Source organism: Glaciimonas sp. OK215 (assembly GCF_057787885.1).
On the sequence record NZ_CM173544.1, the window covers coordinates 2,187,796 to 2,303,138 of the forward strand.

Sequence of the window (115,343 nt, forward strand, 5' to 3'; positions counted from 1 at the left end):
TCGGTCATCGACTCTCTGTTTTCCTGCTCCACCAGGTCTATGGACAGATCGCACAGCTGCTGAATCAGTGCATCCCCGATTTCCTCGGCAGACGGAGCGGATTTTCTGGGTGTCGGGCGCTTGTTTTTTGGCATGATTTTATTTTCAATGGTGTGTTTGCATGAGGCCGGTGGCGGATTGTCGCGCTAACGCTTGGGAGCGCAAACAGGAATATGCGCGTGATTATCCCTTACCGCGGCGACTTCCGGACAAACCTCGTTGCGGCAGGCGCGCCCAGTGGCATGAAATGACGTGAAATTTCATCTATTTTGCAGTCGAAACAGAGGTTTCATTTTCTTTTCGGCAATGCAGTGCTAGAATTTTCACTCTATCAACCTATAGAGTGAGTCACCAAATGAACAAGAATGAATTGATCGACAGTATTGCAGCAGAATCCGAACTCTCAAAAGCAGCCGCCAAGCGTGCTGTGGACTCCTTGATCGCCAATGTTATCAAGGCGGTAAAGAAGGGCGACTCAGTACAGTTGATCGGTTTCGGCACATTCGGCAGCGGTAAGCGTGCCGCCCGTGTCGGCCGTAACCCGCGTACCGGCGAAGAGATCAAAATCAAAGCCGCCACCACGGTGAAATTCACCGCCGGGAAAGCATTTAAAGACGCTGTCAACGGCAATAAAAAGAAAAAATAATATTTTCTTTTGGTGCGTGGAAGATCAAGAAAATGGCGAACTTCGGTTCGCCATTTTTGCGCATTGAAGGCGTAAAGCCAGATAATTGGGATAGGTGATCTTTATGGTGAGAGAAAGTAGGATATGGGCAGTGGCGGAGAATTGCTTTTTGCAATGCATGCACTCCCCAGAGCAAAAACCTCATTACACGGGCTAGGCTGTCAGTTCCGGCGGGAAATCCGGTATCTTGTCTGGTGCGGCGCGCTTTTGCTCCGCGTAGGCCATGCGGTTGCGGACACCTTCGCTGGCCGCCGGTCCGGCACCCAGTACGTAATTTTCTCCGGTGATCGGTTTTCCGGTTGCACTGTCTACCAGGATGGGATCGACCGCCTCACCGGTGTGCAGATCGGTCAACACAACGCTCAGACCATCCGGCGTGAATTGGTCATTTCCCCACGCCAACAAAGCGATCATCACCGGTTTGAAAGTTCTTCCGCTTTCAGTGAGTACGTATTCGTAACGGGGCGGTTTCTCCAGGTATTGGCGGCGCTCCATCAGGCCCTCGGCAACCAGCGCTGTCAGGCGTCGTGTCAAGATATTCGGCGCAATGTCCAGACTCTTCTGAAACTCATCGAAGCGTGTCATCCCGTAAAAAGCGTCGCGCAGGATGAGGATGCTCCACCATTCCCCCACGCGCTCCAGACTACGGGCGATCGGACAGCTCATATTGCTAAAACTTTTGCGATGCATGAAAGTACTCCTTTAACGTCAACATGAGAGTCAGCATAGACCTGTAACTATCGCTTTGCAAGTTACTTTATTTTCTTTCGAAAAGTAAGGCGTAAATGATCACTTCGCTTCACATCATGATCATGTGTTCCGCCGCTTAGCGGGCGAGCCCGTGGCGTCTTGCTCTGTCGTCTGTTGCGCCAACCCAGGCCTGGACTTGGCAAATGCGAGGTGCTCAACCATTTTCTGGCTGGCATTGGGCCCCGAAACGAATATATAGTCGGCTTCCGTAATCGGCCTGCCGCTTTCTTGATCCACCATGATGGGATTGGCGACGACACCGGACCTGGCATCGATCAGTAATAAACTGGCACCGTCAGGAGAAAAATGCTGATTTCCCCAGGCATACAGCGCCACAATCACCATCCGGAAATCGCGACCAAGCGGTGTCAGCCGATATTCGTCCCTGGGCGGTTTTTCGCTATATCGATGGCGCTCCAAAAAGCCATCCTCAACGAGTGCGTTGAGACGTTTGCTCAAAATATTCGGTGCGATACCCAGGCCCTTTTGAAATTGGTCAAAACGGCTTACTCCGTACAGGGCGTCGCGCATAATCAGGACGCTCCACCATTCCCCCACCCGCTTCAGGCTGCGGCTGATGGGGCATGGCGACTCGATCACGATGTTACGTTCCATATAAAAATTCCCAGTGAATTGCCTGCAGATATTGCCAGCCCGGGTGCAGGCAACATCGCTAAAGTTATAGTCAATAGCGTTCTACCGCGCTCTTACATTAGTGGGCATCTGCGGATGGGCCTTGGGGTGCTGCAACTTTTTTCATCAATGGCACTAGCACAGTGGTAATCGTGAAGCACACCATCACGACGAAAAAGGCATCGGCGAAGGTTTGCGTAAGCGCTTCGCGCATGGTGAGGCTCCACAATTGTTTCAAGGCACCCAGTTGTGCATCGGTGGCGTTGAGACCCCAGACGCTGAGGTTGCTGCCAGCCGCTTGCAACATATCGCTCATGGCGTCGTTTCCTGCGTTCAGGTGTTCTGCCAGGTGCAGGAAATGCAGATTGGTCCGGTCGTTGAGGATCGTCCCGCACACCGCAATGCCAATCGCGCCGCCCAGGTTACGCATCAGATTGAACAGGCCGGAAGCCTGCTTGAGCCGCTCGGGGGCCAGTGCGCCGAGGGTCAGCGTGACCGTTGGGGCCACCGCAAATTGTTGCGAGAAACCGCGTAACGCCTGTGGCAACAGGAATTCATGCCAGCCCCATTCATGCGTAATCGGCATGAAATTCCACATGGAGAGCGCAAAGCCTGCCAGACCCACCATCAGCAGCCAGCGCAGGTCGATGCGTTTGGCCAGAAAGGAATAGAAAGGAATCGCACAGATCTGGAACACCCCGGTGGAAAAGATTGCCAAGCCGATATCCAAAGCGCTGAAGCCCCGCACCCGGGCCAGAAACACCGGTGTCAGGTAAAATGGTGGAAAAGATGCCGATCCCGGTGACAAAAGAAAACAGGCAACCGAGCGCAAAATTACGGTCTTTCAAGGCGCGCAGTTCGACCACAGGATTGGCAAAGGCGAGACTACGCCAAATGAAGCCGATGCCTGCAATCGCGGCGATCCAGGCGGTGGTGCGAATCACGTCGTCACCCAGCCAGCCCAGTCGCGGACCTTCTTCGAGCGTATATTCCAGACAGCCCAGAAAGATCGCCATCAGCGTCATGCCGATATAATCCGCGCCGCGCAGTAACGACAGGTTGGGACGGTCGATAAGAACAAGCATCGGCACCGCCACCGCGACAAAAATGCCGGGCACCAGGTTGATGAAAAACAGCCAGTGCCAGGAATAGTTACTGGTGATCCAGCCGCCGATGGTCGGCCCCAGGGTCGGGGCCAGCGAAGAAATTGCGCCAATGGTGGCCGCTGCGATGATCCGTTGATGGCCGGAAAAATAAAAGAAGGCTGAGGTAAACACCAAGGGAATCATCGACCCGCCCAGGAAGCCCTGCAGCGCCCGGAAAAAGATCATGCTATTGATATCCCAGGCCATGCCGCAAAGCAAACTGGCCAGCGTGAAGCCGACGGCGGAAATGCAGAAGAGCCAACGCGTCGACATCACGCGCGACAGCCAGCCCGAGAGCGGGATGACGATGATTTCCGCAATCAGGTAGGCGGTTTGTACCCAGGCGGTTTCATCGGCGCCCGCAGACAAGCCGCCGCCGATATCCGCCAGCGAGGCGGAGACGATCTGGATGTCAAGCAAAGCGATAAACATACCGACGCACATGCTGGCAAACGCAAATATCTTGGCGCTTTGGGACAGTTCACCCAGGTTTGGCAACGACTTCGCCAGCCCGGCGGTAGCGGTAGCCGGGACGGCGCTCAAGATTTGCTCCGGCTGGCTGGACGATCATCGACTTCGGCGGTGACGGACAGGCCAGGGCGCAACTTGCCCAGTTTCGCGCCTTCGCCGTCCAGTACCACCCGCACCGGCACCCGCTGCACGATCTTGGTGAAGTTGCCGGTGGCGTTCTCTGCCGGCAGAATGCTGAATTGCGCCCCGGTGGCCGGCGCCAGGCTGGCGACATGGCCATGAAATACTTCACCGGGCAGGACATCGGCAGTGATATTCACGCGCGATCCCGGATGCACATGCGCCAGTTGATTTTCCTTGAAGTTGGCATCCACCCACAGACCTTGTGCCGGGACCACCGCCAGCAACTGCGCCCCGATCGTCGCATAGGCGCCAAGGCGCGCCCGGCGATTGCCGATGATGCCATCGATCGGCGCCCGCAACTCGGTATAGCTCAGATTCAGCTCGGCCAGATCGCGTTGCGCCACGGCCTGCGCCAGCGCCGCTTCGATTTTCTGCTTCTGGGTCGCAATCACGTCGATCTGGCGTTGCGCCGCACTCAGGTTGGCCTGCGCTTTTTGGCCACCGGCCAGCGCCTGCTTGTAATCGGCATCGGCTTTCTGGAAACTTTGTATCGACACTGCGGCTTTGGCGGACAGATCCTGATAACGGCTCTGATCGTCGTGGGCACGGCTGGTTTCGGCATTGGTGGCGGAGATGCCGGCCTTGGCCTGCTCAATCACCGACTCTTGTAAATGGCGCGTGGCGTCGACATTCGCCAGTGCGGCTTCCTCTGCAGCTACGGCGGCTTTTGCCTTGGCCAGGGCAGCCACGTAGTCGCGGTTGTCGATGCGGACCAGCACGTCGCCGGCATGCACCACTTGGTTGTCGCTGACTGCGATTTCGGTGATGTTGCCCGACACCTTGGGGCTGATCACGGTCACGTTGCCGCCCACATACGCGTCATCGGTGTCTTCCATGAAGCGCCCCGTTGTATACCAGTGGGTCCCGTAAAAGAGCGCCCCAAGGCTAACAACAAGGACAATACCGCCAATGGCGAGTCGTTTTTTATTCGGGCCGGCTTTGTGTTTGGGGCTGAGTTCGATTACGTCTTTCGTCATGCTGGGCTCCTGTAAGTGGGATGTGTCAAGTTACTTGCATTTCAATAGTTAGTAGATTATATTAGTAGATATCGAAATGCAAGTAACTATTTTAAATATCTGACACTTGAGAGGAAATGACAGCATGGGCACACAACTGAGCACGCAAATGAACGGGATTGACATGGCGATCAACCAACATGGCCGGCACGCAAGTGCAAGCTGGGAGCGCGATCTGGATCTGGATCTGGATCTGGATCTGGCGTTGGCGGCCAAAACGCCGCGACACGCGTCGATGCGTGCGACAGCGCGCAAACCGTCGATCACATTCACCATCCTCGCGGCAGCCGTAGTGGCACTGAGCGCATTGATCTCCGGATGCGCAGTCGGGCCCGACTACCGGAAACCGAACGATACCGATCTGTCCGCCTTGCACAACGCCAACATGCTCGCTGCGCGCCAGACAGCTGCGCCCATGCCGCCCCTGGATGTGTGGTGGAACGGATTTCATGATCCGATCCTTTCCGGCATCATCGAGCGCGTCCTGCAACAGAACCTGGATCTGGCGGCCTCGATGGCTCGCGTCGATCAGGCACGCGCTGTCGCGACAGGCGTCGGAGCACAGCGCTTGCCGCAAGGAAATGCGACAAGTGACGTGACCAGGGCGAAACAGTCCCTTAACAGTCCCCTTGGCAAGATCGCCAGCGCCTCGCCCGGCTATCAGCGCACGCAGACTGCTTATGATGTCGGTGTCGGCGCCAGTTGGGAGCTTGACCTGGCTGGCGGCTTGAAACGCGGCAGCGAGGCGGCCAATGCCGAAGAAGAGGCGGCCGAAGCCGATCATGTGGGCGTGCGCATTTCGGTGGCCGCCGAAGCCGCGGATGCGTATTTCCGGATTCGCGGCGCGCAGGCACGCATTGCGCTTGCGGAAAATCAGGTAAAAACCAACGGTCGCCTGCTGGAACTGGTCGGCATTCGTTTGCATGACGGCCTGTCCACCGTCCGCGAACAAGCGCAGGCAGAAGCCCGGCTATCGGAAGCCCGTGCCGCGCTGCCGCCATTCCGCACCGAATTGGAGAAACAGCTGAACCGCCTGGATGTCTTGATGGGTGTGCAGCCGGGCACTTACGCAGCGCAATTAGTGCAGGCCGCCAATACCTCGGTGATCCCGGCGATCGCCGTAGCCGCGAGTCCGACCGAGGTATTGCGCCGGCGTCCGGATGTGATTGCCGCCGAACGCCGTCTGGCCGCGTCGAATGCCAAAATCGGCGTGGCGATGGCGGAATATTATCCCAAGCTATCGTTGTCCGGTCTGCTCGGATTTAGCAGTCTGGGCGCCGCCGGTCTGTTCACGGCAAGCAGCTTTCAGTCCGCAGCCGGTCTCGGCCTGCGTTGGAGATTGTTCGACTTTGGCCGCATCAATGCGGACATCGCGCGCGCCAAAGGTGCCAATAGCGAAGCGTTGATCGGGTATCGCCTCTCCATGTTGCGCGCCACGGAAGACGTCGAAAACGCCATCATGACACTGGCGCAACTGGAAGAGCAAAGTCGTGAACTGGTGCGCGAGGTCGATGCACATCAACGCGCACGCGATGCGTCGGAAGAAGCCTACAAAGGCGGCGCGATCAGCTTGACTGAAGTGCTCGATGAAGACCGTCTGTTGCTGGCGGCAAAAGATCAGCTGGCGCAAGCGCATGCAGATGACGCCCGCGCGGCAGTCGCGACATTCAGGGCGCTCGGGGGCGGTTGGTAAAAATCTGTTCTCCGTTTTCTCTGAGACGACCCCTATTCAGTTCGGGAAATTTGATCGCTCAATAAATCGAATGAATGGCGTAAGTTTTATTCGATTGTACAATTTGTCGATAAGTCTCATCATGTCAGTCCTCCGTATATTTCTTCATTCTTGTAATTCAAAAAAGACAATTCATGCAGCAAGTTTCCGAATCAATACCAGTCTCTGCGGCACCCGGAGGGCAGGGCAAGGCATTCTCAATAGTATGCTTGCTGATCGCAATGGCATCGCTGCAAGGTGGCGCGGCGCTGGCCAAAAGTTTGTTTACAGGTATTGGCGCCGAGGGGGCGACCGCTTTGCGGATCGGGTTCTCGGCAATTTTTTTATGTGCGATCTACCGTCCTTGGCGGCTACCGGCACAGCAGATCGTCTGGCGTCCGATATTGGTTTATGGCACCGCCTTGGGATGCATGAACCTGGCGTTTTACATGTCCTTGAAAACGATACCGCTGGGACCTGCTGTCGCGATCGAATTCAGCGGCCCGCTGGCGGTCGCGATTTTTTACTCGCGCCGTCCGGCCGACCTGGTCTGGCTGGCATTGGCCGCTTTCGGCCTGTTTCTGTTGCTGCCGCTCGGCCAGATCTCGGGCGGGCTGGATATTGGCGGTGTCTTGCTGGCGCTGCTTGCCGGCGCTTGCTGGGCGGTCTACATCGTGTCGGGGAAGAAGGCGGGTGAGGCGAATGGTCGCATGAGCGTGCCGTTAGGTGCTCTCACGGCGGCAATCTTCATATTGCCCATCGGTTTGATACATGCGGGAAGCCAGTTGTTCTCGCTGTCGCTTTTACCGACGGCATTGCTGGTCGCCATTTTTTCATCAACCCTGCCATATAGCCTTGAAATGATGGCATTGACCAGATTGCCGTCCAAAACCTTCAGTACCTTAATGAGCCTTGAGCCGGCATTGGGAGCGGTGTCCGGCTATCTGTTTTTAAAAGAAGGACTGACCGCATCGCAGGGGATAGCCGTGGCTTGTATTATCGTCAGCTCGATTGGCATTACGGGAGCGATTGGCAAGGGCCGGAAATGAGGCCCAATGTGGTTGGGTATAATCAATACGGTGGGCGTTTTGTGCTCAGTCGCTTTGAAATCCAACCCTGATGGAAAGCAATAAACAATATGGCTTCATCCAACGAAAACGTCAGCATGGCGTTGTTCTGTGACTTTGAAAACGTCGCACTCGGCGTGCGCGACGCAAAATACGAGAAGTTCGACATCAAGCCAATACTTGAGCGTCTCCTGCTCAAGGGTAGTATCGTCGTCAAGAAGGCCTACTGTGACTGGGATCGTTACAAAGGTTTCAAGGCGACGATGCATGAGGCCAATTTCGAGTTGATCGAAATTCCGCATGTACGACAGTCGGGCAAGAATTCGGCCGATATTCGTCTGGTCGTGGACGCACTCGACCTGTGTTACACGAAATCGCACGTGAATACATTTGTCATTATCAGTGGCGACTCTGATTTCTCACCGCTGGTTTCCAAGTTGCGCGAGAACGCCAAACAAGTGATCGGTGTCGGTGTCAAACAATCGACCTCCGATCTGCTGATTGCCAACTGCGACGAATTTATTTTTTACGATGACCTGGTGCGTGAGAGTCGGCGCGCGGCGGCCAAACGCGATGCGCGGGAAGCGCAGCCTGCGGCCAAGCGCTCACCCGATGAGGACAAGCGTCGCAAGGAGGAGTTGGAAGGTCGCAAGAGCGAGGCGATCGAAATGGCGGTCGAGACTTTCGATGCGCTGGTATCCGAACGTGGCGACAGCGGCAAGATTTGGGCATCCGTGCTAAAAGAAGCAATCAAGCGCCGCAAGCCTGATTTCAGCGAGTCTTACTATGGCTTCCGTACCTTTGGCAATTTGCTCGAAGAGGCGCAGGCACGCGGTCTGCTCGAATTCGGCCGTGACGAGAAATCGGGCGCTTACGTTTATCGCAGCAACGGCACAACGGTTGCAATTGAGGCTGTGGCCGAGCAGTCAACGGTAGTGCCGGGTGCGCTCGAAGTCGTGGCAGAATCGGAAGTGGCGGAGGAGATCGGCGGCAAGCAGCGTCGCAAGGGGCGTGGAGGCCGCAAGCCGGCGGCAAAGAAAGCGGATGCGGCTTTGGTGCAGGCGACCAATGTGGCAGAGGAAGCACAAGCGGCTATTGAGCCCTCAGCGCAACCCGCAGCGGAAGAAACAGCGGTCAAACCAGCGCGGAAACCAGCCGCGCGTAGCCGTCGCCCGCGGAAGCCGGAAGTGACGAGTGCTTGAACGGGAGGGGCATTGTTGCACGGATGCCTCCGAAGTCCGGTAGGGTGCCAGCGTTTCTGACTTGCGCTGGGGGATTAAAGCGCAGGATTGAGCACGGTCGTGTCGCTACTGTACAAGTCGTCGACGCGCACCACGACAGCCGAAATATTGTCGCGTCCGCCTCTTTTGAGTGCCATGTCAATCAACGCATCCGATGCCTGGTGGCAACTGCCGGGTCCGAGTGCGCTGCGCATTTCCTGTTCGCTCACTTCGTTGCTCAATCCATCGCTGCACAGCAAGAACATATCACCATCGTTGACTTCCATCGTTCCGTGGTCGAGATTCAGTGTGCCGGCGGCGCCGACCGCGCGCGTGATCATGTTGCGAGAGGGGAGATTGTATTCAGAGGCGGGATTACCCTTGGATTTGAGTTCTTCGACCAGGCTGTGATCGCGCGTGAGTTGGGTCAGGTTGCCGCTTCTATAGAGATAAATTCGACTGTCTCCGGCCCATAGGTACGCACAGTAGGGGTCCCACGCGAGCAGGACGACAACCGTGCTGCCGATGATCTGCACCTTGTCGATTGCCGCCTTCGCGCGCAGTTGGCGATTCACGGTTTGGAGGCTGTCCTGCGCATCAGCGACGAATTTCACCAGGCTATCGGGCTGCGGAAGCTGGTTCAAGGCCTCGACCACCATACGGCTCGCAACGTCGCCAAATGCATGTCCGCCCATACCGTCGGCAACCGCCCAGAGTCCGCGCTCAGGTCGGTCGAGGCAGGCATCCTCGTTTATCGCACGGACCAGGCCCACATGCGAGAGCGAGGCCGACGTCCATTTGAATTGGGTCATGAAAAGCCTCAGGGATACAGGCAGGCAAACGGTCGGAGCTACCGGTAATTACTATTTGAGCGGCTTTCCTGGTGATTGCGCACTTGTGCTCACCGGCGGCTTGGAAGTGAAGGCAGGCGGATAGTTGACAATGCGGGTACTGCGAAATATCGTGCTTCCGATAAATGGCTGACGACCGCGAGTACGCGCGCCGCCCGTTATCGCAAGCATTGCCTGGCGATCGAGGTCAACGCTTTCCGCTAGATCTTTAATGACGATGATGGTCATGGCTGCTCCTCAGAAATTTATTAAAATGGCCTAATCCGAGAGATGAATCGGTTTGCTTCAGAATCTCTAATATAAGCCATTTCGACCTTACCCGGCGCATGTCACGTCGCTTGCGATCAGCATCGTTGCGGCGACCGGGCGCAATTTTACAAATCAACAATAAGTGCGCGCGTGAAGTTAGAATACCCTTATCCGGGTGTTTCAATTCAAATGGCCGCTGGTCGTGCAGGTGAGGCAGGTGGGGCAGCAAGATAGGGCGTACCCCGCCTCGCTGCGGCGACTTTGGCATTTGACTAAGAGGAGGGCCTGGCGATGACTCGGGAACTGGGTGTAAAAGCGTATGGCTAATTTTGCGCAAGCGATTCGTGCCTTTCAAAGCAGCGCTCTGTCGCACGAGGATTTTCTTGCCCAGGTTGACCGTGCATTGACAACGGAGCAAGCCAGTCCCGTGCAGCTGTTAGAGATTCTTGGCGAAGAAAACACCAAGATCCCGCTGCCGCATGACGTGTATACGGAGGTGCAGCGACGCATCGAGAGTTTTTCGAAGTTGGGAGCTGGCTCAGGCGCCGACGAAACCCGGGTGCGGAGCAAGGGTCCGGCGTCGGCGCCGGCGGCGCCCAGCGATCAATCTGGCGCTACGTCGGACCGAATGAAGGGTGTCGGCGATACCCTGAATGGGCGCTTCGTGCTTGAGGAATGCATCGGATTCGGCGGTATGGGCATGGTGTACCGAGCGCTCGACCTGCGTAAGCTGGAGGCGTCCGACCGTAAGCCGTACATCGCGATCAAGGTCCTGAATGTCTCTTTCCGTAGTCATCCGAATTCGCTGATCGCACTGCAACGCGAAGCGAAGAAGGCGCAGTCGCTGGCGCATCCGAACATCGTGACCGTGTACGACTTCGATCGCGACGGATCAATTGCTTACCTGACCATGGAATATTTGTCGGGGAAACCATTGAGCCAGACGCTGCGGATGCCGGGCTTTACCGGCATGCCCTATGCTGAGGCACTGCGCATCGTCAACGGCATGGGCCGGGCCTTGGCGTATGCGCACGAACGCGGGTTTGTCCACTGCGACTTCAAACCTGCCAATGTCATTGTGACGGATAAGGGTGAACTGAAAGTCATCGATTTCGGTATCGCGCGCGTCTTTCATAAATCAGAGGAGGACGTGGAGGCCACCGTGTTTGATGCCGGCAGTCTCGGCGGGCTGACACCGGCATATGCAAGTCCGGAGATGCTTGAGCATTGCGAACCGGATCCGCGCGATGACATCTACGCGCTGGCTTGCATCACATATGAACTGTTGACAGGACGCCATCCCTTCGATCGCTTGTCCGCGATCCAGGCGCGTGGCGCAGGCATGCGACCGCAACGGCCAAAAAATCTGGGCCAAGGGCAATGGCGCGCTTTGAAGGCCGCGCTGTCGTTCGATCGCCAGACGCGAACACCTACAGTGACACGTTTCCTGCGGGAAATGAGTGTGGAACGCCAGGCAGCGCGCTACATTGCACTGGCAACCGTGAGCGTGGTGGCGGGGCTGCTGTTCGCCGGCGGCCTCTACTACTTTTGGGATGCCCGGAGCGGCAGCCAGCGCGCGGACCTGGCAGCGCCGCCGAAAAATGTGCCGCAAGCCATGCCGCAAGTGGCGCCGCCCGCAGTGCCGCTCTCCATCGCATCGATTCAGCCGATTCTTGCGCGCGTCCCATGTTCGGCCCTGGCGCCTTCGGTGCACGATCATGCGCTGCGGGTGCAGGGATATATTCCGAAGAGTTTTGGCATCGCACGTCTCAAGGACATGTTAAAAGCAGCCCCCGGAGTGCAAAACCTGAACCTTGATGTGCAGCAGGTGAGCGATAGCGAATGCGATGTGATCAATGCGTTTGCACCCTATTGGGTCCTGAATCAGCAAGCAGGACGGGCCGCCTCGATTCGCGTGAAAGGACCCGGTGTGGAACTGACGGAGGGCGACCCGTTAATCGTCGACATTACCACGGCTGGATACGACTCCTACGTGTATGTCGACTATTACGCGCTGGATGGTAATGTGGCGCATCTGGTGCCAAATTCGCGCACCAGGGACAATCAGGCGCCGCCCAACTATACGGCCGCCATCGGAAGCCTCGGGAACTGGGTCATTGCGAAGCCGTTCGGAACCGAACTCATCGTGCTTCTGACCACACCCGTAGCGCTGTTTGACGGCATCAGCCCGGAATCCGGATCCAGATCGGACTACTTGCGAGCGATAGAAAAAAAGCTGGGGCCGCTGGCCGCCAAATACGGGCGCGAACGCATCATGGTTGATTTCGTTCAAATTACGACCAAGGCCCGAAATAAGTAATGCAGCGAGTAGATACGTTGTTCAAAGTCAACTGCTTGAAATAATTATTTGAGATCCCTTGCCACCCGAAATCCATTCTGCGAGTCACGCACGCTGGCATCATATTTGAAGCGGGTGGTCGACGTCATGTAGCTTGCCCCGTCGCGCCATGATCCACCCCGTATCACGCGCACGTTGCAATTTGCTTCATCCCAGGCGCGGCCGTCGGCAGGCGCACCCTTGTAGGAACTGTGCCAGCAGTCGCTCACCCATTCCCAGACGTTGCCATTCATGTCGTACAGTCCGTATGGATTGGCGGCAAAGGAGCCTACATTGGCCGGCCCATCCTGACGCCATGGCTGGCCGCAGTCCTTGCAGTTTGCGGTACCGTTGCGCATTTGCTCGCCCCACCAATAGCGCGTCGAACTTCCTCCGCGCGCCGCGTACTCCCACTCGGCCTCGGTCGGCAACCGGTAGGGTTTGCCACTGACCTTGCTCAGCCAGTTCACATACTGTTGCGCGTTGTCCCAGCTGACATCGCGCGCAGGGCTATTCTTCGAGGCGGCATCGGTCGTAATGCGGGGGCATGCGTCAGCATCGGCACAAGCATTCCACTGCTCAACGCTGACTGCATATTTTCCGATTGCAAAAGGCGCGCCAATCGCTACGTGGTGTGCCGGTCGTTCCGATAGATCGCCCGAATTGCTTCCCATCATGAATGATGCCCGCCCGGGCAATTTGATCAGCACCGGGCAGGCAGGACAATCCTTGAGCTCACTGACGGCGGCATTCATGGCCGGCGATTTTTCCGCCAGCGGGGGTGCCGCAGGCGCCGGCTCCTGCGCAGCTTTCGCGGCTGGTGCCGGACGAGCCCGCTCCACGGGCGCTTTCGCGAGGGGACGCATCCGTTCCTGTGGCACTTTGGGGGCAGGCGCCGGAGCGGCACGTTCCGGGGCTGCCTCGACCTTGGGTGCCGCTGCGCGCAGCCGTTCAAGGCGCGACCGCGCCAGGGCTGCAAAATGACCTTTTGGGTACTCCTGCAGATACGCCTCGTAATCGCTGGCGTGGTTGCTATCCTTGATCGATTCCCAGAAGGTGAGTTCGTACTGCTCGGCACTGTCTTTCGGGAGCACTCCCGCTAGCAGGAGGGCAGGGGAGCGGCTATCCGGGTCGACTGGAAGCAGCGCTTCCCGGTAGACATTGCCGGCCGCGGGAATGACGCGCGCGACCGGTCCGCCAACTTCATGCGCTGTGATGGCGGCCGTTGCCTCCGTCCGGGAAACAAGCCCGAACAAGCAAGCAATCAATATGCAAACATTGAATAGTTTTCGGCACACGACTGGCCTTCGACTGATGGATTCGCATTCCGCCTGCGCAAACAAACGGAAGAGCCCTAGGAGCCTGTCGGACTTAGGGAGAATCGGCTGCAAAAGCGCCTGAGCGGTCCATATTTCACTGATTTTTTGGTCAATAGTCCCGCTATTGACACAAAAAATCAGCAAAATCTGTCCGCGCTCAGCCACTTTTTCGCTTCGATTCCCTAAGTCCGACAGGCTCCTAGCGTACGGGATTCGTTTAGTAATTGATTATTGAATTCTTGCGCATTATTCTGTTTACATCAACATATGGATGAATGTTTCCGCTAAATTTTGTTTACGCTGAAACGCGGTGCCACAGAACGCTGGCAGCAATAGCTGGTCGTTCTCTCACAAAGGCGATTGCGCACGCCGTTGATGCTTCTGTGCAGATTCGATGCAGGTAATTTTCCGGGAGGATGCATAGCATGCGAACAGCAATCATTAGCGCCGTTCTGGCTCTCGCGGTTCTGGCGCTCGCACCCGCGTTCGCCGCGCGGACCGCGTCGCCCGAGAATGCAGAAGCTTACATAATCTGGCCTGCCGATGGTACGGTGATTCATGGCGGCAAGTTTTGGGTGCGCATGGGTCTGCGCAATATGGGCGTTTGTCCGAAAGGGGTCAACCTTCCCAATGTGGGCCACCATCACCTGGTGATCGATGCGGATCTGCCGGCAATGGACGAACAAATTCCATCCGACCGCAATCATCTCCATTTTGGTGCAGGCGAGACCGAGGCGCGCATTGAGTTGCCGCCGGGAAAGCATACCTTGCAGTTACTGCTGGGAGATCATGACCACATGCCCCACGATCCTCCCGTGTATTCGAAAAAGATCTCGATCATCGTGCGCTGAGGAATGGGCGCGCTTGCTTGGGCCGCAATCTTGTATTCAGGAAACGCAGGGAGGACTCCATGTATAAAATATTCGCTGGCGCTGCATTCGGGGTCTTCTTTTGGTTGAGTCTTGCATGGGCGGACGGCACGCCGGCTCCCGCGAATGCCTTCGTGTATATCGGCTGGCCGACCGACGGTCAAGTCGTTGCGGCGGGTAAGCCGTTCCGGGTGTGGTTTGGGTTGCGCAATATGGGCGTCGCGCCAAAAGATGTGAAGTTCCCGAGAACCGGCCATCACCACCTGCTGATCGATACGGACTTGCCGCCGTTGGACCAGGAAATCCCGTCGGACAGGAATCACCTGCATTTCGGCGCGGGTCAAACGGAGACTACATTGGAATTGCCGCCGGGAAAGCATACCTTGCAATTGCTGATGGGCGACGATAAACACGTGCCCCACAATCCGCCGATCTATTCGAAAAAAATCACGATAACAGTCAAGTAAGCAGTCAAGTAAGGCGGCATTCAGGGCGAAAGACGGCGATGGAAAACACAGCAACTTTTTGTCGACGCAGGCAGTTTCTTGTTGCCGGTTTTTGCGCTGGTTTTTTATGCGCTTGTGCCGACGTCAGCATGCCGGAATACCGCCGTCCCGACAGCCCCGACAAATCCTCGTGGTCGCGCCCGACAGCGGTCTCGGCATCCGCGACGATCAACCAGGATTGGTGGAAGGAATTCCGGAATCCCTATCTGAATACACTCGTCAACAATGCCATCACGGGTAGCTTCGACCTGAAGATTCTGGCTGCACGTATCCGGGTTGCCGGCGCGCAAATCGGCGAGGCGCGCGCGGGCGCGTTGCCGACCCTGGATGCAGGCGCCGGCGCAAGCTTTGAAAAAAGCACCGGGCAGAATTTCTCAAAACAATTCAACGTGGCGACCCAGGTCAATTGGGACATAGACATTTGGGGCAAGGTCGAAAAAGGCGTTCAGGCACAGACCGCCGAGTTCCGCGCCTCGGAGGCGGACTGGCGCGCGGGATATCTGACGCTGATTGCGGATGTGTCGACTGCTTATTTCCAGATTCTTCAGTTTGACGAACAAATTGATCAGCAGCAACATACCCTGGAGAAGAACAAGCAGATATTGGCCATCTATGAGGCCATGCTCGGGAATGGATTGTTGCCCAACACGCGGGTACTGCAACAACGCGCCGAGATACATCGACTGACCAACGATCTGCTGGAACTCCATCGCTTGCGCGACCTGGCTGACAATGCGCTGGCCACCTTGATGGGCGTGCCGGCAGGGACATTCAAAGTCCCGGCCGGTCATCTGCAGCAAAACGTCCAGCTGCCGGTGGTACCCGAAGGCCTGCCTTCCCAACTGCTCAAGCGCAGGCCCGATGTGATTGCGGCAGAGTATCGGGTCCTGGAGGCCTACAATCTGACAGGACAAGCAAAGCTGGCGCAATTGCCCACGATCAGTCTGACCGGACGGGGCGGGTCTTCCAGCTTTGCCCTCCTCGATTTGCTGAAATCCTTCACATTCGGTTTTCTGCCCAGCATCAACTTTCCTATCCTGGACCCGAGCGTCAAGGCGCACGTCAAGACCACCGAAGCGCAGACCCAGGTCGCCGAACAGCAGTATCGGCGGGCCGTCATTGGCGCTTTTGAAGAAGTCGAAAATGCCCTTGTGAATCTGGATGCGCATAAAAAGCAGAAGGTCGAATTGCAGCAGCAGGTCGATCATTTGAGAGTGGTTGCCGTTCAGATCGAAGCGCAGCTCAAGGAAGGCCTGGTGTCTCAACTGGATGTGTTCGAGACCGAGCGCTCGCTATTGGGGGCGCAACTCGCACTGTTGGCGAATCACCAGCAGATCCTGTCCGACACGGTCACGCTGTATAAAGCACTGGGCGGAGGCTGGCCGACCGTTGAAGTCAGGAACGCCAGTCAATGAATGCCCAGTCGACACCGGCTCCTGACGAAGCACCGCTTGCGCCTACCGATTTGCCCGCGACAGCAGAGCAGAAATTCAATACCGTGCTCAAGCCGCTGTCCCATCCGGAATTGGAGGATATCTGCATCGATGAGAATTTGTTTGCCATCGGGCGCAGCGAAGCCCCATTCGCGTCTTACGCGCCCGACATCGTGATCAACCTGTCGCGCCGGCACGCAAGAATCTTTTCCGAGTACGGCGCCGTCTACATCGCCGATCTGGACAGCAAGAACGGGACCACCGTGAACGGCGTCGACGTCCGCCAGAAAATCGTCCGTCTGCAGCAAGGCGACGAGATCTGCTTCGGCAATGCGCTGTCGTATCGGGTGCAGCTGAACGCGCGCGTGCAGACGCCGGGACGCGCGCTGAAACTCGTCAGCCTGACGCTGACTCCCGAGCGCGGCGATGCCGGACTCGAGCCGATTCTCGTTAACCAGTTCCCGTTTCTGATCAGCAAAGCGGACGCGATTTTTTCGTGCTACAAGGACGCCCACCCGCACCAGGTGAACTATATCTCGCGGCGCCATGCCCATATTTTCCTGAAAGGCGGCACCCCTTTCGTCGAGGACCTGGGGAGCACCAACGGCACTTTCGTCGCCGGCAAACGCCTCGACGAGCACGCCGTTGCGTTAGCGGACGGCGACTCAATCGCATTCGGCGGGCATTATTTTAACTACAAAGTGAGTGTGCAACGTGAAGAGTCCGCGGCAGAGCCGACCATGACGAAGCTGAGCCCGGCCGCTGCGCTGCCTTCCGGCGATGTGGATAAGACCACGTTTGTCGCCGCCGCAGGCTCGTTCCTTGACATATTCTGTGTCGAGCACGCGCAGGACGATGAAGTCAATCACGAGGCGTTGCCGCAGGCCGACGATGCCAGGAAAAAATCCGACCAGCCGCGCGGAAAATTCGGCATCTTCATCGCGGAACTGAGCGAGGCCCTGGCGGGAGGCGAACGCAAGAGCATCCGGCACGCGTTCTGGTGGGGGACAGGGCTGGCAGCGCTGCTGGCACTGGTGGCGTTGCTGCAGTATCACAGCGGAGCGTCCGAACGGGAGTTGAAGAACCTGATGGCAAGCGGCGACTACGGTCGGGCGGCGACGGTCGCCAACGAGTACCTGGAGCGTTTTCCCGACAATGCCGACGTCAAGGCGCAGAGCACCGAAGCGCTACTCAAAGCGAACGTGCCGCAGTGGCTGAGCATGTTGAAAACCCGCGAATTCGATCGCGCCGGCGCGGTCCTCGCCAACATGAAAAAACTCAGTACCCATAATGCGGACGTACAGCCGTTGGTGAGTGAGCTCGAATGGATCGGTAATCTTGAGAAATTCGTGGCGGTCCAGGGCGGCGTGGATGCGCCGATTCGCATCTACGCGGATGAGCAAAAGATCAAGGCCCTGGTCCAGCGCTGGAACGAAGACCCGATGGAACACCAGCGCGCGCTCGCCGGAATCCTGTCCTATGTTCCGGAATTCAAGGATACCTACGCCGCTGCGCTCAGCCATCTGCGTAAACTCCAGAGTGACGATTCAGTGTATCTGGCTGCGATAGAGCGCTTGAAGACGGCCATCGGCACCGAGCTCAACCGGGATCACCCTGAAGCGCTGGAACCGGTCCTGAAGGAGTATGCGGAGAAATATCCCCGGATCGGCGGCCTGGAAAACCTGCGTCAGGACTTGCGTCAGTACATCGACATCACCAACAACCTGCGCGCCGGAAACCTGGGCGCACTCATCGTTCTTCTAGCCAATGCCCGGTTCTCCAGCCCGCCGTTTCAGGCCAGGTTCAGGACTCTGGCAGCCAGTAGCCGGTTTCCGCCTGCGGAGGTCGTCGGTCAGTATCAAGCCATATCGAAGGCTTGGCGCGCGGGGGACGTCAAGCAGGCCTTCGCCGGTTTGCAAAAGATGGCCGCGGGTCCTTGGGCGGAGCTGGCCACAAGGCAGCTGCAACACAAGACCGCGATCGTCGAACAGTTTTCGGCGCTGCAAAAGGCGCGCGGCGCCCAGGGGTACGATGAGCGCCTTCTGTCGTTTTACGGATCGCTCGATCCTGAGGAAGACGCCTACTTCATCCGGGCTTCCGCGGCCGATATCGGGCTGTACAAGGACAAAGCACTCAAGCGGGCGCAGGACCTGTCTAGCCGGGCCCAGGCGCTGTGGCAGCAATATCGGGAGAACGGCGCCATTGCAGGGGGGCAGCGGCTGGAGGAACAGATATCGCCGCAGTTCAGAACACAGGCCCGCTTGCTGGCGGAGGCGTATGGAGACGTGCAGCAAGGCATGCGCATCTATACCCAGCTGAAAACGGCGTATCCCGCAGAATGGCGCAAGGTTCAGGAAGAGATCACAGCAGAAGCAGAACAGCAGCGCAGGTCCTTGCTGGAACTCAGCACGGTGTTGGAGCCCGGACTGTTGAAGGCAAAGCTGGCGCTGCTAAACAGTCAGCCATGATTGGAAAATAGCATGCGCAACGAGAATCGCCCGAGACCGTTGACCGAGGCACTTGAGGATCACAGCGCCGAAGGCATCGAGTTACTGAGCGCGGAACCCTGGCGCTTTACCTATGCCACCGTGATTACGATGGTCGCGTTGCTGCTGGCGGCTTTGGTCTGGTCGTTTTTCGGGCGCGCCGATGTGATCGTGACGGCGCCGGGGACGCTCGTGCCCGAGTCGGAAGTGCGGCGGTTTTATGCGCCGGTCGACGGCGAACTGGCAAATCTCTACATCGCCGAGGGCCAGCCGGTATCGAAGGGCGACGTGCTGGCCAGGCTGAACGCCAGGGGCGCGGTCGAGGCAGCGACGAATGCGCTCGACGCCCGGTTGAAGCTTGAAAACGCCGAGCGGGAATGGCAGGAATTCCCGGAAAAAAAAGCGCTGATGGAGCGCAAGGCGGCGGCATTGAAGCAGGCCATGGAACTGGAAGAACATCAGCACCAGAAGCGCGTCGCGGAAGGAACCTCCAAGCTGTCAGAAGGGCAGAGAGCGCAAGTCCAGGAAGCGCGCACCAATCTTGACGACGCGCGTCGGGCCAGCGCCGCTGCCAGGGAAGAGGCCGACAAATACGCGCGGCTATTCGCGCTGCCCGGCGGCGGCGGGGTATCGCAGCTTCAGGTCGAAAGCAAAAAGAACGCTCTCCTGGCGGCCGAAAACGCCATTCGCGTGGCGCAGTCAAGACTCAGCGAACTGGGCGCACGACAAGGTCTGGAATCGGCACAGGCCAAGGCGCAGCTGGAGACGAGCGGCCAGGAACTCTCCAAACTGCGCCTGCAGTACGAAGCGGCCACGCGCGAGGCCTCCAACGCAGAAGACAAGCTGCAGCTGCAGCTGCAGACGGCGCGTCTGGTGTCCGACGCCGCCGCCAGAATCCGGTTTGAAAACATCGACAAGGACAATTTTCTGCTGATCGTCGCGCCGGTAGACGGCGTCATCACGGACGTCACTGCCACCCAGTTGGGGGACAAGGTTCAGGCGAACACGCCGCTCGGCGGCATTGCACCGAAAAACGCGCGCCCTATTCTCAAGATCGAGATCGCCGAGTACGACCGGGGCTTCTTGCGGGAAGGCCTTCCGGTCAAGCTGAAATTCAATGCGTTTCCCTATCAACGGTATGGCCTCATCAACGGCACGCTGGAATATATCTCACCGGCCACCAAGCCGGCGCCGCAAACCAAACAGCCGGTGTACGAAGGGCGCGTGGCGCTTGAGCGGGACCATTACCTGGTCGCGGATAAAAAGTACCCCTTGCGCTATGGCATGAATGCATCCGTAGAAATTGTGGTCCGCGAGCGCCGCCTGATCGACCTCGCCCTGGACCCGTTCCGGCAGGTTGGGGGGTGACGGCGTTGTTGCACGGATAAGAACATGATGGTTGATGCCAGCGAGCAATTGGTTGGTTTTTGGCAATCTTGCCTCTGGCACCGGCCGGTTTGATTCGCGGATGCGTCCATTGCAAACGGGGGCACCGTAACCTAGACTCAAAAATAGGGCGGCGGAAGCGTGATCAGGACGCACTCTTCAACTTCTGGTCACAATGTCAAGGAGCAACTGAGATGACGGCGATTGTGCGTATCGATGATGAAGTCATTGGCATCGAGGATTTCGTCAGATCCTTGAAGTTCTCAGGACAGTTCGAGAGCCTCATCGAGCAACTCGTGCGAGACAAACTCACGGTCCGCGCGGCGAAGAAACAAGGGATTCCCGTGTCTGCGGAAGAGATCCAGGAGCGGGCCGATCAGCTGCGCAGGGTCCAGGGCTTGCATAGAGCGACCGACATGAACCGCTACCTCGACGCGCTTGGGGTCAGCCTGGACGAATTCGAGGCCTTCATCACGGATACCCTGTATCAAGAGAAGATGATGGAACAGGTCTGCAGCAACCAGGCGGTGGCAGACTACTTCAAATTGAATTCTCCCAAGTTCGACAGTGTCGAGGTGAGCCATATTGTGCTTGACACGGAAGGCGAGGCGAAAGAGCTGATGTTTTCCCTCAGGGAAGATCCGGACAGCTTTGCCGAGTTGGCGCGTGAGCATTCGATCGCCGATACGCGCGAGCGCGGGGGCGTCATCGGCAAGGTGCTGCGCGGATCTCTCAAGAGCGATGTCGAAGCCAAGGTATTTAACGCGGCGGTGGGGGACTTGCTCGGGCCATTCCCTTCCTCCGACCGTTCTTTTTACGAAATCTTTACGGTGAGCGCGAAACATCCCGCCGTGCTGGACGAGGAAGCCACGGTTGAGGTGCGGCGCCTGCTGCGCGAACAATGGCTGTTGGCGAGGGCACAGGAACACATCATCGAGACGCGTTAGAGGCCTATGGACGCGTCATCAGAACTGCAATCCCTCGCAGATTTCCTGGCATCTGTAGAGATATTGTCCCCATTCACGCGCGCCGAGCTCGAGCAACTGGCTGAGCACGCACAGTCCCGGTTTTTTGCATACGGCGAAACGGTATGCAATGCCGGTGAACCCGCTGACGGCTTGTGTGTGATCAAGTCCGGGTCGGTGCGCATCTTTACGGAAGAGCAGGGCAAGGAAATCAGCATGGGTGTGCGCAAGGTGCGCGAGGTATTTGCCGAGATCGCCATGTTGCGCGAGCACCGGCACGAATCCTCGGTGCGCTCCTCGGCGAAGACCGAACTGTTGTTCATACCGCGCGCGGTCACCGAGCCCCTCCTCTCGCGCAACCCGGCAGCACAAGCCTTTGTTGCCAGTTACGTGGCGATCAATTCGGCCGGGGGCTTCGTTACCAGCCTGTTTGACCTGCACGGCAAGCTGAGCAAGAGCGAGCTTGAGGACGCGGTGCGCAGCGTCGGCGTGAAACGCGTTGGCGCCGGCAAGGAGATCCTCAAGCAGGATTCCAAAGAAGACCGCAGACTGTATGTGGTGCGTCACGGCGAAGTCCGCATCGTGCGCCACGAGGATGGCGCAGAGTATCCGCTGGCAACGCTGGGGCGCGGTGAGATTTTCGGTGAAAAAGCCTGCGTGATGCGCCAGGAGCAGATGGCATCGGCAATTGCGGACACCGATACCAGGCTGCTGGTGATTCCTGAGAAGACCGTGCATTTCATTCTGGAGCGCAACCCGAAGTTGCGGGAAGTACTGGAAGAGCGCATCCAGTTTTCCGAAAGGGAATTGCAACGCCAAAAGAAGTTGGCGGAAAGACGCAAGCGGCCGGTCACGCTCGATCTGCGCTCCAAACCCGAATTCGGCGAGAAAGTCATCCGGCGCTTTGCGCTGGTGGAACAAGCTGAAGAGATGGACTGCGGCGCCGCCTGTCTGGCAATGCTGTGCCGGCACTATGGCATCCCCATGACGCTGGGTAAACTGCGCGAACTGGCCAACGTCACGACGGAGGGCGCCACGCTCGATAGCCTGGCGCGCGCGGGCGAATCGCTCGGCTTCACCACACGTGGCATCAAGTGCACTTATGAACCGCTGATGGGCTTCGATCTGCCGTTTATCGTGCACTGGGAAGGTTACCATTACGTCGTCGTGTACGGCATCTCGAAACGCTGGGTGTGGGTGGCGGATCCGGCGCTCGGCTTCAAGAAAATGCGCGTCGAAGAATTCGAGCGCGGCTGGAGCGGTACCTGTCTGGTCTTCACGGCCGGTCAGGACATGGCGCAGGCGGCCGTAGCGCGTTCGCCTTGGGTCCGCTTCGTGGGTTATCTGCAACCCTATAAAAAAATCCTCCTGCAGCTGTTCCTGGCGACTTTCGTGATCCAGATGCTGGGGATCGTTCCACCGCTCATCATTCAAAACATCCTGGACGGGGTCATCGTCCATCAAAACGTCAGCCTGCTGCACCTGCTCATCATGGGCCTGGTCATTTCCAATCTGTTTAGCCAGATCATGGCGACGATCAGGGCCTACCTGGCGAACTTCATGGTGCGCAACATGGACTTCGCGATGATGTCGCAATTTTTCAGGCATACGCTGTCGCTGCCGTTCTCTTTCTTTGCCAAACGGAAGACTGGCGACATCTTTGCGCGCTTCCAGGAAAATCAGACGATACGCGCCTTTCTGACGGAATCGACGGTGACGACAGCGCTGAATTTATTGATGGTGTTCATCTATTTCTCGGTCATGTTTTTTTATAACGTGAAGATGACGCTGCTATTGATTGCGTTCGTCATCCCGATCATGCTTCTGACCGCGCTGGCCACCCCGAAAATAAAAAATTATGCGCGCGAGGTGTTTACCGCATCGACCGACGCCAAGGCCTTCCTCATGGAAACCCTCGGTGGCGTAGAGACCGTCAAGGGCATGGGCATCGAACGCCCGGTACGTCTGAAATGGGAAAAGAAATACGCCAAGGCGCTCGAAGTCCAGTATCGGGCGCAGGTATTCCATATCCTGGTCGGGCTCGCCAGTCAGCTGCTGCACGCAGCGACCACGATTACCCTGCTTTGGGTGGGCGCGAATCTGGTGCTGACGCGCGAACTGAGCATCGGCCAATTGATCGCATTCAATGCGTTGACCGGCAGTGTGCTGACACCATTGATGGGATTGGTAGGGCTGTGGAACCTGCTGAACGACGCGGGCGTGGCGATGGAACGCCTCGGCGACGTGCTCGACATCGCACCGGAACAAAAGCCGGAGGACTTGCCCTCGCGCGTCATGCTGCCCGATCTGCAGGGGGCGATCAGTCTGGAAGGCATCTATTTTCGCTACGGCGGCGACGAAACGGCCTATGTTCTTGAAAATATCAGCTTCGACATCAGGCCGGGAGAGCTGGTCGCCATCGTGGGGCGCAGCGGATCGGGGAAAACGACATTGGCCAAGCTGCTGGTCGGCTTCTATCCACCGACAGAAGGAAAATTGCTGGTCGATGGCTATGACCTGAGTGTGATCGACAAGGGCTATTACCGGGCCCAGATCGGTTATGTCATGCAAAGCAATCTGCTGTTCTCCGGGACCATCGCGGAAAACATCGCCAGCGGCGATGACGGTTCGGATCGCCGGCGCATTGAAGAAGTAGCGAGGATGGCGGATGCGCATGCGTTCATCAGCAAAATGCCGCTGGGTTACGACCAGGTGGTGGGTGAGCGCGGCATCGGCCTGTCCGGCGGCCAGATCCAGCGGCTCTGCATTGCCCGGGCGCTATACCACGATCCGCGCCTGCTGGTCTTCGATGAGGCGACCTCGGCATTGGATACCCAGTCCGAGAGCAACATTCTCGGCAACATGCATGACATTCTCAAAGGGCGTACCGCCGTGATCATCGCGCACCGGCTCAGCACGATCATGCGTGCCGACAAAATCCTCGTGCTGTACGAGGGGGCGATCGTGGAACAGGGGCGGCATGAGGAACTGGTGGAACGCAAGGGTATGTATTACCAACTGGTCCAGAAGCAACTTAGTGCATCGATCACCCCGCCGTGAACGACGGAGCATCTCAGAGAAAACCTGCATGAAAATACTCGACCAAAGCGGACCCGGACGATCGGCGATCTCCTACGCGGCCCTGCTCGAAAAAATCGAAATTCTGCGCTCGACGCTGCGCTGGTCTTCACGCCTGGAGCGGCCGGACATCGACAAGCTGCTGCGGCAGGCCGGATCCCTGCGCGACGAGGTGATGCAGTTGTCGCACAAGGAACGGTTCGTGCAGGCGGCAGTCGCAGAGCCTGCCCCGCGCGATCAAGTGCCGCGCCAGCGGCGTCAGGCGCTGCTCGATCGCAGCTTCGTTTTTGAAGGGACCTTCGGGGATAACCCGAAGCTGCTGGAGGCCCTGGAGATTGCGGAGAAGGCAGCCCCCACCGATCTGCCGGTACTCATAGATGGCGAAAGCGGGACCGGCAAAGAACTGATGGCGAAGGTCATCCATGCCAACGGGGCGCGCGCCGATAAACCGTTCATCTCCGTCAATTGCGGGGCGATCCCGGACAATTTGCTGGAATCCGAGCTGTTCGGTCACCGGAAAGGCGCCTTCACAGGCGCGTCCGGCGATCGCAAAGGCAAGTTCGAAAGCGCGCACAAGGGCACCATATTTCTCGACGAAATCGGCGAATTGCCGCTGCACGGGCAGGTCAAGTTGCTGCGTGTGCTGGAGGCGCATGAGATACAGCGCGTGGGATCCGATGAAACCATTTCCGTGGACGCCCGTATCGTGGCCGCGACCAACAAAAATCTGCGTCGCTTAAGCGAGCAAGGCGCATTCCGGGAGGATCTGTTTTACCGGCTCAGCGTCATCCATGTAACGTTGCCGCCGCTGCGGGAGCGCAAGGACGAGATTCCTTTGCTGTTTGCATTCTTTGGAGACGAGGCGGCGGAAGCCCTGAAACGGCGCCCGCTACAGATGACCCCGCGCCTGCGCGATTTTCTATTGAATTATGCTTATCCGGGCAATATACGGGAGTTGCGCAACATGATCTACCGCCTCTCGTGCCTGGCCGGCGATACCGCGGACATGGAGCACCTTCCCGAGGATATACGGCCCGGGCCGTCCGTCCTGACGGCTGACAGCGCTGCAGGAAACGGCGCGGGCAGCGTGTTGAACCTTAGCGCGCTGGGCGACGCCAAACGCGCCGCCAGCGATGCGGCGGAAAGAGGGTTTCTGGAGCGCGGCCTGCAGGAAGTGGGCGGCACGGTGGCGGAGTTGGCAAGGCGTTGCAACATGAACCGTTCCCATCTGCAAATATTACTGAAGAAGCACGGCATCCATTCGAAAGACTTTCGACCTCATGCTGCAACGCAAGACGAGAAAAAGACCTGATATTTCTTAAACCCCGAGGAGGTTTGTGATGGCGACCAGGAACAAGCCGGGTGCACCGAAGCCGATCGCGCTCGCGCTGCAAGGCGGCGGCATGCACGGCGCATTCGCCTGGGGCGTGCTCGACCGGCTGCTGGAGGACGGCCGGCTTGAAATTGAAGGCATCAGCGCGACCAGCGCCGGTGCGATGAATGCCGCAGTGCTGGCCTACGGGCTGCTAAAGGGGGATGCCGACAACGCGCGCCAGGCGCTGCACGGGTTCTGGCGCGCTATTGCGCAATCGGCCGAGAGGTACAGTCCCTCCCGCTACCTGCCATGGGTGAAAGGACGCCACACCTTCGGGCTGGACCACTCGCCCTTGTACCTGATGGCGGACATTATCCTGCGTATCATGTCACCGTACCAATTCAATCCCCGCAACATGAATCCGCTGCGCAAGATACTCGAGCAACATGTCGACTTCGCCGAATTGCGCAAACATTGCCCGATCCACCTATCTCTATGCGCCACCAATGTCGAGACCAGCAAGATACGCATCTTTTCGGGCCAGGACATGTGTATCGAGGCGGTGCTTGCTTCGGCCTGCCTGCCAACCCTGTTCCAGGCGGTAGAGATCAACGGTGAATATTACTGGGACGGCGGCTATGTCGGCAACCCGGCCATTTTCCCGCTGATCTACAACTGCAGCACACACGATGTGGTGATTGTCCACATCAATCCGATCGTTCGCCCCGGCGTACCGACCACGGCGGCCGACATCCTCAACCGCATCAACGAAGTGAGCTTCAATTCGTCACTGATGCGTGAGATGCGCGCCATCGCCTTCGTCACCACGCTGATCCAGCAAGGCAAGATCGAGCGCGGCGAGATGAAGGAGATGTTGATCCACTCGATTCGGTCCGACCAGACCATGGCCGCACTCGGGGTGTCGAGCAAATACAACGGCGACTGGGATTTCCTCTGCTCGTTGCGTGACAAGGGACGGGCCGAGGCCGGGGCCTGGCTCGAGGAAAACTACCAGCACATCGGCCAGCGCCCGAGCATCGACATCGCCAAGGAATTTCTCTAAGCCAAAAAAATGCTGCCCGGATGATCGCCTTGTAGCTGATCGCAGCGTCGGGCGGTGCTAGCGGCGAAGGTGTTGGGCTCCATCCGACAGTTGCCATGAAATGTGTTTGTCACAGCCAGACACTTGATCTCCGGCCATTTCGAAAAGCATCGCGAAGCGATGATCTGAAATAGAAATATTCCTATATTTTTCAATCACTTGCGTTTATTTGCACAGCACATGACCCGGGCTGGCACGGCCTATGCTCTATGTTCATCGAGCGCAACGAAATGCTCATCCAACCGGAACCAAACTTTTAGGAGAACTGAAATGAAATCGACTCTGATGATCAAAGACCTGTCCCTCGACCAACAACTCGACGGCCGTGAAATGGCTGCCGTACGCGGCGGTTATAACGTCTCGAATATCGGCAGCTTCAACCAGGCCGCTGCCCAAGGCGGCGGGTTTGCCAGCCCCAACACGCAAATCGGCGTGTTCGCGCCAACGGTGACCAATACCGACGTCAACTTGACCAGCCTCAGCAATGTTCTTGGCAATATGCGTGCAGGGGTGGTCCAGATCTGACGGGCCGCGAGAGCCGCCCGGGAACAGTCCCATCCTGTGCGGCTCTCCGCGTTCACCTGCTTGGCAATTTTGGAGATATGACATGAGTGCAATCACGATCAATGACCTCCCTGCAAGCTGCGCCCTGGACCGCAAGGCGATGGCGTCCATCAGGGGCGCCGACGGTGCCCCGTGGGTGTATGGATGGATCAGTCCTTACGCTCCGGCAACCCCCAGCTTCGTTCCGGTCATCAACTTCTACCAGGTCAACAACAGCTTCTATGCCGAAAAAATGATTAATCAGTCCCAAGTCGTCAATATCAACAATTCGGGGGCCAATTCGAACATTAACGCGGTCCTGCTGAGCTCCGTCGCCGCGGCATAAGTATGGGGCGACTGGTGGTGTGCGAACACCTCGGACTTTGGCATTCCGGCTGTAATCCCGGCTGTAATCTCGGCTGTGATGCGGCTATAATTTTCGTATGTCCGATTCGACCGCGCAGACCCAGCCACTCAGGCACGCAACCGCAACTGAGGTAGCGATTCTGTTTGCCGATATTGCCGGCAGCACCAGGCTGTATGAAACGCTGGGGGATGCGCAGGCCAAGGCGCTGATCGACGAGTGCCTCGACACCATGCGCACGGTCATCGAACGCCACGCCGGACGGGTCATCAAGACCATCGGCGACGAAATCATGTGCACCTTTCCCGACGCCGATCGGGGCCATCTGGCCGCTATCGACATGCAATTGAAAGTCGCCGGTCTGCCCATCGTGTCCGGCCTCAAGCGTTCGATCCGGATCGGATTTCACGCCGGCGTTGTGATCGAGGAGTGCGGCGACGTGTTTGGCGACACGGTGAATACCGCCGCGCGCATGTCGGTCCTGGCAAAAGGCGATCAGATCATCACTACGCTATCCACCGTGGAGCGCCTGTCGCCGATGCTGCGCGAATCGACCCGGCGCATCGCTGCGCTCGCGGTCAGAGGCAAGGCCGACGACATTAATATTTGCGAAGTCATCTGGCAGGGCGGCGATGACCTGACGATGATGACGCTGTCGGGCGGCGCGTACGCGGCGCAGATCGAATTGCATCTCACGCATGGCACGCAGAGGCTGGTGCTCGGCCAGAGTGGCCCCGGCATCGTACTCGGGCGCGACGCGAGTTGCCAGATCGTAATCGCCGACCGCAAGGCCTCACGCCTTCACGCGCGCATCGAGCGCCGCCGCGACAAATTCTTTCTGGTCGATCAGAGCACCAACGGGACTTTTATCAGCATCGCCGGCGAAGCCGAAATCAGCCTGCGCCGCGAGGAACTCATGCTACGCGGCCAGGGACGCATTGTGTTCGGTCACTGCGGCGGCGAACCCGGCCAGGAAACCGTCGAATTTATCGTGCGCGGATGATGTTCGTGAGACCTTCGGTTTGGCGTAAAGGCAGAGATTCAACAACGGCGTGTTGAACCGGCGGTTCATGGCGGCGCGTTCCACCAGCCGCCGCCCAAGGCTTGTAACAGCGCTGCGGTATCGGTATACCGGGTTGCTTGTGCGGCGATACGGTCGAGGTCGGTCTGCTTGCGCTGGCGCTGTGCGTCGAGCAGGTTGAGGTAGCTGACGCCGCCGGCCTCATATTGACGTTGCGTGACGGCCAGGCTGCTGGCGGCGCTGGCGGCCGCTTGCGTGCGTGCCTGCAGGGTTTGTGCGTCGTTCTCCAATGCGCGCAAGACATCCGCCACCTGTTGCAGCGCTTGCAGAACGGTTTGCTGATAGGCCGCCGCCGCCGCGTCGTAGGCGGCAACGGCTGAGCGCTTTTTCGCGCGCAGTTGGCCGCCGTTCAACAACGGTTGCATTAATTTAACGCCGACGTTCCAGACATTGATGCTGTTGGCCAGGTCGCCGATGCCGGTCCGTTCCGAGCCCAGACTGCCTGACAGCGTGATTTGCGGATACAGATTGGCCGTGGCGACGCCGATCTGGGCGCTGGCCTGGTGCAGCGTGGCTTCCGCGGCACGAATGTCGGGACGCTGCCGCGCCAGCATGGAGGGCAGACTCAGCGGCAGCGTATCGGGCAGCGTCAGCGTATCCAGATCCAGCGGCTGCAGGTCGGTTTGCGCCGGTGCCTTGCCCACATACACGGCAAGCTGATGACTGACCTGCGCCAATTGCTGGCGCAGGGGTGGCAGCATGGCATCGCTTTGGGCCAGCAAGGTGCGCTGGTTCGTCACATCCAGGCTGGCGATGCCGCCGGCGGCAAAACGCTGTTCCATGATGCCGAGCTGCGCGCGCTGCAGTTGCAGCAGCTGCCCGGTTGCGACAATCTGGGCCTGCAAGGCAGCTTGCCTGATGGCCGCAGTGACCACATTCCCCGCCAGGGTCAGGCGTGCGGCCTGAAGCTGGTATCCCTGATTCTCCACTTGCGCCTGCAAGCCTTCCAGTGTGCGCCGGTTGGCGCCGAAAGCATCCACCGTGTAGGAGATGTTCAGCGCGGCGTTATACAGCGTAAAGGGGCCGGATTGCGGGATATTCGGGACGCCGAGCGCCGCGGTATCGACCTGCTGGCGGCTGTTGCCAAGCTGCGCATCGACGCGCGGATAGCGGGTGCCGGATTGCGCGCTCAGGTTTTCGCGCGCTTCGCGCAAAGTAGCCTGGGCCTGGACCAGCGTAGGACTGTTGGCAAGGGCGGCATGCACCAGCGCGTCCAGCTGCGGCGAATGGAACGCCGTCCACCATTGCGCCGGAATGTCCGCGCCCATCTCAAACCGTTGTGCCGCACCGCCGGGACCGCTGCCGCCGCTGGTGGCCAGCGGTTGCGGGTCCGGCGTGTACTGCTGCACGGCGGCTGCCGCGGGTGCCTGGAAATCGGGGCCGACCGCGCAGCCGCCCGACAGCAACGCAGCGGCGACACCCAGTGCCGGGCACAGCATGGCGGAGCGCATCAAACCAGGCTTCATATGGCTTCCCTCAATCCAGTGTGCGGCGGTAAAAACGCACCGCAATGCCCATCACGAGGACAGTGAACAGCAGCAGTGGCCAGATACTGGGCCACAGATCCGCGAGGCCGTTTCCCTTCAGCAGAATGCCGCGTATCAAGCGGTTAAAGTAAGTCAGCGGTAACAGGTTGCCGATGAACTGCGCCCACTTCGGCATCCCTTGAAAGGGAAACATGAAGCCGGACAACAGCATGTTGGGCAGGAAGTAAAAGATCGTCAGCTGCATTGCCTGCAACTGATTTTGCGCGATGGAGGAGAGGGTGATGCCGACGGTCAGGCTGGCAGCGATGAACAGCAGCGCGGCCAGGTAGATCGCGATGATGCTGCCGTGGAACGGCACATGGAACATGAAGCGGGCGCCGAGCAGGATGATGCTGGACTGCAGTAGTCCGATGGCGATGTAAGGCATGATCTTGCCGGTGATGACCTCGATCGGCGTGACGGGGGTGGCGAGCAGGTTTTCCATGGTGCCGCGTTCGCGTTCGCGGGTCATGGCAAGCCCGGTCATCATCACCAGCGTCATCGAGAGGACGACGCCCATCAGGCCCGGCACCACGTTGTACTGGCTGATGCCTTCGGGGTTGTAGAGCCGGTGCACCTGCACGTCGAAGGCCGGCGCGCCGCCGCTGAATTTTGCCAGCGGCCCTTGCAGGTCCTTGACGCTCACCGCTTGCACCAGTTGCGGCAACGCTCCCAGGGCCATGGCGGTGGCGGTGGGATCGGTCGCGTCGGCCTCAACCAGCAGCGCCGGGCGCTGGCCGCGCAGCAGGTCACGCGTGAAGTTGGCCGGGATGTTCAGCACGAACAGTACCTTTCCCTGCGCCAGCGCGGCACGGCCGGCTTCTTCGTCCGGCAACTCAGCGACGATGTCGAAGTAGTCGGAGGCCTTCATCGCAGCGATGAAGGTCCGCGTGAATTCGCTGTGATCGGCCGCGATGATGGCGGTCGGCATTTGCTTGGGGTCGCTGTTGATCGCATACCCGAACAACAGCATTTGCATGATCGGAATCATCGTGATCATGCGCAGCGTGACACGGTCGCGCATGAGTTGCAGAAACTCCTTGAGCACGATGCTCCACCATCGGGATAGAGAAAAACCGGCGAAGCGGCTCATGCCTGGTCTCCGAAATTATCGGCCGAGCGGTTCATCATGTAGATGAACGCGTCCTCCAGACTGGTGTCGATCAGCTCCATGCGCAGATCCTGGCCCTGCGTCAGGTGGCGCAGGGTTTTCTCGAGCTGTACGGCATCTTTGCCGCACACATGCAGGGCGGCACCGAACGCTTCGGTCTGATCGACGCCGGGCTGGCCGCGCAGTTTTTCCGAGAGCGCCACCAGGTTAGCGCCGTGCACGGCCCAGGTGGTGAGATCCTGACCGGCGACCACCTCGGCGGCGGTGCCTTGTACCAGCAGTTGGCCGTAGGCCAGGTAAGCCAGTTTGTGGCAGCGCTCGGCTTCATCCATGTAGTGCGTGCTGACCAGTACGCTGATGCCTTGCGCCGCCAGCGCATGCAGTTCTTCCCAGAAATCGCGGCGGGCGCTGGGGTCGACGCCGGCGGTGGGTTCGTCCAGCAGCAACAGTTCCGGTTCGTGCAACATGCAGGCGGCCAGCGCCAGCCGTTGTTTCCAGCCGCCGGAGAGCGCGCCGGCCAACTGTTTGGCGCGGCTGCTTAAACCCAGTTTCTCGAGTGAGCGTTCGACCGCTTCCTTGCGGTTTTTCATCTGGTAGATGCGGGCGACGAAATCCAGGTTTTCGCGAATGCTCAGATCGTCCCAGTAAGAGAATTTCTGGGTCATGTAGCCGACCCGCTGCTTGATCTGGTCGCTTTGACTGATGATGTCAAAGCCCAGGCAGGAACCGCGGCCGGAATCCGGCGTCAGCAAACCGCACATCATCCGGATCGTGGTCGTCTTGCCGCTGCCGTTGGGACCCAGGAAACCGAAAATTTCTCCGCGCCGCACCTGCAGCGAGAGATCCCTGACCACGTGCTTGTCGCCGAAGTGCTTGTTGATGCGGTCAACCTCAATCACCAGATCGCGCTCGGCGTGGCTGGCCGCGGCGCTCATGGCATCCTCACTTCGAGCGGTTGCCCCGGGTGCAGCTTGGGCGCATCCGCGGCGGAAGGGTGCGCCTCGATCATGTAGACGAGCTTGGCGCGGGATTCGTTGCTGTAGATGATAGGCGGCGTGTATTCGGCCTCGGTGGCAATGTAGGAGATGCGCGCCGGCAGGTCGGCCTGACAGCCATCGCAATGCAGCGTGACCGACTGATTCAACCTGAGCCGTCCGAGTACCGGCTCCGGCACAAAAAAGCGGACTTTCACATTTTCCGGCGGCAGCATGCGGACTACCGGATTCCCGGCCGCGACCCATTCGCCTTCGCGATACATGGTATCGAATATCAGCCCCGCGCGGGTGGCCTGCACCGTCTTCTGCGCCAGTTTCCAATCGGCTTGTTCCAGTGCAGCCTGCAAGGCGGCGACCTGCGCTTGCTGCGCCTGGATTTGCGCAGCGCGGTTAGGCAGACGGTCGACCGCCAGCTGGCTTTGCCATTGCCGGACCTGGGCTGCGCTCGTCTCCGCGGCGGAGCGTGAATCGTCGAGTTGTTGTCTGGCGATGCCGCCCGCCCGATATTGGGTCTCATCGCGCGCCAGTTGCAGCCGGGCTTTGTTGGCCATAGCCTGTGCTTGCACCAGTTGTGCCTGCGTTACACCGACCTCTTGCGGGCGCTTGCCGCTCTGGATGTCGGCCAGCTGCGCTTCTGCGGTTTGCAGCTGGCGCTGGGCCTGTTGCCGGGCTGCGCTTTCAGCGCCGGATTCGAGCGCGAATAACGCTGTTCCGATCGCGATCTGCTGCCCGCGCACGACCGCCAGACGATCGAGGCGACCGGATTGCGACGACGACACGGCGACGTATTCGCCTTCCACGTAGCCTTGCCAGACGTTGTCCCGACTTGGCGAACAAGCTGCCAACGCAATGCACGAAGCAGTCAGCGCGGCAGCGGCCTGGTGAAAACGTTGGGCAGAGCGTTGTAGCATGAAGCTGTCTCCTGATCGGTCGTGACTGCGAGCTTGGCCCGGCATGGCAAGTCTATGCCGCGCGCGCGGTGTTCGCTACAACTTTACTATTCCAGGCTCGGTCAATGCACCAGATTTCTGTCGCGCAGCAACTGAATGAACTGATCTGCCGCAGGGGAAAGTGTTCCGCCTTTCCTGGTGACGATGCCGAAGGTTTGGCTTTTCGATTTCAGCTTCACGGGCAGGATGCGCAGCATTTTATGCCTGGAAAACAATTCGGCGACGTCAGTCGGCAATATAGAAACCAGATCCGTACTGCGATGAAGAATCGCTACGGTGACGAACGTGGATGCGGTCGAAATCTGATTCGCGGGCATGCTCAAGCCCGCGAGATCCATTTCCCTTTCCATCAATGCGTGCATCGGCATCTGGCTCGGATAGACGACCCAGCGGTGATCCTGCAAGTCGTGGAAGGTAAGCGTTTTGCCCGGAAACGGCGGATGGGCGTAACCCACCACCACTGAAATCGGCTCATCCCCCAACGGCTGATAGTGATACCTGGAAGGCTGATCACTCACAATCGAGCGGCCTATCACCAGGTCAAGGCGTCCATCGTCGAGCAAGGCCAGCATCCGCATGCTGGTATCTTCAACTACCTCGATAGCCAGATTGGGTTGCCTGGCGTGCAGCCAATTCAAAATCGGCACCAATACCTCCGGGACGGCGCCCATGATGCAGCCAATCGCCAGCCGGCCGCCCTGGCCGGAGCGTATTTCAGCGATGTCCCGACACAAAGACGTCAGATCCGTCGCCAGCAGCCGGGCATACCGAATGATGCAGTGGCCGAACTGGTTTGGAATCATGCCGCTTTTTGATCTTTCAAACAAAGGCGCTTCCAGCATCGATTCGAGTTCATGCAGCGCTTTGCTGGCTGCCGACTGCGTCATCGCCATCGCGCCTGCCGCCTTGTGCATGGATTTGTGATCGTCGAGCGCAATCAACAGCTGCAATTGCTTCATGCGCAACCTGCTCATCAGCACGTCAATCGTATTTTTCATATGAGTCGTAAAAGCGATCACCAGATGGAAACAATTCACTATACAGCATGCGTTGCGGGACCTTATAGTCGCTTCACAAAACAACGGCGCAAACGCCGAAAACGTCACGTACTGTTTAAAACGGAAGTAAAAATGATGGATAAAGTAACGACCCAACCGTACTACCGTGGCGTTTTCCCGGTGGCGCCGACCATTTTCGACGAGCAGGGCGGCCTTGATCTGGACGGTCAGCGCCGCTGCATCGATTTCATGATCGACGCCGGCTCCCATGGCATCTGCATCCTGGCGAATTTTTCAGAACAGTTTGTGCTCACGGATGAAGAGCGCAGCATCCTGATCCGCACCGTGCTGGAACACGTTGCCGGGCGCGTGCCGGTGATCGTGACGACCACGCATTTCAGCTCGCGCATCTGTGCGCAGCGCAGTTGCAGTGCACAGGATGCCGGCGCGGCGATGGTCATGATCATGCCGCCGTATCACGGCGCCACTATTCGCGTCGGTGAACGCGCCATCTATGAATTCTTCAGTGCGGTGTCTGATGCGATCGATATTCCCATCATGATTCAGGATGCGCCGGTCAGCGGGACGGCGCTGTCGGCCCCATTCCTGGTGAAAATGGCAAAGGAAATCGAAAACGTTTCCTATTTCAAGATCGAGGTCCCGCAGGCTGCAGGCAAGCTGCGTGAAATCATCGAACTGGGCGGCGACGCCATTCTGGGGCCGTGGGATGGGGAAGAAGCCATTACGCTGATGGCCGACCTGGACGCCGGTGCCACCGGCGCCATGACCGGAGCCGGCTTTCCCGACGGCATTCGCGCGATTTTCGATGCGTATAGTGCCGGCAATACCGAGCAGGCAGCAGCCCAATACCAGAAATGGCTGCCGCTGATCAATTATGAAAACCGGCAAGGCGGGCTGGCTTCCTGCAAGGTGCTGATGAAAGAGGGCGGCATTATCGCGTCGGAGGCCGTACGCCATCCGCTTCAGGCGCTGCATCCGGCGACCCGCGCAGGCCTGATCCAGATCGCGCGCCGTCTCGATCCGCTGGTGTTGCGCTGGGGGCAATGAAGCCATTCCATTTCTGCATCCAAAGCGAACGCGGCGCAGGCGCACGGATCAATCCGCAAATCCGCGCGCCCCTTGCAAGCCACCCGTATGGATGGCGACGATGCGTTCATCTTCACGAAATATGTTCGCCTGAACCATTTTCTTGAGCGCAAAAAATAGCTTGCCGGTGTAGAGCGGTTCTATCGGCATGCCGAGTTCGCGCGAAAAATCGCGGCAAAACTGCCTTAGTTCGGGAGGGGCTTTGCCGTACCCGCCGTGATGGGCATCCGTGATCAACTCATAGTTCCGGTAAGCCGGATAGCCGGCCTGTTGTAGCAATACGGCAATTTCTTTATGTAAATATGCAGCGTTCTTGAGAACGGCGATTCCTATGACGCGTCCCTTGCCTTGCAGGCCTGCCAACAGTCCCGCCAGCGTTGCTCCAGTGCCGCAAGCGACCATGACGACCTCAGGAATAAAGGGCAGTTCGTGAATCAGTTCAGCGACGCCGCGCAGCGCTGCCGGGGTACTCCCGCCTTCGGGGAACCAGACATGACTGTCGTCCGCGTGATCGACATGGCGCCGCCACTCTTCCGGGATATCCCTTAGCGCGCGGTATTCGTCGCGCGACACAAATTGAAGTTGCATGCCGAGGCGTCGGCAGTCGTCCAGCGTGGCGCTGGCGGTCGTTTGCGCGCCACGCACCAATCCTCTGGTAGGCCAGCCAAACAGCGCCCCCGCGTGGGCCAGCGCATGAAGATGATTGGACCATGGTCCGCCCATCGTGGTCAGCGTCACGCTCTGACCGCGCAGCGCCAGCAGCGGGTATTTGAGCTTGCGAAATTTATTTCCGGAAACCTCGGGATGCAGTAAATCATCACGCTTGACCCACACGGCGCGGCCAAGAAACGACGGCGTTCCTATATGCTGACAGGGAGATGGCAGGCTGGAAAATTGCATGAGAAGTGATCATTCAACAATAAGAGAATGGGGGATTTTATCTTGCGCTTAAAAAGATGACGCCATTTCGCGTTGCAGCGCGAAAACGGATGTTCTGGAAGCGCCAGACTTGACCGCGCTGATGCATATTACTGCGAGCGTCCGGCACCGGAAATAGGTAAGATGAACGCTTGTTCCGGCGCAAGATTTTATGCTGCGCCCGGCAACCGGAATAGTCGATTCCCCGTACACGCCAAGTGAGAATGAAAAGGTCCATCCCATGTCTGCCGACACCACCGCGATCAACAAATCGATGGATAGATTCGATGACCATCACAGTGTCTGGCTATTCGGCTACGGCTCGCTGATATTTAAAGCCGATTTCCCGTTTGTCGAGCGACGTCCGGCACTGATCATGCACTGGACGCGACGCTTCTGGCAGGGTTCGCATGACCATCGCGGAACGCATGCAGCGCCCGGCAGGGTGGTTACCCTGATACCGCAAGCCGGCGCGATTTGCGAAGGCATGGCTTATCTGATTACCCCGCAGGTTTTCGAGCATCTCGATTATCGCGAAAAGAACGGGTATCTGCGCCTCAGTACGGAGATAAGGTTTGAGGATGGTACCAGCGCCGAAGGACTGGTGTATATCGCTACCGAGGAAAATGCCGCCTTCCTTGGACCGGCCTCCGAACTTGAGATTGCCCGGCAAACGGAATGTGTCAATTGATTTGAAACACCAGTTTGAATGCGATGAGAGTCTAAATCTCAGTATCAAGCAGCGTTTTTCTCCCTGGTTGGTGGGTTAATCCAAGCGGCAGTGGGCAGTTTGTGTGGTTGCGGCAGCCGGCTCTTGAAACGATTTGGGTTGCGCTGAAACGCCACGCTTAGCGTGATCTGCCGTTGTTGGCGCACTTCTGCAGCGCGGCCCGTATGGACGTTCTCCGGCGTCATCATGCCGATCCCGGAGTGCCGGTGCTGGGTGTTATACCAGGCGAAGAACGGTACGCAGTGCGCTCTTGCATCGGCGATCGAACCAAAGCGTGACGGGAAACCGGGCTGATATTTCAAGGTCTTGAATTGCGCTTCCGAATAGGGGTTGTCGTCGGAGACATATGGCCGGCTGTGCGATTTGACGATTCCCAGATCGGCTAACAATGTGGCCACAGGCTTGGAACGCATGCTGCTGCCACGGTCGGCATGCAAGGTCAGCATGCCAGGCACGATACATTCTTTCGCGGCACTGTCGGCAATCAGTTGTTCGGCCAGTTCGGCGGTTTCCTGCTCGGCCACCATCCAGCCGACGACATACCGGCTGAAGATGTCGAGGATGACATACAGGTGGAAGCAGGTGCCCCTGACTGGCCCCTTCAATTTTGTAATGTCCCAGCTCCACACCTGGTTCGGCGTCACAGCCAACAACTCCGGCTTGGTGTATTCCGGATGCCTGAGCTGATTGCGTCGTTCGCGCACGGCGGTACAGCCTTGCAATAGGCGGTACATGGTCCTTACCGATGCCAGGTAGCACCCTTCGTCGAGCAACTGGGCATACACGGCAGCTGGCGCACAATTGACGAAGCGCGGGCTATTGAGCGCGTTGAGTACGGCCTGCCGCTCATCGCCAGACAGAGCCAACGGCGGGCGCCGTGCTGGCGCCGGGATGGTCAGTGCGGACGATGGCGGCATCATCCTGGCACGCCGCGCCAGGCGTTCGCGATAGACCGCACTGCGTGGCAGATGCAAGGCGCGGCAGGCGTGGGCCAAACCAACGTCGGCGGACAAGCTGATGGCTGCATTCATCACTTGGGCTCGCTGGGCGCGTCGGCCGTGGTCAGGCCTAACAGAATGGAAAGTTTTTTTTGGACGTCGATGATGAGGTCTGCCTTGGCCAGCTTGTTGCGCAAGCGTTCATTCTCACGCGTCAGTTCAAGCACCAGACGGGCCTCTGCCGCGCCCGGTTTGATTTTTGGGCCGCGCTTGCGCTCGACGAGAAGTGCCTGTTCCGCGGCGTCGCGCTGCTTGCGCCAGGTCGCCAGATGCGACGAGTAGATGCCTTCCCGGCGCAACAGCGCGCCAATGTCGCCAACTGCGACGCAAGCGTCAGCGGCGATGAGAATGCGCTGCTTCTCGGCCTTGGAAAAGGAGCGCCGTTTCGCCGTTGCCACGACTTCGGGATTGGGCCGCGCCGCGCCGGAAGAAGCCTCTTCAGTCGCCCTGCGGGCTCCTTGCGTGGCTTCTTCCGGCGCAATGGCGTCTGCTATGTTGATAATCTGCTGCTTTCGGTTTTGCATATTGGGAACCTACCGTTGTACTCTAAATTAATTGGGTAGGTGTCTCAAGTTATATTGGCACGGGGGGAAATCGCGGCATCGGCTGGACCGAGCGGTCATAACAAAGACTATCTGACCGACCTGGCTGCGGCGTTGCGGGCACTCGGTAAAGACGATCCCCATGTGTTTGGCATTGAACGGCATTTGAAAAAACTGCAGAGCGATGCGCAGCTTTGAGGACGTAAGCGCCGGATGAAAAGAGTTGCCGCCAGCCAGAGCAAACACGTAATCCGCTCACACAGTTAAAATGGCGGACCAATAAAGCAAATTTCAAGAGATCAGTATGGATATTCATGTTTGGGCAGCGTATTTATTAGCGTCGCTTCTTATCGCGGTATCGCCGGGTTCCGGCGCAATCCTGTCCATGAGCCATGGCGTGCGTTTCGGCGTAAAGCACACCGGGGCCACGATTCTGGGCCTCGAGTTCGGTCTGGTCGTGATCCTGCTGATCGCCGGCGCAGGGGTCGGCTCGCTGCTGGTCGCATCCGAAATGGCATTCAACATCGTGAAGATACTAGGCGCGGCCTATCTTATCTACATCGGCTTTTCGCAATGGCGCGCACCGGTAGTGAATGTTGAAAACAGCACACGCGCTAACGAAAGACTGGAGCCGGCAACCGAGATGCCTACCTGGCGCCGCCGCTGCGCGACTGGATTTTTTACCAACGTCACCAATCCAAAAGGCATCGTTTTCATGGTTGCCGTGTTGCCGCAATTCATCAGTCAGGACCGTCCATTGGGACTGCAACTGCTAGTCATTTCGCTCACCACGGTGGCAATTGATGTGGCCGTCATGCATGGCTACGCATTTGCCGGACGCACCATGCAAAATCTGTTTCGCAACGCGCGTGCCCTCAAAATCCAGAATCGGCTGTTCGGCGGTTTATTAATGGTGATCGGGACCGGTCTGTTTTTCGTCAAGCGCGGAAATCATAGTTTATAAACGAACGCGTTATTGCTGCATTGCAGGATGTGCTTTTCGACAACTGCTCGACGGGTCCGGCCCGGCTGGCATCCGGCACAAAAAAATTGACTCAGCCTTGATAATTGAAACTTAATGAAAATTTTATACCTGGACTACAACGGTGTGCTGCACGACGGCATGGTCATTCGCAATCGGAAACGCGGCCTGTACATCAGCACGCCGGAAAGATCGTTTTTTGAGTGGATGCCGATATTGGAAGATCTGCTCGCGCCATACCCGGATGTGAAGATCGTGTTGTCGACCAGCTGGATCAGGTCTCTGGGATTCGATGCTACCAGGCAGGAACTCACGGAAACGCTGCGCTCGCGGGTGATCGGCTCCACCTTTCATCACCCCAAACTACTGCAAAGCGAATTCGATATCATGCCGCGTGGCATGCAAATCTGGCAAGATGTGGAGCGTCGCAAACCGTCAAGCTGGTTTGCGATTGACGATGACGCATTCGGCTGGCCGACATGGTGTCGGGATCGGCTGATTGAAACAAAAGGGCATTTGGGATTGAGCGACCCGGAAACGCAGGACGCGATTCGGAAAATGCTGGCATCGCTTTAACCTGAAAACCGTAAAAATCTTTCCGAATCCGGGAGCTGATGGCAGTCAGCTCCTGTTTTATCCAGCAACCCGGAGCAGGCTATGAACGCGCTGATGCACGCCACTTTTGGCATTACCGACTTCTGGACTTTTCTGGTAGGCACCATTTTTATCGTGTTGCTGCCGGGACCCAACTCGTTTTATGTGCTGAGCGTTGCGGCCCAGCGTGGCGTCCGGGAAGGCTATCGCGGTGCCTGCGGGGTATTTCTGGGCGACCTGATTTTGATGGTGTTGTCCGCCGGTGGGGTGGCGTCACTGCTGAAGGCCAGCCCAACGCTGTTTCATCTGGTGAAGTACATCGGTGCAGCCTATCTGGGCTGGATCGGCCTGCAAATGCTGCTCAAAGGCTGGCGCGCGCTCCGCGCTGGCGGCGCTGCCGCACCGGCCGCTGCCAGCGGGCAGCTACGCGTTGCCAAGCCATTCAACAGGGCGCTCGCCATCAGCCTGATGAACCCGAAGGCGATCCTGTTTTTTATTTCTTTCTTTATCCAGTTCGTCGATTCCCGCTTCGGCTCGCCGGTGCTGTCCTTCGCACTGCTGGGGCTGGTCTGCGAAGTGATTAGCTTCTTCTATCTGACTGCCATCATCTTTCTCGGCGTACGGTTGGCGGCAGAGTTTCAGCGGCGCCGGCGCCTGGCTGCCGGCATGTCCGGCGGTGTGGGCGTCGTGTTCATCGGTTTCGGTGCGAAGCTGGCCGCGGCCACGTTGTAATTATTCAGAAAAAGAAAGTCTTCGCTGTGGTCGACGGCGTTGTTTGCCGGATCTGCCGATTATCGCGGCAGGTGCCGGCTGGCTAAGCTGCAACGTTGGTTTGCCCGGAAATCATGGGCCGTAACTCGGAAATGTCTTGTTCGCTTTGCTGCGACCGGGTGACAGGCTCTGGTCCCGAACTGTGCAGCCTGGTGGCATAAAATTGCGGGTCTCTTAATGACGAGTACGTGGACGCGCTTTTAAGCTTGCCTTCCAGTCGTGCAATGCGGGTGTTGAGGAGATTTACCTGGGCCTGGACATGCTCCAGATCATTTTCTGCCGACAATAACTGTAATCGGGCGGCAGCCAGTTCATCATTAACGATAGAGAGAGGCGTGGGAGTAAACAAACGTTTGAGTATGTTCATACTTTCTCCTGTACGTGCGTCATGAAGCTCAGCGCTGATATTCAGGTAGAAAACGTCGGTTTCTACCGAGAACGTATGTTTGCCGAGGACTTCTATCTTCTTACTTATTCTCTGTTGTTCAGATAGCTGCGTTTCTATGGTAACAGCCAGATTTATTTCTGGGGAGGTGATTCGCCTCAACATGTTAACTTGAGGCTATTTTGCGACAAACTGGTGGGGGTAGATAGCGTCAGTTTTTCGGATTCTGCCACAGGAAGTGTTTTTTATGGTTCATGCCATTTTCCTTGAGCTCGTTAAATGAAATCTGTTTTAGACGGGCAGCCGAACAATGGCTTTCAATCCGAACGGCGCATGCGTGCCGGCATTCCGCAATTCGACCGTGCCGTGCAAGCGCAGGACGATGGATTTTACGATCGAAAGACCCAGCCCCGAGCCGTCATCGCCATTGCCGAGTATCCGGTAAAAAGGATCGAAAATGCGTTCACGTTCGGCTTCGGGAATACCCGGGCCGGTATCTTCGATTTCGATGGCGACGACGCCATTCAGCGTGCGCACGCGCACATCCACGCTACCGCCGCTCGGGGTATACCGGACGGCGTTATCGAGCAGGTTGCGTATCAGGGCGACGACATCCACTTCCGGTGCAAGCAATATGACATCGGTGTCGGCGTCCACGCCGATGTCGATTTTTTTCGCCTCCGCCAGCGGCAGCGTATCTTCCATAACGCGCCGGAGTATGGCTTGCAGCGACAGCGTCGTGGCCTGGGAGGCTCCCGTATTTTGCGAGCGGGCCAGCGTCAGCAATTGCTCCAGCAGCGTCTTCGTCCGTTTCAATCCCTGGCGCAGAGGAATCAGCCGCGCTTTGGATGTCGGCGACAGTTCGGTTGCGGCCAGGTTTTCCGCCTGTAGCGATAATGCGGTCAGTGGAGAGCGCAATTCGTGTGCAGCATCGGCAAGGAAGCGGCGCTGGGCATCCATCGCCTCTGCGACGCGCCGCAACAGGCGGTTGATCGATGCTATCAATGGCCGGATCTCATCCGGCACGTGCTGGTCGTCGAGTGGACGGATGTCTTGATCGTCACGATGATCAACCTCGTGGGAAAGTCTGGAAATCGGCCGCAACATGCTGCGCACCATGATACTGACCAGCCCGATCAGTAACGGAATCAGCACTATCAGCGGCATCACGGTTCTCAAGCCGCTATCGCGAGCGATTTCGTCACGTACCGCGGTTTGCTGGCCAACTACCAGGCGCTGGCCGGAGCGTATGGTGCGGATGTACAAGCGCCATGGGACCTGGTGCACCGTGACGGTTTGTATGCCATCCGGCAGATCGCCAGGCAACGCTAGCTGAGCGCCGGAGGCAGAGGATTGCACGCCTGCGTCACCCAGCGTTTGCACGATGACCTGGGACTCGTCATCCGAGATATGTCCTACGCTGTCAGGGGCCGGCGTGACCAGCGGCAGGTCGCGGCCATTCACCAGCGCGGCGACTTGCCGCAATTGATCGTCTTGCAGATCATTGGCTTCACGGAAGGCCGAAATAAATGAAAATACGCCAGCTGGAACCGCCATGACCAGAATGACCAGAGACAGCCATAGCGACAGGCGGAATTGCAGGGAACGGTTCAGTCTTGCTTTGAAACCATCCATCCCAGCCCCCTGACGTTTTTGATCGAGGTCGCGCCCAGCTTCTTGCGGATCGAGTGGATCAGGAATTCGACCGCGTTGCTTTCGACTTCTTCGTTCCAGCCGTAAATGCGATTTTCCAGCTCCTGGCGGGATAAAATCGCCCCCGGTCGCAATAGCAGCGCGTGCAGCAACGAAAACTCGCGTGCCGACAAGCGGGTAGCGGCACCTTCATAAGTGACTTCGCGCGTGCTTGGGTCCAGGAAAAGCGCGCCATTGCTCATTACCGGCGTGGCATTTCCGGCCTGACGACGTATCAATGCGCGCATCCGCGCCAGCAACTCACCCATTTCGAATGGCTTGACGACGTAATCGTCCGCGCCCAGATCCAGTCCGCGGATCCGGTCTTCGACTGCATCGCGGGCGGTGACGATCAGCACCGGCAACACGTTGCCTTGCTGACGCAGCAGGCGCAGGACTTCGAGACCGTCCAGATGCGGTAGCCCCAAGTCGAGCAGCATCAGATCGTAGGATGCGGTTTCCGCGGCGCTCAGCGCCGCATTGCCGTCGTGTGCCCAGTCGACCGCATAGCTGGCATCGCGTAAGGCCATTTGTACGGCTTCACCGATCATGCGATCGTCTTCAACCAGCAATACCCTCATTCCGTATCCTTTTTTGTATCCTGGGCCGCTTATCGTATTTCCGGCAGGTGGAATGCTACCGGAACTGCCGATAGCAGCACAACACCAATCGATAGCGACGGCGGCGATACGTCACTTCACTATCCAGCCGCGTCGGATAAGGGGCGCAAACAAGCAGCGATGGATAGCTGTGGCGCAAGGAAATGCCAACCCGATATACCATCTCGCAGTAGCAAGGCCGAGTCCTGCGCTGAGCGCGGCGACTGCGGCCGCACCCAGCATGTCGAGCGGAAAATGGACGCCGACGTAAATCCGCGCCCAGGCCACCGGCAAGCCCAGCAGGGCCAGCACCTGACCGAGCGCCCGCACACGCCGATGGAGCAGGAAGCTGAATGCCACCGCCCATAACAATGTCAGGTGATCGCTCGGGAACGATGAGTCGGCGACGTGCGGTACGAAGGTATGCCCGAGTCCCATCATGAAAGGCCTCGGATGTTGCCAGAACAAGCCGATCAATTGATTGAGCAACATGCCGATGCTGGCCGCTGCAGTCGCCTGCAGCATGAGCTTGCGGGTTTTCTCCGCGCCCGACAGCCAACCCAGCAGCACCGCCAGCGGGATCAGCCAGATCAGTTGTTCAGCACATACTTTGGCGATGGTGAGCAAGACCGGATCGGGATGCGCGGGGGCGTTGATGAGCAGAAATAGCGTTTGATTCAATTCTTCCATGGAACCTCAAGAAAATAATGGCTTGTGCGGCAAGGGATCAGGATGGATCCACTTTTTACATTCTGTTGGCACACAGCGTAATCACAAAGACTTAGCTGTTACTGAGGATGGCATGAATAGGGGGCAAGAAGGCGGCGCGGGGCGGCAGGTCAATACATTTGTCTAGTCGACCGACAGGCGCAAGGCAAAGCCCAGCAGCGCGGCCGAAAAGGTCCAGCGCTGCACTGTCTGCGCTAATGGATGCTGCGCGAGCCAGTTTGAAATACGCGAGGCGCCGATTGCATAAGCGGTATCAAAGATGCTGCCGGCAAGCACCAGGATGACGCCTAGTTCGACCATCTGGATAACGACCGACCCTTGCTTCGGTGTGATGAATTGCGGCAACAATACCGAACAAAACAGCAACGCTTTCGGATTCAACAGGTTGGTCAGCATGCCCTTCATAAAAAGCGGGAGCGCCGCACCGGCAAGGTCTTTTTCGGCGTCAGCCTGCTTAATCGCAAAAGCCGGCGACCGGAAAATCTGCAACGCCACGTATGCCAGATACAGCGCGCCCGCGTAGCGTACCGCGTTGTATAGCCAAGGCGAGTGTTGCAGCAGCGCCGCGATGCCGCAGGCGGAAAGCGTAACGTGGGCGCTACGTGCAATGGCGAGGCCGCCGCTTGCCGTCAGTCCCGCGCGCCAGCCGCTGCGCGCGCTGGTCGTCAGAATCAGGGCCATATCGGGTCCCGGTAACGCGTAAATGATGACTAATGCGCCGCAGAACGCAAATAATGAATCGATTGAGACCAATTGAAGCTCCTTTTTCAGGGCTCCATATTGCCGCAATGTGATGAGAGGATTTCGGCGAAATACCGCTTCATTATTGATTGAAATAGTGGAATACTCCAACAAATCAACTAACTTGATGGATTTTCCCTATGCATGATCTGGATAAGACCGATTTGGCGATACTTGCCGTGATTCAACGCGATGGACGCATCTCGAACGCAAAACTTGCCGAGAGCATAGGACTGAGCGAAACGCCGTGCGCGCGGCGGCTGAAACGCCTGGAAAACGAAGGATATATTGACTATTACCGTGGCGTTTTGTCGCGCAAAGCGACCGGCATCGGGGTCGTCGCGTTCGTTCAGGTGCGCTTCGCAGTCCACGACGTTGCAGTCTCAAGCAGATTCGAACGCGAGATTCAAGGCATGCCACGCATCATTTCGTGCCATAACGTTTCCGGCAGCGCGGACTATTTCCTGGAAGTGGTTGCGCGCGATATTACGGACTACGGCATTTTCATGACGGACGTGCTGCGCAGCTTGCCCGGCGTGACGTCAGTCGAATCGATGCTGTCGCTGCGCGAGATCAAAAGTTCGACCGGCTTCCCGTTGCTGTAGATTCTGAATAACCCTCAGGACGGGGTGATCGTGCACCAGAGGCAGTCCCTGCCTATCCATTGCAGCAACTGCAAAAGCATCGCGGTCGTATCGCTGAAGAGGAGCAATGCGAAACAGATTGCAAGCACGAAGGCGATGAACGCCAGGCTCCCTGAGAGCATGGCGATAGCATGGATATGCCGCTCCCAATAATCCTGGATACGATGATGTTTAAATAGGGTAAACATCGCACTGACTCCTTGATGAAAAGCAAAGAAATAAACTCCCGCCGGGAAAGCAAAAGTTGTCAGCCCGCCTTCGGCAAGGCCGATCAGCCCCATACCTATTCTTAAGCCATAACAGCCGTTAATGCAATCTTCGCCTGGCGCTTCAAAGAACTTGAAATAAGGTGTATTTTTCATGTTAGCGCCGACTTGATCTGCGGCACTCTACAGAGGCGGAACCTTGCGGAAGCAGGCGTCAAACCGACTTTTTTTGTCTTCGGTCCGCGGCAAACCGAGGATGTTCAAGCGTCATAATCGTCAATTACCAGGAGCGCAAGATGGCAACCAAGATCCAAGTTGTGTTTTACAGTATGTACGGTCACGTTTATAAAATGGCGGAAGCGATTGCGGCCGGCGCGAGGGAGGTGCCGGACGTTGACGTAACGCTCTATCAGGTGCAGGAACTGGTGCCTGACGATGTGCTGGAGAAGAGCGGGGCCAAGGCGGCGCGGGCTGCGTTTGCCCATATCCCGATTGCAAACACGGAGCAGCTGGCCGATGCCGATGCCATCATTTTCGGTACGCCTACCCGCTTCGGCAACATGTGCGCCCAGATGCGTAATTTCCTGGATCAGACCGGCGGCTTGTGGATGAGTGGCGGACTGGTTGGGAAAGTCGGCAGCGTATTCACCAGCACTGCCAGCCAGCACGGCGGGCAGGAAACCACCATCACCAGCTTCCACTCTACGCTGCTGCATCAAGGCATGGTGATTGTCGGCGTTCCCTATTCGGAGACGCGCTTGCTGAACATGGCTGAAATCAGCGGCGGAACGCCGTATGGCGCTTCAACATTGACCGGTGGCGACGGCGCCCGTCAACCCAGCGAAAACGAACTGGCCATCGCGCAGTTTCAGGGCCGGCATGTCGCGGAGATTGCCAAGCGGGTCGCAGCCGGGGGTTAGGCAGCGCACGCCGGCATCTTTACATCGGCAATCACAGTCCGCGATTCCGCTAACATTTTTAGCTAGCTGCGATCGTGGCACTGCTCAACAGCCAGGCGCGGCGTATGCATCCGCCATCGAAGAATGCAGCGCCGCGGCTTCTCCGGTGTAGAGTCATGCAGTGTAAAAAGAACAATCGCAAGCGGCCATGCCGAGGGAGAGGCGCAATCATGTATCAAATTTCTGTGGTCAATCGTTCCAATGCCATTTCAGATCGTGATCTTCACCGTGCGGTGCGCGCGATTAACCGCCAGATTTCCGAGGACTTCGAGCCGTACTGGGCCTTTGGCGGCAGGCTGCGGCTGGAGGGGCCTGCCGGACGTCATGCCGATTTGAAAAGTCTCAAAGAACTGCGCGGCGACGCCATTCTGTATATCCTGGATTCGACCCGCTCAAACGATGCCATCGGCTATCACGACCGCAATCTGAACGGCATTCCCTACGGCTTCGTGTTCCTGGATGTATGCAAGCAGCTGGGGGACGAATGGACCACAACACTCTCGCACGAGGCGCTCGAGCTGCTTGCGGATCCCTTATGCAACCTCCTGGTCAAAGGACCGCACCCGCAAATAGCAGGCCGTCGCGTCTATCACTATTTTGAAATGTGCGATGCAGTGCAAGCGCAGAGTTATGAAATCGATGGCGTGAGCGTTTCCAATTTCGTGTTGCCGGAATATTTTTCAGAGGGTGGCCAGCGTGGCGCCAGGCACGATTTCTGCGGTTCGAGCCTGGCCGCGTTCAGCGTCAATCCAGGCGGATACATTGGATTTTTCGATCCGGAGGAAGTCAAGGACGGAAAGTTCTTCGGCAACGATCCGATGGCAGCCCAGCGCGCCGAAATCAAAGACGATCTGAATACCGGGCGTGTTTATCGACGCGCAAGCGGTACGCCGACGCCGCGTCCGGCCCAGCGCCAGCTCCAGAATGCCACGCACCAGATGGCGTCGGGTGTGGTCGATGGCGATCCGATCAAGCATGTAGTCGTGCTGATGCTGGAAAACCGCTCGTTTGACCACATGCTGGGCGCGCTTCGTGCCTCCTTCAATGCCGACATCGAAGGTGTCGACCCAAACAGCGCCGGGGTGAATACCGACAGCCAGAGCCAGATCGCCTATCCGCAAAAAGATAATGCGGACGCAGTGGTGGGTCCACAGTTTAAGGTGCCCCACGAATTTGCCGACGTCGCCATTCAGATCAAGGGAAATATGGGAGGCTTCGTCAATTCCTATCGCGCCGCCAACCCGACAGCGTCCAGCGCTGATCTGGCGCAGGTAATGGCGTATTTTAAAGATGGCAGCCTGCCGGTGCTGCATACCCTGGCAAAAAATTTCCTGATCTGCGATCACTGGTTTTCATCCATGCCGGGACCAACCTGGCAAAACCGGCTGTTCGTGCATAGCGGCACCAGTCTTGGCGACGTCCTGATGCCTGAGGCAAAAGATCCGGCCTCCATGCGTGAAATCTGGGGGCGCTACACACAAGCGACTATCTATAACCGCCTTGATGACGCAAACAAGTCATGGAAAATCTACCATGATGGTTTTCCGCAGTCGGTCATCCTGGATAAACTCAAGTGGAAGCTTTTGACCGGTGCGTATGCTTCCATGACGGAATTCGCGCGCGATGCCGGGCAAGGGGGCGATTTTCCTGAATATGCCTTCATCGAAGCGCGCTACTTCGATGGCGTCAATGGGCCTGAAAATGACCAGCATCCACCAGCCGGCGTGACGGAAGGCGAACGTTTGATTGCGACGATCTATAACACCATCCGCGCCAACGATGCTTTGTGGAAATCGACATTGCTGATTATTACGTACGACGAACACGGCGGATTTTACGATCATGTAACACCGCCGCCGACCGTGGCGCCGGATGAGAATACCGCCAATTTCGCTTTCACCCAGCTCGGCGTGCGCGTCCCGGCAATACTGGTGTCGCCGTATGTCCGGCAAGGCGTTGACCACACGCTGTATGACCACACCAGCATATTGCGCTATCTATGCGAAAAATGGGACATGCCACACCTCTGCCGACGTACCGAACCCGCGCCCGGCATCAATGCGATTGCGAGTTTTGCACACGCAATATCGTTGTCGTCGCCGCGCAATGACACGCCCGGCTCAATCGCTGTTCCCGCTGAAAGTGCAACCGTGCCGGCGGATACCCCGCTAGACAATAATCAGGAGTCATTAGTGGCGTACGGCGAGATGCTGATGGCGGACGACCAGTCGGTCAACCGCGGCGCAGCTGCTGTTGCTGCTGCGGCACGTGGGGGCGGGACAGCGCAGGAGCGCGCGAAACGTCTGGAAAGATGGATGATGAGCGCAAAGAAGCAAGGCAAACAAGAGTAGGGTGCCGATTCTCCGGCGACTATCCCTGCGCCGCCTCCGCCAGCAACCATTGTTTAAAGGAGATCAGTCCAGGTATGGTCGACTTGCGCTTGGGATGGATCAGATAGTAGGCGCCATCGGAATTTTTTTCTTCGGGAAATAATTTGATCAGGGAGCGCTGCTGTATCTCGTCGGCGACAAACATCAGTGGCAATAGTGCAATGCCGAGCCCGGCTTTGGCGGCTTCTGCCGCCATCGAAAACAAATCAAAGCGATGGCCGGGCAGGATAGGCGGCACCACCATGCCGTGTTGCTCCAGCCAATGCGGCCACGCATGCGGTCGTGAAGTCTGATGCAGCAAGGTAAAGTTTTCGAGATCCGCTTGCCGCCTGGGACGACCATGGCGCTTGATGAAGGCGGGACTGCATACCGGCACCTGCTCTTCTTCGGTAATCAGGTAATGCTCGCAATGGCGCCAGTCGGGCGAGCCGAACACGATGCCCGCATCCACGCCGCTCCCGCCGAATTCAAAGTGGTCAAGCTCGATGCTCAGATTGACGGTCAAATCCGGATAGGTTTCGTACAATTTCGGCAATCTTGGCATCAGCCATTTGGTCGCAAAGGTTGGCAGCACCGCCAGATTCAGCACGCCGCCGCCATGTCGCGACGCCAATACTTCCAGCATTACCCCTTCCAGTTCGTCCAGGCAGGGCGGCATGCGCGCCCATAGAAGTTCCGCAACGGCAGTGCGTCTCAAGCCCGTAGCATGGCGCTCAAACAAGGGCTGCTTGAAAAACGTCTCGAGGACCTGGATTTTTTTACTCACGGCGCTTTGCGTAAGCGCCATTTCATTGGCGGCCGCGCTGATGCTTTGCAGTCGATAGACCGTCTCGAACGCGAGGAGAGCGGGCAATGGCGGGAAGTTTCGTCTCATGAATAAGGCTGGCGCTATGGCAACAAGGCATCATTATGCCGCCGATTTGACCAAAACAAGGTATTCGAAAAGGGAATACCCCAACAATAACTATTCGCTTGTACGGTGTTTCCGCGCTAACGATAATCAAGCGCAACAGGTATCGATACACCCACGAAACGGGTTGCGGAGCCTTTCACGAATACAAAACACACGAAGACACACATGACTACTCTCGAATATTTACTGACCGCGTATCTGGGGATGGCGGAGAGCCAACGTATGCTCCGTCTGATGCACATTCCAGCACAATTCAGCGACGGCTCCGGGCGCGCTGCGGCGCTCGTTCCCGCCCCCACTCTTGCTGCGCGTGCCGAAATAGCGTTTGCCATGAACGTCGTTCTGTTCCGCGATCTGCTCGATCGGGTGCCGGAAGGCAAGGCCTATACCGAAGATGCGCGGGCAATCGGCCGGCCGGTTTTTTTCGATCATGGCGCTGTGCGCACTGTCGGCTCGGAACAATCCGGCCGGATACCTTCCGGAGAGTCGGCTATTACGCGATTTTTGCTACCGCTCGGTTATCGTCTCAACGAAACGTATCCGCTGCCGCGTCTCAGAATGACCGGGCGCGCCTATATCCATGCGGATATGCCGCTTGAGATGCCGCAGTTTTTCGTGAGCGAATTACATGTCGATCAGTTTTCACCCGGCTTCCAGGACGCCGCTGCACGGGTTGTCGAGAACTCGACAGACCCGCTCTGCGCTGCCGACCTGGCCGCGCTGAAGGAACTGGAACAAGCCGGCGCGTTGCCGGTGCGGGAAGCGCTATCTTTACTACAGTCGCTGGTACGCTGTTTTGCGTGCCAGCATGAGGTGCCTGCGCTTTCCGACTATGAAATCCTGCTGCAGGAATCGCAGGAAATGGCATGGATTGCAACCGAAGGCAATGCATTCAACCATGTGACCGATCGGGTCCCGGATCTGGCGGCGCTGGCGGCCGAACAACAAAAGCTCGGCCGCTCGATCAAGCCAAAAATCGAGGTCGCGGCGCGCGGCACAATGCGCCAAACCGCGTATCGCGCCGCTGAAGTTGAACGTGTGTTTCGCACGCCGGGCGGGTGTGTGGTGCGCCGCGTTCCCGGCTCCTTTTACGAATTCATCTCCCGAGATTTCACTCTTACTGCGCATGGCGATAGCACCCTGGACCTGGGATTCGACAGCGGCAATGCAACCGCCATTTTCAAGATGACGGCGACAGACAAGGCGGCCGCCTGAAGCGCGGCGATATTCCCATGCACCCAACACTCATCGCGTCTCTTACCGAGATACTCGGATCCGCAGGTTTGCTACAGGAAAAAAATGACTGCGCGCCCTATGAACTGGGAGCGCGCTATGGACTGGGGCGGGCGCAGGCAGTGCTGCGTCCCCGCAGCGTAACGCAGGCTGAGGCGGTGCTGGCGGCGCTCCATGCGCATGGCGCTGCTTTTGTCCTGCAAGGCGCGAATACCGGGCTGGTCGCGGCTGCTACACCCGACGCCAGCGGCGAACAGTTCGTACTGAGTCTGGACCGGCTCAAGGAAACCATTCAGATCGATCCGGTGGAACGGACCGCCACGGTGAGCGCGGGCGTTCGTCTGTCGGAACTCAACGACGCCGCTGAAAAATTCGGTTTGTGTTTTCCGATTGATCTCAGTGCCGACCCGAGTATTGGCGGCATGATTGCCGCCAATACCGGCGGTGCGCGCCTGATCAAGTATGGCGATGTAAGGGCTAATTTGTGTGCGCTAGAGGCCTGGTTGCCGTCCGGCGGAGGCGCGCTGCTGACGTTCGGCAGCCCATTGCGAAAGAACAATACAGGGGTCGAATTCAAACATTTGCTATGCGGCACCGGCGGCGCATTTGGCGTGATTCTGCGGGCGACGTTGCGTCTGCACCCGCAACCTGCGCAACGGGTGACCGCGCTGGCAGTGCCGGCCTCGTCGGCATCGGTGGTGCCATTGCTGGCAGCGCTGGAGCGCGCTGTGCCGGAATTCATCGCTTCGATAGAAGGCATGTCGGACTGCGCGATGCAAGCCGTATTTCGTCACCAGCCGTCGGTGAGGAATCCCTTTGCGGATGGCGTGCTCCCGCCTTACGCCTTGTTAATCGAACTCGTTACCAATTTGCCGCCGGACAAATTGCCGCTCGAAACCCTGCTGCAAGAGACCCTGGCCGAAACGTTCGAGGCCGGGTTGATAGCGGATGCGATATTTGGCGACCAGGAAATGCTATGGCGTATTCGCCACGGCATCAGCGAGGCCTTGCGCAATGAGGGGAAAGTCATCGCCTTTGACATTTGCCTGCCAAGGCGTCATTGGTCCGCGTTCCGCTGCTGGGGCGAGGCGTGGCTGACGGAGAACTTCCCGGGCATTCGCATTTGTGACTTTGGCCATGTGGCCGATGGCGGCTTGCATTACAACCTGGTGGGGCCCAAAGATGGACCACAGGCGCTCAGTCCCGATCAGATTCAGGAATTGCGCGACGTCTTGCTGGATGTCGTCGTGGAAAGATTCTCCGGCAGTTATAGCGCAGAACACGGTATTGGCCCCTACAACCGCGCATATTATGAAAAATATACGCCGCAGCCTGTCCGGCACCTGGCCGGTTCGCTGGAGCGATTGATGATGCCGGAGATGTTATGCGGCAACGTTCACTTTCAATAAGCTTTGATGATTGAGGCCGTAAGATCGTGAACAAATGGCATGGACGCCGCCTAAGGTGCAAAAATAGAATGGTAAAGGGTTGCTTTACAATTATCGCTCCATGCCTTTACAATTATCCTATTCAAATAGGGTGATTCTCCAATGCAAAACGTACAAAAAATCGCATCAATTGGTCGCCTCATTCATGAGAGTGGCAGTAATGTCGCGGTTCGTCTTGCAGAGCAAGAGGGAATTTCCAGGCAGGCTGCGAGTGCGCGATTGGCACAAATGCGTGACGCTGGTTTAATTTCATCCGGAGGAATAGGGCGCGGTACAAAGTATGCCTTACTGGATACGGCCAAGGTCGTGAAGGATTACAAGAAGGAAGGACTATCGGAGGATGATGTCTGGCGCGAACTAGGCGCTCCCGCAACAAAGGATTTTCCCGAGAATGTCCGCGGAATCTGGCACCACGGCATGACTGAGATGATTAACAATGCAATTGACCATTCTGGATCAGATACCGTCCAGATCGGCTTGACCAGGAACGCACTTTTTACCAGGGGATATGTATCGGACAGTGGCGAGGGTATTTTCTTAAAGATCCAGCATGCTCTGAAACTATACGATCCGAGGGAGTCGATTCTGGAACTGGCAAAAGGAAAATTCACTACCGATCCGGCTAATCATTCTGGTGAGGGCATATTTTTCTCGTCCAAGATGTTTGACCACTTTTCCATACAGTCTGGGGCATTATATTTTTTACATGACTCCGATGAGCCTGATGTTTTGTTTGAGCGACCAAAAAACAAGCAAGGAACGTTGGTTGTCATGCAGTTGGATAACGATAGCACTCGCACAACAAAGGAAGTGTTTGATCGTTTCGCGCTTCCCGAAGAATTTTCGTTCGCTAAAACCATTGTTCCGGTGAAGTTGGCTCAGTACGAAGGAGAAAAATTGGTTTCTCGATCACAGGCCAAGAGACTGACCCGAAGATTTGAGCGGTTTCATACTGTAATTCTCGACTTTTCGGGGGTCGACGAAATAGGCCAGGGGTTTGCAGATGAGGTATTCAGAGTATTTAAGGCTGCGCATCCAGGAATCGAAATGACTCCTATCCGGGCTTCAGACGCTGTACGGGCGATGATAACGCGGGTGCAAAACGCCTTCTAACTGCAAAGTGAAATGGCGAAGCGTTTGGACAGGCCTTTGTGGCTCCGACCACTACGCCATTGTTGTAGCCAATTCGTGCGGTGCCAGGAGCCCCTTTTGACGCAACATTACTTGACTTTCAAAATTTTTACGAAAACAATGGATTACTATTGGTAAGTATTTCGTTTGATACTTGTTAATACAAGGGGAGCAGCTGAGGTGGGGGTGGCGTACGCGCGGACTCGCGCTTTTGCAGCTCGTATGGTGTGTAATCTTTGAAAGATGCATTATGGCAACAGGTACCGTCAAGTGGTTCAACGACTCCAAAGGCTTTGGCTTTATCACCCCGGATGACGGCGGTGAAGATTTGTTCGCACACTTCTCTGCGATCCAAATGGGCGGCTTCAAGACCCTCAAAGAAGGGCAAAAAGTCACGTTCGATGTCACGCAAGGCCCCAAAGGCAAGCAAGCTTCTAACATTCAAAATCCCTAATGTCACTTAGGGGTAAAGTCTAGATGCCACCATGTTTGTCCAGGCTCACAGCCCAGCAGGGTTCGTGAGCCTTTTTCATGCGTCCATAACGATTGCGTAAAACATGCGAAGATTTATCCCCTCCACGTCCTGCCTGATCGCCTTTGACACGGCGGCGCGTCATCTGTCGTTTACCAAGGCGGCGCATGAGCTGCACATGACGCAGGGCGCGGTTAGCCGTCAACTGGCGACGCTGGAAACCTATCTCGGCGTCAAGCTGTTCGAACGGGTGAACCACAGGCTGATCCTGACCGAAGCCGGGCGCGAATATGCGATACAGATAGCGGCAACCCTGAAACAGGTCGAAATAGCGACCTTTCAGGTCATGGCCTACAAGAATTCCGCCGGCATGTTCAACCTGGCAACCCTGCCGACCTTCGGCATCAAATGGCTGATCCCCCGGTTGCCGAAATTTACCGCCGCGTATCCGGATGTGATCCCCAATCTGAGCACGGAAGTGCTGCCGTTTGACTTCAACACCCGGCAGGTCGACGCCGCAATCCATTTCGGTGAACCCGACTGGCCCGGCGCGGTGATGGTCCGCCTGATAGGCGAAGAAGTGGTGCCGGTATGCAGCCCGGCCATGAGCAAGGAGGTCCGCAGCATTGAGGATATGACGCGCATGACGCTGCTGCAGCACACGACCCGGCCGCTAGCCTGGCAGGACTGGTTCCAGCATGCCGGCGTGGACTGTCCGAACGCATTGTCCGGCCCGCGCTTCGAGCAATTGTTGATGGTGATCCAGGCCGCCGTCGCGGGTTTGGGCATTGCCCTCATGCCGAAGTTTCTGGTCGAGGTGGAGATCGGCTCGGGGCAGTTGTATGTGCCGTTTCCACTCGCTGTCAAAAGCCCGCAATCCTATTACCTGACTTATCCCGAAAAAAACGCCAGCAAACCCGCTGTGATCAAGTTCCGCGACTGGATTCTGAGCGAGTTGCAGGACAGCTGAACTAAACTATTTATCTTTGCGCAACGTGACAGACTTGGGTATTAAGAGTGCGCTGTCGCAACGATTCGGATGGACTCTGCCCAAATAATTTCCGGTAGTCACTGGAAAACTGGCTGAAATGCCAAAATCCCCAATCTGCAGCAACATCCCGCACCGTCCGACTGCCGGACAAATCTTCCCGCAGGTGCCGGCGTGCGCCGTTGAGACGGATGATGCGCAGATACTGTATCGGACTGATACCCAGCACGTCTTCGAAACAATATTGCAGGGTGCGGCGACTGACGTGCAGGCGTCCGCACAGTTCTGGCACAGTAATCACCTGATCGCGGTGCGCCAGGACATAATCGCGCGCCTGCGCAACGATGCGCTGGCGTCGCATGAAGCTGTTGCTGACGGCACTGTCTACCTCGCTGGTATCCAGCATGGACAGCATCGCCATCATCACGGCTTGCTGTGGAAATTCAAGGCTGGCGGCCGGATTGCACTCACTGAACACAACATCTGCCGAGAGCAGACATGCCAGCGTCTGCAGGCAGGCTGTCTTTGCCGGCTCCGCTACATGCAAGACTTCGGCACTTGCCAGTTGTGACCAATCAATCCGGCAGCCCATCTGGTCGGCGGCCCACAACAAGGCATTGCGCTGGATAACAATCCCGTAGATGGCGTAATCGGCCGGCGTCACCAGCTCAAACTCGCAATTGCCCGGCCGCACCATGATCGCGTCCGCGTCGCCCAAGCGCCCATTGATACGCCCATTGATGCGTCCGCTATCCGCATGCCCTTGCAGACCGAACCAGAACGCGTCTGGCCAGACACAGCAGGATTGGCGTACAGCCTGGCTGGTTTGCTCAAGAAATACCTGCATCTGCGGCATTTGCAATTCGGCCAGAACGCCATGAAATTGCCCCGGCGTAATCTGATCGTAACTCTGCTCCCATGCGGTCAAATTGCATGCATGGTCATCGGCATCATATGCTTCGACTGTTCGAATGTGGTGCAAGCTGTTCAGAAATGGCACAGCCTCGACGGCGACCTTGCGCTGCGGATTCGATGTAATCGACATCTTGCACTTTCTTCCAATAGTTAACTTGCGACGAATTACATACCCTGTTCCGGCCTACTTTACCCATACCTTGCATGCATTCCAAAGGTCATGGTGAAACTTTGCCGAAATTCGATAACGCCAGAAAACAGGGCTTGCTATAGTCAAAATCAAGCAAAAGCCATACCCGTCAATCGACTCTGGCGCATGAATAGTCGCAGGCAGGATCTGAAGTGACTCATCAGGCGCCCGCGTAAATTCCCTGGCGCGCCTGAGGTTTTTTGATAGAGGGTAATTCCATGCAACATCTTATTTCGCGCGTTTGGGCCAGTGAGGCGGTGCTGGAACTGATCCGGACGCTGCGCGAAAAGCACGGTCCTCTGATCTTCTTTCAGTCCGGTGGCTGTTGCGACGGCAGTGCACCGACGTTCTTTCCGGTCTATGACTTCAATCACAGTGAGACGGACATTTATCTGGGTAATCTGGATGGCGTGCCGTTCTATATGGGATCGGAATATGAATACTGCAAGCATACGCAGCTCATCCTCGATGTGGTGCGTGGCATGGTTTCGGATGAGGAAAGCACTATCGCATCGTACCCAGGAGGTCATCCCTAAACTTTGCCGAAATTCGATAACGCCGGAAAATCGGGATTGTTATAGTAAAGCCAGCGCAATTGCCATGCCAGCCGATTGGCCGTTATGTGGCCGATTTTAAAACTACTACAGGCATCAGAGACCAGGAGAATACAGGTGAATCCAAATACGCACTTGCACGGTGGACATATGCTCAAGCCGGTACTCAGCACCCTGCAACTATGGGGCATTGCAGTCGGCCTGGTTATTTCCGGAGAATACTTCGGCTGGAGCTACGGCTGGGCTTCCGCCGGCACGCTCGGCTTCACGATAACATCGATTTTCATTGCCGCGATGTATGCCACGTTCATCTTCAGCTTCACCGAACTGACTACCTCGATTCCGCACGCAGGCGGACCGTTCGCCTACAGCAAGCGCGCTTTCGGCGAGACCGGCGGCTATCTGGCGGGCGCCGCCACCCTGATTGAATTCGTGTTCGCGCCGCCCGCCATCGCACTGGCGATCGGCGCCTACCTGAATGTGCAATTCCCGTCGCTCGATCCCAAGACGGCCGCCCTGGGCGCCTATATCGTGTTCATGGCGCTGAATATCGTCGGGGTCCAGATTGCCGCCACTTTCGAGCTGGTGGTGACGCTGTTCGCCATTTTCGAGTTGCTGGTGTTCATGGGAGTGGTTTCTCCCGGCTTCTCAATGGCAAACTTCGTCAAGGGCGGCTGGTCCGGTCATGACAGTTTCAGCCTGGCATCGATTCCCGGCATGTTTGCGGCGATTCCGTTTGCGATCTGGTTCTTCCTCGCGATCGAAGGCGTCGCAATGGCGGCAGAAGAAGCCAAAGATCCGAAACGCTCGATCCCGATCGCCTACATTACCGGCATCCTGACACTGGTGGTGCTGGCCATCGGCGTTATGGTATTTGCCGGCGGCGCTGGTGACTGGACCAAACTGGCCAACATCAACGACCCGTTGCCGCAAGCGATGAAACTGATTGTCGGCGAACACAGCGGCTGGCTGCACATGCTGGTCTGGCTCGGTCTGTTCGGTCTGATCGCATCCTTCCATGGCATCATCCTCGGCTATTCGCGCCAAATTTTCGCGCTGTCGCGGGAAGCTTACCTGCCGTCGTATTTCGCCAAGGTGCATCCGCGTTTCAAGACTCCGCATCGCGCCATTCTGGCGGGCGGCGCAATTGGCATAGCAGCCATTTACAGCGATGAACTGATCAAGATCGGCGGCCAGACCCTGACCGCCAATATCGTCACCATGTCGGTGTTCGGCGCAATCCTGATGTACATCATCAGCATGCTGAGTCTGTTCCAGTTGCGTCGCAAAGAGCCGAACATGGTGCGCCCGTTCCGTGCACCGTTCTTCCCGGTCTTTCCCGCCTTTGCCCTGCTCGGCGCTTGTGTCTGCATGGCCACGATGATCTATTACAATTTCTTGATTTTCGGCATTTTCGTGGCTTTCCTGGCACTTGGTTACGGTTACTTCCTGTTGACCGGCCACCATCGCGACAACGCGGTCGCTGCCGTAGAGGAGTGGGTCGGAAGCTGATCCGGGAACCTGCCGGACTCAGGGGGAATCGGCTACAAAATACCCTGCGTCCGACAGCTTCCTGGCATCAGCCAGATACGCTACGCTCGCTTGCATCACAGTTTTGTTGGGCCACCTATTAGTCTGGAATACACATCATGAAAAAAATGACACAGGGAGTAGAGCGCAGAGGTTTTTTGGGTGGCTTGCTGACGACCGCAGCCGGTGCGGCATTGGCCGGCGTGTCCGTGATCGGCCATGCGGCTGCGGCGAAGAACACTGGCGTTGGTCTGGACCGCGCCAAATGGTCGCCGCGCAACCGGCAACTGATAGCGGACCTGATCGCTAGCCACGGCAGCACCGCGCCCGGTTATATGGCCGGCCGTCGTCCTTATGCGGTATTCGACTGGGACAACACCAGCATCATGAACGACTGTGAAGAAGCGCTGCTGATGTATCAGATCAATACGCTGTCATTCAAGCTGACCCCGGCCGAGTTCAGCGCGATCATCCGCCAGAATGTTCCGTCCGGGCCGTTCACGGCCGATTTCAAGAATGCGACCGGCACCGTTGTTGAGCTGGAATCAATCTGCTCAGATCTCGATGCCGATTACGCCTTCCTGCATGCCAGCTACAAGGGGTTCGCGGGCAGCAAAACGCTAGAAGAAATCAGCGCCACGGTCCAGTTTCTGGATTTTCGCGCCAAACTGTATTACCTGTATGAAGCAGTCAACGAAACGCACGGTGTTAATGTCGGCTATCCGTGGGTGATTTATTTCTTCGCCAACATGAGCGTCGCCGAGGTGAGCGCATTGGCCGAAGCGTCGAATGATGCGGCACTGGGCGCAGCGCTGACCAAAACCAAATACACCAGCCCCACTGCGCAACCTGGCAAAGCCGGTGTGGTCAGCGTCACGCATTTTCACGGCATTCGCCTGTGCGCCGAAATCGGCGATCTGATGGATACCTTCCGCGATCACGGCATCGATGTCTATGTCAGCTCCGCATCGCTGGAAGACGTGGTCTCCGTCTTCGCCAACCATCCGAAATACGGCTACAACGTGGCGCGTCAAAATATCCTGGGCCTGCGCCTGGAGCGCGATGGTGGTATCTTCAAGAATGCCTACCTGAAAGGCTGGCCGCTAAACTGGGGACCGGGCAAAACGGAAGTGATCAAACGCGAACTGTCCGGCAAAAAAGGCTATGGCCCGATTTTCGTCGCTGGCGACAGCGACGGCGATTACGATATGTTGTGTGACTTCCCGGATACCAGGCTAGGAATGATCGTCAATCGGATGAAAAAAGGCAAGATCGGCGATCTGTCCAAGCTGGCTGCCGAGAAATTACAGGACCCGCACCCGCGTTTCCTGTTGCAGGGACGGCAGGAATCGACCGGCAACTGGCTGCCGGTCGAAACCAGCATCAAATACGGCAAGTCGGAGCCGCTATTGACCGCATGAACAGCGCCGCCGTCAGGGTTCGTCGGCCGCAGGCTGCCGACGAAAGCCACAGACTGAAGTTGATGGAGGGCCGCTGATGCAGCGTTCCGAAGCACTCTCAACGGATTCCCTCATCATGACCAATACAAGTACCGTGCATACACATCAGTACAACCACACCGTCGGCAGCAAGACTTACGGCTTTCGCGACCTGAAGGATCTGATGGCCAAGGCCACGCCGGCGCGTTCCGGCGACATGCTGGCGGGCGTTGCCGCGCACAGTGCGGAGCAGCGCGCAGTGGCACAAATGGCGCTGGCTGAGTTGCCGCTCGCCACCTTCCTCAATGAAGCGCTGATCCCCTACGAAGACGACGAGATCACGCGCCTGATCATCGACAGTCACGATGCCGCCGCCTTTGCGCCGGTCAGCCACCTGACGGTCGGCGACTTCCGCAACTGGCTGCTGGGCGACGCGGTGGACAGTGCCGCGCTGGCTGCACTGGCGCCAGGCATAACACCGGAGATGGCGGCCGCCGTGTCCAAGATCATGCGCAACCAGGATCTGATTCTGGTGGCACAGAAGTGCCGGGTGGTGACCGCCTTTCGCAACACGATCGGGCTGCCGGGCCGCATGTCGACCCGCCTGCAGCCGAACCATCCGACCGACGACGCCAGCGGCATCGCCGCCAGCCTGCTCGATGGCTTGCTGTATGGCAGCGGCGATGCGGTGTTCGGCATCAATCCGGCCACCGACAATGTGCCGCAAGTCATCAAACTGGTGACGATGATGCATGACATCATCGCCCAATACGATATTCCGACCCAGTCCTGCGTGCTGACCCACGTCACCAACACCATCGAAGCGATCAATCGTGGTGCGCCGGTGGACCTGGTGTTCCAGTCGATCGGCGGCACCGAGGCCACCAACCGCAGCTTCGGCGTTAGCCTGGACCTGCTGGGCGAGGCGCGCAGCGCAGCATTGTCGCTGAAACGCGGCGCTGTCGGCGATAACGTGATGTATTTTGAGACCGGCCAGGGCAGCGCGCTGTCGGCCAATGCGCATCACGGTGTCGATCAGCAGACCTGCGAAACCCGTGCCTACGCGGTGGCGCGCCGGTTCAAGCCGCTGCTGGTGAATACCGTGGTTGGTTTCATCGGCCCCGAATACCTGTACGACGGCAAGCAGATTATTCGCGCCGGTCTGGAAGACCACTTCTGCGCCAAGCTGCTCGGCTTGCCGATGGGCTGCGACGTCTGTTACACCAACCATGCCGAAGCCGACCAGAACGACATGGACGTGCTGTTAACCCTGCTCGGGGTGGCCGGCTGTACTTTTGTGATGGGGATTCCCGGCTCTGACGACATCATGCTGAATTACCAGACGACCTCCTTCCACGATGCGTTGTATGTGCGCCGCACACTGGGCTTGCGCCCGGCGCCGGAGTTTGAAGCGTGGTTGCACAAGATGCAGATATTCAGTGCCGATGAGCAGTTCCGGCTCAGCGACGCGCTGCCGCCAGCATTCCGGCAAGCTTTGTTGCGCCTGTCTTGAGAGGGCCGGATCGATGAACCAGAAACCCGTTACCGCCAACCCCTGGCAGGCGTTGCGCCGGTTCACAGATGCCCGCATCGCGCTGGGCCGGGCTGGCGTCAGCCTGCCGACCGCGCCGCAACTGGCCTTCCAACTGGCGCACGCGAAGGCGCGCGATGCGGTGCATCTCGCGCTGGACCTGCCATCCATCTGCGCTGGATTTGCCGCACAGGGCCAATCCTGCATGACGCTGCACAGCGCCGCCACCGACCGCAATACCTATTTGCAACGCCCGGATCTCGGGCGTCGGCTGGATGCCGCATCGCGCCAGACCCTGGAGGCGATGCAGTGTGCACAGCGCGAGCGGCCTTTTGATATTGCCTTCGTAGTGGCCGATGGCTTATCCGCACTGGCCATTACACAGAACGCCATACCTTTTCTGCAACGCGTGTTACCCCAATTGACGGCGCAGAATTGGTCTGTCGCGCCGATCGCCATCGTCGAACAGGGGCGGGTCGCGGTCGGTGATGAAGTGGCTGAGCTGCTCTGCGCCAGGATGGTGGTGGTACTCATCGGAGAGCGTCCGGGCTTGAGCTCGCCGGACAGCATGGGCCTCTACCTGACCTGGATGCCGCACGTCGGCCTGACCGACGCCAGCCGCAATTGCATCTCCAACGTGCGGCCGGCCGGTTTGCGCTACGAAGATGCGGCCCACAAGCTGCATTATTTGCTGACCGAGTCGTGCCGGCGGCAATTGTCCGGCGTGGATCTGAAGGATGAAACCGGCACGACAACGGGGCAATTACAGGCCCCGGAGCGCAACTTTCTGATCGACGAATCTTGAGCCGGTAGTCTTGTGCAAACGTCACCAGGACCTGCTCCCCGCATTGGTCACGACATGCTCTGGCACTGCGCCTTCGGCTGAGCAGCTTCCGGGCCCGATACCGCGTCACGCTCCAGTACACGGATGCGTGACAGCAATTCGTCGCGGTCGACGTAACAGCCCTGCAAATGGCGCTTGCCGCTCATCGGGTCGAACGCTGTTCTGGCATGCAATATCCGGCGATTGTCGAATACCCACATATCGCCTGCCTCCAGACGACGACAGAGGCGAAAGCGCGGCGCGCGCGCCAGCAGCATGAAGCGGCGGTAAGCGCGATACAGCTGCGGCATGAGATCGGCCGGCACATCGAACGGAGCGCGCAAAAAATTTGCGCAACGGACTTCGGAGATGTTGCCTTCGGCATCCAGCGCGATCGCCGGCGCGCTGCAACGATAGTCCGTGTGCTGGTCCTTGTTGCGAAATTCGATCGCGGTCGTGGTCAAGGTGTGAAAATCGTCCGGGGCCTCCTCACGCAGCGCCGTCGCGACCGCAAAGCCGTCCACAAATATGCTGTCGCCGCCGCGCGCCTGGTTTTCCAGGCAATGCAGAAATTGCAAGCCCGGCTGTAATTCCCTGGTTGGCAAGTCGGTATGCGGCGGCAGATTGAACGCCGTATAGGCGTTGCTATCCGGGTTGGGTTTGGAGGCGACGTCGAACAGCAGGCCGAAATTGCTTTCCCGGATAAACGCAATGCGCTTTGCCACCCGGCCCACCGTGCCTGCTTCAACCGGCACGCCGCGTATCAGGGTCAAGCCGATTTCGCGCAGGGCAATCAGCCAGTCATGGAGTGCCGCATCGTCGTGCATCACCGCATCAAAAGCAAAGGTCGGCAACGATGCGCTGCGTTCGGCTTCCCACAATACAGGGCGTTTGCGGTTGCGCCGTTCCGCGCGCGATGCGTCATCGTAGGCGTGCGCCCGCAACCAGCCGGCATGGAACCGGCTGTCATGTCCATCGGTCCAGCGCACCGTCAGGTCGCCAGTCGCAGCGGCGCCTGCCAGCTGCGGCGCAAGATCCGGCGGCATGTCGGCAATCTCGAAGACCTGTTCGCGGGTTAACTGGTACACACAATCGGGGCATGGGCAGTTGTCGCGCAGCCATTGGAAGTGAAAAGGGCTGTTGCGCCCGTCCGACCATGTCACAACGAGCGCGTTATCCGCCAGCGTCACTGCGGCAATTTTCTCGGTGACTGGAAACAGCCGCCAGTCGGCGCTGACGGCATTTGACTTATTCATGACGAATCTCCCTCAAGGAACACCATATTGAATATGACAGGCAGAAGCTGTCGTTATTATTCTGGCAAAAGCCAGGATGCTGCTTTATGGCTGCAAGTTGCCAATGCATAAGTTACCTGCGAGTTACTTTGGCAAGTCGACCCATTGCGACTGATCCTGGCTCTGGCGCGACCCAGCGTAAAAAAGTCGGAAAAATGCCGCAGGCCATTGAAATTTGCGGACGCATCCGGCGGACTGTCGGGGAGTCGCGGCCGGCTCTCCACTACAAAAAGTCATACTTTGGTGCAAAAATGGTTACGCTGTAATGCTCCGTATACCGGGAGATTCATGCCAATCGGATGCAGATAAAACGGCAAAATAGCTTGCCGGGGCAGTCTCGACAGGGTGTCTTATGCCGCGCACCAGACTGACGAGCGACGCACCTCGCCGAGGCGTTCGGGTAGCGGAGCAACGCACCCGTTTGGACATGACTAAAAGTAATGATGTACTGCAATTTTTTACCTTTCAAAGTCAACTGTTTATTACTTATACTCACCTTCGAATTCTCTGAAAGGACACCACCATGCAAGCTTCAACCTTATTCAACGAACTGGGTTTCGACTGTTCTTCACAGACAGGCGCCGATCTGAAAGCGCGTTCGCCGCGCGATGGCGCCACCATCGCTTCGCTGCGCACCCATACCGTGCAAGAGGCCGAGGCGGCCATTGCGAATGCGCAGCAGGCTTTCGAAAAATGGCGCGTGGTGCCGGCGCCGGTGCGCGGCGAACTGGTGCGTCTGCTGGGCGAAGTCCTGCGCGAGAATCGCGCGCAACTGGGCCAGCTGGTCACGCTGGAATCCGGAAAAATCCTCTCCGAAGGCATCGGCGAAGTGCAGGAAATGATCGACATCTGCGATTTTGCGGTCGGCCTGTCGCGTCAACTGTATGGCCTGACCATCGCTTCCGAGCGTCCGGGTCATCGCATGATGGAAACCTGGCATCCGCTCGGCGTCTGCGGCGTCATTACCGCATTCAACTTCCCGGTTGCGGTCTGGGCCTGGAATGCCGCACTGGCGCTGGTCTGCGGCAATGCGGTGATCTGGAAGCCGTCGGAAAAAACCCCGGTCACCGCGCTTGCGGTGCAATCCCTGTTCGCCCAGGCGGTGGCGCGTTTTGCGCAGCAGCGTCCGGATGTCGTGCCGGAGCAACTGTGCCAGGTGCTGATCGGCCGCGCCGACATCGGTCAAGTCATTTCCCGTTCGCCGCTGGTGCCTTTGGTCAGCGCGACCGGCAGTGTGGCGATGGGGCGCAAGGTCGCTACTGCGGTGGCGGAACGGCTCGGACGCAGCCTGCTGGAACTGGGCGGCAACAACGGCATGATCATCGCCCCCAGCGCAGACCTGAGTCTGGCGCTGCGCGGGCTGACCTTTTCCGCAGTCGGCACCGCCGGACAGCGCTGTACCAGCCTGCGCCGGCTGTTCGTGCACAGCAGCATTCATGACGACGTGGTGAGCCGTATCGAGCGTGTGTATGCGAGCGTCAAGGTGGGCGATCCGCTGGATGCGGAAACCCTGGTCGGCCCGCTGGTCGATCAGCAGGCGTTCGACGCCATGCAAAACGCCCTGGCGCAGGCCAGGTCGGAAGGCGGTGTGGTCAGCGGCGGCGAACGGGTGCAGGTGAACGGCGACGCAGACGCGTTTTACGTCCGTCCGGCGCTGGTGCGCATGCCGCAGCAGAGCGCGATCATGCATCACGAAACCTTTGCCCCGATCTTGTATGTGGTGCGCTACGACAACTTCGACGACGCGATCCGCCTCAACAACGCCGTGCCTCAGGGGCTGTCGTCGGCCGTGTTCACCAACGACGTGCGCGAAGCGGAAGCCTTCATGTCGGCCACCGGCAGCGATTGCGGACTGGCGAATGTCAACATCGGTACCAGCGGTGCCGAAATCGGTGGTGCCTTCGGCGGCGAAAAGGACACCGGCGGCGGCCGCGAATCGGGCTCCGACGCCTGGAAAACCTATATGCGTCGCGCCACCAATACGATCAACTACAGTCGCACGCTGCCGCTGGCGCAGGGCGTGAAGTTTGATATCGAGTAAGTCGTAACAGCTTGCAAGCACTGGTCGCATTGAGAAGTATAAAAACGGGCCGCAACAGGAGATCCGCATGTCCTTTTTGAAGTTAGAAAATCTGTCGAAACATTACGGCGATTTCACCGCAGTCGAGAAACTCGATCTGACGGTTGAAAAAGGCGAGTTCGTGTCGCTGCTCGGGCCCTCCGGCTGCGGCAAGACCACCACGCTGCAGATGATTGCAGGTTTTGTCGATGCCACGGAAGGGCAGGTGATTCTCGATGGGCGCGATATCACGCGCGAGAAACCGAACCGGCGCGGCCTCGGCATCGTGTTTCAAAGCTATGCGCTGTTCCCGCACATGACGGTCAGCGACAACGTGCGGTTCGGCCTCGAGATGCGCAAGATTCCCAACGGCGAAAGCGCAGAGCGGGTGCGCCGTGCGCTGGCGCTGGTGCATCTGGATAAGTTCAGCCATCGCTATCCGCGCGAGCTGTCGGGCGGCCAGCGCCAGCGTGTCGCACTGGCGCGGGCGCTGGTGATTGAACCGCCGGTATTGCTGCTGGACGAACCGATGTCGAATCTGGACGCCAAGCTGCGTGAGGACATGCAGATCGAATTGCGCGAGATCCAGCGCAAGGTCGGCACCACCACCATCATGGTGACGCACGACCAATCGGAAGCACTGTCGATGAGCGACCGCGTGGTGGTCATGGAAGCCGGGCGCGCGGTCCAGATCGGCAAGCCGTTCGATACCTATGAAAATCCAGCCAATCAGTTTGTCTCGCAGTTTGTCGGCAAGGCCAACCTGTTTGTCGGCAAGGTCGAATCGCAAAGCGCGCAAGGAGCGGCGCTGCGCGTCGGTGACCAGTTGCTGCATGTCACCGACAGCAGCCTGCAGGTCGGAGATGAGGCGACGCTGTGTCTGCGTCCCGAAAAACTGGAGCGCTGCGGCCTGCACGATGAAATGATCCGGGGTCACGTACAGGCCAGTTTTTTCCTCGGCAATCAGTGGCTGTACCGCATCGGCACCGAATTGGGCGATGTGCTGGCGATCTGGCAGAACTGCGGCCAGTCGGAATGCGTGGCCGGCCATCAGGTTTCATTGCGTTGGTCGGCACAGGCGATGCACGTAGTCCGGCGTCAGGCGGGTGGAGTGCAGCATGGATAAGCCGAGCGTGTCGCCGGTGCCGTATCTGTTGACGACACCCGGCATCATTGTGTTTTGCACGATGGTCCTGGTGCCGCTGCTGCTGACGTTTATCCTGTCCTTCAACGGCTTCGATGCCAATACCGGCATCAAGGCAAGTTACAGCCTGAGCAATTACTGGCAGGTATTCAACGACGAGTATTATCAGGGCATTTTCCTGCGCACCTTCTGGGTGGCCGGCCTCACGACCCTGATCTGCATCCTGATCGGTGCGCCGGAAGCGTATGTGCTGAGCCGCATGCAGAAGCCGTGGCGGTCGATTTTCCTGATCGTCATTCTGGCGCCGTTGCTGGTGTCGGTGGTGGTGCGCGCGTTTGGCTGGAGCATGCTGCTGAGCGCCAACGGCGTGGTCAATTCGATGCTGCAAGGGCTTGGCCTGCCGCCGGCAAAACTGTTGTATACCACCGGCGCAATGGTGGTCGCACTGGTGCATGTGATGTTGCCGTTCATGGTGATTCCGGTCTGGACCTCGCTGCAGCGGCTCGACCCGACGGTCGAACATGCGGCGCTGTCCCTGAATGCGTCCCAACCGACGATCCTGCGCCGCATCGTGCTGCCGCAGATTTTGCCGGGCATTCTTTCCGGCAGCCTGATCGTGTTCGGGCTCAGTGCGAGCGCCTTTGCGATTCCCGGCTTGCTCGGCGGGCGCCGGCTGAAGGTGGTGGCGACTACTGTCTACGACGAATTCCTGGGTTCCCTGAACTGGCCGCTGGGCGCATCGATCGCCATCATTCTGCTGGTCGCGAATCTGCTGATCATGTTGAGTTACAACCGGATTTTGGAACGCAAGTATTCCAAAGTGCTGGGTTAAGGGAGAAGCCAGATGCGTAAAAATGGTCCGGTTTCATTGCTCTTTCATGCGCTGGTGGTGGCCTTTGTGCTGGCGCCGCTGCTGATTGTCTGCCTGGTAGCGTTTACGCCGGAAGACACGCTGTCGCTGCCGACGCACGGTGTTTCGTTGCGCTGGTTCAGGGCGGTATTCGAGCATCCCAATTTCGTCCAGTCGTTCTATACCAGTTTGCAACTGGCGTTCATGTCGGCCACGCTGTCGGTATGTCTCGCGCTGCCTGCCGGGCTGGCGATCGGGCGTTTCCAGTTTCCGGGACGCGATTTCCTGAATGCGCTGTTTCTGTCGCCGTTGATCATTCCTACCCTGGTGCTCGGCGTCGCCTTGATGCGTCTGTTTGCGGCGCTGGGCGTGACCGGTTCGTTCGGCTGGCTGGTGGTGTCGCATATCGTGGTGATTACGCCCTATGTGTTGCGCCTGGTGCTGGCGGCGGTGGTCGGGATGGACCAAAGCGCCGAGCAGGCCGCGCAGTCGCTCGGGGCCGGATCATGGACCGTGTTTCGGCGCGTCACGCTGCCGATGATTCTGCCGGGATTGACCGGGGGCTGGCTGCTCGCCTTCATTAACAGTTTCGACGAGTTGACCATGTCGATTTTTGTCACTACGCCGGCGACCATGACGCTGCCGGTGCGCATGTACATGTATGCCACCGAGTCGATCGATCCGATGATGGCGTCGGTATCGGCGCTGATGATCTTGATTACCGGCGTCGCGATGCTGATTCTGGATCGGGTCTATGGATTGGACAAGGTGTTGATTGGACAACAGACATGACGCTGCTGACCAGAGTCGCCGAAACGCAGCGCCCGCCGGTCGAGTTCTGGCTCGATGGCGAGCGCGTGACGGGACTAAGCGGTGACAGCGTCCTGACAGCGGTGCTGACCCACGGCGAGCGCGTGCGCGTGTCGGAGTTCAGCGGCATGCCGCGCGCCGGATTCTGTCTGATCGGCGCCTGCCAGGATTGCTGGATGCGCACTGAAGACGGCGCGCCGCTGCGGGCTTGCACCACGCTGATTCAGCCGGGCATGCGCTTGCTGACCGGCGCTATCGGAGGTGCTGCATGAGCAGCGCGCCCGCGATTGTGATTGTCGGTGCCGGCCCGGCCGGTGTGCGGGCCGCCGAAACCCTGGTGGCTGCAGGACTGCGCCCGGTGCTGGTGGATGAAAATGTGCGCTCCGGCGGGCAAATCTACCGCCAGCCGCCGGAAGGATTCCAGCGCTCCAAAAAGACCTTGTATGGTTTCGAGTCCGCCAAGGCCGAGGCGATTCATCGCTGTTTTGCCGGGTTGCGCGCGCAGATCGACTATCGGCCGGAAACCCTGGTGTGGAACTGCGACGGCGCGCAGCTCGACTTGCTGTGCCGCGGCCGGCATCAGGTATTGGGCTTTTCCCAGCTGATCCTGTGTACCGGCGCGATGGATCGCATCATGCCGTTCCCGGGCTGGCTGTTGCCGGGCGTGTACACGCTGGGTGCGGCCCAAGTGGCATTGAAAGCGCAGGGTTGCGTGATCGGCGGGCGCATCGTGCTGGTCGGCTCCGGCCCGCTGCTGTATCTGGTCGCCTATCAGTATGCCAAGGCGGGCGCCGAGATTGCGGCGGTGCTCGATACCGCATCGTTTTCGGGCAAGGCGCGCGCCGCCGCCCACTTGATGCGGCAGCCGCTGACCTTGGCCAAGGGCCTGTATTTTGTCGCCTGGTTGCGCAGCCACGGGATCCGCATCGTCGAAGGCGTGGATAACATCGCGGTAAGCGGCGATCTCAAGGTGCGCCAGATCCGCTGGCAGCGCAATGGCAAGTCGGAGCAGCTCGATTGCGCTGCGGTGGCTGCCGGTTTCGGACTGCGTTCGGAAACGCAGCTGGCCGATCTGGCTGGTTGTGCCTTTGCATTCGATAGCCTCAATCAGCAATGGCTGCCGGTGCGCGACAGCGCCGGTCGCAGCAGCGTGCCGGGCGTGTATCTGGCCGGCGACGGCAGCGGGATCGCCGGAGCCGATGCCGCGGAACTGGCCGGACAGCGGGCCGCACTGGCGTTGCTGCAGGATATTGGCAAGCCGGTGGCAGCCGCGCAGAGCGCGCGCATCGAGCGCGCACTGCAAGGGATTCAAGCGTTCCGGCGCGGACTGGAGAGCGCGTTTCCGGTGCCGGTGCACTGGGCTCGGGAATGCGCGGACGATCTGGTCGTATGCCGTTGCGAGGAAATCACCGCCGGCGAATTGCGCCGTAGCGTACACACTGCCGGCACCGTCGAGATGAACCGGCTCAAGGCCCTGACCCGGGTCGGCATGGGGCGCTGCCAGGGACGGGTTTGTGGCGCGGCCGCCGCCGAGATTCTGGCCTGCGCCTCCGGCAAAACCGTGGCCGAGGTCGGCCGTTTGCGCGGACAGCCGCCGGTCAAGCCGTTTCCGGTTGCGGTCGGCATGCTGGAGCAAGAAGTTGCACCGTGTTCAGCGGAGCTGCCATGACTGAGCGACTGACAGCTGAGGTCGCGATTATCGGCGGCGGCCTGATGGGCAGCTCTGCCGCACTGGCGCTGCGCCGTCAGCAGTGCTCGGTGGTGGTGCTGGAGCAGGGCTGGTGCGGCGCTGCTGCTAGCGGCGTCAATTACGGCGGCGTGCGGCGCCAGGGCCGCGCGCCGATCCAGCTGCCGCTGGCGCAACGTGCGCACGCTATCTGGCAGCGTCTGCCGGAAGTCATCGGCAGCGACGGCGAATATGTCATCTCCGGCCATCTGAAGCTGGCGCGCAGCGAGGCCGACATGGCAACCCTGGAAGCGTATCGCGAACTGGCCCGGCCGTTTGGCCTGCAGCTCGAATTGCTGGGACGGGAAGCGGTGCATAACCGCTATCCGTGGCTGGGCAAGGAAGTGGCGGGCGCATCGTTGTGTGCCGCCGATGGCCATGCCAATCCGCGCCTGGTAGCTGCGGCCTTTGCGCTGGCGGCGAAACGCCAGGGCGCGCAGATACGCGAAGGCAGCGCCGTCGACAGCGCCACCTTCGACGGTACGTATTTCACCTTGCGCACCGGCAATGGCCTGGAAGTGCAGAGCCGGTTCCTGCTGAACTGTGCCGGTGCCTGGGGCGCAGACATTGCCGCCCGCTTCGGCGAGCCGGTGCCGGAGCAAGCGATTTATCCGAATATGTGTGTCACCGAACCATTGCCGCCACTGATGGCCGTCAATCTGGGGATCGTCGGCGGCGGCTTTTATGCGCGCCAGGTGGAACGCGGCAACTTCGTCATCGGCGGCGGCCGCGGGCGCGGCGGCGATCGGCTGGCGCCGGCGGCGACGCGGCCGGCATCGGCGGCAACCTTGCATGCCATGGGCCTGATCTGCGACATCATCCCGGCGCTGCGCCATGCGCTGGTGATCCGCAGTTGGACCGGGGTCGAGGGCGCGATGCCGGACGACCAGCCGGTGATCGGACCGAGCCGCACGACCCCCGGCCTGCTGCATGCGTTCGGTTTTTCCGGCGCTGGATTTCAGCTGGCGCCGGCAGTCGGCGAGGTGCTGGCCGACCTGGTGCTGCACGGTACGACCGCAACGCCGATTGCGCCATTTGGCATTCAAAGATTCAGTTTGGCAGGATCAGGTTGCTCAGCGTCGTGAGCAGAAAATTGGGGCCCATGGAGTCGTTTAATCTTCGAGGAGTGAGAATCATGAAATTCAAGCATCTGGTGTTGGTAGCAAGCCTTCTGTCGGCGTTGGGGATCTCCGCCACGGCAAGTGCGCAAACGCGCACCCTGTATGTGGGCATGAACGGCGGCAGCATGGAAAAGAATTACACCAGCTATATTTTCCCGGAATTCGAAAAAGCCAATAACGTGAAAATCGTAGTGGTTCCCGGCACCTCGTCCGACATCATCGCCAAAATGCAGGCGCAAAAGGACAAGCCGCAGATGCATATTGTGTTCCTCGACGATGGCGTGATGTACCGCGCGATCGGCATGGGCCTGTGCCAGAAGCTGAATGACGCGCCGGTATTCAAGGACATTTATCCGTATGCCCGCATGGCCAACGATCAGGCGGTAGGGATCGAACTCGGTACGGTCGGGATCGGCTACAACAAGAAAATGTTTGATCAAAAAGGCTGGGCGGCACCGAATTCATGGATGGATTTCGCCGATCCGAAATACAAGGGCAAGGTGGTATTCCAGTCGATTTCGAGCAGCACCTTCGGCCTGCACAGCTTCCTGATGCTGAACCGCCAGCTGGGCGGCAGCGACAAGAACGTCGAACCGGGCTTCCAGAAATGGTCGGCCACGGTCGGTCCGAACGTGCTGGAATATTTGTCCAGCTCGGCCAAGATTTCGGAAATGGTTCAGACCGGCGAAGCCGCGATTTTCCCGCTGACGCCGACGGCGATTGCGAATCTGAAAGCCAAGGGTATTCCAGCCGAATTTGCCACGCCGAAGGAAGGCGCGGTATTGCTGATGGTCGGTGCGTGCGCACTGAAGAACAATTCGGAACCCGATCTGTCGCAAAAACTGGTTGAATATCTATTGAGCGTTCCGGCCCAAACCAAGGCCATGGATAACGCGAACACGATTCCAATCAACAAGAACGTCAAAGTGCCGGAGTCGGTGCAGGCCAAGATCGGCAAGGTCGATCAGTTGATGAAAAACGTCAACACGGTGGACTGGAACGTCATCAACGAAAAGCGCAACGACTGGAACAACCGTTGGAATCGCACGGTCGAGCGCTGATGGTCTTCCCAGCTTAAACAGATCAGACGGATAAGCCTCGGCGACTCCGTCCGAGCTTAAAAACAAAACGAAGAAAAATCGGAACCGCGGGTTTCGTGGGGACGCTTTTTCTCAAAGGATGACCGCCATGTATTCTTTCACCGAACAATTTTCCGCACCCCAGGGCTCGCCGATTCGGGAACTGTTCAAGTATCTGGCGCAGCCGGGGATGATTTCGTTTGCCGGCGGCTATCCGGCACCGTCGCTGTTCGACGCCGACGGATTGGCGCAGGCTGCGGCCGAGGCGGTCCGCAAGCATCCTGCGGCTTGTCTGCAATATGGCGCGACCGAAGGGGTTGCCAGCCTGAGCGCAGCACTGCTGACGCTGATGCAGCAGCGCGGCATCAAGGCTGCGGCCGATGAGTTGCTGGTCACTACCGGCTCGCAGCAGGCGTTCGAGCTGTTGTTGCGTGTGCTGATCGCGCCGGGTGACAGCGTGGCGATCGAGCGCCCGGCCTATCCGGCGGCGATTCAGGCGTTGCGCATCGCCGGCGCGCGCATCTGTGCGCTTCCCAGCGATGCCGACGGACTGGATGTCGATGCCTTCGAACAGCAACTGGCACGCGGTGAGTTGCGGCCGAAACTGGTCTACGTCGTACCGACCTTCGCCAATCCCTCCGGCGCCACGTTATCGCTGGCGCGGCGCAACAAGTTGCTGGCACTTGCGGTCCGCTACCGGATCGTGATCGTCGAAGACGATCCGTATGGCGAGCTGCGTTTTTCCGGCAGCGCGCTACCCACGCTGCGCGAACTGGCGAGCAGCATTCCCGGTGCCAGCGACTGGCTGGTGTACCTGTCCAGTCTGTCGAAAATCGTGGCGCCGGGTTTGCGCATCGGCTGGTTGCTGGCAGCGCCGGAAATCCGGCGCCGCGCGGTCATCGCCAAGCAGACCAGCGACCTCTGCACCGCACCCTGGATGCAATTGACGGCCGCCGAATATCTGTTGTCGGGTCGGCTGGAGCCGCATCTGGCCAGGTTGATTGCGGCCTATCGCCTGCGCTGCGAGACCATGCTGCAGGCGCTGGACCGGCACTTCGCCGGATCGCTCGACCTGGTCCGGCCGCAGGGCGGCATGTTTATCTGGGCGCGCTGGCGTGACGGCAGCGACGCATCGCAGTTACTGCAGCAGGCGATCGCCGAAAACGTGATGTACGTTCCCGGAGCGGCATTTTTTGCCGCCGCTCCCGACACGGCGAGTTTTCGGATGTCGTTTGCAATGGCCGAGCCGGATGCCATCGAGACCGGCGTCGCGCGTCTGAAGACGGCGCATCAACTGTCTGGTCAGTCACGAGGAGATAAGAATGCATGCTGATTTAATTCACACCGGCAGCGGTGGAAAAATCCTGGTCGATAGTCTTATCACGCATGGCGTCGACCATGTGTTTTGTGTGCCGGGCGAAAGTTATCTTGATGTGCTCGATGCGCTGTATGACGCGCGCGAGCAGATCGCCTTGCGCGTATGCCGGCACGAAAGCGGTGCGTCGAATATGGCCGAGGCCTACGGCAAGCTGACCGGGAAACCGGGCATCGCGATGGTGACGCGCGGGCCCGGCGCCACCAACGCATCGATCGGCATCCACACCGCGTTTCAGGATTCGACGCCGTTGATCCTGTTCATCGGGCAAGTCGCGCGCAATTGCATGGACCGTGAAGCATTTCAGGAAATCGACTATCGCCGCATGTTCGGACAAATGGCGAAATGGGTGGCGCAGATCGACGATGCCCGCCGGATTCCGGAATACGTGCGCCGTGCCTTCCAAACCGCTGTCTCGGGCCGCCCCGGCCCGGTCGTCCTGGCACTGCCGGAAGACATGCTGTTGGATCAGGTCAGCGTACCTGCAGTGCCGGCCTATCAGCGTGTCGCCGCCGCCCCAACGCCGGCAGCGCTGCAGCAGTTGGCCGAATTGTTGACGCAGGCCAAAAAACCGCTGGCGATTGTCGGCGGCAGCGGCTGGACGCCGCAAGCGTGCGCGGACCTGCGCCGTTTTGCCGAAGCCTGGCAATTGCCGGTCGCGTGTGCCTTCCGCTTCCAGGATCTGTTCGATAACACGCACCCGCTGTATGCGGGCGATGTCGGCATCGGCATCAATCCGAAGCTGGCGCAGCGCGTGAAGGAGGCCGATCTGGTGCTGGCGATCGGCCCGCGCCTGGGGGAGATGACCACCAGCGGTTACACCCTGTTCGACATTCCGTTGCCGCGCCAGCGCCTGGTGCATGTGCATGCCGGCGCGGAAGAGCTGGGCCGTGTGTACGCCGCCACCTTGCCGATCAACGCCGGCATGCCGGAATTTGCCGCCGCGGTCGCGGGGCTGCATCCCGCAGCGCCGCCTGCGTGGCCTGCCGAGGCCGCGATTGCGCATGCCGACTACCTGGCATGGAGTACGCCGCCGCAAGTGCCGGGACCGGTGCAGATGGGCGAGATCATGGAATATCTGCGCGACCGTCTGGCGGCCGATGCGATCATCTGCAACGGCGCCGGGAATTATGCTACCTGGGTGCATCGCTTCTACCGGTTCCGCCATTTCAAATCGCAACTGGCGCCGACCAGCGGCGCGATGGGCTATGGCGTACCGGCGGCGCTTGCCGCCAAATCGCTGTACCCGGAACGCACCGTCGTAGCGTTTGCCGGGGACGGCTGCTTCATGATGACCAGCCAGGAACTGGCGACGGCGATGCAATACAAGTTGCCGGTGATTTTCATTGTGGTGAATAACGGCATCTATGGCACGATCCGGATGCATCAGGAACGTGAATATCCCGCCCGCGTGTACGGCACAGCCCTGACCAATCCGGATTTCGCGGCTTACGCACACGCGTTCGGCGCGTTCGGCGCAGTGGTCGAGAACACCGCGGACTTCATGCCGGCGTTTGAACAAGCGCTTGCCAGCGGCCTGCCGGCAGTGATTGAAATCCGCCTGTCGCCGGAAGTGATTACGCCGACGGCCACCTTATCGAGTATCCGGGAACACGCGCAGCAAGTGCAGCAAGCCCCCCCAAACTGAAAACCATCATCAAAACCACCCTTTCCTGAAAGGAGCCTGCCAACTTTCAAAGCCGACGCCAGCCCCGCATCAATTAAACTCTGACTTCTGACTGAAAGCCCGTTGGCAACGCAGGCCCGCACCGGTGAAATCCGGTGCGGGCCTTACCGCTTATTGGCCAGGTACTTTCCATGCGCGATATCCGGAATACGAATATCATGGTTTTATTCGTATTAAGAATAACTTGTATTTATTCGTATTTGGAATAATATGCTTATATTCGCTTTAGGGATATTTTATGAAACAAATTATTTCTACAGAAAAGCAGTTAGGCCAGCTGTTGCAGGGGTGTCGCAAGACCAAATCCCTGACGCAGGCGGCGCTGGCGCAGAAAGCCGGCATCAGCCAGGAGCGGCTTTCCGTTCTTGAGCTCAATCCGGGGCGGATAACCGTCGAGCGCCTGCTGCGCCTGATGGGTGCTTTAGGGCTTGAACTGGTCGTTCAGGACAGGCCCGGAACGGCAGATGTTTCTGCCTCCCAACAATCGGAATGGTAATGGGGCGTCCGTCAAACACCAAATCCCTTGCGGTCTGGATGAATGGTGAGCAAATGGGTCTCTGGAGTTTGCCGCCGCACACGGAGCCTTCGTTTACCTACGATGAAAGCTGGTTTGCGTCGCCGGCATTTCGCTCGTTATCGTTGTCGTTACCGGCCATTCCAGGCAATCGGGTTGTCAAAGGCAGCGTCGTCAATGATTTTTTCGATAATCTTTTGCCCGATAACGAGGTGATCCGAAAACGGCTGCAGTCTAAATTCAAGGCGGCGGACACAGGTGCGTATGCGCTGCTGGCGGCAGTCGGCCGCGATTGTGTCGGTGCAGTTCAACTGCTGCCGCCGGGAGAGGCGCCGGACAACCTTGAGACCATAGACGCCGTAGCTCTGGATGAGATCGGCGTTGAGCGGCTGATACAACAAGCGATCACCACGCCGAGCGCGCTGGTGCCCGAAGATGAAGGCGACTTGCGTCTGTCAATCGCCGGCGCGCAAGAGAAGACCGCCTTGCTCTGGCATACAGGGCGTTGGTGCAAGCCGCTGCATGCGACGCCGACGACACACATTTTCAAGCTGCCGATGGGACTGGTGGGCAATCGGCGCGCGGACATGACAACCTCGGTGGAAAACGAGTGGTTGTGCTCGCGCATTCTGCATGCTTTCGAGATTCCTGTGGCGCAGTCGGCCATCACCACCTTTGGTCAGACCAAGGCGTTGGTCGTGGCGCGTTTCGACAGAATGATGGCGCGCGCAGGGACGCATTGGTTGCGTCTGCCGCAGGAAGATTTTTGTCAAGCGACCGGAACGCCTGCCGCCCACAAGTACGAAACAGACGGCGGTCCCGGGATGGAGCGGATTGCCACATTGCTGGGACAATCGATTGCGCGCGATGCCGATATACGCACTTTTCTGAAGACGCAACTAGTGTTCTGGATGCTGCGCGCCACCGACGGGCACGCCAAAAACTTCAGTATATTTTTGCAAGCGGGAGATCGCTACCGGCTCACACCCATGTATGACGTTCTGTCTGCATGGCCGATTATCGGCAAGGGAGAAAATCTGATCCCACGCCAGCGCGTCAAGATGGCCATGGCCTGGCTCGGGAAGAATCGACACTATCTGGCGGATAGCCTCATGCGACGTCATATTGACGCAACGGCGCTGAAATGCGGTTATGGGATCAGCGCCGGTGACGTGGTGGACGAGCTGATTGCGGCGACCCCGCAAGTCATCGATCGGGTGGCACAAGAGTTGCCGCAAGAGTTTCCGCAGCAGCTGATCGACAGCATTTTCGACGGGCTGCGAGATTCTTCCCGTAGGCTTGCCGGCATGAGCGGCTAGGCTGATTTATCCGGTCTACGTTTCATTTTAAGTGTGCTCTTTGAGAAATGTTCACAAAAATTGCATAGATATTGATAAAACGTATCGCAGCATGTATTTATACTGGCTGTATTAGAGCGTCGTCTGCATTCCGTTCGATCCCTGGAGACTGCTATGCGGCAAAAATCCTTGGTTAACGCGCAACGAAGCTGAGGGTCAGCCCGTCACCTGAACCCGGCTCTCCCGAAATGATCGCATCCGAAACCTGCCAGAAGACTCCCATGACCCCGACTTCCTCCGCCATCGAAACATACTTCAACTCGCCCGTCGTGGCGGCATTGCGGGCCGATCTCGCGCTGGCCCTGCGCGCCGCCGCCCAGCACGGGCTGGGCGAAGGTGTCTGCAATCACTTCAGCGTGGTGCTGCCTGACAATGGCGACCTGTTCCTGCTGAATCCGCGCGGCCTGCTGTGGAGTGAGATACAAGCCGAAGACATCGTGCTGATCGACGCGGCCGGCCACAAGCTCGCCGGCCGCCACGAAGTCGAACCCACGGCGATGTTCATCCACGCAGCGATCCATCGCATCGCCCGCAAGACCTGCGTGCTGCACACCCATATGCCTTACGCCACCGCTCTGACCTTGACCGAGGACCGCGGCCTGGACACGACGCTGTCGCAGAACGCGATGCGCTACCACGGCCGGATCGCCGTCGATGACCAGTACAACGGCCTTGCGCTAGACGGGTCCGAAGGCGAGCGGATCGCCAACGCCATGCGCGGAGCCGATATCGTTTTTCTTGGCAATCACGGCGTCGTCGTGTGCGGCGAGCGCATCGATTACGCCTACGACGATCTGTACTATCTGGAGCGTGCCTGCGCCGCCCAAGTCCTCGCGGGCGCAACCGGCAGGGCTTTGCGGCCGGTTGCCGCGGAACTGGCAGCACGCGTCGCCCGGCAACTGCAGGGCGAACGTCTGCAGTCGGAACTGTTTTTCGAGGCCTTGCGCCGGACGCTGGATCCGAAGACGGCAGCATAGTGCCACGCGGCCTTGGATAAGGAATCCATGGCCGCTGGTGGCGCAAGTTATCGTTCAGGTAGTTGTCTGCTCAAAATGTAAGCATTGCCTGGTTATTGCACCCAATCAGTTCTGGCTGACGATCCACAACACTTGCGCGTCTTCCGGGCTGACCGAGACCAGCGAATGCAACATCCCGCTGTCAAAATAAATGCTGTCGCCGACCTCCAGGCGTGACGGCGCATAACAGTCGGTGTGTAATTCGACCGCTCCCGACAGCACAAAGACGAATTCTTCGCCTGGACGACTCACAGGCTCCTGGCGTTCAACCGGCGTCAGAGCAGGAACTCTTGCCGTCACCTTGGTATGAAAGGGCAGGAACTTCTTATGCGAAAGCTCCGTTGCCAGTACCTCATGCACATACTTGGAAGTTGCATGCAAAGTTCCCGTGCCGGAACGGTTAATGGCACGGCACCCGCTAGGCAGCATATGCACACGCCGGTCGAACAGGTCGACCAGGTCGATTTGCAGGCCCTTCACGATTTTCTGCAAGACGTCATAGGTGGGCGACATTTTCCCATTTTCTATTTTCGACAGCGTTGAAGCCCCGGTACCCGTCATTTGAGCGGCCTCTGCGAGAGTCAGGTTCAGGCCATTCCGAATGGAATGCAGATTCTCGCCCAGAGAGGCGCTGCTTGAACGGTCTGAGCGGCCCGGGGCGGTAGCGCGTGGCGCCGCAGGGAGGCCGGAGAGCGGGCCATTCAAAGACTTGGTCGACTTGCGCTTGCGCGGCGCAGGCCCTTTGGGTTGATCGATGTTGAGAGATGGGTTTTTTTGACGTGTAGTTGCCATGGATGCTCCTGCTTTTTGTTCATCTGATTGTGCATTATAGTAAATAAAATATGCTATAAGAAATCTTACGTTCCTGATGGACAGCATGGGGCTGCGTTGTCGTTGCAATTATCCTCTCTTCGGCCTGGCAAAAATAAATGCGATTTTGTGAAGCAAACGGGTGTCGATCTGTTCGCTTTTCAATGCATGTAAATATACGATGGTAAATAAATTTACTATCGGAATTATATTTATCCATGACTACGCAAATGAAACATGTCGTTATTGTCGGCGGTGGTGTAATTGGTAGTGCCATCGCTTATTTTCTTGCCTCGAATCCTCGTTTTCCCGGAACGGTGACGGTCATTGAACGGGACTCAACTTATACCAACGCTTCATCCACACTCTCGGCGAGTGCGATCCGGCAACAATATACGTCGCCAGTGAACATTGCCATTTCCCAGTTTGGCATCAACTTCCTGCGGGAAATTGAAAGCCATCTGGCAGTCGATGGGGAGATCCCCGATCTCGCGTTAACCGAACAAGGGTATTTGTATCTTGCCAGCTCCGGCGCCGCGGATATCCAGCGCCAGAACCATCAGATACAAAGACAGCATGGCGTTGACGCCGCATTGCTGGAGCCGGCCGCACTGGCCGCCAGATTTCCCTGGTTGAATACCGACGATCTGGCCCTGGGCTCGCTTGGCTTGAGTGGCGAGGGATGGTTTGACGGCTACGGTTTGCTGATGGCGTTCCGGCACAAGGCGAGAAGCCTGGGTGTCCGCTACGTCAAAGGAGAGGCGCAAAGTTTCGTCTGCTCACAAAACAGGGCGAGCGCCGTGCGTCTGACAGATGGCACGGAGCTAGGCTGCGATTGGGCTGTGAATGCGGCCGGCGCGTGGGCAAAGCCGTTGATCGATGCGACCGGTTTCAATCTGCCGGTGCATGGACGAAAACGCTGTGTCTATGTATTTTCAAGTCCGGCGGAGACGCCCGATTGTCCGCTGGTTATCGATCCCGGCGGCTTATGGTTCCGTCCGGAAGGGAAATACTGGATTTGCGGCTTGCCGCCGGAGAACGATGTTAACGACCCGCCGCTGGACGTCGACTACGGCCTGTTCGATCAGGCCTGGCTGACGCTGGCTCAGCGGGTACCGGCATTCGAAGCAATACGATTGCAACGGGCTTGGGCCGGTTACTACGAGTACAACACTTTTGATCACAACGCGATCCTCGGATCGCACCCGGAAATACCGAATCTGTTGCTGGCAAACGGCTTTAGCGGGCATGGTCTGCAACAGGCGCCGGCGGTCGGCCGCGGGATGGCGGAGTTGATCGTCGATGGCGGCTATACCAGCCTTGATCTGTCTGGATTGTCCGTGCAACGCATCGTTGAAAACAAGCCATTGCTGGAACGCAATGTGATTTAGCCAATCGCCATTGTTCAAGAGTGGCCTGACCGTTGCCGACACCATCCATTCCGCTTCCATCAAAGCCATGAAGGCATCTGAATATATTTATGGAAAATTAACCGGTTGGCTCATATGATGGAGACAACAGCAGCAGCCTGTCGGACTTAGGAAATCGAAGCGAAAAAGTGCCTGAGCGAGGACAGATTTTGCTGATTTTTTGTGTCAATAGCGGGACTATTGACCAAAAAATCAGTGAAATATGGACCGCTCAGGCGCTTTTGCAGCCGATTCTTCCTAAGTCCGACAGGTTGCTAACCTATAGCCCGATATTTCAACAACCCAATAAAGGGGAATGCCATGTCCGCTCACACCTACAAACTGGTCGAACTCGTCGGGTCGTCAATAAATGGCACTGATGAGGCAATACGCGACGCGATTTCCAAGGCGGCACTGACCCTCAAGCACATGGATTGGTTCGAGGTTATCGAAACCCGGGGCCATATCGTGGATGGCAAAATTTCTCATTACCAGGTAACTATCAAGGTTGGCTTCAGGCTGGAGTAAGGCACTTTCCGACCGGCCGTCGCGTCGCTCAGCGGCGCGTTATCGACTGGTGCATGATTTTCACTTTTTTGTTCTTTTGCCGGTTATCCTGCAATGGCAGCGGTATTGCGAACATCGATTTTTAAAATCTAAAAATTATTCGAATAATTTTTATTTTTTTAAAGCTTTGATAGTTGAATATATTCATTAATAAACTATTTGAATCTGTAATTGATTGCAAAAGCAATCTACAAAACTTTACAATTTCGCATCTGGCGAAAAAGTGCATAACTGGTCTGAAGCCGCCTGGAATGGGCGTTTCACGACACGGATTAAACGCAATACAAGGGAGCGGACTGGATACGCTCCAGCCTTGAACGTGTACGCTTTTGGCACCGAGTAACCACAACCTCATAACGGAGATCAGCAATGAGCGCGACGAAATATACCGAAGAACATGAATGGCTGAAGATCGAAGATGACGGCCTGGTGACAGTCGGGATCACCGATTTTGCGCAAGACCATCTGGGCGACCTGGTTTACGTGCAGTTGCCGGAAATCGGCAAACAGATAGAAAAAGGCGAAGAAGCCGCCGTGATCGAGTCGGTAAAAACCGCGAGCGAAATCATGATGCCGGCTGCCGGCGTCATCACTGAAACCAATGCCGTTCTGGCGGACGAACCCGGCAAGGTCAATGAAGACCCGATGGGCGCAGGATGGTTCTTCAAGTTCAAGGTGAGCGATGCTGCCGCATTAAACGGCCTGATGGACGAGGCCGGCTATAAGGCCTTCCTCGACAGCCTGGGCTGAGCGCCACATCATCGATTCGAATTCACATTTACACAAGACAGCATTGCGAGAGGACACCATGGCGCAGATACGGCCAGCGTTTGAAGATTTATTGCAGCATACGGATTTTGTTGGCAGGCATATCGGGCCGGGCGAAGCGGACCAGCAAAACATGCTTGCCGCGCTGGGCTACGAGTCAATTGACGCATTGATCAAAAATGTGGTGCCGGCGGCGATTCTGTCCGACGCACCACTGAATCTCGGCAGCGCCCTGAATGAAGTAGAGACGCTGGAAGCGCTACGCACCATCGCGGAGAAGAATCAGGTATTCAAGTCGTATATCGGGATGGGCTATTACAACTGTCATACGCCAACCGTCATTCTGCGCAATCTGCTCGAAAACCCCGGCTGGTATACCGCCTATACGCCGTATCAGCCGGAGATATCGCAAGGCCGCCTGGAAGCGCTGCTGAATTTCCAGACCATGGTGTCCGATCTGACCGGGATGGAGATCGCCAACGCCTCGTTGCTCGATGAAGCGACTGCGGCGGCCGAGGCCATGACGTTCTGCCAGCGGGTATCGAAAAGCAAGAGCACGACTTTCTTTGTCTCCCAGGATTGCTATCCGCAAACCATCGATGTGGTGCGCACCCGTGCGGCGCCGATCGGTATCAACGTCGTGGTGGGCGACCACCTTACTGCGCTGGACGGCCTGGAGTGTTTCGGCGTGCTGTTGCAGTATCCGGTACTCAGCGGCGGGATTCACGATTATGCGCGCACGGTTGCCAGCGCGCACAGCAAGGACGCGCTGGTTGTCGTCGCCGCCGATTTGCTGGCGCTGACGCTGTTGACGCCTCCCGCGGAATTTGGCGCCGATGTCGCCATCGGTTCTTCACAACGTTTCGGCGTACCGCTCGGTTACGGCGGTCCGCATGCGGCGTACTTTGCAACCAAGGATGTGCATAAGCGGCTGATGCCAGGGCGCGTGGTCGGGGTCTCGATCGACAGTCGCGGCGACAAGGCGTATCGCCTTGCGATGCAGACCCGGGAGCAGCATATCCGGCGTGAAAAAGCCACCAGCAACATTTGTACGGCGCAGGTGCTGCTGGCGAATATCGCCAGCATGTACGCGGTGTATCACGGGCCGCAAGGGCTGAAAACCATCGCGCAACGCGTGCATCGCCTGACCGCTACGTTTGCCGCCGGCCTGGGCCAGCTCGACTATGAGGTGTTGACGCCGAATTTCTTTGACACCATCACGGTACGCACCGTCGGCCACACGCAGGCGATACACGCCGCGGCGCGCGCCCAGGCGATCAATCTGCGCACTGTGGCAGCCGATCAGGTCGGCATTTCCTTCGACGAGACCACTACCGCCGACGAAGTCGAAACGCTATGGCGCATTTTTGCCGCCAAGGGCCAACCGGCACTCTCATTCGCGACAGTTGAAGCCGCTGTCGACGACCGGATCCCGCCGGCGCTGACCCGCACCAGCGACTTCCTGACGCATCCTGTATTCAATAGCCATCACTCCGAAACGCAAATGATGCGCTACCTGCGGGCCTTGGCCGACAAGGACCTGGCGCTTGACCGCACCATGATTCCGCTCGGCTCCTGCACGATGAAACTCAACGCGACGACCGAAATGATTCCGGTCACGTGGAAGGAATTCAGCGCGATACATCCATTCGCGCCGCTCGAGCAGGCGCAGGGATATCAGCAACTGGTGAGCGAGCTGGAACAGATGCTGTGCGTCTGTACCGGCTACGACGCGGTGTCGCTGCAGCCGAATGCCGGATCGCAAGGTGAATATGCGGGGCTGCTGGCTATCCGCGCCTATCATCAAAGTCGCGGCGAGGGACAGCGCGATGTCTGCCTGATCCCCAGCTCCGCTCACGGCACCAATCCGGCCACCGCCCACATGGCGGGGATGAAGGTGGTGGTCGTGCGCTGCGACGACCACGGCAACGTTGATGTCGCCGACCTGAAAGCCAAGGCCGACCAGCATGCGGCGGATCTTGCCGCGCTGATGATCACTTACCCTTCGACCCACGGTGTGTTCGAACAGGCGATTCGCGAAATTTGCGACATCATCCATGCGCACGGCGGCCAGGTGTATATCGACGGTGCGAATATGAATGCGATGGTCGGCCTCTGCGCGCCCGGCAAATTCGGCGGCGACGTATCGCATCTGAATCTGCACAAAACATTTTGCATCCCGCATGGCGGCGGCGGCCCTGGCGTCGGTCCGATCGGCGTGAAAGCCCATCTGGCGCCGTTCCTGCCGGGACACCGGATGCTCGAAACCGGTATTGCACCGGTCGCCGCTGCACCGTGGGGCAGCGCGAATATCCTGCCGATCAGCTGGGCCTATATCACGCTGATGGGAAGCGGCGGCCTGAAGCAGGCCAGCCAGCTGGCGATCCTGAATGCCAACTATATCGCCCACAGCCTGGCGCCGCATTACCCGATTCTGTACGCGGGCAAGGACGGCATCGTTGCCCATGAGTGCATCATCGATCTGCGGCCGTTGAAAGACAAGACCGGGATCACCGTTGATGACGTTGCGAAACGTCTTATCGATTTCGGTTTCCATGCCCCGACGATGTCGTTTCCGGTCGCCGGGACGTTAATGATCGAACCGACCGAAAGCGAGTCCAAAGAGGAGCTGGATCGTTTTTGCGCAGCGATGATCGCGATCCGGCATGAAATCCAGGAAGTCGAAGACGAACGTATCACGGCCGCAAACAGCCCGCTCAGGCATGCCCCGCACACGGCAATGGATCTGACCGGGGAGTGGGATCGTTTGTACACGCGTGAGCAAGCGGTATTCCCGGTGGCGTCGCTCAGGAAAAACAGCAAATATTGGCCGCCGGTCGGGCGTGTGGATAACGTGTATGGCGACCGTAACCTGGTCTGCTCATGCCCACCCATCTCCGATTACGAATGAGCTGAAAGTTCGCATCGCATTGCCTGCAGGAGTGTCGGAAAATGGCCATCAGCATATTTGAATTATTCAAGATCGGCATCGGCCCCTCGAGTTCGCATACGGTGGGACCGATGCGGGCGGCGCTATTGTTCGTCAGCGGTTTGAAGGAAAACGGCTTGCTGGCACGTACGCATACGGTCAAGGCCGAGCTGTATGGCTCGCTCGGTGCAACCGGCAAAGGCCATGGCAGCGACAAGGCGGTCCTGCTGGGGCTGCTCGGCGAAACACCGGACCTGGTCGATATCGAAACGATTGCCGACAAGCTGGCGCAGATCCGCAGCACCGCAAGCATCAATTTGCTCGGGCAGAAGCAAGTTGCCTTTATCGAGAAAGAACATTTGTTGCTGTATCGGCAGCGCACGCTGCCTTACCACCCCAACGGGATGCGTTTTACGGCGTTCGATAGCGACAATGCCGAACTTGCCAACAAAGTCTATTACTCGGTCGGCGGCGGCTTCGTCGTCAATGAAAATGCCGCCGGCCAGGATCGCATCGTGTCGGATACCACCACACTGCCGTATCCGTTCCACAGCGGAGCGGAGCTGCTGGCCCTGTGCCACGCCAATCAGTTCTCGGTCAGCCAGTTGATGCTGGAGAACGAGAAGGTGTGGCGTTCCGACGAGCAGATCCGGAGCGGACTGCTGAATATCTGGCAGGTAATGCAGGATTGCGTGAAACGCGGCTGTGCCAAAGAAGGCGTTCTTCCAGGCCCGATGCAAGTACGGCGCCGCGCCGCCGAGTGGTATCGCAAGCTATCGACCCAGCCGGAAATCAGTCTGCGCGACCCGTTGACGACGCTCGACTGGGTCAACCTGTATGCCTTGGCCGTGAATGAAGAAAATGCGGCGGGCGGACGCGTGGTGACGGCACCGACCAACGGCGCGGCCGGGATTGTTCCGGCGGTGCTGCATTACTACCACCGCTTTGTTCCAGGTGCGAACGACGACGGCGTTGTACGTTTCCTGCTGACCGCAGCGGCGATCGGGATTCTGTACAAGGAGAACGCATCGATCTCCGGTGCGGAAGTCGGTTGCCAGGGGGAAGTCGGCGTCGCCTGTTCGATGGCCGCCGGTGCGCTGGCCGAGGTGATGGGCGGCACACCGGCGCAGGTCGAAAATGCAGCCGAAATCGGCATGGAGCACAACCTGGGACTGACTTGCGATCCGATCGGCGGACTGGTGCAGGTGCCTTGCATCGAGCGCAATGCGATGGGCTCGGTGAAGGCGATCAACGCGGCGCGGATGGCGTTGCGCGGCGATGGCAGGCACTTTGTTTCGCTCGACAATGTGATCAAGACCATGCGCGACACCGGCGCCGACATGAAAACAAAATACAAGGAAACGTCACGGGGCGGGCTCGCCGTCAACGTGATCGAGTGCTGACATGCTGCTGAGACGTTGGCCTGTTCCGATTAAATAAACAAGGACACTTTTATGGATACCACCACACAAGCGCTTGCCCGCACCCCGTTGTATGACCTGCATCTGGAGCTGGGCGCGAAGATGGTGCCCTTTGCCGGCTATCAGATGCCGGTGCAGTACCCGACCGGCGTACTCAAGGAGCACAGCCACACGCGCACGCGTGCGGGCCTGTTCGACGTCTCGCATATGGGGCAGGTGCGCCTGACCGGAAAACATGCCGCGGCTGCGCTGGAAAGCCTGGTGCCGGTCGATATCCTCGACCTTCCAGTGAATGCACAGCGGTATGCGGTATTTACCGATGAGAACGGCGGGATACTCGACGATCTGATGGTGGCGAATGGCGGCGACCACCTGTTCGTGGTGGTCAACGCCGCCTGCAAACAACAAGACCTGGCGCATATGCAAAAGCATCTGTCGGACCGTTGCGTAGTCGAAGAACTGAGCGAGCGCGCATTGCTGGCGTTGCAGGGGCCGGAGGCGGCGACTGTCATGGCGCGCCTGGCGCCTCACACCGCACAGATGATATTCATGCACACGGCCGTCGCCACGCTGGCCGGCGCCGAATGTTTCATCAGCCGCTCCGGTTACACCGGCGAAGACGGTTTCGAGATATCCGTGCCGAACGATCGGGCTGAAGCGCTGGCGCGACTGCTGCTGGCGCAGCCCGAGGTCGCGCCTATCGGCCTGGGCGCGCGGGACTCGTTGCGGCTGGAGGCGGGACTCTGCCTGTACGGCCACGATATGGACGTTAACACGACGCCGGTAGAAGCAAGTCTGGCGTGGGCGCTCTCCAAAGTGCGTCGCGTCGAGGGTGCGCGGGCCGGCGGCTATCCGGGCGCGGACATCATCTTGCGCCAGCTGGCCGAAGGCGTTGCACGCAAACGGGTCGGCCTGCTGCCGCAAGATCGGATGCCGGTGCGCGAGGGGGCCGAACTGGTCGATGCGAATGGCAGCGTGGTCGGCCAGGTCACAAGCGGTGGCTTCGGCCCGACAGTCGGCGCACCGGTGGCGATGGGCTACGTAGACCTGGCCCATGCCAGTCCCGGCACGGCGCTGCAAGCGATCGTGCGCGGCAAACCGGTCCCGGTGCTCGTTGCCAAGACACCTTTCACGCCGCAACGCTATTACCGCGGCTAAGGTATTTCAACAACAGGGCGCAAGAATGTCCGATAGTGGAGAAGCGATGAGTGAACCGAAGCTGGCACAGCGTCCGGTAGAAGCGGGCAAAAAACTGCGCGGCGCAGAAAAAATGGCGCGTATTCCGATCAAGATCATCCCCACCGAACCGGCGCAATACCTGCGCAAACCGGCCTGGATCCGGGCCGAATTCACCGGTACGCGCGAAGTGCTGCGCCTGAAAGAGATACTGCGCGAAAATCATTTGCATACGGTGTGCGAAGAAGCGAATTGTCCGAACATCGGAGAGTGTTTCAAGAGCGGCACCGCGACCTTCATGATCATGGGCGATATCTGCACCAGGCGCTGTCCGTTTTGCGACGTCGGTCACGGCCGGCCGAATCCGCTGGATACGGAAGAACCGCAGAACCTGGCGCGGACGATCAAGGCGATGGGGCTGTCCTACGTCGTGATCACTTCGGTCGATCGGGACGACTTGCGCGATGGCGGCGCCGCGCATTTCGTTGACTGTATTCAACAGACGCGCGACCTGAGTCCCGGGATCAAGATCGAGATTCTGACACCCGATTTCCGCGGCCGCGTCGATGTCGCCCTCGATATCCTGGGGCAGGCGCCGCCGGATGTTTTCAACCATAACCTGGAAACGATTCCGCGCCTTTACCGCGAGGCCCGTCCCGGCGCCGACTACAGCAACTCGCTGGTGCTGTTGCAGCGCTTCAAGCAGCGCCACCCGCAGGTAGCGACGAAATCCGGGCTGATGCTGGGCTTGGGTGAGACGCTGGAAGAGATCGAAATGGTCATGCAGGACCTGCGCGCCCATCAGGTCGACATGTTGACACTTGGCCAGTACCTGCAACCGAGCCCGCACCACCTTCCGGTTGCACGCTATGTCACACCGGCGGAATTCGAGGCGTTGCGCATCACAGCCATCAAGCTGGGCTTCTCACGCGTCGCCTCCGGCCCTATGGTGCGTTCTTCATACCACGCTGACTTGCAGTCAGGTCTTATGGACGCATAGTTTGCTAGCCTGGTTTGTGTGCAGCGCTGCTGTAGCGTATCAACAGGAAGGAAGGCGGTATACTGCCTTCCTTTTTACGGCTATCGCCTTACTCGAAAGAACGACACCATGAGCGCTCTACCAGCATGCCCAAAATGCAATTCTGAATTTACCTACGCAGACGGCAACCTTTACATTTGCCCCGAGTGTGCCCATGAATGGCCTGTGCACGCCGCCGAGTCTGCTGAAGACGGCGTCAAGGTCTACCGCGACTCAGCGGGCAATGTGTTGCAGGACGGCGATACAGTCAGTGTGATCAAGGACCTGAAATTGAAAGGGTCTGCGGGAGTCGTCAAAATGGGTACCAAGGTCAAGAACATTCGCCTGGTTGACGGCGACCACGACATTGACTGCAAAATCGATGGTTTCGGGGCCATGAGCCTGAAATCGGAGTTTGTCAAGAAAGTGTGAATTTGCAGGGGATCGATGTAAGATTTCCGTCACGTTACGATAAAGATCCGCAGTGTGATCCCTATGTCCCAAGCTATCCCCGTTCCGATCCGCAAGGAGTGCCCGCCCGGTGCCTGCACCTGCGATCGGGGCGACCTGTTGAATGACCCTTGCGGCGATCTTCGCATACTGAGGTTGACAGCCGAGGATGAGAAAAGACTCATTGCGCGCATTGAAAGTATTATCAGCTATGCCGACTTGCGGCATATCGAAGAACGCATGCAGGCACAGCTGGGCATTGTCCTTCAGATTACGCCAAGTATTCGCGAAGTACGCACAGCACGCGGCCTTAGCATCCGGCTGGCGGAACGCCCCGGGCTTTGCAGGAAGACGCGACAATCCATTCCCGCCGCCATTCGCAGGTGTCTCGAGAAGAATCCGGACATTGTGTATGCCATTCTTAACGCGCACGATCTTCTTGGCGCCGGCTAAACCAGGGTGCCGGCGCGTCGCCTCAGCGCGACTTTACCGTCCGCCAAAGAAGTCACGCACGACGGCGAGCGCAGCCTCGACGGCGTCCGCGGAGACGTCCAGGTGGGTAACCCAGCGCTGCTGGGTCGCGCCATACGCAGACGTGAGCCCAATGCCGTGCGCGGCCAGGTGCTCGGCAAACGCCGCCGCCATCTCCGCGGCGACATTCACGAAGACGATATTCGTGTCGGGCGCTGACACGGTCAGTCCCTCGAAAGTCGACAAGCCATGCGCGAGGGTCTTGGCATTGGCGTGATCTTCCGCCAGCCGATCCACGTTGTGTTCCAGAGCATACAGTCCCGCCGCCGCGATGATGCCGGCCTGCCGCATGCCGCCGCCGAGCATCTTGCGCAGCCGCCTCGCCTGTGCGATAAACGGTGCAGAGCCGACCAGAACGGACCCGACCGGTGCGCCCAGTCCCTTCGACAGACAGACCGATACGGAATCGAACGGTGTCGCCAGCGTCGCCACCGAAACGTCCAGCATGGCCGCCGCGTTGAACAGGCGCGCGCCGTCCAGATGGCAGGCCAGCCCATGCCGGCGCGCGAGCGCCGTGGCCGCGTCGACGTAGGCCACGGGCAGAACCTTCCCGCCAGTGGTGTTTTCGAGGGCGAGCAGGCGGGTGCGTGCGAAGTGCGGATCGTCCGGCTTGATGGCATCCTCGATGTCGGCCAGCAGCAGCGTGCCGTCGGCCTGATTGTTCAACGGCTGCGGCTGGATGCTGCCGAGCACTGCGGCGCCGCCCGCTTCCCAGCGATAGCAGTGGGCCTTCTGGCCGACGATATACTCGTCGCCGCGCGCGCAATGCGACATCAGCGCGATAAGGTTCGCCTGCGTGCCCGACGGCAGAAACAGGGCAGCTTCCTTGCTGAGCATTGCGGCCGCCGTCTGTTCCAGTCGATTGACGGTCGGATCGTCGCCGAAGACATCGTCGCCCACTTCGGCTGCGGCCATTGCGGCGCGCATTGCAGGGCCTGGCCGGGTGACGGTGTCGCTACGGAAGTCGTGTCGGATTGCAATATTCATCGGATCTCCTTGAAATTAGCGCCCATCTTGGCACTCCGCCCGCCGCAAATCTATACACAACAGCGGCGAATCTGTAACATAACAGATCCTTCCCGACGAAACCAACAGCATGCAGACAGCGCAACCCGCAGTGCCACGTTACAAGCGACTCGCTCAGCAACTGTGGGACGGAATTGTGCAGGCCGGACTGGGCGAGGGCAGTCGGATACCGTCCGTGCGTACGCTGTCGGTGCAACACGGCGTGAGCCTCACCACCGCGCTGCAAGCCTTGCGCTGGCTGGAGACCCAGGGGCACATTCAGGCCCGCCCGCGCTCCGGGTACTTCGTCGCCGGGCGTTCAAAACGCCTGGAGGAAGCGCGGCCGGCAAGGTGGCCGAATCCGCCTCCCGAACTCGATCCTCAAGCCCGCGATCATCTAGCGATGGTGGGCGCACCCTGCGCGGTGCGCCTGGACCTCGCAGTCGCGGAACCGGCGCTGTATCCGGTCGACAAGCTGAGCGTGTTGCTGCGCCGGCACGCCTATCAGCATCCCGACCTGGTCGGCGCGCATGTCCGGGGAACGGGACACCCCGAGCTCCGGCGCGAGATCACGCGTCAGGCAATGCAGTACCGCTGCGAGCTCGATCCGGACGAACTGATCGTGACCAACGGTTGCATCGAAGCGCTGAACCTCGCGCTCAGGGCCGTAACGCAGCCCGGCGATGTCGTGGCCGTGGAGTCGCCGACGTATTTCGTGTTGCTGCAAATTTTGCGGGCACTGGAACTGCGCGTGCTGCCGATCCCGTGCCGGGACGGCACCGGGATGGACCTCGACGCACTCAAAAGCGGACTCGACCAGATGCCGGTCAAAGCGGTTGTCACGATCGCCAATGCCAACAATCCGGTCGGCAGCGTCGCGTCCGACGCGGACAAGGCGGCGCTTGTCCGCCTGCTACAGGAACGCGCCATTCCGTTGATCGAGGACGATATTTTCGGAGACGTCTGTTTTGACGAACCGCGCCCGCGTCCGGCACGCGCCTTCGATACCACGGGCAATGTGCTTCTCTGCGGCGGTTTCTCGAAGAGCCTGTGCCCCGGCTTGCGGCTCGGCTGGATCGCGGCGGGACGGTTTAGCGAAAAAGTGCGGGCATTGAAGTACACGACCAGCATGGCCACGGCCGAACTGCAGCAGGTTGCGGTCGCCGAGATGCTCTCCAGCGGCGGCTACGCTTTGCATCTGCGGCGGCTCAAAGGAGCGTTGCAGCGCCAGCAGATGGCACTGCGCGATGCCGTCCTCCGTCACTTTCCTGAAGGAACCGAAGTGAGCAGCCCACGCGGTGGCTTCGTGCTTTGGGTAAAGTTGCCCGCCATCGGCGCCATCCCCGTCAGTACGCGCCCTATGTTCGAGCAGGCGCGCGCCGACGGCATCGGTTTTGCCCCTGGACATCTGTTCGGCCAGGACGGCGCCTACGATGATTGCTTACGGTTGAACGCCGGTTATCGGTGGGGGAACGACCTTGAAGTCGCCATACAGCGTCTCGGTGCGATTTCATCCGCTGTGTGAGGGGCGGACAGTAACGTCGCCCGTTGAATAAAATTCAAAGCCAGCGGGCGACAGCTGGCTTTGGACCTGGGGACGCCTACCGGCGAAAATCAAGCGGAAAAAATAAACTGATGCCGGGTGACTGCGGTGGCGCATAGTACACAGGCGGCGGGACGTAGACGGGTTGCTCATAATTATAGGGGTGCCGATACTCAGGCCGGTACCCTTGGTCGCCGCGATCGCCATGCCGGCGCTCACCCCTGTCATGCCTGTTGTCTCTTGCAGCGGCTGCCGTCGATAGGGACAGACCGCCGATCAGCGACGCCAGGGCGAGTACCATCACGACCTTGTACCTGGTCTGCCGTATTGAGGATTTCATTGTGACCTCCTGTTCTGGGATGCTTGCTGCGATGACGAACCACGGGCCGGGGTGCCTGATCCAGGCAAAACCGTACTCGTGGTCATTTGCCCTTCGACATCTTGTGGTCATGCTCACGAGCGCCATGGCGGAAAAATTCATCCGCTTCCTTTTTTTGTGTGTCCGACATGCTGGCATAAAGGTCGGCAAACACCGGGGTCAGTTTCTTGATCCCGTTCGCGTGGGCATCGGTGATCTCGCCGTAGGATTTGAGATCGTCGACAGCGGTCATATCCTTGGCATGATCAGCCCTTGCCTTGACAAGGGCGTCCATGGTTTTCGCATCGTCGCGCATGACCTCGGCAACCTTGCCCCACTTTGCTTCCTGTGCCGCCGTGATCTTGAGCTTGGCGTGCATGTCCTTGATCCGCAGTTCGGCGCGATCCTCGTGTGCATCCTTGCCGGCCGCAAGCACCACCCCCGGTGCGAAAACCAGGGTAGCGAGCAGAGTCGCCACTGCAATAAGACGCGCGCTTGTATAAGTGAATTGATTGCCGCTTAGTTTCATTTTTGTTCTCCAGGTCGGTTCAAGTTTTCGCGTCTCCGCCAATTCCGGGGAGTGCCATTCGAAGCGCCATTATTTCCATTTTTCCAGCGGCGCTCTGTTCGTTAGCATACATACAGGCGAGAAAAAGTAAAGGGGGAGAGAAAATTCAACTACACTCCAAAAAGTGTTCCGGATCTTGCCGACGCAGTGCAGATTTCGCGCGGGAGCCTGGAAAACCTATGTGCGTCAGCGAACAGACCTTCTTTAAAGGCAACTGGATCATTCGTACTTCCATCTTCTCCAAAGAAAGGACAGACCATGAAAATCAAACTCGCGACAAGCTGTTTCGTCATTGCTACCTTACTGGGCTCCGTTGCGGCCCATGCCGCCGATGCAGACTCGGACCGTGCGCACCCCATGACATTCGTCAAGGACTCGGTAGTAACGACCAAGATCAAGACCAAGCTGGCCGCACAAAAGATCGACAGTCTGGTGCATCTCAAGGTGGATACCGACCGCAAGGGCGCGGTGGTTTTGCGCGGAAAAGTCAGAACCCGGGAAGAGGCAGACAAAGCCGTCTCAATTGCGCGCGAGACCGAAGGCGTGACTTCGGTCAAGAGCAAGATTCAAATCAGGAAGGGTGATTAGGGTTCTGGTTCAAAAACCAGATGCGTCCGGCGCACATCTTATGCCCGCGCCGGCCCTTGATTTATTTGTCAGCCAAAAAAAGAAAGTCCTAACGCGGAGCCTAAACGCAAATGAATACTGCCCAACCTGTATTTCGACCGCTCTCAGCCGGGATCCGGTCCGTGACATTCGCTTTCGGTTTGATGGTGCCGCTGGTCGCTTTTGCAGAACTTTCTGATGAGTCGCTGATCGGTCCCGGCCTGCGCTCGCGGCCGGCATACGATGGTTCGGCTTCTCAACACGGCGAGTTGGTCCCGGTTGTCCGATACCTCGGCCAGCCCTGGTTCGTGCGCTCGACCCAGGGAGTACTCGAGGGCGGTGTCCGGATGGAGCTTGCACCTGGACTCCATGCCGGCGCCCAACTTGCCTACGAGCCAGGGCGCAAGACGAGTGAATCCGATTTTCTCAAGAATCACAACGTCCCGGATGTCGACCCTGGAGCGTCGGTCGGCGTGCATCTCGAATGGGACCACCAGTTCGGTCCCGTGCCGATAGCGCTGCTCGCGCGGGTGCGGCAGAACACCGACGCCGATCGCGGCGCCCAGGCCGACCTCCGCCTCAGCGCTGGTGTATTTCGCAGCGGACGCGTCGGCGCGGGCATATTTACGCAGGGGACGTGGGCGAATGCGAAATCAACCGGCTCTCTCTATGGCATTGCGCCGCAGGAGTCGGCCGCCACGGGCTTGCCGGCGTTCCATGCAGGAAGCGGCTGGTTGTTTTCAAGCGTCGGGCTGCTCTGGTCGGTCGACCTGAGCCGGGATTGGATTGTGGTCGGCAGCATGGAGTCGCGGCACCTGCGCGGCGACGCTGCGCGCAGTCCGCTGGCGGAGCGCGCATCGAATTACTATGCGAGCGCGGGTCTCGCCTATCGCTTTTGAATTAAAACTTGAGTCGGTATCCGGTCCTGAAGATCCATGCCACGATCGCGAGGAAGACCGCCAGAAACACTACGGTCATGGTGAGGCTGACCGCAATACTCACATCGGCATTGCCGTAGAAGCTCCAGCGGAATCCGCTGATCAGGTAAACCACCGGGTTGAACAGGCTGATCGTGTGCCAGACCGGCGGCAGCATCTTGATTGAGTAGAAGCTGCCGCCGAGGAAGGTCAGTGGCGTGATGATCAGCATTGGAACAAGTTGAAGTTTCTCGAAATTGTCGGCCCAGATACCGATGATGAAACCGAACAGGCTGAAGGTCACGGCCGTGAGTATGAGGAACAGGACCATCCAGATGGGATGCGACACATGCAGCGGAACGAAGAGCCCCGCCGTGGCTAAAATGATCAGGCCGAGAAGTATCGATTTCGTCGCGGCGGCCCCGACATAGCTCAGCACGATCTCCCGATACGACACCGGCGCCGACAGTAGCTCATAGATTGTTCCGGTGAACTTGGGGAAGTAGATGCCAAATGAGGCATTGGAGATGCTTTGCGTAAGCAACGACAACATGACCAGTCCCGGGACGATGAATGCGCCATAGCTGATACCGTCGATCTGGGCGATGCGCGAGCCTATCGCGGCGCCGAAGACGACAAAATACAGCGACGTCGAGATCACCGGGGCGACGATACTCTGCAGCACGGTCCGCCCGGCGCGCGCCATCTCGAACATATACATTGCGCGGATTGCGTGGATGTTCATTGTTCGTCCTTTATCAGGTTGACGAAAATATTTTCAAGCGAACTCTGCGTGGTCTGAATATCCTTGAATTCGATACCCCCTTCGCTCAGGGCGTTGAGCAGCGAAATGATGGTGACGCGTTCACCATCGGTTTCGTAGGTATAGATCAACTGACTGCCGTCGCTCGATAGATTCAGTTTGTAGGCGGCAAGTTCGGACGGGATGCGCTCGAGCGGTCTCTCCAGTTGCAGCGTCAGCAGTTTCTTGCCAAGTTTCCGCATGAGTTTTTCCTTGTCTTCGATCAGGATGATCTCGCCGTTGCTGATCACGCCGACTCTGTCGGCCATATCTTCGGCCTCGTCAATGTAGTGGGTGGTCAGGATGATGGTCACGCCGCTATCCCTTAGAGAACGCACCAGTTGCCACATGTCGTGCCGCAAGTTGACATCGACGCCGGCCGTCGGCTCGTCGAGAAACAGGATCTGCGGTTCATGCGACAACGCCTTGGCAATGAGCACGCGCCGCTTCATGCCGCCGGACAGGGTCATGATCTTATTATCCTTCTTGTCCCATAACGACAGATCCTTGAGTGTTTTTTCGATGTATGCGGGATTCGCCGGCTTGCCGAACAGTCCGCGGCTGAAGGATACCGTCGCCCACACAGTTTCGAATGCATCGGTGGTCAGTTCCTGTGGCACCAGACCGATCAGGGATCGCGCGGCGCGGAAATCGGTGAGAATGTCGTGCCCATCTACCCGGACCGTTCCCCCGGATATATTCAGGATCCCGCAGATGCAGCTGATCAGCGTAGTCTTGCCAGCGCCGTTTGGACCGAGCAATGCCAGGATTTCTCCACGGCGGATGTCCAGATTGATGTTTTTGAGGGCCTGGTAACCAGAGGCGTAGGTCTTGGAGAGATTTGCTACGGATATGATATTTTGCATGCGCCGATCGATCATAGTAAATGCAGGTGACGCATCTGCTGCGCCGAGGGCCGGATACGGTTCGCGATCCGGGTAACAGGTGGCTATCCGATGATGGTTCAATCAATGGCTTGAACTTGCTTGCTCTTAGCGCATCCGGACTGGATATTGGGTCTTTGTTTCCCAGTTCAATGTCCGGTTGAAATTATCGACCATTTCGGCGTGTTGCCGGTAACAAAATCGTCAGCGCGTGAGGCTTTTGCAATCATGGCCGGCGCAATCTACCGTCGGCGTTTCGGTTCCGCTCCACAAGTCGAGGCCTCTTTCCGGCATACGAAAGCTCTGTTTATAGTTATCCATAAGGCAATTATAAACAGAGCTTTTGTTTATTAAAATTTCTGCAATAATTAAATCACCGTTCCGGTTCAATACTTCGAGCAAACATGCTGAAGTTGCTGAAAATCATGGCAGTGGTGTGCTTCGGGCTCGCCCTGAACTGGGGCCATGCTGCTCCTGTCGTGGTGATACCGCTGACGGGTGCCATAGGCCCGGCAAATGCGGATTTCGTCAGCCGCAGCATTGTGCGTGCCCAAAAAGAGGGAGCGCAACTGATCGTGCTGCGCATGGATACGCCGGGTGGCCTAGATATATCGATGCGACAGATTATCCAGACGATCCTGGCATCGCCGGTACCGGTTGCGGGCTTTGTCGCACCGCCCGGTGCGCGTGCTGCCAGCGCCGGAACTTACATCCTGTACGCCAGCCATATTGCTGCGATGGCACCCGGCACCAATCTGGGTGCCGCCAGCCCGGTGCAGATTGGCATGCCCGATCAAATGGAACCGGAGCAGCCGCAAAAATCGGACAAGAACGCAGCAAAGGGCGGTAAAAGCGCCTCCGCGCCGGAGCTGAAGTCCGACACGCAAAGTACGCTGAGCAGAAAACAGATGCACGATGCGGCGGCGTATATCCGTGGCCTGGCGCAAATGCGCGGACGCAATGCGGTATGGGCGGAGCGTGCAGTGCGCGAGGCGGTCAGCCTCTCGGCTGACGAAGCGCTGACCCAGAAAGTGATCGACATCACCGCGCGTGATGTGCCGGAACTGCTGCTCAAGCTGGATGGCCGCCAGGTCAGCAGCGCGGATAGTGTCGCACACGTGCTGCATACAGCCGGGGCGCCGATAGTCACCATGGAGCCGGATTGGAGAACCAGCTTTCTGGCGGTCATTACCGATCCGAGCATGGCCCTGATCCTTCTGATGGTCGGCATTTACGGCTTGATTTTCGAATTTTCAAACCCGGGCATGGTGCTGCCCGGGGTGGCTGGCGCGATCTGTGTATTGCTGGGCATGTTTGCCTTGCAAATGCTGCCGGTCAACTACGCCGGTCTGGCGTTGATCCTGCTGGGCATCGGTTTGTTGGCGATGGAGGTGTTCCTGCCCACTTTCGGCGTCGTGGGGATAGGCGGCATCGTTGCCTTCGGACTCGGCGCGATGATGCTGATCGACACCGAGTCGCCGGGCTTCGGCATCCCGTTTTCGTTGATTGCGGCGCTGGCAGCCGTGACCGCGCTATTCATCTTCTTCGTCTCCGGCGCGGTGCTGAAATCGCGGCGGCGACCGGTGGTCAGCGGACAGGAAGCCTTGCTCGGCAGTGCCGGCATCATGCTAGGCGATCTGCAACCTGATGCCGCCGCCGGCGAAGGCTGGGCGCGCGTCCATAGCGAGCAATGGCGGGTGCAAAGCACGGTGCCGTTGCAGCAAGGGCAGCAGGTGCGGGTGATCGGGCGTACCGGCCTGGTGTTGACGGTGGTGCCGGTCAAAGGCGTGGAAACAGGAGATTGATCATGGAGTTGACACTCGGATTCGGTGGCATTTTGTTTCTGGCAATTGCGGTGTTAGTGATTTCAGCAGTCCGGATTCTGCGCGAATACGAACGCGGCGTGGTGTTCATGCTGGGCCGCTTCTGGAAAGTCAAGGGGCCGGGCCTGTTTTTGCTGATTCCCGTGGTGCAGCAAATGGTGCGAGTGGATTTGCGCACCGTGGTGTTCGATGTGCCGCCGCAGGACGTGATTACCCGCGACAACGTCTCGGTGAAGGTCAATGCAGTGGTCTATTTCCGGATCGTCGACCCGGAAAAATCGGTGATTCAGGTAGTCAAGTTTTTTGATGCAACCAGCCAGTTGGCGCAGACTACCTTGCGTGCGGTACTTGGCAAGCACGAACTCGATGAACTGCTGTCCGAACGCGAAAGGCTCAACCTCGACATCCAGCGCGTGCTGGATACCCAAACCGATGCCTGGGGCATCAAGGTCTCCACCGTCGAAATAAAACATGTCGATATCAACGAGACAATGATCCGCGCTATCGCCCGGCAAGCGGAGGCCGAACGCGAACGGCGCGCCAAAATCATTCATGCCGAAGGCGAATTGCAGGCCTCGGAAAAACTGCTGCAGGCAGCGCAAATGCTGGCGCAGCAGCCGCAAGCGATGCAGTTGCGGTATCTGCAAACGCTGACCAACATCGCCGGCGACAAGAGTTCGACCATTATCTTTCCGATGCCGATCGATATCTTCACCGTGCTAGCGAATGCGACAGGCGGCAAGGCGCCGGAGCAGTCGTGATCCATGGGGGGCCTATTCCGGCGGCTTGCTGCAAGCATGAGCAAAACGGGCATCTGGGACCGGAACTTGCGTCCGCCACTTGACGGCTTCTGTCGATTCGCCCACTATTCAACGCAGGCAGGAAAAGCGATCTCAGAGTGAATCTATTCAACATTCTGGCCAGGATTCTGGCCGGATAACTGATGGAGGCTGTATGTCGATATTCGTGCAAGACCTGGAGCAAACCGTCGCCGAGCTAACGGTACCCGGCAAGGGAATTCTGGCTGCCGACGAGAGCGTTGGCACCATCGAGAAGCGTTTTAAAGCGGTCAACGTGGTCTGCACCCAGGAGACCCGGCGCAATTATCGGGAACTGTTGTTTTCCACACCCGGACTGGGCGATTTCATCAGCGGCGTGATCCTGTTCGACGAGACGCTCAAGCAGAAAACGACGGCGGGCCTGGCGCTCCCACAGTTGTTGAGCGCGCAAGCCATGGTGCCCGGCATCAAGGTCGACACCGGGACGGTGCCGCTGCCCGGCTTTTCCGGGGAAAAAATAACCCAGGGCCTGGACGGCCTGGCGCAGCGACTTGGCGAATACAAACAAATGGGCGCGCGCTTCGCCAAATGGCGGGCGGTGCTGACGATCGGCGCAGGCATTCCGACATCACAGGCGATTGCAAGCAATGCCTATGTCCTGGCGTGCTATGCCGCCATTTGCCAGGAGCAGGGCCTGGTCCCGATTGTCGAGCCTGAGGTATTGATGGACGGCGACCACACGCTTGCAACCTGCGCCGGCATCACCGAAGAAGTGCTGCATGCGGTATTCCACGCGTTGCGCCAGCAGCGCGTCATGCTGGAATGCATGCTCCTGAAACCGAATATGGTAGTGCCCGGCGCCGCGTGCCCGGAGCAAGCCTCGGCGCAGCAGGTGGCGCAAGCGACGCTCACCTGTCTCCTGCGCACGGTCCCGGCAGCGGTACCCGGCATCAATTTCCTCTCAGGCGGGCAGAGCGATGCAGCGGCCACGGCCAATCTGAACGCCATGAACGCCACCGGCCAGCCCCATCCATGGATCTTGAGTTTCTCCTACGGTCGCGCCTTGCAGGCTCCGGCCCTGATGGCATGGCGCGGAGATGCGGCGAATGAACAGGTCACGCAGCAGGCGCTGTACCGGCGTGCGCGCTTGAACAGCGCGGCGGTAGAGGGAAAATACACTGCCGCCATGGAGGACGAATGAGCGCATTAGCCCGTCCCGCAGTTCTCGAACTGATCGGCAATACCCCGCTAATCGAAGTCAGCCGAATCGATACCGGTTGCTGCCAGCTTTTTCTGAAACTCGAATCGCAGAACCCCGGCGGTTCCATCAAGGACCGGATCGGCGTGGCCATGATAGACGCTGCCGAGCAGGATGGTCGCCTGCAGCCGGGCGGCATTGTGATCGAGGCGACCGCGGGCAACACCGGTCTGGGCCTGGCGCTGGTCGGATGCGCCAAGGGATACCGGGTGATCCTGGTGGTTCCGGACAAAATGTCGCTGGAAAAGATACAGCACCTGAAAGCCTTGGGTGCCGAAATCCACATCACACGCTCGGACGTTGGCAAGGGCCATCCTGAGTATTATCAAGACTATGCCGCGCGCCTGGCACGGGAACTGCCCGGCGCTTTCTATGCGGACCAGTTCAACAATCCGAGCAATCCGCTGGCACACGAGCGCACCACCGCACCCGAGATCTGGGAGCAATGCGGGCATCGCCTCGACGCGATTGTTTGCGGTGTCGGTTCGGCCGGCACCCTCACCGGCCTCACGCGCTTTTTCCGCAACGCGCAGCCGGCGCTGGAGTTTGTGCTGGCCGACCCGCAAGGCTCGATCCTGGCCGAATATGTGCAAACCGGAAAAATAAACGACACCCCAGGTTCCTGGGCAGTCGAAGGGATAGGCGAAGACTTTGTGCCATCCATTGCCGATCTGTCGGGGGTCAGGCACGCGTATACGATCAGCGACGAAGAAAGTTTTCGCACGGCGCGCGAACTGGTGCGCGCCGAAGGTATTCTGGGCGGCTCTTCGACCGGTACTTTATTGGCGGCCGCGCTGCGCTTTTGCCGCCAGCAAACGCAGCCCAAACGCGTCGTGACGATCGTCTGCGATACCGGTACGCGTTACCTGTCCAAAGTGTATAACGACAACTGGATGGTGGATCAGGGCTTGCTGAAGCGCGAAACGTTTGGCGATTTGCGCGACATCATCGGCCGCCGCTATGAAGAAGGCGGGGTGATCAGCGTGGGGCCGACCGATACCCTGATGACCGCGTTCAACCGCATGCGCGGCGCCGAAATATCGCAGCTGCCGGTGATCGACGGCCAGCACGTGGCCGGGATCATCGATGAATCCGATCTGTTGCTCAAGGTCCAGATCGATGCCAAACATTTCAAGGACCCGGTCAGCAGCACCATGACATGTGCGATTGAAAAGCTGGCGTCGAACGCCGGTCTGGATGCGCTGCGCAGCACGCTCGATCGCGGTCTGGTGGCGATCATTGCGGACGGCGAACATTTTCATGGCTTGATTACCCGTTTCGACCTCCTTAACCATCTGCGGAGAAGCCTGTTATGACAGCTACCAACGTTCCCGAGAATGAAAACAATCCCGACGACCAGTCCGGCCTGCATTTTGCCACCAGGGTGATTCATGCAGGACAAGCACCCGATCCGAGCACCGGCGCCATCATGCCGCCGATTTATGCGACATCCACTTACGTTCAGCAAAGTCCCGGTGTGCATAAGGGGCTCGACTACGGCCGCTCGCACAATCCGACGCGCTGGGCGCTGGAGCGCTGCGTCGCCGATCTGGAGCAGGGCGCGCAAGGATTTGCGTTCGCCTCCGGCATGGCCGCCGCTGCCACGGTATTGGAGCTGCTCGATAGCGGTGCCCACGTCATCGCCGGCGACGATTTGTATGGCGGCACCTATCGTTTGTTCGAGCGGGTACGCAAGCGTAGTGCCGGCTTGTCATTCAGTTTCGTGAATCTGATTGACCCGCAAAACCTGCTGGCGGCGATCCGGCCGGAAACCAGGATGGTGTGGGTCGAAACGCCGACCAACCCGATGTTGAAATTGGCGGACCTGGAAGCGATTGCCAAAATTTGCCGCGAGCGCGGCATTATCGCGGTTGCCGACAATACCTTCGCCAGCCCGCGGGTTCAGCGCCCGCTGACGCTGGGTTTCGACATCGTCGTCCATTCCACCACCAAATATCTGAATGGCCATTCCGATATCATCGGCGGCATTGCGATTGTCGGTCGCGAGGCACGTCAGGCCGAGTGGCGCGAGCGCCTGGCTTTCCTGCAAAATGCGATCGGCGCTATCGCCGGCCCGTTCGATAGTTTCCTGGCGCTGCGCGGCGTCAAAACCCTGGCATTGCGGGTCGAACGGCACTGCCAGAACGCGCTTGAGCTGGCTGCCTGGCTGGAAGGCTTGCCGGAGGTGGCGCGCGTGCACTATCCGGGCCTGCCTTCGCATCCGCAGCATGCGTTGGCGCAGCGTCAAATGGATGGTTACGGCGGAATTATCTCGATGGAACTGAAAACCGATCTGGCTGGCACCAGGCGCTTTCTGGAGCACTGCCATATTTTCTCATTGGCCGAAAGCCTCGGCGGCGTCGAAAGTCTGATCGAACATCCGGCCATCATGACGCACGCCACCATTCCCGCAGAGCACCGCGCGACACTTGGCATTAGCGATGCCCTGGTCAGGTTGTCGGTGGGAATCGAAGATATTGCGGATTTGAAGGCGGATTTGCGCAATGCCTTAGGCGCTGTAAACAGTTAATAAAAGCCATCAACCAGCGCGATCAGATGCTGCGCCCGCTTCGTCACCGAGCGGCGCGGCCTATGCCTGTCCACACCGGACGAAAAAATAATTCGGGAGACTGGAATAAACCGGCCGCACCACACGTTTAGTTATGGCACCGGCCGCAATGCTGCAAGACGATAAAGAACGATCGGCGCCGGAATGTTGTTCCCACTCAATACATGGAGGCATTATGCTAAAAACCACAATTCTGCTGCTGGCGTGCGCCGGCCTGTCTGCTTCCGCGTTCGCCGAAGCACCCAAGCAAAGCAATGGAAAATGGGTCGATGACGAGGGTCGCACGCTGTACGTGTTCGACAAGGATACGGTGCCGGGCAAGAGCGCATGCGACGCCGGCTGCGCCGCCAACTGGCCGCCGGCGATGGCGGATTCATACGACAAAGCCAGCGCGGACTGGAGCTTTGTGAAAACTGCCGATGGCAAAAATCAGTGGGCATACAAGGGGCATCCGCTGTATCGGTTTGTCATGGACAAGAAAGCCGGCGATGCGAATGGCGATGGCAAGATGAATGGTATGTGGCACATAGCAAAGCCTTGATCAAATAGAGAGTGCCGGTAGTCGGTCCAGCGACTACCGGCATTCGCAGGAGACGATGATGAAAGTACCCAGGATTTTTGCCGCATTCGCCGTGATTCTGGCGATCGGGCTGTCCGGCTGCACAACTGACAACGGCACTACCAATAAGAGCAATACGACATCGACCACCCGCCCAAGCAGCGGCAGTTATTGATGACGGTCGCGCGGCGCAGCTAAGAACGCCGATGAGCTTCGAGGCTGATGTAGTCGTCTGGATGCCGGTGCTGCAGCGTTACGCGCGCGCACTGTGCGGCGATAGCGCGTGGGCCGACGACCTGGTGCAGGACACGCTCGAGCGCGCGCTGAGCCGATGGCGTACCTTGCGGCCGCAGAGCAATCTGCGCGCATGGTTGCTGACCATCCTCAGGCACCTGTATATCGACCAGTTGCGCAAGCAGCGCGAGATTGCCGTCGACGACGAGGATGCGCCGTGGCGCACGATGGCGGCTCCGGTCGACCAGGTCGACGGACTGTTGCTGCGCGATGTGCAACGCGCGCTGTATCGCTTGCCGGTCGAGCAGCGCGAGGTACTGCTGCTGGTTGGGCTGGAGGAACTCAGCTATCAGGAAGTATCGGGCATCTTGAAAATACCGGTAGGCACGGTGATGTCGCGCCTGTCGCGTGCCCGCGAGCACATGCGCAGTTTGCTGACGGAAGAGGCAGGCCAGCAGCGATCACCGCTTAAAGTAGTGAGAACGTAGTGAGAGACAAGTGAGAAGCAGGTCATGAATGACGATTCCCGCTCCACGATTCCAGGCCCGGACGAAGCCGATTTGTGGGCGCTATCGGCGTTTGTCGACAATGAGTTATCCGACCCGGAACGTGCGGCCATGCTCGAGCGCCTGGCGAACGACCCGCAGGCGAGTGCGCGGATTGCCGCCTACCAGGCACAAAACACTGCATTGAAAGCGCTGTTCGCGACACCGCAGGAAAACGTCCGATGCATCGTTTTGCCACGGCGCGTAGCGTGGTGGCAGCATGCGCGGGCGGCCGCCGTCTGGCTGAGCGTGGGCGTCGCATGCGGCGTCGCCGCAAGCTGGGTGGGGCCATCCTTTCTGAATTCCCAACCTGCCTTTGCAAAACGGGCTGACATTGCTTACGCCGTCTACGCGCCGGAGCAGCGCCATCCGGTTGAGGTCGCTGCAGCGGAAGAAGAGCATTTGATCAAATGGTTGTCGGCACGGCTCGAACGCCCGCTGACGGTGCCTTCGCTGCAGGAATACGGCTACACGCTGGTCGGAGGGCGCTTACTCCCCGGCGAGTCGGGCCCGGCGGCGCAGTTCATGTATCAGAACGGCACAGGCCAGCGCCTGACCTTGTATGTCACCGCGGCCCCCAGGGACGCAACGGTGTTTCGACTCCTGCGGGATGGCAGGCAAAGTACGTTTTACTGGGTGAATCAGGGCATGGGTTACGCCATATCCGGGAATGCATCGGAGCCGCAAATACGCGCCATGGCGATCGAGGTATGTCGCGCTTTGGGCGGCATGCCGGCGGGTGCCTGGGAATAGCTCGTGAAGTTGGGCACAGGATACCCGGGCCTTGCCGGGTGCAATTTCTGTCAACATGGAGTATCCCGGCAATGACAACATTTCCTCTTCCCGGTAGCGAACGAACGGTGCTGGCGGGAGCACGCTGTGTCGGGAATGCCGATCCGGCAGAACAACTGGAAGTCATCGTGATGTTGCGGCGTCAGGCGAGCGATGAATTGCGCGACATGGTCGGCAAACTTGTTGCGGGTGATTGTCCGGCGCAGCATCTGACGCGTGCGCAGTTTGCGGAAAAATTTGGCGCAGCAGCGCAAGATATCGCCAAGCTGCATGATTTCGCCCGACAGCATGGGCTGAACGTGGTGCGCGAGGACGCGGCAAGCAATACCGTCGTATTGTCCGGCGCCGTCGAGCGTTTCAACGCAGCGTTCAATGTTGCATTGCAGCGTTACGAATCGCCTCTCGGCAACTACCGCGGACGGACCGGCCCGCTCCATATCCCCGAGCAACTGCGCGGTATTGTGACGGCGGTACTCGGTCTCGACGATAGACCGCAGGCACGGCCGCAGCTGCGCTTTCGTCCACCGTTCCGGTTTGCGACGCAACGTGTTTCTGCCGCCTATCTGCCGACACAAGTGGCCGCGCTCTACAACTTTCCCGACAACCTTGGTGCCGGTCAGTGCATCGGCATCATCGAGCTTGGCGGCGGTTATCACGCCAGCGATCTGCACGCTTATTTTTTAAAACTGGGCGTAACGCCTCCCGTCGTCACGCCGGTACCGGTAGGGCAAGGCGGCAATCATCCGAGCGGCGACCCCAACGGGCCGGATAGCGAGGTGACGCTCGATATTGAGATTGCCGGGGCGATCGCTTCGGCGGCCAGGATTGCCGTCTATTTTTCCGTCAACAGCGATATCGGCTTCATCAACGCAATCAATAGCGCGGTACACGACACCCTCAACCAACCTTCCGTCATTTCGATCAGCTGGGGCAGTCCGGAGTCGTCGTGGACGCAGCAGTCGATGCAGGCATTTAATGCAGTGTTGCAGGCCGCGGCCAGCATGGGTGTGACGGTGTGCGTGGCCGCCGGCGACAGCGGCTCAAGCGATGGCGTCGGTGACGGCGGCAGCCATATCGATTTTCCGGCATCGAGCCCGTATGCACTGGCCTGTGGCGGCACTACCCTGGAGGCTTCCGGCAATACTGTCGAGAGCGAAGTGGTGTGGAACGATGGCAGCCAAGGTGGCGCGGGAGGCGGCGGGGTGAGTGCCGTATTCGCGTTACCGGCCTGGCAACAGGGACTGACGGTCACAGACAAGATTGGTGGCGCTGCGCAACTGGTGAGGCGCGGCGTGCCGGACGTCGCCGGCAACGCCGATCCGATGACCGGGTACACGGTGCTGGTCAATGGTGTCGAGGCAGTCGTTGGCGGCACGAGTGCGGTCGCGCCGCTGTGGGCGGCGCTGGTGGCCAGGATCAACGCCTCGAAAGGCAGCGCGGCCGGGTACCTCAACGCCAGGTTATACCGGCAGCAAGCGGCGTTTAACGATATAACAAAGGGTAACAACGGTAGCTTTTCCGCTGCGCCCGGCTGGGATGCCTGCACCGGCCTGGGCAGCCCGAATGGACAAAAAATAGCGGATGCGCTTTGACTGGCGACATCCGGCATTGAAACCGCATTCTAGGAGCCTGTCGGACTTTGGGAATCGAAGCGAAAAAATAGCTGGGCGAGGACAGATTTTGCCGGATTCGAAGTGTCAATAGCGAGCTATTGACCGAGAAGGTGGTGAAATATGGACCGTCCAGATATTTTTGCAGCCGATTACTCCCAAGTCCGACAGGCTCCTAGGGTTTGTTGATCGACACAATGATGAGGAGACAGGTGATGACAAAGAATGCAGCGTTCTTAAGTGCAACTGCAGTGGGACACCAGGGGAGTAGCAAGGACCAACCGCTGTTTGACCCGACCGCCTACGGCAACGGGCCCGCCGACTCGGTCACGGATACGACTGAAAACGCTGCGATCACGCACCACGCAATAAAAATCGGCACGCGTACTTTTGCCTACACAGCGACGGCGGGGCATCTGGTCGTGGTCGATGCCAGCAGTTCACAACCGAGCGCGAAGATGTTCTACGTTGCTTTCACCGCCGATGGCCAGGATCTGGGAATGCGTCCCGTGACATTTTTCTATAACGGCGGGCCAGGGTCGTCGTCGGTGTTCGTGCTGCTGGGTTCGTTTGCGCCCAAGCGGATTAAAACAGCGATGCCGGACTTTACGCCGCCCGCGCCGTACACACTGGAAGACAATCCGGATAGCCTGCTCGACAAAAGCGATCTGGTCTTCATCAACCCGGTCGGCACCGGCTATTCGGCGGCGATTGCGCCGCACCAGAACAAGGATTTCTGGGGCGTCGACCAGGATGCGAATTCGATCAAGCAATTCATCAAGCGATATCTGACGGCCAACGATCGCTGGAATTCGCCGAAATTCCTGTTCGGTGAATCGTATGGCACGGCACGTAGCGCGGTCCTGTCGTATGTTTTGCATGAAGACGGTGTGGATCTGAACGGGATCACGATCCAGTCGTCGATTCTCGACTATACCCAGGCCGGAAATCCGATCGGTGTGCTGCCGACCGCGGCCGCAGATGCGTGGTATCACAAGAAAGTGAAAGTCAATCCGGCACCGGCCGATCTCACCGCTTTCCTGGAAATCGTGGCGCTTTTCGCGCGTGGCGACTATGCCAAGGCGCTCCAGCAATTCCCGAAAGTCGACCCGGCAGTGCTGCAGGAATTGAGCGATTACACCGGCATCGACCCCGCCACATTGACGGCATGGAACCTCGACCTTGCCGCCAGCGACAGCGCGGGAAGAACGCTTTTTCTGATCAGTTTGCTCCAGGCCCAAGGTCTTGCGCTGGGTGCCTACGATGGCCGGGTGGCCGGGATTAACACCGGTATCGCCGCACATGTCGCGCCCAACTCGGGCGGCAACGATCCGACCATGACGGCAGTATCGGGCGTATATACGGCAATGTGGAACAGCTACCTGAATGACGGCTTGAAATTTACCTCGAACTCGGCCTTTACCGACCTCAACGATCAAGCGTTCCAGAATTGGGATTTCAGCCACATCGACCCGACCGGCGCGCAAAAGGGTCTCGATAGCAAGGGTAACGTCATCCTTTACACGGCGGGCGACCTGGCCGCGACGATGAGCCTGAACGTGGACCTGAAGGTACTGTCGGCGAACGGCTTCTACGATTTTGTCACCCCGTTCTATCAGACCATCATGGATCTGCAGATGATGCCGGTAATTGATGCTGCGGTGCGCAAAAACCTGGGTGCAAAATTCTATCCGTCCGGACACATGATTTATCTCGATGCCGGCTCGCGCACCGCGTTGAAGGCTGATCTGGTGGAAATGTACAATGCGGCCACCTCCGATCACCAGGCGATGACGCGGATCATAACCTTGCAGGCACGCAAGGCGGTTAGCTAAGCACAGGAAGCACTGCCGCCAACGGCAGCGCTTCCTGTGTATTCGGCAGCTCTACGTCGTTTCGATCGTCCGCATCTCGCGCGCGGCCACCGACAGCATGGCCAGATCGACGTTGCCTCCCAGCTGAAAATCGATCAGCAGCCGACGGTAGCGTTCTAGCTGAGCCCGGCTCGATGCTTGCCAGGCATCGATCATGTCGATTGACTGGTCGAGCGCGGGGGATAGCTTGATCACAGTCGCGGTCAGGGTCCGCTGCAGCGTCGTCAGGTCGCTCTGCAATGCGGTGCGGGCCAGCGTCTGCCAATGCGTATCGACCGGCAGCGTGGCCGCCCGTTCCCGCATCCAGCCGAAATTCAGGTTGAGGTCGAGGGCGAAATAGACTTCGGCCACCAGTTCCAGGCTGCGGCCGGTAGAGGTCGCGACTTCGGCGATATCCAGGACTGCGCCGATCAGCTCGGCACTCGCTACCCGTCGCGCGAGCAGTTCCGATACCCCTGCCTGCGTGAGCGCGGCCTGCTTGGCCTGGAGCGCATCGGCATCGCTGGCGGCCAGCAAGGTCACCAGTTTCGGTCCAAGCTGGTCGGCGGCAGGGCGGAAGCGGGCGACCGTGGCTTCAATCGTTTCGCCTTTTGCATGACGGTGCAGGAACCAGAAGCTGGCCTGTTCGATCAGGCGGCCGACTTCGATGAACATTTGCGCCTGCAATGCATCCGGCACCAGGTTGTCGAGCGCGTCGATATCATTCCAGATTTCGTCGAAACCAAAGACGTCGCGCGCGATCACGCAGGCGCGGATGACTTCGGTGGGCTTGGCGCCGCTTTCATCGCTGAGCCGATGCACGAAGGTGGTGCCGACCCGGTTGGTGAGAGTGTTGACCACATAAGTGGCAATGATTTCGCGTGCCAGCGGGTGGCGCTTCATCACGTCGGGATAACGTTCGCGCAGCGCTTGCGGAAAGTACTGCGCGAGCGCGCGGGCGATGAACGCATCATCGAGCAAGTCGGAAGCCAGCGATTCTTCATATAGCCACATTTTGCTATAGGCCATCAGCACTGCACGCTCAGGCGTGGCCAGTCCTTGCTTGGCGGTCTTGCGCTCGGCGATTTCTTCTTCCGACGGCAGGAACTCGACCGCGCGGTCGAGCCGTCCTGCGCGCTCGAGAAAGCGGATCAGGCGCGCTTCCGGTTCCAGCAGCGTGGCGGCGCAACGATTGGCCACCGACAGTGCCTGGGTCTGGTAGTAGTTGTCGGTCAGCACCTGTTTTCCCACTTCTTCGGTCATCTCGGCCAGCAGTTTGTTGCGTTGCTTCTCGGTCATTTCACCTTCGGTCACCACCATCCCGAGCAAGATCTTGATATTCACTTCGTGGTCCGAGCAATCGACGCCGGCTGAGTTGTCGATGGCATCGGTACAGATGCGCCCGCCTTTTTGCGCAAACTCGATCCGTCCGAATTGGGTAAGTCCCAGATTGCCGCCCTCGGCCACCACCTTGCATTGCAGCTCGGCGCCGTTGACGCGAATCGCGTCGTTGGTGCGGTCGCCGACCTGCGCGTGCGTTTCGTGGCGCGCCTTGACGTAAGTGCCGATGCCGCCGTTGTACAGCAGGTCCAACGGTGCGATCAGGATCGCGTGGATCAACTCGGCCGGCGTCAACTCGTCGGCGCTCACGCCAAGTGCCGCGCGCACTTCCGCTGACAGCGGAATGGTCTTCAGCGTGCGCGGGTACACGCCGCCGCCGGCGGAAATCAGGCTGGCGTCGTAATCCGCCCAGCTGGAGCGGGGCAAGGCGAACAGGCGCTCGCGCTCGGCGAAGCCGGCGGCAGGATCGGGGTTGGGGTCAAGGAAGATATGACGATGGTCGAAGGCTGCCACCAGTTTGATGTGGCGTGACAGCAGCATGCCGTTGCCGAACACGTCGCCGGACATGTCGCCGATCCCGGCGACAGTAAAATCCTGTTCCTGTGTGTTGACGCCGATTTCGCGGAAATGGCGTTTGACCGCTTCCCATGCCCCGCGTGCGGTGATCCCCATTTTTTTATGGTCGTAGCCGACCGACCCGCCTGAGGCGAACGCGTCGGTCAGCCAGAAGCCGTATTCGGCCGAGATCGCGTTGGCGAAATCGGAAAAGGTCGCCGTGCCCTTGTCTGCGGCCACCACCAGGTAGGGATCATCCGGGTCATAGCGCACCACGTCGCGCGGCGGCACTACTTTGCCGGCCACCAGGTTGTCGGTCAGATCGAGCAGGCCGCGCAAAAAGGTTTGGTAGCAGGCGATGCCTTCGCGCAGATAGGCGTCGCGCTCTGAGGCGGGCGGCGCGTTCTTCAGCACGAATCCCCCTTTGGAGCCGACCGGCACAATCACCGCGTTCTTGACCATTTGCGCTTTGACGAGTCCCAGTACTTCGGTGCGGAAATCCTCGCGCCGGTCCGACCAGCGCAGACCGCCGCGCGCGACCTTGCCGCCGCGCAGGTGCACGCCTTCGAAACGCGGCGAGTATACCCAGATCTCGAACATCGGCTTGGGGGCGGGCAGGCCGGGCACCTTGGCCGGGTCGAACTTGAACGACAGGTAAGGTTTCGGCTGGCCATTGGCATCGCGCTGGAAATAATTGGTGCGCAAGGTCGCGCTGATGACGCCGAGGAATTGCCGCAAAATGCGGTCTTCGTCGAGGTTGGGAACCTGGTCCATGGCCTCTTCGGTCTGCTGCAACAGTGCGTTCGCACGGGCTTCGTTGCCCGCAACCGGATCGAAGCGCGCGAGAAACAGCTCGACCAGGCTACGGGCGATCCCCGGATTGCCGGTCAGGGCTTGTTCGATATAGGCGTTGCTGAAGGTCGAGCCCACTTGCCGCAGATATCTTGCGTAGGCACGCAAGATCGTGACTTCGCGCCAGTCGAGCCGGGCCCGCAGCACCAGTCGGTTCAGGTCGTCATTGTCGGCTTCACCGTCCCAGACACGGGCAAAAGCGTCTTCGAATATTTCCTTGATGCGGTCGATCTCGACTTCGCTGTCGTCCGCGGTTTGCATGCCGAAATCGTGTATCCATACCGGCTCGGCATCCTGCAACTCGATCCGGTAGGGGCGCTCTTCATTGACCTTGACGCCCATATGTTCCAGCATCGGCAGGCTCTGCGACAGCGCAATCGGCTTGCCGGCGTGGTATATCTTCAGGCGCAGGGAGGAGGCTGTCGCTTCGATCGGACGATACAGGTTCATCGCCAGTCCGGCGTGCTGCAGGGCGGCTTCCATCAATTCGATGTCGCGCACGGCTGCACGCGCAATGTAATCTTCACGAAAACCGGCGGGGAACGATGCGGCATAGCGCCGCAGCAGCCGGTTGCCGTGTTCTTCACCACGGCTTTCCAGCAACGCCTCGGCCAGATCGTCCTGCCAGCGGCGCGTGGCCTGGACTATCTTTGCTTCCAGTTCGCCGATATTGACGTCGGTTACCGTGCCGGGCTGAGTGCGCACGGTGAAGTGGATGCGCGCCAGCACGGATTCCGACAGCAAGGGAGTAAATTCGACACTGATCCCGTTGAACGCTTCCAGCAGCAAAGTCTGGATCCGCGTGCGTAGTTCGGTGGTGAATTTGTCGCGCGGTACGAACACCAGGCAGGAAACATAGCGGCCGAACGCATCCCGCCGCACGAACAAGCGTGTGCGCTGGCGTTCTTCGAGGCGCAGGATGCCGATGGCAGTGTCGTACAAATCATCTTCATCGATTTGAAATAACTCATCGCGCGGGTATTGTTCGAGGATGGTGGCGAGCGTCTTGGCCAAATGTCCTTTGGGCACAAAACTGGCGCGCTCCTGCACCTTGGCCACCTTGCGCCGCACCAGCGGGATCTCGCTGGTGGGGACCATATACGCGGTCGAGGTATACAGGCCTACAAAGCGCCGCTCGCCGATTGCCTTGCCGGCGGCGTCATATCGTTTCACGCCGACATAATCAAGATAGCCGGGGCGATGCACGGTCGCGCGAGAATTCGCCTTGGTGATAAACACCGGCGAGCGGGAGTCGATAATCCCTTGCGCACCGACCGGTAGCCTGGTCATGTCGGCACTCTCGGAAACATGCAAGGCATCGCGCAACGAATCCCGCAAAATTCCCAGACCGGACCCGGCCACGCCCTGCAGATAATTTTCGCCATCGCTGACGACCAGTTCGTAATCGCGATAGCCGAGAAAAGTGAAATGATCTTCGATCATCCATTCGAGGAAAGCGCGGGCTTCGTCGATTTCCGCTTGCAGGCTGCCATCGCCGTGCAGCTGTTGCTTCAGATCGCCAATCGCCGAGCGGGCGGTGCTCATCATGCTGGGCCAATCTTCGACCGCAGCCCGGACGTCGCTCAGCACACTGGTGACGCCCGCCAGGATTTCTTCCAGTCGGGCGGGTTCAGTGCAGCGGTCGATCTCAATATGGATATACGATTCCAGCCTTGCCTGGCTGCTATTCTCGGCGCCGCTCTCGCTGGCCCGCTGAATCATCTCGACCTGACCGGCCGCGTCGCGCCAGACGCGAAATACCGGATGGATCGCTGCATGCAGGGTGAGTCCAAGGCGGTTGATCTCGGTCGTCACTGAATCCACCAGAAACGGCATGTCGTCGTTGACGATCTCGATGACGCTATGTGCCGATTCCCAGCCATGTTCGTCGATGTGCGGATTGTAAATCCGCACGCGCGGCGCGCCAGTCTTGAAGTGGCGCGCAAACTGCCAGTGGGCTACCGCAGCGCCGTACAGATCGGCGATATCGCGGCTCAGTACCTGGTCCTCGCCGACCTGCGAATAGTAGTCGGCCAGGAACGGCTGCATGGGCGCAAAAACCGCTGGCGCCAATCGGTCGCTGGCGAACTTGACCATGTCTGCGAGTTGCTGCTGCTTTTTTTCTTCGGCTGCGTTATGCATGATTTTCTTTCGAATGTTTAACCGGATCGTTGCCCGTTGGCACATTGCGCCAGGCCCCTGAGCTATGCAGCAGGCTGCGCCATATTTACACCAGAGGATTACACCAAAGAATTAACGATGTGTTCGTATCATAGACCAAGCCGGTGCGGCGCTCAATCGGCCAGCGTGGATGTTTTGAGATACACGGTAATCCGGCGTCGCCGCGCTGTGATAGGATATTTCCCGTGCCGCCTGCTCGTCTGCGCGGCCTGCCGGAATGCCACCAGAAGGAGTTCGATCCTATGACGATGCCCGGAACGATCAGTGATTTTCCCGCCGTTCCGCAGCCGGTGGCCTTGCCGGTCACCCGTTTTGCGATTTTTCTGGTGGTGCAGCTGAATCCGGGGCCGGAAGCTCGCGCGCTGGTGCGCGCGCTTTGTGGAGACCTCGCAGCGCTTGTCCGTGCGGTCGGCGCGCGCGATCGCGACGGGGCGCTTTCCTGCGTGATGGCGTTTGGGGACGACGCCTGGGACCGGCTCTTCGACCAGGCCAGGCCAGCCGAGCTGCATCCATTCCGGGAGATTTCCGCCGGCGCCCGCCATGCCGTCTCCACACCGGGCGACCTGCTGCTCCACATCCGCGCGCAGCGCATGGATCTATGCTTCGAGTTGGCGCTGCAAATCATGGCGCAGATCGGCGCCGCGGTGTCGCCCGTCGACGAAGTGCACGGCTTTCGTTATTTTGATGACCGCGATCTGATCGGCTTCGTCGACGGTACCGAGAATCCCGGCGGCCAGGCGGCGTGCGATGCCACGCTGGTCGGCGACGAGGATGCCGGGTTCGCCGGCGGCAGCTACGTCATCGTGCAAAAGTACCTGCACGACCTGGCTGCGTGGAACAAGCTGCCCACCGAGTCCCAGGAACGCATCATCGGCCGTACCAAGTTGTCCGACATCGAACTGGATGACGCGGTGAAGCCGAGCTCGGCCCACAGTGCGCTTACCACGATCGTGGAGGACGGAAAAGAAGTCAAAATCCTGCGCGACAACATGCCTTTCGGGCAAGCGACGCCGGGCCATTCCGGCACCTACTTCATCGGCTACAGCCGTTCGCCACGCACCATCGAGCAAATGCTGGTGAACATGTTCGTCGGCCGCCCGCCCGGCAATTATGATCGCCTGCTGGACTTCACTCACCCCGTCACCGGCAACCTTTTCTTCGCACCGTCAGCGACGTTTCTCGAGAGCGTCAGCGCTGACGACCTCGCGGACACAGCTTGCGTCACCGGCTCGTCTGCAGCCGAACCCGCGCAATCCATCCCATCGGTGCATGACGGTTCGCTCGGCATCGGATCCCTGAAAGGAGAACTTCGTCATGAATAACCTGCATCGCGAGCTTGCCCCCATGTCCGCCGCAGCCTGGGCGCAGATCGACGCGGAAGCCGCGCGTACCCTCAAGCGTTATCTGGCCGGGCGGCGCGTGGTGGACGTGCAGGGGCCGGGCGGCAGCGGTCTGTCTGCCGTCGGCACCGGCCATCTGAGGACTATCGCCGCGCCGCTGGACGGGGTCGTCGCCCGCCAGCGCGAGGTGAAAGCGCTGGTGGAATTACGCGTCCCGTTCGAGTTGGACCGGCAGTCGATCGACGACGTTGAGCGGGGTGCAAGCGATTCTGACTGGCAGCCGGTGAAAGATGCTGCGCTGCGCCTGGCGCTGGCTGAGGACGGCGCCATCTTCGAAGGCTATGCCGCCGCGGCCATGCAAGGCATTCTGCAAGGAACCAGCAACCCGGTCATGCCGCTGCCGTCTGAGGTGCGCGACTATCCTGAAGCCATTTCCCAGGCATTGAGCCAGCTGCGCCTGGCGGGCGTCAACGGCCCCTACGCGGTGCTGCTGGGCGCCGACGCCTACACCGCTCTCGATGAGGCCAGCGACCAGGGCTACCCTGTGCTGGAGCACATCAAGCGTCTCGTCAACAACGAAATCATCTGGGCTCCGGCCATCTCAGGTGCGTTTGTGCTCAGCACGCGCGGCGGCGATTTCGAACTGCACATCGGCCAGGACACCGCGATCGGGTATTCCAGCCACACCGACACCGTGGTCCGCCTCTACTTGCAGGA

103 protein-coding genes and 2 pseudogenes (2 of these 105 only partly in view) are annotated in these 115,343 nt (G+C 58.7%); 74 read left to right on the forward strand and 31 right to left on the reverse strand.

The annotated features are described in order from the left end of the window. A protein-coding gene (locus AC3CHX_RS09810; RefSeq protein ID WP_488643828.1) for a DUF2863 family protein crosses the window boundary here: on the reverse strand, positions 1-134 show its beginning. 1,075 nt of this gene lie to the left of the window's left edge; 134 of the gene's 1,209 nt are visible here — the first part of the coding sequence; its start codon is at positions 132-134; its stop codon lies off the left edge, out of view. A gap of 260 nt (positions 135-394) precedes the next feature. Here AC3CHX_RS09810 and AC3CHX_RS09815 point away from each other — a divergent pair, with 260 nt between their 5' ends. Beyond that, complete coding sequence (locus AC3CHX_RS09815; protein ID WP_488643829.1) at positions 395-685, forward strand: HU family DNA-binding protein; 291 nt, start codon at positions 395-397, stop codon at positions 683-685. 192 nt (positions 686-877) lie between these two features. Here the strand turns inward: AC3CHX_RS09815 and AC3CHX_RS09820 are convergent, their stop codons facing one another. The 4 genes and pseudogenes from AC3CHX_RS09820 to AC3CHX_RS09835 form a co-directional block, all read right to left on the reverse strand. Next, positions 878-1,414, reverse strand: coding sequence for a winged helix-turn-helix transcriptional regulator (locus AC3CHX_RS09820; protein WP_488643830.1), 537 nt, complete (start codon positions 1,412-1,414; stop codon positions 878-880). A gap of 120 nt (positions 1,415-1,534) precedes the next feature. After that, on the reverse strand, positions 1,535-2,089 hold the full coding sequence (locus tag AC3CHX_RS09825) for a winged helix-turn-helix transcriptional regulator (RefSeq protein WP_488643831.1): 555 nt from the start codon (positions 2,087-2,089) through the stop codon (positions 1,535-1,537). Between the two features lie 97 nt (positions 2,090-2,186). After that, positions 2,187-3,696: pseudogene (locus AC3CHX_RS09830) on the reverse strand (DHA2 family efflux MFS transporter permease subunit). Positions 3,697-3,791: 95 nt separating this feature from the next. Beyond that, entirely contained in the window at positions 3,792-4,883 is a 1,092-nt protein-coding gene (locus AC3CHX_RS09835; RefSeq protein WP_488643832.1) for an HlyD family secretion protein, read from the reverse strand. Between the two features lie 274 nt (positions 4,884-5,157). Between AC3CHX_RS09835 and AC3CHX_RS09840 the strand changes: the two genes are divergently transcribed. The 3 genes from AC3CHX_RS09840 (at position 5,158) to AC3CHX_RS09850 (ending at position 8,902) form a co-directional block, all read left to right on the forward strand. After that, a complete protein-coding gene (locus tag AC3CHX_RS09840; protein ID WP_488644787.1) occupies positions 5,158-6,615 on the forward strand; it encodes an efflux transporter outer membrane subunit in 1,458 nt (485 codons plus the stop codon). Positions 6,616-6,875: 260 nt separating this feature from the next. Next, the gene (locus AC3CHX_RS09845) at positions 6,876-7,682 is read left to right on the forward strand and encodes an EamA family transporter (RefSeq protein WP_488643833.1); all 807 of its coding nucleotides are present in this window, start codon (positions 6,876-6,878) and stop codon (positions 7,680-7,682) included. An 89-nt stretch (positions 7,683-7,771) separates the two neighbouring features. After that, a complete protein-coding gene (locus AC3CHX_RS09850; protein ID WP_488643834.1) occupies positions 7,772-8,902 on the forward strand; it encodes an NYN domain-containing protein in 1,131 nt (376 codons plus the stop codon). Between the two features lie 74 nt (positions 8,903-8,976). Here AC3CHX_RS09850 and AC3CHX_RS09855 read toward each other — a convergent pair whose 3' ends face one another. Both AC3CHX_RS09855 and AC3CHX_RS09860 read right to left on the reverse strand, forming a co-directional pair. After that, positions 8,977-9,732, reverse strand: coding sequence for a PP2C family protein-serine/threonine phosphatase (locus AC3CHX_RS09855; RefSeq protein ID WP_488643835.1), 756 nt, complete (start codon positions 9,730-9,732; stop codon positions 8,977-8,979). Between the two features lie 51 nt (positions 9,733-9,783). After that, complete coding sequence (locus AC3CHX_RS09860) at positions 9,784-9,999, reverse strand: hypothetical protein (protein WP_488643836.1); 216 nt, start codon at positions 9,997-9,999, stop codon at positions 9,784-9,786. Positions 10,000-10,339: 340 nt separating this feature from the next. On the opposite strand from AC3CHX_RS09860, the gene AC3CHX_RS09865 reads away from it, so the two are divergent. Continuing rightward, positions 10,340-12,340 (forward strand): serine/threonine protein kinase, encoded by a 2,001-nt coding sequence (locus tag AC3CHX_RS09865; protein WP_488643837.1) that lies wholly within the window; start codon positions 10,340-10,342, stop codon positions 12,338-12,340. A 44-nt stretch (positions 12,341-12,384) separates the two neighbouring features. Here the strand turns inward: AC3CHX_RS09865 and AC3CHX_RS09870 are convergent, their stop codons facing one another. Continuing rightward, positions 12,385-13,614: a formylglycine-generating enzyme family protein gene (locus AC3CHX_RS09870; protein ID WP_488643838.1), complete on the reverse strand. Its 1,230-nt coding sequence runs from the start codon at positions 13,612-13,614 to the stop codon at positions 12,385-12,387. Positions 13,615-14,102: 488 nt separating this feature from the next. On the opposite strand from AC3CHX_RS09870, the gene AC3CHX_RS09875 reads away from it, so the two are divergent. The 12 genes from AC3CHX_RS09875 (at position 14,103) to AC3CHX_RS09930 (ending at position 28,727) form a co-directional block, all read left to right on the forward strand. Further along, entirely contained in the window at positions 14,103-14,528 is a 426-nt protein-coding gene (locus AC3CHX_RS09875; RefSeq protein WP_488643839.1) for a DUF4399 domain-containing protein, read from the forward strand. Between the two features lie 59 nt (positions 14,529-14,587). Further along, positions 14,588-15,013, forward strand: coding sequence for a DUF4399 domain-containing protein (locus tag AC3CHX_RS09880; protein WP_488643840.1), 426 nt, complete (start codon positions 14,588-14,590; stop codon positions 15,011-15,013). A gap of 38 nt (positions 15,014-15,051) precedes the next feature. Further along, the gene (locus AC3CHX_RS09885; RefSeq protein WP_488643841.1) at positions 15,052-16,467 is read left to right on the forward strand and encodes an efflux transporter outer membrane subunit; all 1,416 of its coding nucleotides are present in this window, start codon (positions 15,052-15,054) and stop codon (positions 16,465-16,467) included. Then, a complete protein-coding gene (locus AC3CHX_RS09890; RefSeq protein WP_488643842.1) occupies positions 16,464-18,953 on the forward strand; it encodes an FHA domain-containing protein in 2,490 nt (829 codons plus the stop codon). The genes AC3CHX_RS09885 and AC3CHX_RS09890 overlap by 4 nt, the downstream gene beginning before the upstream one ends. A gap of 12 nt (positions 18,954-18,965) precedes the next feature. Beyond that, on the forward strand, positions 18,966-20,339 hold the full coding sequence (locus tag AC3CHX_RS09895) for a beta-barrel domain-containing protein (protein ID WP_488643843.1): 1,374 nt from the start codon (positions 18,966-18,968) through the stop codon (positions 20,337-20,339). Positions 20,340-20,551: 212 nt separating this feature from the next. Continuing rightward, positions 20,552-21,304 carry a peptidylprolyl isomerase gene (locus tag AC3CHX_RS09900; protein ID WP_488643844.1) on the forward strand — a complete coding sequence of 251 codons (753 nt, stop codon included), beginning with the start codon at positions 20,552-20,554 and terminating at the stop codon, positions 21,302-21,304. Between the two features lie 6 nt (positions 21,305-21,310). Then, complete coding sequence (locus AC3CHX_RS09905) at positions 21,311-24,382, forward strand: ABC transporter transmembrane domain-containing protein (protein WP_488643845.1); 3,072 nt, start codon at positions 21,311-21,313, stop codon at positions 24,380-24,382. A gap of 28 nt (positions 24,383-24,410) precedes the next feature. After that, positions 24,411-25,712 (forward strand): sigma-54 interaction domain-containing protein, encoded by a 1,302-nt coding sequence (locus tag AC3CHX_RS09910; protein ID WP_488643846.1) that lies wholly within the window; start codon positions 24,411-24,413, stop codon positions 25,710-25,712. Between the two features lie 28 nt (positions 25,713-25,740). Continuing rightward, on the forward strand, positions 25,741-26,778 hold the full coding sequence (locus AC3CHX_RS09915; RefSeq protein ID WP_488643847.1) for a patatin-like phospholipase family protein: 1,038 nt from the start codon (positions 25,741-25,743) through the stop codon (positions 26,776-26,778). 309 nt (positions 26,779-27,087) lie between these two features. Then, a complete protein-coding gene (locus tag AC3CHX_RS09920; protein WP_488643848.1) occupies positions 27,088-27,342 on the forward strand; it encodes a hypothetical protein in 255 nt (84 codons plus the stop codon). Between the two features lie 82 nt (positions 27,343-27,424). Continuing rightward, a complete protein-coding gene (locus AC3CHX_RS09925) occupies positions 27,425-27,706 on the forward strand; it encodes a hypothetical protein (protein WP_488643849.1) in 282 nt (93 codons plus the stop codon). Positions 27,707-27,803: 97 nt separating this feature from the next. Further along, complete coding sequence (locus AC3CHX_RS09930; RefSeq protein ID WP_488643850.1) at positions 27,804-28,727, forward strand: adenylate/guanylate cyclase domain-containing protein; 924 nt, start codon at positions 27,804-27,806, stop codon at positions 28,725-28,727. A 65-nt stretch (positions 28,728-28,792) separates the two neighbouring features. Here the strand turns inward: AC3CHX_RS09930 and AC3CHX_RS09935 are convergent, their stop codons facing one another. The 5 genes from AC3CHX_RS09935 to AC3CHX_RS09955 all read right to left on the reverse strand — a co-directional run bounded on the left by AC3CHX_RS09935 (position 28,793) and on the right by AC3CHX_RS09955 (position 34,385). Further along, complete coding sequence (locus tag AC3CHX_RS09935; RefSeq protein ID WP_488643851.1) at positions 28,793-30,271, reverse strand: efflux transporter outer membrane subunit; 1,479 nt, start codon at positions 30,269-30,271, stop codon at positions 28,793-28,795. Positions 30,272-30,281: 10 nt separating this feature from the next. Then, positions 30,282-31,424 carry an ABC transporter permease gene (locus tag AC3CHX_RS09940; RefSeq protein ID WP_488643852.1) on the reverse strand — a complete coding sequence of 381 codons (1,143 nt, stop codon included), beginning with the start codon at positions 31,422-31,424 and terminating at the stop codon, positions 30,282-30,284. Continuing rightward, entirely contained in the window at positions 31,421-32,377 is a 957-nt protein-coding gene (locus tag AC3CHX_RS09945) for an ABC transporter ATP-binding protein (RefSeq protein WP_488643853.1), read from the reverse strand. The genes AC3CHX_RS09940 and AC3CHX_RS09945 overlap by 4 nt, the downstream gene beginning before the upstream one ends. Next, complete coding sequence (locus AC3CHX_RS09950) at positions 32,374-33,348, reverse strand: HlyD family secretion protein (RefSeq protein ID WP_488643854.1); 975 nt, start codon at positions 33,346-33,348, stop codon at positions 32,374-32,376. The genes AC3CHX_RS09945 and AC3CHX_RS09950 overlap by 4 nt, the downstream gene beginning before the upstream one ends. Before the next feature lie 101 nt (positions 33,349-33,449). Continuing rightward, positions 33,450-34,385 carry a LysR family transcriptional regulator gene (locus tag AC3CHX_RS09955; protein WP_488643855.1) on the reverse strand — a complete coding sequence of 312 codons (936 nt, stop codon included), beginning with the start codon at positions 34,383-34,385 and terminating at the stop codon, positions 33,450-33,452. 135 nt (positions 34,386-34,520) lie between these two features. Here AC3CHX_RS09955 and AC3CHX_RS09960 point away from each other — a divergent pair, with 135 nt between their 5' ends. After that, a complete protein-coding gene (locus AC3CHX_RS09960) occupies positions 34,521-35,453 on the forward strand; it encodes a dihydrodipicolinate synthase family protein (RefSeq protein ID WP_488644788.1) in 933 nt (310 codons plus the stop codon). 48 nt (positions 35,454-35,501) lie between these two features. On the opposite strand, the gene AC3CHX_RS09965 is transcribed toward AC3CHX_RS09960, so the two are convergent. After that, on the reverse strand, positions 35,502-36,392 hold the full coding sequence (locus tag AC3CHX_RS09965; RefSeq protein ID WP_488643856.1) for a 1-aminocyclopropane-1-carboxylate deaminase/D-cysteine desulfhydrase: 891 nt from the start codon (positions 36,390-36,392) through the stop codon (positions 35,502-35,504). 259 nt (positions 36,393-36,651) lie between these two features. Here AC3CHX_RS09965 and AC3CHX_RS09970 point away from each other — a divergent pair. Beyond that, positions 36,652-37,083, forward strand: a pseudogene (locus AC3CHX_RS09970) (gamma-glutamylcyclotransferase); the annotation flags it as partial. A 62-nt stretch (positions 37,084-37,145) separates the two neighbouring features. Here AC3CHX_RS09970 and AC3CHX_RS09975 read toward each other — a convergent pair. Beyond that, positions 37,146-38,620, reverse strand: a protein-coding gene (locus AC3CHX_RS09975; RefSeq protein WP_488644718.1) for an IS3 family transposase whose coding sequence is annotated in 2 segments (ribosomal slippage) — positions 37,146-38,189 and positions 38,192-38,620 — 1,473 coding nt in all. Because the reading frame shifts where the segments join, the coding sequence is not laid out codon by codon here. Positions 38,621-38,701: 81 nt separating this feature from the next. Here AC3CHX_RS09975 and AC3CHX_RS09980 point away from each other — a divergent pair. The 4 genes from AC3CHX_RS09980 (at position 38,702) to leuE (ending at position 40,988) form a co-directional block, all read left to right on the forward strand. Then, positions 38,702-38,878 (forward strand): gamma-glutamylcyclotransferase, encoded by a 177-nt coding sequence (locus AC3CHX_RS09980; RefSeq protein WP_488643857.1) that lies wholly within the window; start codon positions 38,702-38,704, stop codon positions 38,876-38,878. Between the two features lie 106 nt (positions 38,879-38,984). Then, positions 38,985-39,644, forward strand: coding sequence for a LysE family transporter (locus AC3CHX_RS09985; RefSeq protein ID WP_488643858.1), 660 nt, complete (start codon positions 38,985-38,987; stop codon positions 39,642-39,644). 114 nt (positions 39,645-39,758) lie between these two features. After that, positions 39,759-40,238, forward strand: coding sequence for an HAD domain-containing protein (locus AC3CHX_RS09990; protein ID WP_488643859.1), 480 nt, complete (start codon positions 39,759-39,761; stop codon positions 40,236-40,238). 81 nt (positions 40,239-40,319) lie between these two features. Next, positions 40,320-40,988: a leucine efflux protein LeuE gene (leuE, locus tag AC3CHX_RS09995; RefSeq protein ID WP_488643860.1), complete on the forward strand. Its 669-nt coding sequence runs from the start codon at positions 40,320-40,322 to the stop codon at positions 40,986-40,988. Between the two features lie 82 nt (positions 40,989-41,070). Here leuE and AC3CHX_RS10000 read toward each other — a convergent pair whose 3' ends face one another. From AC3CHX_RS10000 to AC3CHX_RS10020, 5 genes are all read right to left on the reverse strand, one after another. Further along, entirely contained in the window at positions 41,071-41,394 is a 324-nt protein-coding gene (locus AC3CHX_RS10000) for a hypothetical protein (protein ID WP_488643861.1), read from the reverse strand. 309 nt (positions 41,395-41,703) lie between these two features. Beyond that, positions 41,704-43,047, reverse strand: a complete 1,344-nt coding sequence (locus tag AC3CHX_RS10005; protein ID WP_488643862.1) for an ATP-binding protein — start codon at positions 43,045-43,047, stop codon at positions 41,704-41,706. Next, a complete protein-coding gene (locus tag AC3CHX_RS10010; RefSeq protein WP_488643863.1) occupies positions 43,023-43,685 on the reverse strand; it encodes a response regulator transcription factor in 663 nt (220 codons plus the stop codon). The genes AC3CHX_RS10005 and AC3CHX_RS10010 overlap by 25 nt, the downstream gene beginning before the upstream one ends. A gap of 111 nt (positions 43,686-43,796) precedes the next feature. Beyond that, positions 43,797-44,393 carry an undecaprenyl-diphosphatase gene (locus AC3CHX_RS10015; protein WP_488643864.1) on the reverse strand — a complete coding sequence of 199 codons (597 nt, stop codon included), beginning with the start codon at positions 44,391-44,393 and terminating at the stop codon, positions 43,797-43,799. Between the two features lie 162 nt (positions 44,394-44,555). Next, entirely contained in the window at positions 44,556-45,185 is a 630-nt protein-coding gene (locus AC3CHX_RS10020; protein ID WP_488643865.1) for a LysE family translocator, read from the reverse strand. A 128-nt stretch (positions 45,186-45,313) separates the two neighbouring features. On the opposite strand from AC3CHX_RS10020, the gene AC3CHX_RS10025 reads away from it, so the two are divergent. After that, positions 45,314-45,778 carry an Lrp/AsnC family transcriptional regulator gene (locus AC3CHX_RS10025; RefSeq protein WP_488643866.1) on the forward strand — a complete coding sequence of 155 codons (465 nt, stop codon included), beginning with the start codon at positions 45,314-45,316 and terminating at the stop codon, positions 45,776-45,778. Positions 45,779-45,792: 14 nt separating this feature from the next. Here the strand turns inward: AC3CHX_RS10025 and AC3CHX_RS10030 are convergent, their stop codons facing one another. Beyond that, complete coding sequence (locus tag AC3CHX_RS10030) at positions 45,793-46,179, reverse strand: hypothetical protein (protein WP_488643867.1); 387 nt, start codon at positions 46,177-46,179, stop codon at positions 45,793-45,795. A gap of 140 nt (positions 46,180-46,319) precedes the next feature. On the opposite strand from AC3CHX_RS10030, the gene wrbA reads away from it, so the two are divergent. Both wrbA and AC3CHX_RS10040 read left to right on the forward strand, forming a co-directional pair. Continuing rightward, positions 46,320-46,943, forward strand: a complete 624-nt coding sequence (gene wrbA, locus AC3CHX_RS10035; RefSeq protein ID WP_488643868.1) for an NAD(P)H:quinone oxidoreductase — start codon at positions 46,320-46,322, stop codon at positions 46,941-46,943. Positions 46,944-47,152: 209 nt separating this feature from the next. Then, positions 47,153-49,333, forward strand: a complete 2,181-nt coding sequence (locus AC3CHX_RS10040) for an alkaline phosphatase family protein (RefSeq protein ID WP_488643869.1) — start codon at positions 47,153-47,155, stop codon at positions 49,331-49,333. A 19-nt stretch (positions 49,334-49,352) separates the two neighbouring features. On the opposite strand, the gene AC3CHX_RS10045 is transcribed toward AC3CHX_RS10040, so the two are convergent. After that, on the reverse strand, positions 49,353-50,246 hold the full coding sequence (locus AC3CHX_RS10045) for a LysR family transcriptional regulator (protein ID WP_488643870.1): 894 nt from the start codon (positions 50,244-50,246) through the stop codon (positions 49,353-49,355). Between the two features lie 204 nt (positions 50,247-50,450). Here AC3CHX_RS10045 and AC3CHX_RS10050 point away from each other — a divergent pair, with 204 nt between their 5' ends. The 5 genes from AC3CHX_RS10050 to gcvA all read left to right on the forward strand — a co-directional run bounded on the left by AC3CHX_RS10050 (position 50,451) and on the right by gcvA (position 55,539). Further along, a complete protein-coding gene (locus AC3CHX_RS10050; protein WP_488643871.1) occupies positions 50,451-51,500 on the forward strand; it encodes a 2-oxoadipate dioxygenase/decarboxylase family protein in 1,050 nt (349 codons plus the stop codon). A gap of 17 nt (positions 51,501-51,517) precedes the next feature. Then, a complete protein-coding gene (locus tag AC3CHX_RS10055) occupies positions 51,518-52,927 on the forward strand; it encodes an FAD-binding oxidoreductase (RefSeq protein ID WP_488643872.1) in 1,410 nt (469 codons plus the stop codon). 141 nt (positions 52,928-53,068) lie between these two features. Beyond that, the gene (locus tag AC3CHX_RS10060; RefSeq protein ID WP_488643873.1) at positions 53,069-54,079 is read left to right on the forward strand and encodes an STAS-like domain-containing protein; all 1,011 of its coding nucleotides are present in this window, start codon (positions 53,069-53,071) and stop codon (positions 54,077-54,079) included. Between the two features lie 268 nt (positions 54,080-54,347). Continuing rightward, positions 54,348-54,551, forward strand: coding sequence for a cold-shock protein (locus AC3CHX_RS10065; RefSeq protein WP_168057001.1), 204 nt, complete (start codon positions 54,348-54,350; stop codon positions 54,549-54,551). A gap of 103 nt (positions 54,552-54,654) precedes the next feature. Next, a complete protein-coding gene (gene gcvA / locus AC3CHX_RS10070) occupies positions 54,655-55,539 on the forward strand; it encodes a transcriptional regulator GcvA (protein WP_488643874.1) in 885 nt (294 codons plus the stop codon). A 10-nt stretch (positions 55,540-55,549) separates the two neighbouring features. Here gcvA and AC3CHX_RS10075 read toward each other — a convergent pair whose 3' ends face one another. Beyond that, positions 55,550-56,602 carry a helix-turn-helix domain-containing protein gene (locus AC3CHX_RS10075; RefSeq protein ID WP_488643875.1) on the reverse strand — a complete coding sequence of 351 codons (1,053 nt, stop codon included), beginning with the start codon at positions 56,600-56,602 and terminating at the stop codon, positions 55,550-55,552. A 278-nt stretch (positions 56,603-56,880) separates the two neighbouring features. Between AC3CHX_RS10075 and AC3CHX_RS10080 the strand changes: the two genes are divergently transcribed. The 5 genes from AC3CHX_RS10080 (at position 56,881) to eutC (ending at position 62,521) form a co-directional block, all read left to right on the forward strand. After that, entirely contained in the window at positions 56,881-57,198 is a 318-nt protein-coding gene (locus tag AC3CHX_RS10080; RefSeq protein WP_488643876.1) for a DUF779 domain-containing protein, read from the forward strand. 168 nt (positions 57,199-57,366) lie between these two features. Beyond that, positions 57,367-58,728 carry an ethanolamine permease gene (gene eat / locus AC3CHX_RS10085; RefSeq protein ID WP_488644789.1) on the forward strand — a complete coding sequence of 454 codons (1,362 nt, stop codon included), beginning with the start codon at positions 57,367-57,369 and terminating at the stop codon, positions 58,726-58,728. 137 nt (positions 58,729-58,865) lie between these two features. After that, positions 58,866-60,167, forward strand: coding sequence for an HAD family hydrolase (locus AC3CHX_RS10090; protein ID WP_488643877.1), 1,302 nt, complete (start codon positions 58,866-58,868; stop codon positions 60,165-60,167). A 115-nt stretch (positions 60,168-60,282) separates the two neighbouring features. Then, positions 60,283-61,698 carry an ethanolamine ammonia-lyase subunit EutB gene (locus AC3CHX_RS10095; protein WP_488643878.1) on the forward strand — a complete coding sequence of 472 codons (1,416 nt, stop codon included), beginning with the start codon at positions 60,283-60,285 and terminating at the stop codon, positions 61,696-61,698. Positions 61,699-61,711: 13 nt separating this feature from the next. After that, positions 61,712-62,521, forward strand: coding sequence for an ethanolamine ammonia-lyase subunit EutC (eutC, locus tag AC3CHX_RS10100; protein WP_488643879.1), 810 nt, complete (start codon positions 61,712-61,714; stop codon positions 62,519-62,521). Between the two features lie 47 nt (positions 62,522-62,568). Here the strand turns inward: eutC and AC3CHX_RS10105 are convergent, their stop codons facing one another. Then, complete coding sequence (locus tag AC3CHX_RS10105) at positions 62,569-63,795, reverse strand: gamma-butyrobetaine dioxygenase (protein ID WP_488643880.1); 1,227 nt, start codon at positions 63,793-63,795, stop codon at positions 62,569-62,571. A 562-nt stretch (positions 63,796-64,357) separates the two neighbouring features. Here AC3CHX_RS10105 and amaB point away from each other — a divergent pair. The 13 genes from amaB to AC3CHX_RS10170 all read left to right on the forward strand — a co-directional run bounded on the left by amaB (position 64,358) and on the right by AC3CHX_RS10170 (position 78,534). Continuing rightward, positions 64,358-65,875 (forward strand): L-piperidine-6-carboxylate dehydrogenase, encoded by a 1,518-nt coding sequence (gene amaB / locus AC3CHX_RS10110; protein ID WP_488643881.1) that lies wholly within the window; start codon positions 64,358-64,360, stop codon positions 65,873-65,875. A gap of 67 nt (positions 65,876-65,942) precedes the next feature. Next, entirely contained in the window at positions 65,943-67,019 is a 1,077-nt protein-coding gene (locus tag AC3CHX_RS10115; RefSeq protein ID WP_488643882.1) for an ABC transporter ATP-binding protein, read from the forward strand. Then, the gene (locus AC3CHX_RS10120; protein WP_488643883.1) at positions 67,012-67,869 is read left to right on the forward strand and encodes an ABC transporter permease; all 858 of its coding nucleotides are present in this window, start codon (positions 67,012-67,014) and stop codon (positions 67,867-67,869) included. The genes AC3CHX_RS10115 and AC3CHX_RS10120 overlap by 8 nt, the downstream gene beginning before the upstream one ends. A 12-nt stretch (positions 67,870-67,881) precedes the next feature. Further along, positions 67,882-68,679 carry an ABC transporter permease gene (locus AC3CHX_RS10125; RefSeq protein WP_488643884.1) on the forward strand — a complete coding sequence of 266 codons (798 nt, stop codon included), beginning with the start codon at positions 67,882-67,884 and terminating at the stop codon, positions 68,677-68,679. Next, positions 68,676-68,969 carry a (2Fe-2S)-binding protein gene (locus tag AC3CHX_RS10130; RefSeq protein ID WP_488643885.1) on the forward strand — a complete coding sequence of 98 codons (294 nt, stop codon included), beginning with the start codon at positions 68,676-68,678 and terminating at the stop codon, positions 68,967-68,969. The genes AC3CHX_RS10125 and AC3CHX_RS10130 overlap by 4 nt, the downstream gene beginning before the upstream one ends. After that, a complete protein-coding gene (locus tag AC3CHX_RS10135; protein WP_488643886.1) occupies positions 68,966-70,366 on the forward strand; it encodes an FAD/NAD(P)-dependent oxidoreductase in 1,401 nt (466 codons plus the stop codon). The genes AC3CHX_RS10130 and AC3CHX_RS10135 overlap by 4 nt, the downstream gene beginning before the upstream one ends. Beyond that, positions 70,363-71,508: an NAD(P)/FAD-dependent oxidoreductase gene (locus tag AC3CHX_RS10140; protein ID WP_488643887.1), complete on the forward strand. Its 1,146-nt coding sequence runs from the start codon at positions 70,363-70,365 to the stop codon at positions 71,506-71,508. The genes AC3CHX_RS10135 and AC3CHX_RS10140 overlap by 4 nt, the downstream gene beginning before the upstream one ends. A gap of 50 nt (positions 71,509-71,558) precedes the next feature. Continuing rightward, the gene (locus tag AC3CHX_RS10145; protein ID WP_488643888.1) at positions 71,559-72,605 is read left to right on the forward strand and encodes an ABC transporter substrate-binding protein; all 1,047 of its coding nucleotides are present in this window, start codon (positions 71,559-71,561) and stop codon (positions 72,603-72,605) included. Between the two features lie 127 nt (positions 72,606-72,732). Further along, complete coding sequence (locus AC3CHX_RS10150) at positions 72,733-73,956, forward strand: aminotransferase-like domain-containing protein (RefSeq protein ID WP_488643889.1); 1,224 nt, start codon at positions 72,733-72,735, stop codon at positions 73,954-73,956. Further along, positions 73,946-75,646 (forward strand): thiamine pyrophosphate-binding protein, encoded by a 1,701-nt coding sequence (locus tag AC3CHX_RS10155; protein WP_488643890.1) that lies wholly within the window; start codon positions 73,946-73,948, stop codon positions 75,644-75,646. Before AC3CHX_RS10150 ends, AC3CHX_RS10155 begins: the two co-directional genes overlap by 11 nt. A 277-nt stretch (positions 75,647-75,923) precedes the next feature. After that, positions 75,924-76,181, forward strand: coding sequence for a helix-turn-helix domain-containing protein (locus AC3CHX_RS10160; protein ID WP_488643891.1), 258 nt, complete (start codon positions 75,924-75,926; stop codon positions 76,179-76,181). After that, positions 76,181-77,518 carry a type II toxin-antitoxin system HipA family toxin gene (locus AC3CHX_RS10165; RefSeq protein ID WP_488643892.1) on the forward strand — a complete coding sequence of 446 codons (1,338 nt, stop codon included), beginning with the start codon at positions 76,181-76,183 and terminating at the stop codon, positions 77,516-77,518. The genes AC3CHX_RS10160 and AC3CHX_RS10165 overlap by 1 nt, the downstream gene beginning before the upstream one ends. A gap of 260 nt (positions 77,519-77,778) precedes the next feature. Continuing rightward, entirely contained in the window at positions 77,779-78,534 is a 756-nt protein-coding gene (locus AC3CHX_RS10170; protein WP_488643893.1) for an aldolase, read from the forward strand. Positions 78,535-78,639: 105 nt separating this feature from the next. Here AC3CHX_RS10170 and AC3CHX_RS10175 read toward each other — a convergent pair whose 3' ends face one another. Beyond that, the gene (locus AC3CHX_RS10175; RefSeq protein ID WP_488643894.1) at positions 78,640-79,365 is read right to left on the reverse strand and encodes a helix-turn-helix domain-containing protein; all 726 of its coding nucleotides are present in this window, start codon (positions 79,363-79,365) and stop codon (positions 78,640-78,642) included. A 248-nt stretch (positions 79,366-79,613) separates the two neighbouring features. Between AC3CHX_RS10175 and AC3CHX_RS10180 the strand changes: the two genes are divergently transcribed. The 9 genes from AC3CHX_RS10180 (at position 79,614) to AC3CHX_RS10220 (ending at position 89,574) form a co-directional block, all read left to right on the forward strand. After that, the gene (locus AC3CHX_RS10180; protein WP_488643895.1) at positions 79,614-80,774 is read left to right on the forward strand and encodes an NAD(P)/FAD-dependent oxidoreductase; all 1,161 of its coding nucleotides are present in this window, start codon (positions 79,614-79,616) and stop codon (positions 80,772-80,774) included. 339 nt (positions 80,775-81,113) lie between these two features. Further along, positions 81,114-81,320, forward strand: coding sequence for a dodecin (locus tag AC3CHX_RS10185; protein WP_488643896.1), 207 nt, complete (start codon positions 81,114-81,116; stop codon positions 81,318-81,320). Positions 81,321-81,728: 408 nt separating this feature from the next. Next, a complete protein-coding gene (gcvH, locus tag AC3CHX_RS10190; RefSeq protein WP_488643897.1) occupies positions 81,729-82,109 on the forward strand; it encodes a glycine cleavage system protein GcvH in 381 nt (126 codons plus the stop codon). 58 nt (positions 82,110-82,167) lie between these two features. Next, on the forward strand, positions 82,168-85,038 hold the full coding sequence (gene gcvP, locus AC3CHX_RS10195) for an aminomethyl-transferring glycine dehydrogenase (protein WP_488643898.1): 2,871 nt from the start codon (positions 82,168-82,170) through the stop codon (positions 85,036-85,038). Positions 85,039-85,079: 41 nt separating this feature from the next. Then, positions 85,080-86,459, forward strand: a complete 1,380-nt coding sequence (locus AC3CHX_RS10200) for an L-serine ammonia-lyase (RefSeq protein ID WP_488643899.1) — start codon at positions 85,080-85,082, stop codon at positions 86,457-86,459. Positions 86,460-86,510: 51 nt separating this feature from the next. Next, positions 86,511-87,635: a glycine cleavage system aminomethyltransferase GcvT gene (gcvT, locus tag AC3CHX_RS10205; RefSeq protein ID WP_488643900.1), complete on the forward strand. Its 1,125-nt coding sequence runs from the start codon at positions 86,511-86,513 to the stop codon at positions 87,633-87,635. A 25-nt stretch (positions 87,636-87,660) separates the two neighbouring features. Next, positions 87,661-88,653, forward strand: coding sequence for a lipoyl synthase (gene lipA / locus AC3CHX_RS10210; protein WP_488643901.1), 993 nt, complete (start codon positions 87,661-87,663; stop codon positions 88,651-88,653). 108 nt (positions 88,654-88,761) lie between these two features. Beyond that, positions 88,762-89,103 carry a zinc ribbon domain-containing protein YjdM gene (locus AC3CHX_RS10215; protein WP_488643902.1) on the forward strand — a complete coding sequence of 114 codons (342 nt, stop codon included), beginning with the start codon at positions 88,762-88,764 and terminating at the stop codon, positions 89,101-89,103. 63 nt (positions 89,104-89,166) lie between these two features. After that, complete coding sequence (locus AC3CHX_RS10220) at positions 89,167-89,574, forward strand: hypothetical protein (RefSeq protein ID WP_488643903.1); 408 nt, start codon at positions 89,167-89,169, stop codon at positions 89,572-89,574. 33 nt (positions 89,575-89,607) lie between these two features. Here the strand turns inward: AC3CHX_RS10220 and ltaE are convergent, their stop codons facing one another. Then, entirely contained in the window at positions 89,608-90,639 is a 1,032-nt protein-coding gene (gene ltaE, locus AC3CHX_RS10225; protein ID WP_488643904.1) for a low-specificity L-threonine aldolase, read from the reverse strand. A 109-nt stretch (positions 90,640-90,748) separates the two neighbouring features. Between ltaE and AC3CHX_RS10230 the strand changes: the two genes are divergently transcribed. After that, positions 90,749-92,182, forward strand: coding sequence for an aminotransferase-like domain-containing protein (locus AC3CHX_RS10230; protein WP_488643905.1), 1,434 nt, complete (start codon positions 90,749-90,751; stop codon positions 92,180-92,182). A gap of 76 nt (positions 92,183-92,258) precedes the next feature. Here the strand turns inward: AC3CHX_RS10230 and AC3CHX_RS10235 are convergent, their stop codons facing one another. Together AC3CHX_RS10235 and AC3CHX_RS10240 are read right to left on the reverse strand one after the other, a co-directional pair. Beyond that, entirely contained in the window at positions 92,259-92,540 is a 282-nt protein-coding gene (locus tag AC3CHX_RS10235; protein ID WP_488643906.1) for a hypothetical protein, read from the reverse strand. A gap of 82 nt (positions 92,541-92,622) precedes the next feature. Beyond that, positions 92,623-93,087, reverse strand: a complete 465-nt coding sequence (locus tag AC3CHX_RS10240; RefSeq protein WP_488643907.1) for a Spy/CpxP family protein refolding chaperone — start codon at positions 93,085-93,087, stop codon at positions 92,623-92,625. Between the two features lie 297 nt (positions 93,088-93,384). Between AC3CHX_RS10240 and AC3CHX_RS10245 the strand changes: the two genes are divergently transcribed. Next, the gene (locus AC3CHX_RS10245; RefSeq protein ID WP_488643908.1) at positions 93,385-93,714 is read left to right on the forward strand and encodes a BON domain-containing protein; all 330 of its coding nucleotides are present in this window, start codon (positions 93,385-93,387) and stop codon (positions 93,712-93,714) included. A 161-nt stretch (positions 93,715-93,875) separates the two neighbouring features. Beyond that, positions 93,876-94,631 (forward strand): MipA/OmpV family protein, encoded by a 756-nt coding sequence (locus AC3CHX_RS10250; protein WP_488643909.1) that lies wholly within the window; start codon positions 93,876-93,878, stop codon positions 94,629-94,631. A gap of 1 nt (position 94,632) precedes the next feature. On the opposite strand, the gene AC3CHX_RS10255 is transcribed toward AC3CHX_RS10250, so the two are convergent. Both AC3CHX_RS10255 and AC3CHX_RS10260 read right to left on the reverse strand, forming a co-directional pair. After that, positions 94,633-95,394 (reverse strand): ABC transporter permease, encoded by a 762-nt coding sequence (locus tag AC3CHX_RS10255; protein ID WP_488643910.1) that lies wholly within the window; start codon positions 95,392-95,394, stop codon positions 94,633-94,635. After that, the gene (locus tag AC3CHX_RS10260; RefSeq protein WP_488643911.1) at positions 95,391-96,317 is read right to left on the reverse strand and encodes an ABC transporter ATP-binding protein; all 927 of its coding nucleotides are present in this window, start codon (positions 96,315-96,317) and stop codon (positions 95,391-95,393) included. Before AC3CHX_RS10260 ends, AC3CHX_RS10255 begins: the two co-directional genes overlap by 4 nt. 422 nt (positions 96,318-96,739) lie before the next feature. On the opposite strand from AC3CHX_RS10260, the gene AC3CHX_RS10265 reads away from it, so the two are divergent. From AC3CHX_RS10265 to AC3CHX_RS10315, 11 genes are all read left to right on the forward strand, one after another. After that, positions 96,740-98,140 (forward strand): NfeD family protein, encoded by a 1,401-nt coding sequence (locus AC3CHX_RS10265; protein ID WP_488643912.1) that lies wholly within the window; start codon positions 96,740-96,742, stop codon positions 98,138-98,140. Between the two features lie 2 nt (positions 98,141-98,142). Further along, positions 98,143-98,919, forward strand: coding sequence for a slipin family protein (locus AC3CHX_RS10270; protein WP_488643913.1), 777 nt, complete (start codon positions 98,143-98,145; stop codon positions 98,917-98,919). A 193-nt stretch (positions 98,920-99,112) separates the two neighbouring features. Next, positions 99,113-100,138 carry a class I fructose-bisphosphate aldolase gene (locus tag AC3CHX_RS10275; RefSeq protein ID WP_488643914.1) on the forward strand — a complete coding sequence of 342 codons (1,026 nt, stop codon included), beginning with the start codon at positions 99,113-99,115 and terminating at the stop codon, positions 100,136-100,138. Then, positions 100,135-101,511 carry a pyridoxal-phosphate dependent enzyme gene (locus AC3CHX_RS10280; RefSeq protein ID WP_488643915.1) on the forward strand — a complete coding sequence of 459 codons (1,377 nt, stop codon included), beginning with the start codon at positions 100,135-100,137 and terminating at the stop codon, positions 101,509-101,511. Before AC3CHX_RS10275 ends, AC3CHX_RS10280 begins: the two co-directional genes overlap by 4 nt. Next, positions 101,508-102,725: a trans-sulfuration enzyme family protein gene (locus AC3CHX_RS10285; protein ID WP_488643916.1), complete on the forward strand. Its 1,218-nt coding sequence runs from the start codon at positions 101,508-101,510 to the stop codon at positions 102,723-102,725. Before AC3CHX_RS10280 ends, AC3CHX_RS10285 begins: the two co-directional genes overlap by 4 nt. A gap of 214 nt (positions 102,726-102,939) precedes the next feature. Then, positions 102,940-103,305 (forward strand): COG4315 family predicted lipoprotein, encoded by a 366-nt coding sequence (locus AC3CHX_RS10290; protein ID WP_488643917.1) that lies wholly within the window; start codon positions 102,940-102,942, stop codon positions 103,303-103,305. A 55-nt stretch (positions 103,306-103,360) separates the two neighbouring features. Continuing rightward, positions 103,361-103,498, forward strand: a complete 138-nt coding sequence (locus tag AC3CHX_RS10295; RefSeq protein WP_488643918.1) for a hypothetical protein — start codon at positions 103,361-103,363, stop codon at positions 103,496-103,498. 31 nt (positions 103,499-103,529) lie between these two features. Beyond that, positions 103,530-104,045 (forward strand): sigma-70 family RNA polymerase sigma factor, encoded by a 516-nt coding sequence (locus AC3CHX_RS10300; RefSeq protein ID WP_488643919.1) that lies wholly within the window; start codon positions 103,530-103,532, stop codon positions 104,043-104,045. A 24-nt stretch (positions 104,046-104,069) separates the two neighbouring features. After that, positions 104,070-104,855 (forward strand): anti-sigma factor family protein, encoded by a 786-nt coding sequence (locus AC3CHX_RS10305; RefSeq protein WP_488643920.1) that lies wholly within the window; start codon positions 104,070-104,072, stop codon positions 104,853-104,855. Positions 104,856-104,926: 71 nt separating this feature from the next. After that, positions 104,927-106,486, forward strand: coding sequence for a S53 family peptidase (locus tag AC3CHX_RS10310; protein WP_488643921.1), 1,560 nt, complete (start codon positions 104,927-104,929; stop codon positions 106,484-106,486). Between the two features lie 233 nt (positions 106,487-106,719). Beyond that, a complete protein-coding gene (locus AC3CHX_RS10315; protein ID WP_488643922.1) occupies positions 106,720-108,339 on the forward strand; it encodes a S10 family peptidase in 1,620 nt (539 codons plus the stop codon). Between the two features lie 51 nt (positions 108,340-108,390). Here AC3CHX_RS10315 and AC3CHX_RS10320 read toward each other — a convergent pair whose 3' ends face one another. Further along, positions 108,391-113,247 (reverse strand): NAD-glutamate dehydrogenase, encoded by a 4,857-nt coding sequence (locus AC3CHX_RS10320; protein ID WP_488643923.1) that lies wholly within the window; start codon positions 113,245-113,247, stop codon positions 108,391-108,393. A gap of 287 nt (positions 113,248-113,534) precedes the next feature. On the opposite strand from AC3CHX_RS10320, the gene AC3CHX_RS10325 reads away from it, so the two are divergent. Continuing rightward, positions 113,535-114,608 (forward strand): Dyp-type peroxidase, encoded by a 1,074-nt coding sequence (locus AC3CHX_RS10325; protein WP_488644790.1) that lies wholly within the window; start codon positions 113,535-113,537, stop codon positions 114,606-114,608. After that, positions 114,601-115,343, forward strand: the 5' portion of a protein-coding gene (locus AC3CHX_RS10330; RefSeq protein ID WP_488643924.1) for a family 1 encapsulin nanocompartment shell protein. The gene runs 76 nt beyond the window's last position; 743 of the gene's 819 nt are visible here — the first part of the coding sequence; the start codon lies at positions 114,601-114,603; its stop codon lies beyond the right edge, outside the window. The genes AC3CHX_RS10325 and AC3CHX_RS10330 overlap by 8 nt, the downstream gene beginning before the upstream one ends.

Coding starts and splice junctions, on each gene's coding strand:
- AC3CHX_RS10135 (WP_488643886.1), top strand. CDS start 68,966: ATGAGCAGCGCGCCCGCGATTGTGATTGTCGGTGCCGGCCCGGCCGGT.
- AC3CHX_RS10165 (WP_488643892.1), top strand. CDS start 76,181: ATGGGGCGTCCGTCAAACACCAAATCCCTTGCGGTCTGGATGAATGGT.
- AC3CHX_RS10030 (WP_488643867.1), bottom strand. CDS start 46,179: ATGAAAAATACACCTTATTTCAAGTTCTTTGAAGCGCCAGGCGAAGAT.
- AC3CHX_RS09985 (WP_488643858.1), top strand. CDS start 38,985: ATGGATATTCATGTTTGGGCAGCGTATTTATTAGCGTCGCTTCTTATC.
- AC3CHX_RS10025 (WP_488643866.1), top strand. CDS start 45,314: ATGCATGATCTGGATAAGACCGATTTGGCGATACTTGCCGTGATTCAA.
- gcvA (WP_488643874.1), top strand. CDS start 54,655: ATGCGAAGATTTATCCCCTCCACGTCCTGCCTGATCGCCTTTGACACG.
- AC3CHX_RS09845 (WP_488643833.1), top strand. CDS start 6,876: ATGGCATCGCTGCAAGGTGGCGCGGCGCTGGCCAAAAGTTTGTTTACA.
- AC3CHX_RS09895 (WP_488643843.1), top strand. CDS start 18,966: ATGCGCAACGAGAATCGCCCGAGACCGTTGACCGAGGCACTTGAGGAT.
- AC3CHX_RS09880 (WP_488643840.1), top strand. CDS start 14,588: ATGTATAAAATATTCGCTGGCGCTGCATTCGGGGTCTTCTTTTGGTTG.
- AC3CHX_RS10055 (WP_488643872.1), top strand. CDS start 51,518: ATGCACCCAACACTCATCGCGTCTCTTACCGAGATACTCGGATCCGCA.
- leuE (WP_488643860.1), top strand. CDS start 40,320: ATGAACGCGCTGATGCACGCCACTTTTGGCATTACCGACTTCTGGACT.
- eutC (WP_488643879.1), top strand. CDS start 61,712: ATGAACCAGAAACCCGTTACCGCCAACCCCTGGCAGGCGTTGCGCCGG.
- AC3CHX_RS09865 (WP_488643837.1), top strand. CDS start 10,340: ATGGCTAATTTTGCGCAAGCGATTCGTGCCTTTCAAAGCAGCGCTCTG.
- AC3CHX_RS10325 (WP_488644790.1), top strand. CDS start 113,535: ATGCCCGGAACGATCAGTGATTTTCCCGCCGTTCCGCAGCCGGTGGCC.
- AC3CHX_RS10105 (WP_488643880.1), bottom strand. CDS start 63,795: ATGAATAAGTCAAATGCCGTCAGCGCCGACTGGCGGCTGTTTCCAGTC.
- AC3CHX_RS09855 (WP_488643835.1), bottom strand. CDS start 9,732: ATGACCCAATTCAAATGGACGTCGGCCTCGCTCTCGCATGTGGGCCTG.
- AC3CHX_RS10015 (WP_488643864.1), bottom strand. CDS start 44,393: ATGGAAGAATTGAATCAAACGCTATTTCTGCTCATCAACGCCCCCGCG.
- eat (WP_488644789.1), top strand. CDS start 57,367: ATGCTCAAGCCGGTACTCAGCACCCTGCAACTATGGGGCATTGCAGTC.
- AC3CHX_RS10150 (WP_488643889.1), top strand. CDS start 72,733: ATGTATTCTTTCACCGAACAATTTTCCGCACCCCAGGGCTCGCCGATT.
- AC3CHX_RS10320 (WP_488643923.1), bottom strand. CDS start 113,247: ATGCATAACGCAGCCGAAGAAAAAAAGCAGCAGCAACTCGCAGACATG.
- AC3CHX_RS10095 (WP_488643878.1), top strand. CDS start 60,283: ATGACCAATACAAGTACCGTGCATACACATCAGTACAACCACACCGTC.
- AC3CHX_RS10260 (WP_488643911.1), bottom strand. CDS start 96,317: ATGCAAAATATCATATCCGTAGCAAATCTCTCCAAGACCTACGCCTCT.
- gcvT (WP_488643900.1), top strand. CDS start 86,511: ATGGATACCACCACACAAGCGCTTGCCCGCACCCCGTTGTATGACCTG.
- AC3CHX_RS09935 (WP_488643851.1), bottom strand. CDS start 30,271: ATGAAGCCTGGTTTGATGCGCTCCGCCATGCTGTGCCCGGCACTGGGT.
- AC3CHX_RS10005 (WP_488643862.1), bottom strand. CDS start 43,047: ATGGATGGTTTCAAAGCAAGACTGAACCGTTCCCTGCAATTCCGCCTG.
- AC3CHX_RS09925 (WP_488643849.1), top strand. CDS start 27,425: ATGAGTGCAATCACGATCAATGACCTCCCTGCAAGCTGCGCCCTGGAC.
- AC3CHX_RS09905 (WP_488643845.1), top strand. CDS start 21,311: ATGGACGCGTCATCAGAACTGCAATCCCTCGCAGATTTCCTGGCATCT.
- AC3CHX_RS09960 (WP_488644788.1), top strand. CDS start 34,521: ATGGATAAAGTAACGACCCAACCGTACTACCGTGGCGTTTTCCCGGTG.
- AC3CHX_RS10230 (WP_488643905.1), top strand. CDS start 90,749: ATGCAGACAGCGCAACCCGCAGTGCCACGTTACAAGCGACTCGCTCAG.
- AC3CHX_RS09825 (WP_488643831.1), bottom strand. CDS start 2,089: ATGGAACGTAACATCGTGATCGAGTCGCCATGCCCCATCAGCCGCAGC.
- AC3CHX_RS09945 (WP_488643853.1), bottom strand. CDS start 32,377: ATGAGCGCCGCGGCCAGCCACGCCGAGCGCGATCTGGTGATTGAGGTT.
- AC3CHX_RS09890 (WP_488643842.1), top strand. CDS start 16,464: ATGAATGCCCAGTCGACACCGGCTCCTGACGAAGCACCGCTTGCGCCT.
- AC3CHX_RS10040 (WP_488643869.1), top strand. CDS start 47,153: ATGTATCAAATTTCTGTGGTCAATCGTTCCAATGCCATTTCAGATCGT.
- AC3CHX_RS10180 (WP_488643895.1), top strand. CDS start 79,614: ATGAAACATGTCGTTATTGTCGGCGGTGGTGTAATTGGTAGTGCCATC.
- AC3CHX_RS10270 (WP_488643913.1), top strand. CDS start 98,143: ATGGAGTTGACACTCGGATTCGGTGGCATTTTGTTTCTGGCAATTGCG.
- AC3CHX_RS09835 (WP_488643832.1), bottom strand. CDS start 4,883: ATGACGAAAGACGTAATCGAACTCAGCCCCAAACACAAAGCCGGCCCG.
- AC3CHX_RS10000 (WP_488643861.1), bottom strand. CDS start 41,394: ATGAACATACTCAAACGTTTGTTTACTCCCACGCCTCTCTCTATCGTT.
- AC3CHX_RS10235 (WP_488643906.1), bottom strand. CDS start 92,540: ATGAAATCCTCAATACGGCAGACCAGGTACAAGGTCGTGATGGTACTC.
- AC3CHX_RS10065 (WP_168057001.1), top strand. CDS start 54,348: ATGGCAACAGGTACCGTCAAGTGGTTCAACGACTCCAAAGGCTTTGGC.
- AC3CHX_RS10295 (WP_488643918.1), top strand. CDS start 103,361: ATGATGAAAGTACCCAGGATTTTTGCCGCATTCGCCGTGATTCTGGCG.
- AC3CHX_RS09950 (WP_488643854.1), bottom strand. CDS start 33,348: ATGCTACAACGCTCTGCCCAACGTTTTCACCAGGCCGCTGCCGCGCTG.
- AC3CHX_RS09900 (WP_488643844.1), top strand. CDS start 20,552: ATGACGGCGATTGTGCGTATCGATGATGAAGTCATTGGCATCGAGGAT.
- AC3CHX_RS09915 (WP_488643847.1), top strand. CDS start 25,741: ATGGCGACCAGGAACAAGCCGGGTGCACCGAAGCCGATCGCGCTCGCG.
- AC3CHX_RS09955 (WP_488643855.1), bottom strand. CDS start 34,385: ATGAAAAATACGATTGACGTGCTGATGAGCAGGTTGCGCATGAAGCAA.
- AC3CHX_RS10145 (WP_488643888.1), top strand. CDS start 71,559: ATGAAATTCAAGCATCTGGTGTTGGTAGCAAGCCTTCTGTCGGCGTTG.
- AC3CHX_RS10170 (WP_488643893.1), top strand. CDS start 77,779: ATGACCCCGACTTCCTCCGCCATCGAAACATACTTCAACTCGCCCGTC.
- AC3CHX_RS09940 (WP_488643852.1), bottom strand. CDS start 31,424: ATGAGCCGCTTCGCCGGTTTTTCTCTATCCCGATGGTGGAGCATCGTG.
- AC3CHX_RS10155 (WP_488643890.1), top strand. CDS start 73,946: ATGCATGCTGATTTAATTCACACCGGCAGCGGTGGAAAAATCCTGGTC.
- AC3CHX_RS10255 (WP_488643910.1), bottom strand. CDS start 95,394: ATGAACATCCACGCAATCCGCGCAATGTATATGTTCGAGATGGCGCGC.
- AC3CHX_RS10280 (WP_488643915.1), top strand. CDS start 100,135: ATGAGCGCATTAGCCCGTCCCGCAGTTCTCGAACTGATCGGCAATACC.
- AC3CHX_RS10215 (WP_488643902.1), top strand. CDS start 88,762: ATGAGCGCTCTACCAGCATGCCCAAAATGCAATTCTGAATTTACCTAC.
- AC3CHX_RS10120 (WP_488643883.1), top strand. CDS start 67,012: ATGGATAAGCCGAGCGTGTCGCCGGTGCCGTATCTGTTGACGACACCC.
- AC3CHX_RS09965 (WP_488643856.1), bottom strand. CDS start 36,392: ATGCAATTTTCCAGCCTGCCATCTCCCTGTCAGCATATAGGAACGCCG.
- AC3CHX_RS10300 (WP_488643919.1), top strand. CDS start 103,530: ATGAGCTTCGAGGCTGATGTAGTCGTCTGGATGCCGGTGCTGCAGCGT.
- AC3CHX_RS09840 (WP_488644787.1), top strand. CDS start 5,158: ATGCGTGCGACAGCGCGCAAACCGTCGATCACATTCACCATCCTCGCG.
- AC3CHX_RS10175 (WP_488643894.1), bottom strand. CDS start 79,365: ATGGCAACTACACGTCAAAAAAACCCATCTCTCAACATCGATCAACCC.
- AC3CHX_RS09885 (WP_488643841.1), top strand. CDS start 15,052: ATGGAAAACACAGCAACTTTTTGTCGACGCAGGCAGTTTCTTGTTGCC.
- AC3CHX_RS09850 (WP_488643834.1), top strand. CDS start 7,772: ATGGCTTCATCCAACGAAAACGTCAGCATGGCGTTGTTCTGTGACTTT.
- AC3CHX_RS10090 (WP_488643877.1), top strand. CDS start 58,866: ATGAAAAAAATGACACAGGGAGTAGAGCGCAGAGGTTTTTTGGGTGGC.
- AC3CHX_RS10115 (WP_488643882.1), top strand. CDS start 65,943: ATGTCCTTTTTGAAGTTAGAAAATCTGTCGAAACATTACGGCGATTTC.
- AC3CHX_RS09815 (WP_488643829.1), top strand. CDS start 395: ATGAACAAGAATGAATTGATCGACAGTATTGCAGCAGAATCCGAACTC.
- AC3CHX_RS10275 (WP_488643914.1), top strand. CDS start 99,113: ATGTCGATATTCGTGCAAGACCTGGAGCAAACCGTCGCCGAGCTAACG.
- AC3CHX_RS09990 (WP_488643859.1), top strand. CDS start 39,759: ATGAAAATTTTATACCTGGACTACAACGGTGTGCTGCACGACGGCATG.
- AC3CHX_RS10305 (WP_488643920.1), top strand. CDS start 104,070: ATGAATGACGATTCCCGCTCCACGATTCCAGGCCCGGACGAAGCCGAT.
- AC3CHX_RS10080 (WP_488643876.1), top strand. CDS start 56,881: ATGCAACATCTTATTTCGCGCGTTTGGGCCAGTGAGGCGGTGCTGGAA.
- AC3CHX_RS10050 (WP_488643871.1), top strand. CDS start 50,451: ATGACTACTCTCGAATATTTACTGACCGCGTATCTGGGGATGGCGGAG.
- AC3CHX_RS09910 (WP_488643846.1), top strand. CDS start 24,411: ATGAAAATACTCGACCAAAGCGGACCCGGACGATCGGCGATCTCCTAC.
- AC3CHX_RS10130 (WP_488643885.1), top strand. CDS start 68,676: ATGACGCTGCTGACCAGAGTCGCCGAAACGCAGCGCCCGCCGGTCGAG.
- AC3CHX_RS10075 (WP_488643875.1), bottom strand. CDS start 56,602: ATGTCGATTACATCGAATCCGCAGCGCAAGGTCGCCGTCGAGGCTGTG.
- AC3CHX_RS10125 (WP_488643884.1), top strand. CDS start 67,882: ATGCGTAAAAATGGTCCGGTTTCATTGCTCTTTCATGCGCTGGTGGTG.
- AC3CHX_RS10160 (WP_488643891.1), top strand. CDS start 75,924: ATGAAACAAATTATTTCTACAGAAAAGCAGTTAGGCCAGCTGTTGCAG.
- AC3CHX_RS10140 (WP_488643887.1), top strand. CDS start 70,363: ATGACTGAGCGACTGACAGCTGAGGTCGCGATTATCGGCGGCGGCCTG.
- AC3CHX_RS10310 (WP_488643921.1), top strand. CDS start 104,927: ATGACAACATTTCCTCTTCCCGGTAGCGAACGAACGGTGCTGGCGGGA.
- AC3CHX_RS10200 (WP_488643899.1), top strand. CDS start 85,080: ATGGCCATCAGCATATTTGAATTATTCAAGATCGGCATCGGCCCCTCG.
- AC3CHX_RS10315 (WP_488643922.1), top strand. CDS start 106,720: ATGACAAAGAATGCAGCGTTCTTAAGTGCAACTGCAGTGGGACACCAG.
- wrbA (WP_488643868.1), top strand. CDS start 46,320: ATGGCAACCAAGATCCAAGTTGTGTTTTACAGTATGTACGGTCACGTT.
- AC3CHX_RS10240 (WP_488643907.1), bottom strand. CDS start 93,087: ATGAAACTAAGCGGCAATCAATTCACTTATACAAGCGCGCGTCTTATT.
- gcvP (WP_488643898.1), top strand. CDS start 82,168: ATGGCGCAGATACGGCCAGCGTTTGAAGATTTATTGCAGCATACGGAT.
- lipA (WP_488643901.1), top strand. CDS start 87,661: ATGTCCGATAGTGGAGAAGCGATGAGTGAACCGAAGCTGGCACAGCGT.
- ltaE (WP_488643904.1), bottom strand. CDS start 90,639: ATGAATATTGCAATCCGACACGACTTCCGTAGCGACACCGTCACCCGG.
- AC3CHX_RS10060 (WP_488643873.1), top strand. CDS start 53,069: ATGCAAAACGTACAAAAAATCGCATCAATTGGTCGCCTCATTCATGAG.
- AC3CHX_RS10290 (WP_488643917.1), top strand. CDS start 102,940: ATGCTAAAAACCACAATTCTGCTGCTGGCGTGCGCCGGCCTGTCTGCT.
- AC3CHX_RS09820 (WP_488643830.1), bottom strand. CDS start 1,414: ATGCATCGCAAAAGTTTTAGCAATATGAGCTGTCCGATCGCCCGTAGT.
- AC3CHX_RS10285 (WP_488643916.1), top strand. CDS start 101,508: ATGACAGCTACCAACGTTCCCGAGAATGAAAACAATCCCGACGACCAG.
- gcvH (WP_488643897.1), top strand. CDS start 81,729: ATGAGCGCGACGAAATATACCGAAGAACATGAATGGCTGAAGATCGAA.
- AC3CHX_RS10265 (WP_488643912.1), top strand. CDS start 96,740: ATGCTGAAGTTGCTGAAAATCATGGCAGTGGTGTGCTTCGGGCTCGCC.
- amaB (WP_488643881.1), top strand. CDS start 64,358: ATGCAAGCTTCAACCTTATTCAACGAACTGGGTTTCGACTGTTCTTCA.
- AC3CHX_RS09930 (WP_488643850.1), top strand. CDS start 27,804: ATGTCCGATTCGACCGCGCAGACCCAGCCACTCAGGCACGCAACCGCA.
- AC3CHX_RS09875 (WP_488643839.1), top strand. CDS start 14,103: ATGCGAACAGCAATCATTAGCGCCGTTCTGGCTCTCGCGGTTCTGGCG.
- AC3CHX_RS10185 (WP_488643896.1), top strand. CDS start 81,114: ATGTCCGCTCACACCTACAAACTGGTCGAACTCGTCGGGTCGTCAATA.
- AC3CHX_RS10010 (WP_488643863.1), bottom strand. CDS start 43,685: ATGAGGGTATTGCTGGTTGAAGACGATCGCATGATCGGTGAAGCCGTA.
- AC3CHX_RS10245 (WP_488643908.1), top strand. CDS start 93,385: ATGAAAATCAAACTCGCGACAAGCTGTTTCGTCATTGCTACCTTACTG.
- AC3CHX_RS09920 (WP_488643848.1), top strand. CDS start 27,088: ATGAAATCGACTCTGATGATCAAAGACCTGTCCCTCGACCAACAACTC.
- AC3CHX_RS09860 (WP_488643836.1), bottom strand. CDS start 9,999: ATGACCATCATCGTCATTAAAGATCTAGCGGAAAGCGTTGACCTCGAT.
- AC3CHX_RS10220 (WP_488643903.1), top strand. CDS start 89,167: ATGTCCCAAGCTATCCCCGTTCCGATCCGCAAGGAGTGCCCGCCCGGT.
- AC3CHX_RS10045 (WP_488643870.1), bottom strand. CDS start 50,246: ATGAGACGAAACTTCCCGCCATTGCCCGCTCTCCTCGCGTTCGAGACG.